Annotated in this window: 108 protein-coding genes and 1 tRNA gene; 64 read left to right on the top strand and 45 right to left on the bottom strand. The window is 73.4% G+C overall.

What is annotated here, in order from left to right:
* Positions 1 to 379: 379 nt before the first annotated feature.
* A complete protein-coding gene (locus ABT023_RS17330) occupies positions 380 to 850 on the bottom strand; it encodes a macro domain-containing protein (protein WP_350886460.1) in 471 nt (156 codons plus the stop codon).
* Between the two features lie 178 nt (positions 851 to 1028).
* The gene (locus ABT023_RS17325) at positions 1029 to 3143 is read right to left on the bottom strand and encodes a choice-of-anchor J domain-containing protein (protein ID WP_350886458.1); all 2115 of its coding nucleotides are present in this window, start codon (positions 3141 to 3143) and stop codon (positions 1029 to 1031) included.
* A 349-nt stretch (positions 3144 to 3492) separates the two neighbouring features.
* Here ABT023_RS17325 and ABT023_RS17320 point away from each other — a divergent pair, with 349 nt between their 5' ends.
* Together ABT023_RS17320 and ABT023_RS17315 are read left to right on the top strand one after the other, a co-directional pair.
* Positions 3493 to 4833, top strand: coding sequence for an AAA domain-containing protein (locus ABT023_RS17320; protein ID WP_350886456.1), 1341 nt, complete (start codon positions 3493 to 3495; stop codon positions 4831 to 4833).
* A 69-nt stretch (positions 4834 to 4902) separates the two neighbouring features.
* A complete protein-coding gene (locus ABT023_RS17315; RefSeq protein ID WP_350886454.1) occupies positions 4903 to 5514 on the top strand; it encodes a hypothetical protein in 612 nt (203 codons plus the stop codon).
* A 10-nt stretch (positions 5515 to 5524) separates the two neighbouring features.
* On the opposite strand, the gene ABT023_RS17310 is transcribed toward ABT023_RS17315, so the two are convergent.
* Together ABT023_RS17310 and ABT023_RS17305 are read right to left on the bottom strand one after the other, a co-directional pair.
* Positions 5525 to 6064, bottom strand: coding sequence for a GNAT family N-acetyltransferase (locus tag ABT023_RS17310; RefSeq protein WP_350886452.1), 540 nt, complete (start codon positions 6062 to 6064; stop codon positions 5525 to 5527).
* On the bottom strand, positions 6061 to 7470 hold the full coding sequence (locus ABT023_RS17305) for a helix-turn-helix domain-containing protein (RefSeq protein WP_350886450.1): 1410 nt from the start codon (positions 7468 to 7470) through the stop codon (positions 6061 to 6063). The genes ABT023_RS17310 and ABT023_RS17305 overlap by 4 nt, the downstream gene beginning before the upstream one ends.
* Before the next feature lie 518 nt (positions 7471 to 7988).
* Here ABT023_RS17305 and ABT023_RS17300 point away from each other — a divergent pair.
* The 6 genes from ABT023_RS17300 to ABT023_RS17275 all read left to right on the top strand — a co-directional run bounded on the left by ABT023_RS17300 (position 7989) and on the right by ABT023_RS17275 (position 12379).
* Positions 7989 to 8258 (top strand): hypothetical protein, encoded by a 270-nt coding sequence (locus ABT023_RS17300; protein WP_350886448.1) that lies wholly within the window; start codon positions 7989 to 7991, stop codon positions 8256 to 8258.
* On the top strand, positions 8251 to 8865 hold the full coding sequence (locus tag ABT023_RS17295; protein ID WP_350886446.1) for a DUF6879 family protein: 615 nt from the start codon (positions 8251 to 8253) through the stop codon (positions 8863 to 8865). Before ABT023_RS17300 ends, ABT023_RS17295 begins: the two co-directional genes overlap by 8 nt.
* A 33-nt stretch (positions 8866 to 8898) precedes the next feature.
* Positions 8899 to 9681 (top strand): DUF6082 family protein, encoded by a 783-nt coding sequence (locus tag ABT023_RS17290; protein ID WP_350886444.1) that lies wholly within the window; start codon positions 8899 to 8901, stop codon positions 9679 to 9681.
* A 235-nt stretch (positions 9682 to 9916) separates the two neighbouring features.
* The gene (locus tag ABT023_RS17285; RefSeq protein ID WP_350886442.1) at positions 9917 to 10264 is read left to right on the top strand and encodes a globin family protein; all 348 of its coding nucleotides are present in this window, start codon (positions 9917 to 9919) and stop codon (positions 10262 to 10264) included.
* Positions 10261 to 11370, top strand: a complete 1110-nt coding sequence (locus ABT023_RS17280; protein ID WP_350886440.1) for an FAD-binding oxidoreductase — start codon at positions 10261 to 10263, stop codon at positions 11368 to 11370. Before ABT023_RS17285 ends, ABT023_RS17280 begins: the two co-directional genes overlap by 4 nt.
* 151 nt (positions 11371 to 11521) lie before the next feature.
* On the top strand, positions 11522 to 12379 hold the full coding sequence (locus ABT023_RS17275) for an SAM-dependent methyltransferase (RefSeq protein WP_502890696.1): 858 nt from the start codon (positions 11522 to 11524) through the stop codon (positions 12377 to 12379).
* Positions 12380 to 12505: 126 nt separating this feature from the next.
* On the opposite strand, the gene ABT023_RS17270 is transcribed toward ABT023_RS17275, so the two are convergent.
* Positions 12506 to 13438, bottom strand: a complete 933-nt coding sequence (locus tag ABT023_RS17270; protein ID WP_350886436.1) for a cellulose binding domain-containing protein — start codon at positions 13436 to 13438, stop codon at positions 12506 to 12508.
* 201 nt (positions 13439 to 13639) lie between these two features.
* On the opposite strand from ABT023_RS17270, the gene ABT023_RS17265 reads away from it, so the two are divergent.
* Genes ABT023_RS17265 through ABT023_RS17255 form a run of 3 tightly spaced genes read left to right on the top strand, consistent with a single transcriptional unit; the run spans position 13640 to position 15026 of the window.
* Positions 13640 to 14350 (top strand): hypothetical protein, encoded by a 711-nt coding sequence (locus ABT023_RS17265; RefSeq protein ID WP_350886434.1) that lies wholly within the window; start codon positions 13640 to 13642, stop codon positions 14348 to 14350.
* A gap of 14 nt (positions 14351 to 14364) precedes the next feature.
* A complete protein-coding gene (locus ABT023_RS17260; RefSeq protein ID WP_161687487.1) occupies positions 14365 to 14625 on the top strand; it encodes a hypothetical protein in 261 nt (86 codons plus the stop codon).
* The gene (locus ABT023_RS17255) at positions 14622 to 15026 is read left to right on the top strand and encodes a hypothetical protein (RefSeq protein ID WP_350886432.1); all 405 of its coding nucleotides are present in this window, start codon (positions 14622 to 14624) and stop codon (positions 15024 to 15026) included. The genes ABT023_RS17260 and ABT023_RS17255 overlap by 4 nt, the downstream gene beginning before the upstream one ends.
* A gap of 105 nt (positions 15027 to 15131) precedes the next feature.
* Here ABT023_RS17255 and ABT023_RS17250 read toward each other — a convergent pair whose 3' ends face one another.
* Positions 15132 to 15809: an SMI1/KNR4 family protein gene (locus tag ABT023_RS17250; RefSeq protein WP_350886430.1), complete on the bottom strand. Its 678-nt coding sequence runs from the start codon at positions 15807 to 15809 to the stop codon at positions 15132 to 15134.
* Between the two features lie 392 nt (positions 15810 to 16201).
* Positions 16202 to 16765 carry a dihydrofolate reductase family protein gene (locus ABT023_RS17245; RefSeq protein WP_350886428.1) on the bottom strand — a complete coding sequence of 188 codons (564 nt, stop codon included), beginning with the start codon at positions 16763 to 16765 and terminating at the stop codon, positions 16202 to 16204.
* 153 nt (positions 16766 to 16918) lie between these two features.
* On the opposite strand from ABT023_RS17245, the gene ABT023_RS17240 reads away from it, so the two are divergent.
* Entirely contained in the window at positions 16919 to 17095 is a 177-nt protein-coding gene (locus ABT023_RS17240; protein ID WP_350886426.1) for a hypothetical protein, read from the top strand.
* A 216-nt stretch (positions 17096 to 17311) separates the two neighbouring features.
* Positions 17312 to 18289 carry an RICIN domain-containing protein gene (locus ABT023_RS17235; protein ID WP_350886424.1) on the top strand — a complete coding sequence of 326 codons (978 nt, stop codon included), beginning with the start codon at positions 17312 to 17314 and terminating at the stop codon, positions 18287 to 18289.
* A gap of 86 nt (positions 18290 to 18375) precedes the next feature.
* Here ABT023_RS17235 and ABT023_RS17230 read toward each other — a convergent pair whose 3' ends face one another.
* The 3 genes from ABT023_RS17230 to ABT023_RS17220 all read right to left on the bottom strand — a co-directional run bounded on the left by ABT023_RS17230 (position 18376) and on the right by ABT023_RS17220 (position 21658).
* Positions 18376 to 19227 (bottom strand): aldo/keto reductase, encoded by an 852-nt coding sequence (locus tag ABT023_RS17230; protein ID WP_350886422.1) that lies wholly within the window; start codon positions 19225 to 19227, stop codon positions 18376 to 18378.
* A gap of 182 nt (positions 19228 to 19409) precedes the next feature.
* Positions 19410 to 20630, bottom strand: a complete 1221-nt coding sequence (locus ABT023_RS17225) for an endonuclease (protein WP_350886420.1) — start codon at positions 20628 to 20630, stop codon at positions 19410 to 19412.
* A gap of 53 nt (positions 20631 to 20683) precedes the next feature.
* A complete protein-coding gene (locus ABT023_RS17220; RefSeq protein ID WP_350886418.1) occupies positions 20684 to 21658 on the bottom strand; it encodes a LysR family transcriptional regulator in 975 nt (324 codons plus the stop codon).
* Positions 21659 to 21791: 133 nt separating this feature from the next.
* On the opposite strand from ABT023_RS17220, the gene ABT023_RS17215 reads away from it, so the two are divergent.
* From ABT023_RS17215 to ABT023_RS17185, 7 genes are all read left to right on the top strand, one after another.
* The gene (locus tag ABT023_RS17215; protein ID WP_350886416.1) at positions 21792 to 22772 is read left to right on the top strand and encodes a serine hydrolase; all 981 of its coding nucleotides are present in this window, start codon (positions 21792 to 21794) and stop codon (positions 22770 to 22772) included.
* Positions 22773 to 22926: 154 nt separating this feature from the next.
* On the top strand, positions 22927 to 23907 hold the full coding sequence (locus ABT023_RS17210; RefSeq protein WP_350886414.1) for an MBL fold metallo-hydrolase: 981 nt from the start codon (positions 22927 to 22929) through the stop codon (positions 23905 to 23907).
* A gap of 83 nt (positions 23908 to 23990) precedes the next feature.
* Positions 23991 to 25616 carry a Ycf46 family AAA ATPase gene (locus ABT023_RS17205; protein WP_350886412.1) on the top strand — a complete coding sequence of 542 codons (1626 nt, stop codon included), beginning with the start codon at positions 23991 to 23993 and terminating at the stop codon, positions 25614 to 25616.
* 46 nt (positions 25617 to 25662) lie between these two features.
* Positions 25663 to 26118 (top strand): hypothetical protein, encoded by a 456-nt coding sequence (locus ABT023_RS17200; protein ID WP_350886410.1) that lies wholly within the window; start codon positions 25663 to 25665, stop codon positions 26116 to 26118.
* On the top strand, positions 26115 to 26327 hold the full coding sequence (locus tag ABT023_RS17195; protein ID WP_350886408.1) for a DUF2997 domain-containing protein: 213 nt from the start codon (positions 26115 to 26117) through the stop codon (positions 26325 to 26327). Before ABT023_RS17200 ends, ABT023_RS17195 begins: the two co-directional genes overlap by 4 nt.
* Positions 26311 to 27372: a helix-hairpin-helix domain-containing protein gene (locus ABT023_RS17190; RefSeq protein WP_350886406.1), complete on the top strand. Its 1062-nt coding sequence runs from the start codon at positions 26311 to 26313 to the stop codon at positions 27370 to 27372. Before ABT023_RS17195 ends, ABT023_RS17190 begins: the two co-directional genes overlap by 17 nt.
* Positions 27350 to 28045, top strand: coding sequence for a 4Fe-4S single cluster domain-containing protein (locus tag ABT023_RS17185; RefSeq protein WP_350886404.1), 696 nt, complete (start codon positions 27350 to 27352; stop codon positions 28043 to 28045). The genes ABT023_RS17190 and ABT023_RS17185 overlap by 23 nt, the downstream gene beginning before the upstream one ends.
* 2 nt (positions 28046 to 28047) lie before the next feature.
* Here the strand turns inward: ABT023_RS17185 and ABT023_RS17180 are convergent, their stop codons facing one another.
* From ABT023_RS17180 to ABT023_RS17170, 3 genes are read right to left on the bottom strand one after another with little or no spacing between them, the layout of a single operon-like run.
* Positions 28048 to 28746, bottom strand: coding sequence for a YqeB family protein (locus ABT023_RS17180; RefSeq protein ID WP_350886402.1), 699 nt, complete (start codon positions 28744 to 28746; stop codon positions 28048 to 28050).
* Positions 28747 to 28748: 2 nt separating this feature from the next.
* Positions 28749 to 29543: an ABC transporter permease gene (locus ABT023_RS17175; protein ID WP_350886401.1), complete on the bottom strand. Its 795-nt coding sequence runs from the start codon at positions 29541 to 29543 to the stop codon at positions 28749 to 28751.
* Positions 29540 to 30457, bottom strand: coding sequence for an ABC transporter ATP-binding protein (locus ABT023_RS17170; RefSeq protein ID WP_350886399.1), 918 nt, complete (start codon positions 30455 to 30457; stop codon positions 29540 to 29542). The genes ABT023_RS17175 and ABT023_RS17170 overlap by 4 nt, the downstream gene beginning before the upstream one ends.
* A gap of 130 nt (positions 30458 to 30587) precedes the next feature.
* Here ABT023_RS17170 and ABT023_RS17165 point away from each other — a divergent pair, with 130 nt between their 5' ends.
* The gene (locus ABT023_RS17165) at positions 30588 to 31916 is read left to right on the top strand and encodes a sensor histidine kinase (protein ID WP_350886397.1); all 1329 of its coding nucleotides are present in this window, start codon (positions 30588 to 30590) and stop codon (positions 31914 to 31916) included.
* Positions 31895 to 32626, top strand: coding sequence for a response regulator transcription factor (locus ABT023_RS17160; RefSeq protein ID WP_502890698.1), 732 nt, complete (start codon positions 31895 to 31897; stop codon positions 32624 to 32626). Before ABT023_RS17165 ends, ABT023_RS17160 begins: the two co-directional genes overlap by 22 nt.
* Positions 32627 to 32742: 116 nt before the next feature.
* Here the strand turns inward: ABT023_RS17160 and ABT023_RS17155 are convergent, their stop codons facing one another.
* A complete protein-coding gene (locus tag ABT023_RS17155) occupies positions 32743 to 33531 on the bottom strand; it encodes a D-Ala-D-Ala carboxypeptidase family metallohydrolase (protein WP_350886393.1) in 789 nt (262 codons plus the stop codon).
* Between the two features lie 316 nt (positions 33532 to 33847).
* Here ABT023_RS17155 and ABT023_RS17150 point away from each other — a divergent pair, with 316 nt between their 5' ends.
* Positions 33848 to 34510 (top strand): DUF6642 family protein, encoded by a 663-nt coding sequence (locus tag ABT023_RS17150; RefSeq protein WP_350886473.1) that lies wholly within the window; start codon positions 33848 to 33850, stop codon positions 34508 to 34510.
* 40 nt (positions 34511 to 34550) lie between these two features.
* Here the strand turns inward: ABT023_RS17150 and ABT023_RS17145 are convergent, their stop codons facing one another.
* Together ABT023_RS17145 and ABT023_RS17140 are read right to left on the bottom strand one after the other, a co-directional pair.
* On the bottom strand, positions 34551 to 35192 hold the full coding sequence (locus ABT023_RS17145) for an NAD(P)-dependent oxidoreductase (protein WP_350886391.1): 642 nt from the start codon (positions 35190 to 35192) through the stop codon (positions 34551 to 34553).
* Between the two features lie 109 nt (positions 35193 to 35301).
* Positions 35302 to 36534 carry a serine hydrolase domain-containing protein gene (locus ABT023_RS17140; RefSeq protein WP_350886389.1) on the bottom strand — a complete coding sequence of 411 codons (1233 nt, stop codon included), beginning with the start codon at positions 36532 to 36534 and terminating at the stop codon, positions 35302 to 35304.
* A gap of 65 nt (positions 36535 to 36599) precedes the next feature.
* On the opposite strand from ABT023_RS17140, the gene ABT023_RS17135 reads away from it, so the two are divergent.
* Together ABT023_RS17135 and ABT023_RS17130 are read left to right on the top strand one after the other, a co-directional pair.
* Positions 36600 to 37193 (top strand): pentapeptide repeat-containing protein, encoded by a 594-nt coding sequence (locus tag ABT023_RS17135; RefSeq protein WP_350886387.1) that lies wholly within the window; start codon positions 36600 to 36602, stop codon positions 37191 to 37193.
* A 155-nt stretch (positions 37194 to 37348) separates the two neighbouring features.
* Positions 37349 to 37678: a hypothetical protein gene (locus ABT023_RS17130; protein WP_350886385.1), complete on the top strand. Its 330-nt coding sequence runs from the start codon at positions 37349 to 37351 to the stop codon at positions 37676 to 37678.
* A gap of 101 nt (positions 37679 to 37779) precedes the next feature.
* On the opposite strand, the gene dacB is transcribed toward ABT023_RS17130, so the two are convergent.
* Positions 37780 to 39363 (bottom strand): D-alanyl-D-alanine carboxypeptidase/D-alanyl-D-alanine endopeptidase, encoded by a 1584-nt coding sequence (gene dacB / locus ABT023_RS17125; RefSeq protein WP_350886383.1) that lies wholly within the window; start codon positions 39361 to 39363, stop codon positions 37780 to 37782.
* A gap of 395 nt (positions 39364 to 39758) precedes the next feature.
* Between dacB and ABT023_RS17120 the strand changes: the two genes are divergently transcribed.
* Positions 39759 to 40040 carry an iron-sulfur cluster biosynthesis family protein gene (locus ABT023_RS17120; RefSeq protein ID WP_350886382.1) on the top strand — a complete coding sequence of 94 codons (282 nt, stop codon included), beginning with the start codon at positions 39759 to 39761 and terminating at the stop codon, positions 40038 to 40040.
* 58 nt (positions 40041 to 40098) lie between these two features.
* On the opposite strand, the gene ABT023_RS17115 is transcribed toward ABT023_RS17120, so the two are convergent.
* Positions 40099 to 41262: a beta family protein gene (locus ABT023_RS17115; protein WP_350886380.1), complete on the bottom strand. Its 1164-nt coding sequence runs from the start codon at positions 41260 to 41262 to the stop codon at positions 40099 to 40101.
* 86 nt (positions 41263 to 41348) lie between these two features.
* Here ABT023_RS17115 and ABT023_RS17110 point away from each other — a divergent pair, with 86 nt between their 5' ends.
* The 10 genes from ABT023_RS17110 to ABT023_RS17065 all read left to right on the top strand — a co-directional run bounded on the left by ABT023_RS17110 (position 41349) and on the right by ABT023_RS17065 (position 52159).
* Positions 41349 to 42242 (top strand): sulfotransferase domain-containing protein, encoded by an 894-nt coding sequence (locus ABT023_RS17110; protein WP_350886378.1) that lies wholly within the window; start codon positions 41349 to 41351, stop codon positions 42240 to 42242.
* A gap of 282 nt (positions 42243 to 42524) precedes the next feature.
* Positions 42525 to 42917 (top strand): cupin domain-containing protein, encoded by a 393-nt coding sequence (locus ABT023_RS17105; protein ID WP_350886376.1) that lies wholly within the window; start codon positions 42525 to 42527, stop codon positions 42915 to 42917.
* Between the two features lie 75 nt (positions 42918 to 42992).
* Positions 42993 to 44777 carry a glycoside hydrolase family 15 protein gene (locus ABT023_RS17100; protein WP_350886374.1) on the top strand — a complete coding sequence of 595 codons (1785 nt, stop codon included), beginning with the start codon at positions 42993 to 42995 and terminating at the stop codon, positions 44775 to 44777.
* 336 nt (positions 44778 to 45113) lie between these two features.
* Positions 45114 to 46496, top strand: coding sequence for a pectate lyase (locus ABT023_RS17095; protein WP_350886373.1), 1383 nt, complete (start codon positions 45114 to 45116; stop codon positions 46494 to 46496).
* A 220-nt stretch (positions 46497 to 46716) separates the two neighbouring features.
* Positions 46717 to 47502, top strand: coding sequence for an aldo/keto reductase (locus ABT023_RS17090; protein ID WP_350886371.1), 786 nt, complete (start codon positions 46717 to 46719; stop codon positions 47500 to 47502).
* 56 nt (positions 47503 to 47558) lie between these two features.
* Positions 47559 to 47888: an ArsR/SmtB family transcription factor gene (locus ABT023_RS17085; RefSeq protein ID WP_502890695.1), complete on the top strand. Its 330-nt coding sequence runs from the start codon at positions 47559 to 47561 to the stop codon at positions 47886 to 47888.
* On the top strand, positions 47888 to 48619 hold the full coding sequence (locus ABT023_RS17080) for a cation efflux transmembrane domain-containing protein (RefSeq protein WP_350886367.1): 732 nt from the start codon (positions 47888 to 47890) through the stop codon (positions 48617 to 48619). Before ABT023_RS17085 ends, ABT023_RS17080 begins: the two co-directional genes overlap by 1 nt.
* Positions 48620 to 49172: 553 nt before the next feature.
* Positions 49173 to 50378, top strand: coding sequence for a helix-turn-helix domain-containing protein (locus ABT023_RS17075; protein WP_350886471.1), 1206 nt, complete (start codon positions 49173 to 49175; stop codon positions 50376 to 50378).
* Between the two features lie 337 nt (positions 50379 to 50715).
* Positions 50716 to 51912, top strand: a complete 1197-nt coding sequence (locus ABT023_RS17070; protein WP_350886365.1) for a helix-turn-helix domain-containing protein — start codon at positions 50716 to 50718, stop codon at positions 51910 to 51912.
* A 7-nt stretch (positions 51913 to 51919) separates the two neighbouring features.
* Positions 51920 to 52159, top strand: coding sequence for a hypothetical protein (locus ABT023_RS17065; protein WP_350886363.1), 240 nt, complete (start codon positions 51920 to 51922; stop codon positions 52157 to 52159).
* Between the two features lie 318 nt (positions 52160 to 52477).
* On the opposite strand, the gene ABT023_RS17060 is transcribed toward ABT023_RS17065, so the two are convergent.
* From ABT023_RS17060 to ABT023_RS17050, 3 genes are all read right to left on the bottom strand, one after another.
* Positions 52478 to 52873, bottom strand: coding sequence for a hypothetical protein (locus ABT023_RS17060; RefSeq protein ID WP_350886361.1), 396 nt, complete (start codon positions 52871 to 52873; stop codon positions 52478 to 52480).
* Positions 52874 to 52904: 31 nt separating this feature from the next.
* Positions 52905 to 54914: a DUF8224 domain-containing phage-derived protein gene (locus tag ABT023_RS17055; RefSeq protein ID WP_350886469.1), complete on the bottom strand. Its 2010-nt coding sequence runs from the start codon at positions 54912 to 54914 to the stop codon at positions 52905 to 52907.
* Positions 54915 to 55440: 526 nt separating this feature from the next.
* Positions 55441 to 55974, bottom strand: a complete 534-nt coding sequence (locus ABT023_RS17050; RefSeq protein WP_350886359.1) for an AAA family ATPase — start codon at positions 55972 to 55974, stop codon at positions 55441 to 55443.
* A gap of 123 nt (positions 55975 to 56097) precedes the next feature.
* Between ABT023_RS17050 and ABT023_RS17045 the strand changes: the two genes are divergently transcribed.
* Positions 56098 to 56337 carry a hypothetical protein gene (locus ABT023_RS17045; RefSeq protein ID WP_350886358.1) on the top strand — a complete coding sequence of 80 codons (240 nt, stop codon included), beginning with the start codon at positions 56098 to 56100 and terminating at the stop codon, positions 56335 to 56337.
* 119 nt (positions 56338 to 56456) lie between these two features.
* Here the strand turns inward: ABT023_RS17045 and ABT023_RS17040 are convergent, their stop codons facing one another.
* Positions 56457 to 57581, bottom strand: coding sequence for a glycoside hydrolase family 12 protein (locus tag ABT023_RS17040; RefSeq protein WP_350886356.1), 1125 nt, complete (start codon positions 57579 to 57581; stop codon positions 56457 to 56459).
* 305 nt (positions 57582 to 57886) lie between these two features.
* Between ABT023_RS17040 and ABT023_RS17035 the strand changes: the two genes are divergently transcribed.
* Positions 57887 to 58993: an FAD-dependent monooxygenase gene (locus tag ABT023_RS17035; protein WP_350886467.1), complete on the top strand. Its 1107-nt coding sequence runs from the start codon at positions 57887 to 57889 to the stop codon at positions 58991 to 58993.
* A gap of 139 nt (positions 58994 to 59132) precedes the next feature.
* Positions 59133 to 60890 carry an aa3-type cytochrome oxidase subunit I gene (gene ctaD, locus ABT023_RS17030; RefSeq protein ID WP_350886354.1) on the top strand — a complete coding sequence of 586 codons (1758 nt, stop codon included), beginning with the start codon at positions 59133 to 59135 and terminating at the stop codon, positions 60888 to 60890.
* Between the two features lie 79 nt (positions 60891 to 60969).
* On the opposite strand, the gene ABT023_RS17025 is transcribed toward ctaD, so the two are convergent.
* From ABT023_RS17025 to ABT023_RS17010, 4 genes are read right to left on the bottom strand one after another with little or no spacing between them, the layout of a single operon-like run.
* A complete protein-coding gene (locus ABT023_RS17025; protein ID WP_350886466.1) occupies positions 60970 to 62211 on the bottom strand; it encodes an MFS transporter in 1242 nt (413 codons plus the stop codon).
* Positions 62212 to 62251: 40 nt separating this feature from the next.
* Complete coding sequence (locus ABT023_RS17020; protein ID WP_161687566.1) at positions 62252 to 62833, bottom strand: isochorismatase family protein; 582 nt, start codon at positions 62831 to 62833, stop codon at positions 62252 to 62254.
* Positions 62834 to 62890: 57 nt separating this feature from the next.
* Entirely contained in the window at positions 62891 to 64177 is a 1287-nt protein-coding gene (locus tag ABT023_RS17015) for a nicotinate phosphoribosyltransferase (protein ID WP_350886352.1), read from the bottom strand.
* 16 nt (positions 64178 to 64193) lie between these two features.
* Positions 64194 to 66869: a LuxR C-terminal-related transcriptional regulator gene (locus tag ABT023_RS17010; RefSeq protein ID WP_350886350.1), complete on the bottom strand. Its 2676-nt coding sequence runs from the start codon at positions 66867 to 66869 to the stop codon at positions 64194 to 64196.
* A 201-nt stretch (positions 66870 to 67070) separates the two neighbouring features.
* Here ABT023_RS17010 and ABT023_RS17005 point away from each other — a divergent pair, with 201 nt between their 5' ends.
* From ABT023_RS17005 to rdgB, 9 genes are all read left to right on the top strand, one after another.
* Entirely contained in the window at positions 67071 to 68837 is a 1767-nt protein-coding gene (locus ABT023_RS17005; RefSeq protein WP_350886348.1) for a hypothetical protein, read from the top strand.
* Between the two features lie 148 nt (positions 68838 to 68985).
* A complete protein-coding gene (gene clpS, locus ABT023_RS17000; RefSeq protein WP_350886347.1) occupies positions 68986 to 69276 on the top strand; it encodes an ATP-dependent Clp protease adapter ClpS in 291 nt (96 codons plus the stop codon).
* A 2-nt stretch (positions 69277 to 69278) separates the two neighbouring features.
* Positions 69279 to 69782 (top strand): DUF2017 domain-containing protein, encoded by a 504-nt coding sequence (locus tag ABT023_RS16995; RefSeq protein ID WP_350886464.1) that lies wholly within the window; start codon positions 69279 to 69281, stop codon positions 69780 to 69782.
* A gap of 53 nt (positions 69783 to 69835) precedes the next feature.
* Entirely contained in the window at positions 69836 to 70324 is a 489-nt protein-coding gene (locus tag ABT023_RS16990) for a M67 family metallopeptidase (protein ID WP_350886345.1), read from the top strand.
* 75 nt (positions 70325 to 70399) lie between these two features.
* Positions 70400 to 70744: a MoaD/ThiS family protein gene (locus tag ABT023_RS16985; protein WP_350886344.1), complete on the top strand. Its 345-nt coding sequence runs from the start codon at positions 70400 to 70402 to the stop codon at positions 70742 to 70744.
* A gap of 12 nt (positions 70745 to 70756) precedes the next feature.
* Positions 70757 to 71722, top strand: coding sequence for a PLP-dependent cysteine synthase family protein (locus tag ABT023_RS16980; protein ID WP_350886342.1), 966 nt, complete (start codon positions 70757 to 70759; stop codon positions 71720 to 71722).
* A 231-nt stretch (positions 71723 to 71953) separates the two neighbouring features.
* Positions 71954 to 72700 carry an MBL fold metallo-hydrolase gene (locus ABT023_RS16975; RefSeq protein WP_350886340.1) on the top strand — a complete coding sequence of 249 codons (747 nt, stop codon included), beginning with the start codon at positions 71954 to 71956 and terminating at the stop codon, positions 72698 to 72700.
* A gap of 78 nt (positions 72701 to 72778) precedes the next feature.
* The gene (gene rph, locus ABT023_RS16970) at positions 72779 to 73504 is read left to right on the top strand and encodes a ribonuclease PH (RefSeq protein WP_350886338.1); all 726 of its coding nucleotides are present in this window, start codon (positions 72779 to 72781) and stop codon (positions 73502 to 73504) included.
* Complete coding sequence (gene rdgB, locus ABT023_RS16965) at positions 73501 to 74118, top strand: RdgB/HAM1 family non-canonical purine NTP pyrophosphatase (protein ID WP_350886336.1); 618 nt, start codon at positions 73501 to 73503, stop codon at positions 74116 to 74118. The genes rph and rdgB overlap by 4 nt, the downstream gene beginning before the upstream one ends.
* A gap of 65 nt (positions 74119 to 74183) precedes the next feature.
* Here the strand turns inward: rdgB and hutH are convergent, their stop codons facing one another.
* The 6 genes from hutH to ABT023_RS16935 all read right to left on the bottom strand — a co-directional run bounded on the left by hutH (position 74184) and on the right by ABT023_RS16935 (position 82540).
* Positions 74184 to 75722, bottom strand: coding sequence for a histidine ammonia-lyase (gene hutH, locus ABT023_RS16960; RefSeq protein ID WP_350886334.1), 1539 nt, complete (start codon positions 75720 to 75722; stop codon positions 74184 to 74186).
* On the bottom strand, positions 75710 to 76912 hold the full coding sequence (gene hutI / locus ABT023_RS16955) for an imidazolonepropionase (RefSeq protein ID WP_350886462.1): 1203 nt from the start codon (positions 76910 to 76912) through the stop codon (positions 75710 to 75712). Before hutI ends, hutH begins: the two co-directional genes overlap by 13 nt.
* 74 nt (positions 76913 to 76986) lie before the next feature.
* Positions 76987 to 78345 carry a formimidoylglutamate deiminase gene (locus ABT023_RS16950; protein ID WP_350886332.1) on the bottom strand — a complete coding sequence of 453 codons (1359 nt, stop codon included), beginning with the start codon at positions 78343 to 78345 and terminating at the stop codon, positions 76987 to 76989.
* A gap of 454 nt (positions 78346 to 78799) precedes the next feature.
* Positions 78800 to 80020, bottom strand: coding sequence for an allantoate amidohydrolase (locus tag ABT023_RS16945; protein WP_350886330.1), 1221 nt, complete (start codon positions 80018 to 80020; stop codon positions 78800 to 78802).
* Positions 80017 to 81672, bottom strand: a complete 1656-nt coding sequence (hutU, locus tag ABT023_RS16940; protein WP_350886329.1) for a urocanate hydratase — start codon at positions 81670 to 81672, stop codon at positions 80017 to 80019. The genes ABT023_RS16945 and hutU overlap by 4 nt, the downstream gene beginning before the upstream one ends.
* 13 nt (positions 81673 to 81685) lie before the next feature.
* Positions 81686 to 82540 carry a MurR/RpiR family transcriptional regulator gene (locus ABT023_RS16935; RefSeq protein ID WP_350886327.1) on the bottom strand — a complete coding sequence of 285 codons (855 nt, stop codon included), beginning with the start codon at positions 82538 to 82540 and terminating at the stop codon, positions 81686 to 81688.
* A 104-nt stretch (positions 82541 to 82644) separates the two neighbouring features.
* Here ABT023_RS16935 and ABT023_RS16930 point away from each other — a divergent pair, with 104 nt between their 5' ends.
* From ABT023_RS16930 to ABT023_RS16905, 6 genes are all read left to right on the top strand, one after another.
* The gene (locus ABT023_RS16930) at positions 82645 to 83916 is read left to right on the top strand and encodes a hypothetical protein (RefSeq protein WP_350886326.1); all 1272 of its coding nucleotides are present in this window, start codon (positions 82645 to 82647) and stop codon (positions 83914 to 83916) included.
* Positions 83917 to 84073: 157 nt separating this feature from the next.
* On the top strand, positions 84074 to 85219 hold the full coding sequence (locus ABT023_RS16925; RefSeq protein ID WP_350886324.1) for a glycosyltransferase: 1146 nt from the start codon (positions 84074 to 84076) through the stop codon (positions 85217 to 85219).
* Positions 85206 to 86321 carry a glycosyltransferase gene (locus ABT023_RS16920; protein WP_350886322.1) on the top strand — a complete coding sequence of 372 codons (1116 nt, stop codon included), beginning with the start codon at positions 85206 to 85208 and terminating at the stop codon, positions 86319 to 86321. Before ABT023_RS16925 ends, ABT023_RS16920 begins: the two co-directional genes overlap by 14 nt.
* 5 nt (positions 86322 to 86326) lie before the next feature.
* The gene (locus ABT023_RS16915; RefSeq protein ID WP_350886320.1) at positions 86327 to 87499 is read left to right on the top strand and encodes a glycosyltransferase family 4 protein; all 1173 of its coding nucleotides are present in this window, start codon (positions 86327 to 86329) and stop codon (positions 87497 to 87499) included.
* On the top strand, positions 87496 to 88986 hold the full coding sequence (locus ABT023_RS16910; protein ID WP_350886318.1) for a hypothetical protein: 1491 nt from the start codon (positions 87496 to 87498) through the stop codon (positions 88984 to 88986). The genes ABT023_RS16915 and ABT023_RS16910 overlap by 4 nt, the downstream gene beginning before the upstream one ends.
* Before the next feature lie 3 nt (positions 88987 to 88989).
* Complete coding sequence (locus tag ABT023_RS16905) at positions 88990 to 90225, top strand: hypothetical protein (RefSeq protein ID WP_350886316.1); 1236 nt, start codon at positions 88990 to 88992, stop codon at positions 90223 to 90225.
* Positions 90226 to 90355: 130 nt separating this feature from the next.
* On the opposite strand, the gene ABT023_RS16900 is transcribed toward ABT023_RS16905, so the two are convergent.
* The 3 genes from ABT023_RS16900 to ABT023_RS16890 form a co-directional block, all read right to left on the bottom strand.
* Entirely contained in the window at positions 90356 to 91741 is a 1386-nt protein-coding gene (locus ABT023_RS16900) for a glycosyl hydrolase family 28-related protein (protein ID WP_350886314.1), read from the bottom strand.
* 96 nt (positions 91742 to 91837) lie between these two features.
* Entirely contained in the window at positions 91838 to 93142 is a 1305-nt protein-coding gene (locus ABT023_RS16895) for a sugar transferase (RefSeq protein ID WP_502890697.1), read from the bottom strand.
* Between the two features lie 361 nt (positions 93143 to 93503).
* Positions 93504 to 94583 (bottom strand): LCP family protein, encoded by a 1080-nt coding sequence (locus tag ABT023_RS16890; RefSeq protein WP_350886310.1) that lies wholly within the window; start codon positions 94581 to 94583, stop codon positions 93504 to 93506.
* Between the two features lie 175 nt (positions 94584 to 94758).
* On the opposite strand from ABT023_RS16890, the gene ABT023_RS16885 reads away from it, so the two are divergent.
* Complete coding sequence (locus ABT023_RS16885) at positions 94759 to 95592, top strand: class I SAM-dependent methyltransferase (protein ID WP_350886309.1); 834 nt, start codon at positions 94759 to 94761, stop codon at positions 95590 to 95592.
* Complete coding sequence (locus tag ABT023_RS16880; protein WP_350886307.1) at positions 95589 to 96404, top strand: MOSC domain-containing protein; 816 nt, start codon at positions 95589 to 95591, stop codon at positions 96402 to 96404. The genes ABT023_RS16885 and ABT023_RS16880 overlap by 4 nt, the downstream gene beginning before the upstream one ends.
* A gap of 38 nt (positions 96405 to 96442) precedes the next feature.
* On the opposite strand, the gene ABT023_RS16875 is transcribed toward ABT023_RS16880, so the two are convergent.
* Together ABT023_RS16875 and ABT023_RS16870 are read right to left on the bottom strand one after the other, a co-directional pair.
* Positions 96443 to 97534 (bottom strand): winged helix DNA-binding domain-containing protein, encoded by a 1092-nt coding sequence (locus ABT023_RS16875; protein ID WP_350886305.1) that lies wholly within the window; start codon positions 97532 to 97534, stop codon positions 96443 to 96445.
* A gap of 64 nt (positions 97535 to 97598) precedes the next feature.
* Positions 97599 to 98024: a VOC family protein gene (locus ABT023_RS16870; RefSeq protein WP_350886303.1), complete on the bottom strand. Its 426-nt coding sequence runs from the start codon at positions 98022 to 98024 to the stop codon at positions 97599 to 97601.
* Between the two features lie 130 nt (positions 98025 to 98154).
* On the opposite strand from ABT023_RS16870, the gene ABT023_RS16865 reads away from it, so the two are divergent.
* On the top strand, positions 98155 to 99168 hold the full coding sequence (locus ABT023_RS16865) for a helix-turn-helix transcriptional regulator (protein WP_350886301.1): 1014 nt from the start codon (positions 98155 to 98157) through the stop codon (positions 99166 to 99168).
* Positions 99169 to 99204: 36 nt separating this feature from the next.
* Here the strand turns inward: ABT023_RS16865 and ABT023_RS16860 are convergent, their stop codons facing one another.
* The 4 genes from ABT023_RS16860 to bcp all read right to left on the bottom strand — a co-directional run bounded on the left by ABT023_RS16860 (position 99205) and on the right by bcp (position 101017).
* Positions 99205 to 99756, bottom strand: coding sequence for a GNAT family N-acetyltransferase (locus tag ABT023_RS16860; RefSeq protein WP_350886299.1), 552 nt, complete (start codon positions 99754 to 99756; stop codon positions 99205 to 99207).
* 92 nt (positions 99757 to 99848) lie between these two features.
* A tRNA-Leu gene (locus ABT023_RS16855) sits at positions 99849 to 99922 on the bottom strand.
* Positions 99913 to 100509 carry an HNH endonuclease signature motif containing protein gene (locus ABT023_RS16850; protein ID WP_350886296.1) on the bottom strand — a complete coding sequence of 199 codons (597 nt, stop codon included), beginning with the start codon at positions 100507 to 100509 and terminating at the stop codon, positions 99913 to 99915. The genes ABT023_RS16855 and ABT023_RS16850 overlap by 10 nt, the downstream gene beginning before the upstream one ends.
* 31 nt (positions 100510 to 100540) lie before the next feature.
* Positions 100541 to 101017, bottom strand: coding sequence for a thioredoxin-dependent thiol peroxidase (bcp, locus tag ABT023_RS16845; protein ID WP_350886294.1), 477 nt, complete (start codon positions 101015 to 101017; stop codon positions 100541 to 100543).
* A gap of 161 nt (positions 101018 to 101178) precedes the next feature.
* Here bcp and ABT023_RS16840 point away from each other — a divergent pair, with 161 nt between their 5' ends.
* The 4 genes from ABT023_RS16840 to ABT023_RS16825 are packed head-to-tail and all read left to right on the top strand — an operon-like array spanning position 101179 to position 103878.
* Complete coding sequence (locus tag ABT023_RS16840; protein ID WP_350886292.1) at positions 101179 to 101898, top strand: energy-coupling factor ABC transporter permease; 720 nt, start codon at positions 101179 to 101181, stop codon at positions 101896 to 101898.
* Positions 101895 to 102335 carry a PDGLE domain-containing protein gene (locus tag ABT023_RS16835; protein ID WP_350886290.1) on the top strand — a complete coding sequence of 147 codons (441 nt, stop codon included), beginning with the start codon at positions 101895 to 101897 and terminating at the stop codon, positions 102333 to 102335. The genes ABT023_RS16840 and ABT023_RS16835 overlap by 4 nt, the downstream gene beginning before the upstream one ends.
* Before the next feature lie 11 nt (positions 102336 to 102346).
* The gene (cbiQ, locus tag ABT023_RS16830; RefSeq protein WP_350886288.1) at positions 102347 to 103117 is read left to right on the top strand and encodes a cobalt ECF transporter T component CbiQ; all 771 of its coding nucleotides are present in this window, start codon (positions 102347 to 102349) and stop codon (positions 103115 to 103117) included.
* The gene (locus tag ABT023_RS16825; RefSeq protein ID WP_350886286.1) at positions 103114 to 103878 is read left to right on the top strand and encodes an energy-coupling factor ABC transporter ATP-binding protein; all 765 of its coding nucleotides are present in this window, start codon (positions 103114 to 103116) and stop codon (positions 103876 to 103878) included. The genes cbiQ and ABT023_RS16825 overlap by 4 nt, the downstream gene beginning before the upstream one ends.
* Positions 103879 to 103912: 34 nt before the next feature.
* Here ABT023_RS16825 and ABT023_RS16820 read toward each other — a convergent pair whose 3' ends face one another.
* From ABT023_RS16820 to ABT023_RS16805, 4 genes are read right to left on the bottom strand one after another with little or no spacing between them, the layout of a single operon-like run.
* Positions 103913 to 105067, bottom strand: a complete 1155-nt coding sequence (locus ABT023_RS16820) for a hypothetical protein (protein WP_350886284.1) — start codon at positions 105065 to 105067, stop codon at positions 103913 to 103915.
* Positions 105064 to 105780 (bottom strand): DsbA family protein, encoded by a 717-nt coding sequence (locus ABT023_RS16815; protein WP_350886282.1) that lies wholly within the window; start codon positions 105778 to 105780, stop codon positions 105064 to 105066. The genes ABT023_RS16820 and ABT023_RS16815 overlap by 4 nt, the downstream gene beginning before the upstream one ends.
* Positions 105773 to 106288 carry a MauE/DoxX family redox-associated membrane protein gene (locus ABT023_RS16810; protein WP_502890694.1) on the bottom strand — a complete coding sequence of 172 codons (516 nt, stop codon included), beginning with the start codon at positions 106286 to 106288 and terminating at the stop codon, positions 105773 to 105775. The genes ABT023_RS16815 and ABT023_RS16810 overlap by 8 nt, the downstream gene beginning before the upstream one ends.
* Before the next feature lie 37 nt (positions 106289 to 106325).
* Complete coding sequence (locus ABT023_RS16805) at positions 106326 to 106940, bottom strand: sigma-70 family RNA polymerase sigma factor (protein ID WP_350886278.1); 615 nt, start codon at positions 106938 to 106940, stop codon at positions 106326 to 106328.
* Between the two features lie 241 nt (positions 106941 to 107181).
* Between ABT023_RS16805 and ABT023_RS16800 the strand changes: the two genes are divergently transcribed.
* The 3 genes from ABT023_RS16800 (at position 107182) to ABT023_RS16790 (ending at position 110349) form a co-directional block, all read left to right on the top strand.
* On the top strand, positions 107182 to 108849 hold the full coding sequence (locus ABT023_RS16800) for a copper resistance CopC/CopD family protein (protein WP_350886276.1): 1668 nt from the start codon (positions 107182 to 107184) through the stop codon (positions 108847 to 108849).
* 17 nt (positions 108850 to 108866) lie between these two features.
* Positions 108867 to 109595: a YcnI family copper-binding membrane protein gene (locus ABT023_RS16795; RefSeq protein WP_350886274.1), complete on the top strand. Its 729-nt coding sequence runs from the start codon at positions 108867 to 108869 to the stop codon at positions 109593 to 109595.
* A gap of 154 nt (positions 109596 to 109749) precedes the next feature.
* Complete coding sequence (locus tag ABT023_RS16790; RefSeq protein ID WP_350886272.1) at positions 109750 to 110349, top strand: hypothetical protein; 600 nt, start codon at positions 109750 to 109752, stop codon at positions 110347 to 110349.
* Positions 110350 to 110379 lie beyond the last annotated feature (30 nt).

Below are 110379 nucleotides of genomic sequence, written 5' to 3'. Positions count from 1 at the left end.
GCAATTGGATTGCCGGTCACCGATGCTGTCGACAATGCCTTGCCAGGTATGGGGCCGCTCGCCAGCGTCGGAGTTTAGTCACGGCCGCTGCCCCATGGCCTGTTGCCGTGGGGCAGCGGTCATCTTCACATTGCTTGGTCCTTCTCGCCACCGGGGTGCTCGCCGAGCACATCTATCCGCCGGACCGGATCCCGTGAATGAGGCCGACGCCGGTAGCCTTCGGGCATGCCCGATACCACTGCCCTCGACGTTTTGCTGGCCGGCTTCACGGCTCCCGGCGCGAGGCACTGGACGAACTCACCGGGGACGCAATCGACATGGGTGTCTACGACGAGGCGATGCGGCGCGGGCGCGAGCAGTCGGGGTGTGACGACCCGGTTCAGGTTCCAACGTCCACTGCTGGCGGCGTAAACAGCAACACTCGGACCTCGGGCAGCTCGTCGAAGGCGGCCACGATCAGCGGTCGGACCTCGTCCCAACTCAGGCCGCCGTTGCCGCAGCCGAGGGCCGGCACCGCGATTGAAGCGATCCGCCGGTCCCGGACGACCCGAACCAGGTTCGCCAAGCCCGCCCGCACGTCGGCGAGCGTCGAGCCGGATCGCCAGTGCCCCTTCGTCGGAAAGTTGACCACATACCGGCGATGGCCCTGGCGGCCCGAGTCGAAGACCAGCATCCGGCCCAGCTCGACCTTTTTGGCCTTGCACTGCGCCCGGTACACGGCGTAGTTGTCGGGGTAGGCGTGCTTGAACTGAAGGGCGATGCCCTTGCCCATCACGCCGACCGTGTTGACCGCGTTGACCAGCGCCTCAACATCGGCGGTGAGCAGATCACCACGACCCACCTCGATCACCCTGCACCTCCTTCGGCCCAAGAAGTGGTACCAGGCCGGTACGACAACGGCCGGGCGCAGCCGGTCGGCTGTGGCGCGGTAGGGCCGGTGGGTCAGGCGGGGAGGGGATGGTCGTCGGCGGGTGCCCGGGCACCTGCCACCAGAGCGGCGACAGGTGCCCGGGGTCGTGTCGGTCAGGTCAGGCGGTGCCGCCCGGCTGGACCACTCCGTTGACCTTCAGCGTGTACGGCGCGTACTGGTTGACCTGCTCGGTCGGCTCGTCGTAGGCGACCACGGCGATGACCTTCGGGAACAGGCTGAGCAGGGCCAGCTTCGCCCGGTTCAGCGTCAGGCTCGACTTGCCGTCGAACTCGAACTGCGCGGCGATCGAGTGCTGCTCGTCGATGCCGATCAGCCGCAGGTTCCAGTTGTTGACGGTGATCGGCTTGATCTCTGTCGGCGAGTCGAACGGGGCGAGGCTGGTGCCGTCGCTGACCGACGTGCCGCCGACGGTGATGTCGTCGACCAGCAGACCGCCCTCGTTGACGCCGCCGTCGCTGACGTAGCGGAAGCCGAGCAGGATCGTCTTGCCGGCGTACGCGGACAGGTCGTACGAGTGCGCCTCGAACCCGTCGGTCGTCCCGTTGAGCGCCGGACCGAACGGCCCGTCGATCGTCTTGTCGCCCGGGATGGCGGTGTAGGTCGCGCCGCCGTCGGTGGAGACGGTGACGTAGCCGTAGTCGAAGCCGAACTCCGCGCCGTACTTGGCGGCGAAGCGCAGCGTCGGGTCGGCGGTCGGCACGGCGACCGACGTGACCGCCGCGGAGTCGATGTTGTTGCCGTTCCCGGACCACAGGACCGGGTTGCCGGAGCGGTCCGGGTCGTTCGGCACGACGGTCCACGACAGCGGCAGCGGCGGCAGCGTCTTGGTGCCCTCGAACGACAGCGACCGTAGGTCACGGCCGCGCAGGAGCTGCCCGTCGGCCTTCTGCAGCGGCACGAAGTCGGCCCCGTTCGGCGCCGCGCCGGGGGTGGCGTTGGCGGCCGGGTTGGCCAGGTTGACCGTGGAGCGCAGGCTCGGCGTGGTCACCCGGCTCTTCGGTACGCCGAGCATGATCCCGCGCCGCGAGTCACCGACGATCTTGTCGACCAGCGTCATCGTCTGGTAGTCGTGGATGACCTGGTACATCTTGCTGACGCCCTTGGCCTTCAGCGCCGCGTCCAGGCTGGCCAGCCCCTGCCGCTCACCATCCTTGTGCAGCCGGGAGATGACGTCCGTGCCGTACCGGTCGTACAGGAACTGCATGAACGAGTACGCGTTGCCGTAGTCGGCGAGCACCGCGTTCGGGTTCGGGCTCTCACCCCACAGGGTGAGCGAGTTCTCCGGGCCGCCGCAGTCGCGCGGGTTGACGTTGTACGGCGTCTGCACCGTGCCGAAGCCCTGGTAGCAGTAGAGGTGGCTGTCGGCTCCCCGGTCGAAGACGGTCGTCGTGGTGTCGACGTAGCCGGTCAGCGTCTGGGCGAAGTCGGCCAGGCCCTCGTTGATCCAGTTCCCCTCGAAGGGGTCGGTGTAGTAGTGCGCCAGGTGCTGCCACTCGTGGGCGAAGGTGCCCTCGTAGTTGAAGGGGCGGGCCGGGCGGCTGGTGCACAGGTCGTTGGTGGGCTCGTTCGGTGGGTTCGCCCCGGTGCGGTGGGCCCAGTCGAACGCGTCGACGGTCATGACGTTGCGGTCGAACAGCTCGTTGAACTGGGCCGAGAAGAAGCCCGCGATGTAGGTCGGGTTGGCCGGGAACTCGTAGTAGTTGTCGTCCCGGACGTTGTCGATCAGGGTGACCGTCTTGTTACCACCGCCGGTGTAGTCGCCGCCGTTGCCGTTGGCGTCCGGTCCGAGCAGGGCGTTGGTGCCGTCACGGTCCGGCGGCGTGCTGAACGCGGCCGTCTCCTTCGGGTACATGTTGGTGTCGAACTCGTGGACGAAGCTCGCCACCTGCTCGTCGGTGATCTGCGTCGACGAGGGGATCTGGGTCCGGCAGTCGCCGGCCGGGAAGGCGATGTCGTTGGCGACCCACACCTCGACGTTGTTGCCCGAGCCCCGCAGCGTGTAGTCCTTGCGGTAGAGCTGGCCCTGGATGTCGTCCATCCCGAGCCACTGCCGGACCGTGCCGACCGGCGGCGTCACCCCGGCGGACTTGGCGTTCGAACGCGCCTGCGCCCGCGGCTGGTACCGGGCCGGCGTCTCGACCTTGCGGCCGTCGAGCGTGAAGTCCTTGCGGGTGAGCTCCCGGGTGTCGCTGGGCTGAGCCTGCTTTGCCACGGCCTGCCCGGGCGCGGCCGTCGCGGCTGACGCGGGAAGGACGCCCATAAGTGGTAGGACGAGTGTGATGGCTGCTGCACCGGCGATGCGGCTGCGTGCCATGGGCCCCCCTCTGGGGATGATGTGAATCCGGTTGACGGGGTCGCCGTCACAATCCACCGGGATGACATCCATGTTTGTATTGGCATTGATTGCCTTTGGCAATCGTCCTACCGCGTGATCTGTCTTCACCGAGCCGGCTCTCCTGCCCGTCGACGCCGCGTGCTCCCCGCCGCAGCCGGGTGGCGGCAAGACGGCCGTGTCGGTGCCTGCGGGTAGGGTGCGCAGCACCTGGTGGGAGGGGAGATCGATGCTCGGGCTGGAGGTGCCGCCCGCCGTCGAGGCGGAGCGGGTCATCACGGCCGTGCTGGCCGACCTGCGTTCCGGCGAGCACCGGGGCGTGGTGGTCGACTCGCCGCCCGGTGCCGGCAAGTCGACCCTGGTCGTCCGCGCCGCCGCCGAACTCGCCGCCGCCGGCGAGCCGCTGATCATCATCGCGCAGACCAACGAGCAGGTCGACGACCTCATCGACCGGCTCGCCCGTAAGGCCCCCGAGCTGCGGATCGGCCGGCTGTCCGCGACCGAGTACAAGCCGACCGACCGGGTGAAGAGCCACGACACCGTCAAGGTCGCCGCGAAGGTCGCCGACCTCGGCGGGCCTGCGGTCATCATCGGTACGGCCGCAAAGTGGGCGATGGTCACCGACGGCTCGTGGCCGTGGGCGATCGTCGACGAGGCGTACCAGATGCGGTCGGACGCCCTGTTGCGCGTGGCCGGCAGGTTCGAGCGGGCGCTGTTCGTGGGGGATCCGGGGCAGCTCGATCCGTTCTCGACGGTGGAGACCGCCCGGTGGACGGGCCTGACCTGGGATCCGATGCAGTCCGCGGTGGCGGTGCTGCTGCGACACAACCCGGAGCTGCCGGTGTACCGGCTGCCGGTGTCGTGGCGGCTGCCCGTGTCGGCGGCGCCGGTGGTCGCGGCGGCGTTCTACCCGTTCACCGGTTTCCGGGCCGGCACGGGCCGCGACGACCGGGCGCTGGCGTTGACCGAGGCGGGGCCGGGGGACGCCGTCGACGCGGCGGTGGAGCTGGCGGCGTCGTCGGGCTGGGCGCTGTACGAGTTGCCCGAGCGGCACACCCTGCGTACCGACGCGGAGGCTGCTGCCGCGTGCGCCGCGCTGGCGCTGCGGGTGTTGCGGCGGGGAGCGGTCGCCGTCTCCGAGCACGCGCCGGGCGGCACGGCGGTCACCGCCGACCGGATCGCCGTCGGGGCCGCGCACCGCGACCAGGTCGCGGCCATCCGCGCGCACCTCGGCGAGGCCGGGGCGGGCATCACGGTGGACACCGCCAACCGGCTCCAGGGCCGCGAGTACGACGTGACGATCGTGCTGCACCCGCTTTCCGGGCGGCGGGACGCGACGGCGTTCCACCTGGAGTCGGGGCGGCTGTGCGTGCTGACGTCCCGGCACCGGCACGCGTGCGTGGTGGTGGCGCGGGCGGGCATCGCGGAGCTGCTGGACGCCCACCCGTCGACCGAACCGGTACACCTCGACGTCCCGGTCAAGTTCCCCGACGGCTGGCAGGCACACCAGGCGATACTGGGTCACCTTCAATCTCTGGGAAGTGCGTTTTCGGTGGATTACCTCGGATGAGCTCTTCCTCAAGAGACCACGATTCGGGGCGCGACTGGGGCCCGAAATGTTGGCGTCTACAGTGGTCTGATGTTTGCAACGTCGTCAGACGGTACTTCAACGCCCTCTCTCAACACTGAACGCGAAATGCGCGCCAGCCCGAAGAAGCAGCAGAGCTTCGACCGCTTGCGCGCGCGGGTCGAGTTTCCGGCAGTCGTCGAGACGAACCGCGCCTACCTGCACGCTGCCGTTCCCGCTGCTGGCGAGACCGAAATGACTGGTTGGGCGCTCTCTTGTCTGCCCAGTACCGGTCGGGGTCGATTCTCGACGCTGAATATGCAAAGGATGGAGGTCTTGTATCTTTCCAGCGGAGTTAAGGCGGGGATTTCCGGGGCTGTCGGCGGATTCGTGGTGGTCCGGCGCTCTATTCTGCACCGGTATGTCGGGCAGGGGCGCTCTGTCGAAGAGGTCTTCCCTGGGCTGAAGTTCAATTCGGAGCGCCGCTACGAAACCGCCGGAGACGACCATATCCAGGTCAGCGGAAGGCACGACCAGCTCATCGCTGCCCTGAAGGACGAGAACTTCGCTGCTGCCGCGAGGGACTTCGCCGCTTTCTTGCTGACCGGCACGACCAACCTCTCCCGCCACCACAACTATCAGCTCGCCGACGAGGTGCTGGGGCGGAAACCCGCGATCTCCTGACCGTAGACGTCTACCGGTCGATCAGGAGGACGTCGAAGGTTGGCGCGTGCTCCCAGTTGGGGCGTAGCTTGCTGATCTTCTGCCAGCCCCAGGACAAATAGGCGGCCTGGGCAGGGGCGTTGTCCGGGTCGGCCAGGAGGGTGGCCCGTTCCTCGGCCCGGCCGCTGAGTAGTTTGTCGTACAGGGCCCTGGCGATGCCTCGGCGTCGCCAGCCGGGTGCCACCATGAGTTCGCTGATGGCAAAGGTGCGCTTGCCGTCCTCGTCTGTGCGGAATCCGGCCGGGAAAGGTTCCTGGATGCCTGTCCACCAGCCGGTTTCAGCGGGCAGCGGGAAACCGTAGATGTAGCCGACCAACTCTTCGTCGACCGTGGAGGTCACCAGGTCCCACCCGGCCCTCTGCATGTGCCCGGCGAGCTGGCGACGGTAGCGGTCCTCGCTGTGGAACTCGTCGCCGTCCGCGTACACCTTCAGGTAGAGGCCGACGAGCTGATCAACTAGCCCGGCCGCCTGCGCTGCGGCGTGGTGGCGCAGCTTCATGTTTTCGATCATCGGCCCACCGCCTGGTCGTAGGCGTCGACGAATTCGCGGGCTGCCAGAGTCTCGCGCGCCGGCCGACCCAGATTCGACCTGACGTGGCTGAAGAGTTGGGTCACTCGCCCCGAGTTGATTTCCTGTAGCTGCGGAAGGGCGCTCAGCGCGGTACGAGCTGCCTCGTTGACGTCGCCCTGAAGATAGGCCGCGTTGGCGAATTCGAGCGTGTATAGGAGTTGATTGCGGCGGTATATGGAAGCAGGGGTCACCGCGATCGAGCGGAAAATTTCGGCAGCGCGGCCCGGATCACCCAACGCCAGGTAGGACATCCCTTGAAGCCCACTTACCTCCTGCTCGTTGACGAAGTGGACGAAGGGCAGGTCGTCGTCATGCAACCCTCGGTCGAACTCCCGCCGCGCTTTGACCAACTCCCGGTTGAACCCGCCCGTATCCCTGAGGATGGCGAGCGCATGTGCCCGCCGCATGTGAAGCAGAGTAGTCAACCGTGGCGTGGCCCATCCGGATGAGACTCGGAGGGCAGCTTCGGCGCAGTGGAGCGATTCACCGGGCCGCTCCTCGCGAGTCAGCAGGGAAAGGCAGGTGAGAGCGCGTACCTCGACCCGTGGGTCGTCCGCGAGACGGGCCCGGGTGATCGCCTCATGCAGGAAGGGTCTGGCCTCTGCTCGGCGCTCGGCATCGATCGTAAGCCAGGCGGCCTCGCAGGCGAGTTCGGCGAGTGCGGTCTGGAGGGCGTCGCCGACCTCTCGGCTGTAGGTGGCCTTGGTGGCCCAGGACGACAGGTGGGCGTGGACTCGGATGGCGATGTCGCAGAGTTGGTCGGCTCCGGCGGCCGCGTCGGCGCGGCGGAACTCGTCGACCAGGGAACTGGCGAAACGCACCTGCTCCATGCCGATGCTTCTGGGTGCATCGGTGGGTGTGGCGAGCAGGTCGAGGGAGCCGGTCGCGGCGATGCCCGCGAGGGCGGCCAGGGCGTGGAACTGTCGGCGGTCCGTGGTGTCACCTCCTTCATCCGATGCCGTGGTCACGGCATCCGCCGGGGCTGGTGGGGTGGCCAGTCCGGCTGTCTCCTGGGAGCCGGCCGGCTGGTGGCCCGGCTGCTCCTTGTCTGCTTCCGGCCCGAAGTGACAGGGCTGGTTGGGTAGGGCGAACCACAGGTGCTTGGCTGGAATTCGCAGAACCTGTGCCCAGTGGGCCAGCCGGTCCAGGTGGACGATCGCTGAGCCGTTCTCGACTCGGCTGAGCTGCGCCTGCGTGATTCCGAGCCACCCGGCGACCGCACTCTGTGGCAGTGGGTTCCGCCCGTGGTACGGGTGGCAGCGGAACGCTCGGATCACCCGCCCGAGATGTCGCGCGGCCAGCGCCCGCCGTACCGGCTCGTGTTCCCAGAAGGTGGCCGGCACCACCGGGGGCCGGCTCAGTCGGTCCCGCTCGGCGGCCTGACACGGGGTGCACCGGCCACTGTCGTTGTCGCGGGCCAGCCGGCCGCCACACCGGGGGCAGTTCGCGTGTGTCACGGGAAACCTCGCCATTCGCGGGTGGCTCCGTCCGTATCGCCTCGTCGAGCCTATCCATTCAAATGCGCTCCGTGGAGGACCGGTATACGTACCGCGCATATCGGTGACGCTTCCGCCCGGCATGCCACACAGGCACGGCCGTCCTGAGCCACCGCTCGCCCACCCTCAGGCTGGTACGTCTTGTCCGGGCCAGCCACCAGCCTCCGACGCGGAGGCATGGGCCGCCCGGGTACTCCGCCTTCGCCGGCGCTCCCGGGAAGCGCTCACCGCGTTCGTCGACGGGGCTGGTGCGCCTCTGGCGCCGGTGAGATTAACTTCGTCCCTTGTGAAATCGCCTGCCGAAAAGCCCGATGGGCGCACTATCGCTTGTTAGCCTGGCCGCCAGTCCATCACCACGGGGAGTGGTCATGACGGAACGCTGGGAAGCGGACAGCTCCGCCAACTTCGCGCGCAGGCTCGGGCGGTCCGCAGCGGAGCTGGGCGAGAGCGGCGGTACCACCACCTGCCCCGACGTGTGGGAGCTGTCGAACGGCGATGTCGCGGTCATCGGCCGGGACCTGACCGACTCCTACACCGGCCGCCTCCCCGAAGGGGTCAGCGTCGGGGAGGACGAAAGAGTCGTGATCATCCCCCGGAGCATGATCGTGGCGGCGAAGCCGGACATCCCGGATGCGTGACCTGCTCCGCTCGGCGAGGGGGGAGCGGCTGGGCCTCGCGGAGTATGACGCCGACTTCTACGCCACCGTCGAGTCCGTCGACGGTCCGATCCTGAAGACCGAGCGGATCCAGACGTTCCGCGAGCCGGGCAGCCCAAGCTGGGAGGCGTTCGCGAAGGGCTGCTGGGAGGAGGCGCTGCGCATCGCTGCCGAGCCCAACCCGGAGCTGGTGCGCTTCTTCCAGCAACTGGAGTCACGCGGCTCCGGGCTGCGGCGGCTGCGGATCGTTGAGCCACCGCTCACCCCGTACCTGATCTGGGAGCTGCATTTCCTCCGCTATCGGTCGAACGCCGGCGAGCGGATCCGGGTACTCGACGCCGGTTTGGTCGGGGAGTTGGAGGAGGACCACGGCACCGTGCCGGAGCTGATGGTTGCCGGTCGGCAGGCGGTGTACGAGGTCAGGTACGACGAGAGTGGCACGCCGGTCGGGGCGGAAAAGTTCGTCGACCCGGCGGTTGTCGAAGGCTGCCGGACGCAGGTCCTGGCGCTGCTAAACAAGGCTGAATCGTTCGATTCGTACTTCGTCCGGGAGGTCAACGGGACCCGGCCGCCGACCGCGCACCTGTAGTAGCCTGCCTCCACCAGCGAGCGTGGAGGCAGGGTGTCCCGACTCCGATCGGCCTCCGTCGTGGCCCGCCGGTCGGCGACGCCGACCGCCCTGCTGTTGGCCGTGCTGACCATGCTCGTCGCCGTGCTCCTCTCCCCCTTGGGCTTGCTGTGGATCGGTGATCGCCCCGGCTACGACTGGGCGATGCTGGGCAACGTCGGCGAGACCTACGGTGCCGCGTCGGCCGTGCTCGCGGCGCTGGCGTTGATCGGAGTGGTGACCTCTCTGGTGTTGCAGGCGCGTGAGGCGAAGGCGGCGCGGGAGCAGTCGATCCGCGCTCTGCACACCGATCTGCTCAAGATGGCCATCGATGACCCGGAGCTGTTGGAGTGCTGGGGACCCATCGAGGAGGCCACCGACCTCGACTGGTTCCGCAAGCACGTCTACACGAACCTGATCGTGTCCCACTGGCAGTTGATGTGGGAGGTGGACGTGCTCAGCGAGGCCCACCTCAAGGTGCTCGCCGATCAGTTCTTCAAGGGAACCGCGGGGCGTCGCTTCTGGGCGGAGGCTCGGGGGCCACGGATGAAGGCCGAGACGTCGCGGCGTGCTCGGCGCTTCACGGCGGTCGTCGACCACGGTTACCTGTCCGCCCTCGCCTCAGGACCGGCGGCTGACGAGGTGAGCGACCTGTCGCCTGCGGCCCCGCTCGAAGGCCCGGCGAGTGCGCCCAGCGCCGAACGCGGAGCCGTGCTGGCTGCCGGCGTCGTGCTCGGTGCCGCCGTCGCCTTTGCCGGCCACCGCATCGCCGCGCGCCTCTCCCGCCATCGTTCCTGAGTACTCGGCGGCATACGCACCGTTCATGCCGATGAGTTGATCGCCGTCATGGCGCGCCCGGCCACGCCCGGCAGGCTGCTTCGCATGGCCCGGGGCGGGTGCTGGCTCCGGGGATGCGTCCTCCCCCGACGCGTCCCCGCCCCCGCCCGCCCCGGCGCCATTCCACCGATCAACCGGGGCCCTCCCTCCACCGAATCCGATGACGAGGGCTCCTCCTTCAGCAGGGAGCGTGAGCGTGGCGTACTCGGACGAGGTCGTACGGGAGGCCGTGTGGCAATGGCTGCGGCTGGTCGCGGCGGACGCGGAGCTGGAGCCGTACCTGGTCGGGGTCGATCTGGGCCGGTTCGCCGACCACCTGGCGGCGACCCTTGGCGCGGCGCTCGACGGGCGCACGGCGGATGCCTGGCCGGGCCTCGGGCTGGGGGAGGAGCAGCACCGGCGACTGGTCGACTACCTTGCCGGGGTGCTCTGGGCGCTCGACGTGCCGCAGGCCGCGATCGCCGCCGCCCGCGCCGCCTTCGCCGGGGAAGCAAGCCCAACCGGGGTCGCAGGGAAGGCACATCCAACCGGGGCCGGCCGGTGAGGGGCGTCGACCTTGCGGCCTCCTGGGCCGTCACCGTCGCCTGCATCGACCGGGCCGCCGACCACTTCTGGTGCACCCTCGCCGACCGGATGCCCGCCCTGCTGCCCGAACGCGACGCGCCCCTGTTCCTGGCCGCCCTCGGCCAGCTCGCCACCGGCGACGACGACCGCGCCGGACGGGCCGCGCTGCTGACCGTCCTCGGCCGGGCCTGGCGCGACTGTCACCTCGGCCCGCACCACCAGGCGCTGGTCGGCGACGCCCTGGTCGCCACTGTGGCCCGCCACGCCCGCCCACAGTGGACGGCCGCGCTGGCCGCCGCCTGGGAGCATGCCGCCCGCCGCACGCTGACCGCCGTCCGGCACGCCGCCGCCCGCGTCGGCGACGGACCGGCCTGGTGGCCGGTCGAGGTGCTCGACCACGACCGGCCCGCCGAGGGCGTCGCCATTCTCACCGTACGTCCCTGGCGGCGGCTGCCGTTCCGCCCCGGCCAGGCCGTCCCGGTCAGCGTGCCCGGCCTGCCCGGCCGGTGGCGCTGGTACTCGCCGGCAAACGCGCCCCGCCCCGACGGCACGATCGAGCTGCACGTCCGCGCCGCCGGCACCGTCTCCCGCGTCCTCGTCGACCGGGTACGCCCCGGCGGGCTGCTCTGGCTCGGCCCGCCCCGGGGCGCCGGCCTCACGCTCGCCCCCGACTCGACCGCCGACCTGCTTCTCGCCGCCGGGGGCACCGGCCTCGCCCCGCTGCGCGCCCTGGTGGAGCAGGTAGCCGCCGAGCAGGTCGTCCCCGAGCAGGCGGCCAGGGCGGGCCGGCTGGTGACCCTGGTCGTCGGCGTCCGCGGCTTCGCCGACCTGTACGACCCGATCAGCCTCGACAAGCTCCAGGTCGCCCACAACTGGCTGACCGTTCTGCCCGCGTTCTCCCACGATGCGCACGCCGAGCCCGACGAGCGGGGCGACGCCCTCACCGTCGCCCTGCGGCACCATCGGCCGGGCCAGGAGGTGTACGCCTGCGGCCCGCCCGCGATGGTGGCCGGCGCGCGGCTGCGGCTGCTCGCCGCCGGGGTGCCCGCCGCCCGCATCCACCTGCCCGACGACTGCGAGCGCTGACCGCACCCCGCTCCGCCCAGGGAAGCCACGAAGGGTCCACACGCGATGATCGACGGGTCAGCGGTCCGGCGATCCGGCGCATACGCTGTGTGGGGGCGCCGGCCGCCCGGGAACCTCCGGTGGGCCGGAGCCTTTCCTGGCCGCACGAACGATGAGGATTCCCGTGGGTTCCGCAACCCCTCAGGACGACCACACCGCTCGGCTCTCCGACCGATTCGACACCAGCGTGCCCCACCCCGCCCGGCGCTACAACTACTGGCTCGGCGGCAAGGACAACTTCGCCGTCGACCGGGAGTCCGGCGACCGGATCGCGGCCGCGTACCCGGCGATCCGCACCCTCGCCCGGGAGAACCGGGCCTTCCTCCAGCGGGCGGTGCGGTACCTGGCCGCCGAGGCCGGCGTCCGGCAGTTCCTCGACATCGGCACCGGCATCCCGACGGCCGACAACACCCACGAGGTGGCCCAGGCCGTGGCCCCCGAGTCGCGGGTCCTGTACGCCGACAACGATCCGATGGTGCTGGCCCACGCGCGGGCGCTGCTGAACAGCTCCCGGGCCGGCGCGACGGCGTACCTGGACGCCGACCTGCGCGACCCGGAGCGCATCCTGGCCGCCGACGAGCTGCGCCGCACGCTGGACCTGTCCCGGCCGGTGGCGCTGCTCCTGGTCGCGGTCGCGCACTTCCTGACCGACGCCGACCGGCCGTACGACGTGGTCGGTCGGCTGGTCGAGGCGCTGCCGTCGGGCAGCTACCTGGTGCTGACCCACGTCACCATCGACCTCATGCCCGCCGAGGTCGTCGAGCGGATGCAGGTCGAGCCGGCGGCGCGCACGGTCGCACGGGAAGCCGTCCCCCGGTCCCGGGCGGAGTTCGCCCGGTTCTTCGACGGCCTTGACCTGGTCGAGCCGGGCGTCGTCCCGGTGACGCAGTGGCGTGCCGAGGTGCCCGAGTCCGAGCGCCCGCCGCCGGCCGAGGCGTCGATCTACGGCGCGGTCGCCCGCAAACCCTGACCTCGGCGCGTCCGCCGTTCCGCTGCCATCCGCCGGCGCGGGTTCCGGCGGGCCTCGTCGCGTTGCCTTCGCCTGCGTCTGAACGGCACACCGACCACCCATTCGGGTCGGTGTGCCGGAAGCGGCTCAGCTCGCGTACTGGTCGCCGAACTCGCGGACGCCGCCGACGTCGAGGGTGATCCGGCTGTTGTCGATCCGCGCCCCGGTCGCGGCCCGCCAGCTCGGGTCGTCGCGCTCGTCGATGTCGCTCCAGTTGGGCCGGTGGAGGCGGAGCTGGATCAGCCCGGTCGACGCGCCGGGGGCGAGCACCCCTTCGGTGAAGGTCAGCTCCACCCAGCCGGGGGCCGGCGTGCCCGGCAGCGGGTAGCGGGTCGGCGTTGGTATCGGCGTCGGGCTGGGCGAACTGCCCGGGGGTGGCGGCGGGGGAGGGGGCGGCGGCGGGGGCACGGGCGGGATGAAGAAGAAGAGTTGACGCCGGATCCGGTCGCAGCCCAGCTCCGCCCAGTCGCACGCGGTCGTCAGCGAGGTGTTGCCGCCCTCGAAGAGCATGTGGTAGCGCACCCGCACGGTGGTGAGGTTCAGCGGCTGCGTACCGGTGTTGGTGACCAGCAGGTCGAACTGGGCCTGGTTGTTTGTCGGCGACCAGTCGCGGTTGAGGTAGCTGACCTTCGCCTTCCCGTACGCGGTGCGCAGGCTGGTGGCGGCCGAGGGGACGGAGTAGCCGCCGATCGCGTACGCCTGGATCGCGATCCGGTAATCGGTGCCCGGCGCCAGGTCGGTCAGCGTGATGCTGGACGTGTCCACGTCACCCAGGCCCCGGTACGTGTTGGGGCCCAGCGGCATCATCACCTGGTATCTGATCGGACCCGCGCCCTCCGGCTCGTCCACCCAGGTCGAGGGCGTCCACGACAGGGTGAGCCGGTGGGGCTCGTCGACGACCACGACGGGAACGCCCGGGGTGGTCAGCGCCGGGGTGTCGTCCGCCCGGGCAGCGGTGACGGCGAGGAGGCTCAGCAGGCCGGCGACGGCGGCTGCGGCGATGACGCGACGGACATGCATGATGTCGATGCTAGGGATTTCATGAATCAGCATCAATGTATGTTCGGCTGAATCTTAGGTTCGGCGGGCACGCACGGATTCGCGATTTCCGCCGCCAGCGATTCCCGTGATTACTGTCGTCGTCCCGATAGAGCGACCCCTCTGGTGATCTACCCAGGTCGATAGAGTCCCCGGGCAAAGGCCGTCACCGAAAGGCGGGCCATGAAAGCCCTTCCTCCTTCTTCCCTGTCCCGTCGGCGTCTCCTCGTCGGCGCGGCCGCCGCCTCGGCGCTTACCGCCGTCGCCGGGACCGCCGCCGAGGCCGCCCCGTCCACTGCGTCCACCGGGCTCGCCGGCGCGCCCGTCGCCCGTGACCGGATCGCCGCCGCCCGCCTCCTGGTGACCGGCGTCGGCCCCGCCACGGCCGGATTCCAGGCCGACCTCCACGAACGGCTCACCGCCTGGCTGGCCTTCTGGTCGGCGAACTCGCCCCCGTCGTGGAGCGCCCCGGTGGAGGTGGCCGGCGAGCCGACCGCCGCCGGCGACGCCTTCACCCTGCACACCCTGCGCGTACGGCGGGGCGAGCACCTCGCCGACGGCTTCACCGCCGCCCGGCGGGACGCCGCCCACCTGGCCACCGAGGCCAGCCTGCACCACCACTTCCCCTCCGTCCGGCGGCTGCCCGGCGGCGGGCTGCGGGTGACCGACGGGGCAGCCGCGTTCACCGGCTCACCCGAGCAGGTCGCCTTCGCCGCGGCGGCGTGCCGCGAGCTGTGGGGCTTCGCGGCTGCGGGCACCACCGACTGGCGGGACCACGCCAACCGGGCGCTGGCCCGGGCCGGCCACCGCGCAGACGTCGCCTCCCGCGCCGGGTGGGCGGCCTTCACCAGGTCGAGCCTGCGGCTCGGCCTGGGTACCGAGTCCTACCAGTAGAGAAGAGACAGCAGATGGCACGCAGCGAGTTCCGGTTCGTCGTCGACGGGGTCGACCTCACCGCCGATCAGCAGAGCCTCATCTCCCGCGAGATCCAGAAGGCCGGCCTCAACGCCCTGAGCGTGGCCGGCAGCAAGCTCACCAACCCGCTCACCGTCGGGCACGGCAACATCAAGCTCCGGCCCGAGTGGTACGGGCTGTGGGTGATCAACGGCCCGTTCGCCGACGAGATCGGCCAGAAGATCAACGACCTCGGGTTCTGGATCCAGAAGTGACTCAGCCCCACCCTCGGCCGGACCCGCCGGAGCGGATGTGCCCGAGTACGCCGGCGGCCAACGCCACCGTCTTCCTCGGCATGATCACTCCGGCGGGCCGGGTCGCCTACGTGACGCCGCAACTCCCGGCCGAGGTCGCGCTCGCCACGGTCGCCGGGTCGCCGGAGCCGGCCGAGTCCCGGTACCGGCTCGCCGGTCCCTGCGTCACCTCGTCCTGCGGCTTCTGGACGGGCGACCACTGCGGACTCGGCGCCCGCGTCGCCGAGTCGTACCGCGAGGTCACCGGGTCGACCGAGGCCGAGCTGCCGCGCTGCGCGATCCGGCGCTCCTGCCGGTGGTACGCCGAGCAGGGCGCCGCCGCCTGCGCCGCCTGCTCCCACGTGGTCACCGACGCCCGCTGACCGGCCGCCGGCCTGCGGGGTGGCTGTCCCGGGTTCTGTCGATCAATAACGGCATCTCCTGTGCTCGATGAGGTGGCGGGCGGGCGGTCGGCCCGGTCCGCCCGATCAGGGGCCAGTCGGGTCCGCGAGAGGCCCGGCCTGGTCCAGCCAGCGGCGGTACCACCCGGCGAAGCCGAGCGGCGTGCCGTCGTCGTCCAGCAGCGGCTCCAACCCGCCCTGCTCGGCGGTGCCGTCGGCCCACATCGTGCCCCGCGCCGGCCCGGTGACCACCAGGACGTCCCGCAGCGCGCAGCCCTTGTGGCACAGGTACAGCAGGCCGACGAAGTGCGCCTCGTCGTACATGATCGCGTCGTGCCGCTCCCACCAGGACTCCTCGGCCGCGTCGTACTCCTGCGCCGAGGCGAAGTCGTCCTCCTCGGGCTGCTCGGGCAGGTCGTCCGCCTGGTTGAACGCCTCGGTGTAGGGGAACGGCCGGGCCAGGGAGTCCGGGGTCGTCATGTCGGCGCCGTCGCCCTCCCACTGCCACCGGCCGTCGGCCCGGCGCGGCGGGAACAGCCCGTACGCCGGGCCCGCGCCGCCCCGGCCGGCCTGGAGCAGGAACGACCGGTACTCCGCCGGCAACTCCACCCGGAACTGGTCCTCCAGCTCGGCCAGCTCCGCCGGGGTCAGCGGCGGCTCCAGCTCCCAGCCGTGCCCGCCCGCCCCGAACACCTCGTCGGCCGCCGGGTCGGCGGCCAGGAGACCCAGCCTCTGTCGCACGTCGGACCAGTCGTGTCCCGTCACGCCCGAGACCGTACCGACACCCACCGACGCGGCCGGTTGTCGGTGCGGTGCGGTTGACTGGGCGCACCGAGCAGGTAGGAGGGCCGCTTGGGCGGGACGCCGGCGGGGGTGCGGATCGAGCGGTGGACCGAGGGCGGCCTCGACCTGTTGCGCCGACTCAACACCCACCGGTCGACGACCGTGCGGCCGGCATTCCGACGGATCGACGAAGACGGACAGTTCTCGGGGCATTCCCCTGACTGAGGTTCGCTACCGCCGCCGTCGTCCCGACGCGGCGGTCGAGGCCTCCGCACGGAGCGACTTGACGCAACCCGAGTTCGTGATGGGCGACCTCATCCGGCCGAATCAGTCGTCAGCGCTCCGCCTGTCAGGGCCTCGTACAGGGCTGTCGTTCACTGTCCGAGAGGGCGGTAGCGGAGGTGCACGACGCCGTTTCTGAATCGGCGCTCATCAATGAGTTGAAGGTTGGCGCGCATGCCGGTCGGCAGCCCTGGCTTGCCCCCGCCGACGACAATGGGCAAGATGAAGAGCTGACACTCGTCGACCAGTCCGGCCTTGAAAGCCTGCGTCGCGAGGTTGGCACCTCCTACGGTGAGATCGCTGCTGGCCGTGGCCTTCAGTTCGTGTACCGCAGCGGGGTCGAAACGGCGTTCGAGTCGGGTGTCGGCAGTTGACACCGAGGCGAGGGTCGTGGAGTAGACGACTTTGTTCGCCGCCTGCCAGGCGCTCGCGAAGTCGGCCATGAGGTCGGACTGCGCGGCCAGAGCGGCGTCGGTCTCCCAGACGGCCATTGATTCGTACAGGCGCCGCCCGTAGAGAAACGTGCCCATGGACCGAATGAGGTCGGTGGTGAACGCGAATACCTCGTCGTCGCTTGGGAACCAGTCGAAGGCGCCGCGTTCGTCCTCGATGTAGCCGTCAAGCGATATGTTCGTCACGTAAATCAGCTTTGCCATGCCTCTACCTCTCGATGATCAGCCGCAACAGCCTAAACATTCATCAGCATGGCGTCCAGCTTGGTGAACGCCTGACGCCAACCCTCTTCGCTGGGGTGCGCCAGATGTTCGGGGAGCCAATGGCGGATTCCAGTCGCGTCCGTCAGCCTCGTCGTGGAACTCGACCCGGAGTCTCGTCTCGAACGGCTCGATGCCCTGCTGCAGCCGGCCACTGACGCGCATGACGCCTTCGAGCAGTTCACCGTCGGCGACCTCATTGAGGTCGACGTGAACAGGGGCGTGGCCCGCCGCCGTCCCGGCAGCTGCTCGCCGCGCTGGCCCGGGCGCTGAGCAGCCGGGGCGGAGAGCACGACTGGCTCTCCCCGCCCCCGGCCCCCGCGGCTGTCTCTCAGCTTGCCGATCGGTGGCGGCGACTGGATGGGCAGCCGGGTGTCCCGGACAGGGAACGGTTGTCCGGCCAGGTCACGGGGCTTGTCCGGGGCGGGTTGTCCGGCGCGTCGGACGAGGATGTTGCCCGGAACTGGGACTACCGGCAGCATGAATGTGGTGGAGACGGAGAGTGTTCGGCCGGAAACCGCGCGCGACGTGGGCGAGTTCGTCGGGATGATGCGACAGCTCAAGGAGCTGTCCGGGTGCACCCTCCGGGAGTTGGAGCAGCGTGCGATCGCCCGGGGGGACGTGCTGCCCCGAAGCACCACGGCGGATGTGCTGCGCCGGCCCAACCTGCCGCGGCCGGAGGTGCTGACCGCGTTCGTGCGCGCCTGCACGGGGAGCGAGGAACAGGTCACGAGCTGGTCGGCGGCTCGCGCCCGGTTGGCCGTGAGCAGCTCCCCGGCAACGATTCCGCCACCGCCGGCGGGCCTGCCACCAGGGAGCCCGTCACCGGGGAGCCCGCCACCCGCCAGCCCGTCGGCCCCGTGGCGACGTCGCGTGGGGATCGGTGCGGCCGTGCTGGTCCCCGTCGTGCTGGTTGCCGTCGGTGCGACGGTCCTGCTCGGCCGGGAGGAACCGGCCGCGCCGCCAGGCGGGGCTGACGCGTCCGCGCCCGCCGGCCCGCGCCTCGCCGGCGGAGGAAGCGTGGTGCGGATCCGCCCGGTGGGTGTTCCCACGTTCTGCCTGACCGAGGGCCGGGACAGCACCGGACAGTACGAACACGCCGTCGTGGTCCAGCGGGCCTGCGCGGGCGCGGAGCCGCCACAGACCATCCTGCAACTCGTGGGTGACGGCCTGCACCAGATGAAGTGGAAGCATCCGACCGAGGGCCTCGGGTGCCTGACGCTGCGCGATTCCGGCCCCGGGACGGGCCTGGTCGAGCCCTGGACGGACTGCGCGGCCGGCGGTTCCCGGCAGCTGTTCCGGTTCGAGCCCGCCGGGGCGAGCGCCTACCGGATGCGCTCGGCGGCGAACGACGCCTGTTTCGGCATCAAGGGGGACGCGAGGGCCAGCGGCGCGGAACTGGCCCGTCAGCAGTGCACAGCGTCAGACAGCCAGGTCTTCCTGGTCGATGTGGTCGCGCCGGCCTGAGGCGAGCGACACGTCGGGCCCGACCGGCTGCGGAAGCGGGCCCCCGCCGGCCACGAAGGCGGTGACGAGGGCCCCGACGCGTCCGCTCAGTCGGGGAGGTAGTCGAAGGTGTCCGGGTTCGGCCCCTGCCGGCCCGCCTCGCCCTTGTCCAGGCCGCTGATCCGGGCCATCGTCGCGTCGTCCAGCTCGAAGTCGAAGATCCGGAAGTTCTCCTCGATCCGGCTCGGGGTGCTCGACTTGGGGAAGACGATGTCGCCGCGCTGCACGTGCCAGCGCAGCACGACCTGGGCCACGGTCCGGCCGACCTGCCCGGCGATGTCGAGCAGGGTCGGATCGTCGAGCACCTTGCCCTGCGCGATCGGGGACCACGCCTCGGTACGGATGTCGTGCGCGCTGCCGTACGCGCGCACCTCCTCGTTGCCGAGGTACGGGTGCACCTCGATCTGGTTGACGGCCGGCGCCACGTCCGACTCGGCGGCGAGCCGCTCAAGATGCGGCACCTGGAAGTTCGACACCCCGATGGAGCGGGCCCGGCCGTCGCGCCGGAACTCCTCCAGGACCTTCCAGGTGGAGACGAAGTCGCCGTCGTAGCGGGTGGGCAGCGGCCAGTGGATCAGGAACAGGTCGATGTAATCCATCTTCAGCGCCGCCAGCGTGGAGTCGAACGCCCGGCGGGCGTCGTCCGGGCGGTGGAAGCCGTTGTTCAGCTTGCTGGTGACGAAGACCTCGCCCCGGTCCAGGCCGGAGGCGCGGACCGCCTGGCCCACCTCGGCCTCGTTGCCGTACATCTCGGCGGTGTCGATGTGCCGGTAGCCGATCTCCAGGGCCCGGCCGACCGCCTCTGCGGTGTCCTTCGGCTCGATCTGGAACACCCCGAAGCCGAGCTGCGGGATCGTATTGCCGTCGTTGAGCGTGATGTCGGGAATCGTGTTCGCCATTCGGCCGCCTCTTCCAATCGTCCGGGGCCGGCCGGTGCGGGAGCGCTTTCCGCCCGCCGCCCGGTTCCGGCCGTGCCACCCGGTTGTCGTACCCCTTCCGGCCGTTTCCTCACGGTCCGGGGCGGGTGATGTGCGACAACCGGGCGGCTCCGGCGGCCCGACGCGGGTGGTGCCGGCGGGGGTCAGCCCCAGATCGCGGCGGCCCACTCCGGGTGGTCGATGAACGGGTTGCGGTTGCCCTGCCAGCGGTCGTAGATGACCTGGTTGCGGCGCTTCTCGAAGGCGTCCGGCGGGTCGAGCTGGTTCCAGGAGAGCAGCACCGACAGCTTGCCCAGGTACGGCGCGCTGCCGTTGGACACGGAGTTGTTCATCTCCAGGTTCGCCCAGCCGTCGCCGCCCTCGTACCGGATCGCCATGTACATGATCATGCGAGCCACGTCGCCCTTGACGGCGTTGCGCGGCTCGAACGAGTCGGAGTCGGTGTAGCAGCCGGCGGCCTCCGAGACGGCGCTGCCGCCGTTGTCGAAGTCCTTGTTGCCGCGCGTCGAGTTGACCGAGACGTCCTCGGGGCGCAGGTGGTGCACGTCGGTGCCCGGCCCGGTGGCGGTGCCGAAGTTCCCGTGCGACTTGGCCCAGACGTGCTCCCGGTTCCAGTCGTTGACCCCGCCGCCGTTGGTGGTCTTGCTCTGCGACCGGCCGGTGTAGAGCAGCAGCACGTTGTTGGCGTTCGCCGGGTCCTGGTCGGTGTCCTTCAACGCGTCCCACACCTGTTCGTAGCTGAGCTTCGTCTGCGGGCTGATGATGGTGTGCAGCGAGTTGCGCAGCGCGGTGCCCGTCTTGCCGACGGCGTTGACGTAGTACGTCGAGTCGTACGGGCCGGAGCCGCCGGTCGGGGTGGGCGTCGGGGTGGGCGTCGCCGTGGGGGTGGCGGTCGGCGTCGGGGTGGGCGTCGGGCCGGGGGTGTCGCCGCCGAGGCTCATCGCGGTCGGGTTCTTCAGCCCGCCGTGGCTGAAGTACGCGGTCAGCGCCCCGGTGGTGGTGATCTGCCTGCCCCGCAGCCCCGGGTTGGTCAGCAGCCCGAAGCCGCTGCGGTACGCGGTGGTCACCTGGACGTAGAGCATCCTGCTCGTGCTGGTCTCGGTGGCGGTGTCGGCGATGGCGATCGCCGTGTCCGCCGTGTAGCCGGACGTGATCACCGTGGACGTAGCGGTCGGCTGACCGATGACGTACCCGGTGACGGTGGCCGCGCGGCCGTCCTGGGCGGCCAGCGCCTGAGCGACGGTCAGCGAGGCCGCCGCCGACGCGGAGGTGCTCGCCACGACGGGTGTCACCAGTGCCACGGCCAGTGCGAACGCCGTGATCAGCCGCCCGGACAGCGAGCGGGTGACGCTCTTTGTATTCATGGTCAGCGATGTTAGCGGCGGAGGCGTGAACATCGGGAGAGCGTCGGGGAACTTTACGGGGGTGAATTCGCCGATCGGGGTTCGAACAGCACCGGCCAGGGGCGCAGGGCAGGGGTGAGCGGGTCGGTCGGCCGCGTCGGCTCCGCCTCGGCCAGCACCTCGGCGGCCAGCTCCCCGAACACCGGCGCGGCGGGGTGGCCGGCGCGCTGCGGCCAGGCCGCCGAGGTGCGCTTCACCAGCGGCGACCCCGCGACCGGCCGCCAGGCGGCGCGCGGCTCCCGGCGGGCCGCCGCCGCCGGCTCGACGGCCACGGCCCCGCCGGCCAGCACCAACCCGAACAGGAACTCCGGGTTCCGGGCCGGCCGTACCCGCCGGGGCGTGAAGCCGTGCCGCCGGCACACGTCCAGGACGTGGTCGTGCCACTGGGGCGCCGTCGTCCGGGGCGCGGTGATCAGGTCCAGGCCGGCCAGCGTCGCCAGCTCGACCTCCCGGGGCCGCGCCAGCGGCGACGCGCGGGGCAGCACCACCCCCAGCGGTACGGCCACCGCCGGCCCGAACCGCAGTCCGTCGGCGCTGACCGGGTGGTGCAGCAGCCCCACGTCCAGCCGCCGCTGCGCGAGCATCCGGACCTGCTCGGCGCTGGTCAGCTCGTGCAGGTCGACGTCCAGCCCGGGGGCCCGCGCGGCGAGCCGGTCCAGCAGCTCACGCAGCGTCACCGCTGGGGTCTCCGGCGGCACCCCCGCCCGCAGCACCCCGAGCGTCCCGGCCCGGACCTGGCGCATCAGGTTGCGCGCCCGCTGCTCGGCGGCGAGCAGTTCATCGGCCTCGCCGAGCAGGAGTTGACCGGCGGTGGTCAGCCGCACCTGCCGGCGGGACCGGTCGAACAGCTCGACCGTCAGCTCCCGCTCCAGCCGCTGGATCGACTGGCTCAGCGGCGGCTGCGCCATGCCCAGCGTCTCGGCCGCCCGCCCGAAGTGCAGCTCGCGGGCGACCACCACGAAGTGCCGCAGGTGCCGGAGCAGGTCCACGGCCGTCGACCCTACGCCAGCGACCCGGCCGGCAGGGCGGGGCGGGGAACGGGGGGGCGACGGCCGCAGTGCCGTCCGCGCGCCACCGGCGGCGGTCCGACGTCCGTGCCTGGCCCGCCGGTACGGTGCCGGGGTGACGGTGGGGGAGCGGATCGCGGACGTCTTCGGCCGGGCCGGGGTGGCCGCCAGCCTGCACGTGGTCGACGTCGACGACGACCCGGAACGGGTCCTCGGCGACGCGGAACCGGGGCGGGTGGGGCACGCGGAACCGGGGCGGGTGGGGCACGCGGACCCGGGGCGGGTGGGCGGCCCGGCCCGCGAGGTGGCGGTGCGCGCCGACGAGCAGGTGGTCATCGCGTCGGTCTTCAAGATCCTTCTGGTGCTGGAGTTCGCCCGGCAGGCCAGCGTCGGGCAGCTCGACCCGACCGAGCGGGTGCTGGTCCGGGCCGCGGACCGGCTCGGCGGCTGGGGGGTGGCCGGCTGCGCCGACGACGCCGAGGTGTCGCTGCGCGACCTGGCGTACTTCGCCATGTCGGTCAGCGACAACACGGCCGCCGACCTGCTGCTGCGCCGGGTCGGCCGGGACGTGCTGCCGATGCTCGCCGCCGAGCTGGGGCTGCCGCGTACCCGGATCGTCGGCGGGCCCCGCGAGCTGGTGGAGACGATGCTCGCCGACGTGGGCGCCCGCACCGAGGCGGAGTTCGCCCGGATCTTCCCCACCCTCTCCGACGAGCGGGTCCGGGCCATGCGGGTGCTCGACCCCGCGCACACCACGTCGAGCACCGCCCGGGAGATGACCCGGCTGCTCGGCCTGATCTGGCGCGACGAGGCCGGCCCGGCGCCGGCCTGCGCGACGGTCCGGGAGCTGATGGACCGGCAGCTCTTCTGGACCCGGCTCGCCTCCGGCTTCCCGCCCGGCGTGCGGGTCCGCGCCAAGACCGGCACCCTGCCCGGCCTGCACCTGGAGGCCGGGGTCGCCGAGTACCCCGACGGTCGCCGGTACGCGATGGCGGTGTTCGCCCGCACCGAGCGGCTGGCGACCCGCCGCATCGACGTCGACCTGGCCATGGGCGAGGCGGCGCGGATCGCCGTCGAGGCCCTGCGCGACGGCTGATTCTCCCGGCCCCTCGCCGCCTGGCGGGGGTCCTGAGCTGGGCCGATACCCGATCGCGTATCGGCCGGGCATGCCGTCGATCTTGGACGCGGCCGGGGTCGCGGTGGTGAGGTCGGGGGGTCCGATCCGCACCGCCTGACGGGGAGAATCCACCATGCCCGAGAACCACCTCGACCGCCGCCGCCTGCTGCGCGACGCCGCCGCCGGAGCCGCCCTGGTCACCGTCGGCGGCCTCGCCGCCACCGGATCGGCAGCCCCGGCCCGGGCCGCCGCGCCCGCCCCGACCCCCGCCCCCCGCCGCACCGGGGCCGTCAGCTTCCGTTGGTGGGGCACCTCGGGCTGGCGGATCGACATCGGCAACCGGACGGTGCTGGTCGACCCGTACCTGAGCCGGTACGACACCGGGCTGTTCACCGGGAAGTTCAACGAGAGGACGCCGCTCACCGTCGCCGAGGACGTCCTCGACCGGTACGTCGACCGGGCCAGCACGATCCTGGTCACCCACACCCACTGGGACCACTTCAACGACGTGCCCCGGATCGCCCAGCGCACCGGCGCCCGGGTGTTCGGCACGCTCACCGCGTACCACCTCGGGCTGGCGTACGGGCTGCCGGTCGGGCAGCTCAGCCCGGTCAAGGGCGGGGAGGTGCTCCAGTTCGGCGACCACACCGTCGAGGTGGTCGGCTCGCTGCACAGCCGCAACGCGTCGTACTCGATGGCCTTTCCCGGGGTGCGGGTGACCCCGCCGGCCCGGCCCGAGACGATCGCCGACCTGCCGGAGGGCGACACCCTCGCCTACCAGGTGCGGATCGCCGGCGGCCCGGCGGTGTTCCTCATGGGCGCCAGCGACTTCGCCGAGCGCGACCTCGCCGGGCTGGCCCCGGACGTGGCGATGGTCGCCCTCCAGTCCACCACCTCCACCGCCGACTACGTGCCCCGGCTGATGGCCGCCCTCGACCACCCGAAGGTCGTGGTGCCGGTGCACTGGGACAACTTCGAGACGCCGTTGGTCAACCCGCCGACGGTCGCGCCGGCCGACCGTGACCGGCTCGACGCGCTGGTCGCGGCCGTGCGCGCGGTGTCCCCGCGGACCCGGGTGCTGGTGCCGGAGTACGGGACGGCCTACCGCTTCTGACGGCCGCGGCGGTGGCGTGGAGGCCGGGACGGCTGGTGCTAGAGTCTGGCCGGCTCGGCGCGTCCCCGGGGGGAGGAACTGCGATGGTGGGAGCCTTCCGCGACACCCTGTCCCAGTTGCTCAAGGCCCGCGTACCGATGCTCCAGGTCTGCTCCTACGAGGAGCAGCGGGTGCTCGGCGAGATCGCCGCCGTCGCCCACGACGTCGCCCTGGTCCGGACCCCACGCGGGGTCTGGACCTGGTCGGCGACCCGGGGCCTGGTGCCGCCCGACGGCAACCGGCGGCAGGGCACCACCGATCCGGTCGCCGCCCTCGACGCGGCCTGGCGGATCGACGAGCCGGCCCTGGTCGTCCTCGCCGACCTGCACCCCGCGCTCGGCGCCGGCGGCCGGCCCGCCGACCCGGGGGTGGTCCGTCGGCTGCGCGAGCTGGCCGTGGCCTACCGCAGCGGCCCCGTGCCGCGCACCGTGGTCCTGCTGTCCCCGGTGCCGGACCTCCCGGTCGAGCTGGCCAAGGACGTCACGGTCGTCGACTTCCCGCTGCCCACCGAGCCGGAGATCCGCGCGGTGCTGGACGGGATCATCGTCGCCAACACGGCCACCGGCCGAATCCGCATCGACCTGGACGAGCGGGGCCGGGAACGGTTCGCCAAGGCGGCCCTCGGGCTGACCCTGCACGAGGCGGAGAACGCGTTCGCCCGGGCCATGGTGGACGACGGGGTGCTCGACGCCAGCGACCTGCGGCTGGTGCACGAGGAGAAGCGGCAGGCCGTCCGGCGCAGCGGGCTGCTGGACTTCCTCGACGACCCGGTGGCGCTCGCCGACGTCGGCGGCCTGGAGAACCTCAAGCGCTGGCTGGCCAAGCGGGACGGCGCCTGGCTCGCCGAGGCCGCCGCGTACGGGCTGCCGGCCCCACGCGGCGTCCTGATCACCGGCGTCCCCGGCTGCGGAAAGTCGCTGACCGCGAAGGCGGTCGCCGCCGCCTGGGGGCTGCCGCTGCTGCGGCTGGACATCGGCAAGGTCTTCGCCGGGCTGGTCGGCTCCAGCGAGCAGAACATGCGCGAGGCGATCCGGATCGCCGAGGCGACCGCGCCCTGCGTGCTGTGGCTGGACGAGATCGAGAAGGGCTTCGCCGGCGGCCCGGGCGACTCGGGCACCTCCGCCCGGGTCTTCGGCTCGTTCCTGACCTGGATGCAGGAGAAGACCAGGCCGGTCTTCGTCATCGCCACCGCCAACGACTTCGCCGCCCTGCCGCCGGAGCTGCTGCGCAAGGGACGCTTCGACGAGATCTTCTTCGTCGACCTGCCGACCCGGGCCGAACGCGCCTCGATCTGGAGCCTGCACATCGCCCGCCGGCTGCGACACCCGGCCGTGGCCGGGGAGCTGACCGTCGACTCGGGACTGCTGGCCGAGCTGTCCGGGCTCAGCGACGGATACTCCGGCGCGGAGATCGAGCAGGCGGTCGTCGCCGGGCTCGTCGACGCGTACGCCGAGCGTCGGCCGCTGCGCCGCGACGACCTGTTGCGCGCACTCGTCAACATGGTTCCGTTGAGCGTCACCCAGGCCGAGCGGATCACCGCCGTGCGGAGCTGGGCGGAACACCGGGCGGTCGCCGCGACCGCCGCCGAGGACTGGGACCTCGACCCCCGTCCGTCGGGTGGCCCGGGGCTGCCGGGCGGCGGGCACGGGGGCCGGGCGGTGGAGTTCTGATGCCGGTCCCCGCCCCCATCACCACCACGACGACAGGAGAGCGCCGGTGAGCATCTCGCTGATACTCGTACCCCTGGCGGTTGCCACCGTGGCCGCCGCGCACGCCGCCACCGCCGACCGCGACGGCGACGGCCGGGTGGTCTGCCAGGTGCAGACCCGGATGCGTGACGAGACGCTGCTCGCCGCCGCGCTACGGGACACCGGCGCGGCGGTGACGGCCGCCACCGACGAGATCACCGCCGACTGGGCCGGGGTACGGGCCGGCTTCCGCCGCGGCCCGGACGGCATCTGGACCGCGCACCTCAGCGGCGAGGTCGACGAGGCACGGGCGGTGGGGATCGTCCGGTCGGTCGACGCCGCGTACGGGCGGCAGGTGCAGGGCGCGGTGCTGCAACGGCTGCGGGCCCAGGCCCCGGCCGCCGGGCTGCGACTGGAGTCGGAGCAGGTCACCGAGGACGCCTCGGTCCGGCTGGTCTTCGCCGTGCAGGAGCGGGACCGGTGACCGGCCAGCCCCGCGTCGTCGTCACCGTCAACCCGGACGGCTCGGTCAGCGCCGAGACCCAGGGCCTGCTCGGCGAGAGCTGCCTCGACTACGTGGCCGTGCTGGAGGACCTGCTCGACGCGCGGACGGTGCGCAGCGCGTACACGGCCGACCGTGACCGGGTGGCCACCGTCGTCGCCGACGAGCAGCACGATGTCGACCGCGCCTGACGGTTGGCCACCGAGCTGGCCGCACGCGTCGGGCCCACCGGCGTACCCGCCGCCGCCCGGCCCGCCCGGGTATCCGCTCCCGCCCGCCCCCGGCCCGAAGGGGTACCTGCCGCCGCCCGGCCCGCCCACCTGGGCCGGCGCGCCGCCGGTGCGCTCGCCCGGGGCCAGGGTCTGGTGGCGGCTGCGGCACAGCCTGTGGGTGCTGTTTCCGATCCTCGGGTTCAGCTGCTTCGGCGGGATCGGCTTCCTCCACGTCGGCATCCGGGCCCGGCGCTCGGACTGGTGGATCCCCGGCATCGTCTACCTGCTCGCCGGCTGGGGCGGCTTCATCGGGCTCGGCGTCGCCGAGAAGGGCAGCGCCGCCGGCGCCTGGTGCTTCGGCCTGTGGTTCGCGGCCTGGGTCATCAGCGTGATGCACGCCGTCGTGGTCAATGTGTTCTGGTTGCAGTGGAGGGCCGGCCACCGGCCCGGGTACGCCCGGCCCGCGCCGGGCTGGCCCGGGTCCGCGTACCCGCCCGGGGTCCTCGCCCCGCCGCCCGGCCCGCCGGTGGGCGTCGGGTTCGGCAGCCACGTCTCCGGCGCGCCCGTCGTCGGTCAGCCGGACGGGTACTGGGCCGCCGGCCCGGCCGCGACCACCGTCCCGGGCGACCCGACCGCCGGCCCGCCGCTGCCCATGGTCGACCCGACCGCCGCGCCGCTGGGCTTCGCCGCGCCGCTGAGCTTCGACGCGCCGGTCTTCGGCCCGCCCACCAGCCCGCCGTCGACCGGGGTGGGGACGCCGGCCGCCGGGCCGTCCACAGTGGACGTCAACGCCGCCGGGGCCGGGCAGCTCGCCGCGCTGCCCGGCTTCGACGCCGACCGCGCCGGGCGGGTGGTCGCCGCCCGGGAGGCCCGCCGGGGGTTCGGCAGCGTCGCCGAGTTCGCCGCCGCCGCCGAGCTGGCCCCGCACGAGTACGCCCGCCTGCGCGACCTGCTGGTCTGCGTGCCGCCCGCCGGTCCGCCCGCCCACCCGGGGACGTCCGGTGGACGCGTACTCGATTTCTGAGACCGGCCCCGTGCGGCGCTCCGCCACCGGGCCGGAACTGGTGGCGCTGGCCCGGTTCCTCGCCTCGACCCGGGCCGAGGGGCCCGGCGAGCGGACCGCGCTGTGGGTGCAGGGCTGCGCGATCCGCTGCCCGGGCTGCTTCAACCCCCAGCTCTGGACCTTCCGGGGCGGGGAACTCGTCGCGCCGACCGAGTTGGTCGAGCGGGTCCTAGCCGCCGGCACCGAAGGGGTGACCCTGCTCGGCGGCGAACCCTTCGACCAGGCCGGCGCGCTGGCCGAGGTGGCCGCCGGGGTGCGCCGGGCCGGCCGGTCGGTGATGACCTTCACCGGCTACACCCGCGACGGCCTGCGCCGCGCCGTCGACAGCGGACGCGAGGACGTGGCAGCCCTGCTGGCCGAGACCGACCTGCTGGTCGCCGGGCCGTTCCGGGCCGATCTGGTCGACACCGCCCGGCCCTGGGTGGGCTCCACCAACCAGGAGTTCGCGCTGCTCAACGACCGCTTCCCGGGGCTGCTCGACGAGCTGCCCCGCACGCCGGACCGGGTCGAGGTGACCGTCGACGCCGCCGGCCGGGTCTCGGTCAACGGCTGGGCCGAGGTCGACGCGCTGGACGAGCTGCTGGACTCGGTGGGCCGCCCCCAGCGCCGGTCGGCCGGGGTCGAGCGCCGGTAGCCTCACCCCGGGGCCGCCCGGCGGGTCAGCCGCCAGTACTGCCGCTTCTCCTCGTCCCGCACCACCACCCCGAGCCGGGCCAACTCCCGCCGCAGGTCGTCGGCGTCCCCGCGCCGGCCCCGGTCCACCGCCTGCTGCCGCGCCCGCAGCAGGGCGTCCGCCCCCGTTGGCAGCCCCGGCAGCCCGTCCACCCACCGCCGGTACGCGTCCCGGTGCGGGTCCGCGTCCGCCCACGGCCAGCCGTGCGCCCGGAACGCGGCGGCCAGCCGCCCGGCGCTCACGTCGCCGGGCTCCCGGGCCAGCTCCTCCTCCCCGTCGCCCAACAGCACCAGGTCCCGCCGGTCGACGAACACCACCCGCACGGCTCGGCGGGAAACCTCCCGGTCCCGCCCGTCGCGGCGCAGCCGGACCCGGTCCGGGTCCACCTCGACCCGCAGCCGTTCCCGGGTGCCGATCCCGGCCACGACGATCCCGGCCAGCGCGCCGAGCGCCACCGCCCCGGCCGTGGCCCAGGGCTCGGGCAGCCCGGCCAGCAGCTCGAACCAGCCCTGCGCGGGCACCCACGGCAGCCCGGCGACCGAGCCGGCGACGACGGTGAGCAGCCAGCCGGTGCCGGCCCCGACCAGCGGGAAGCCGCCCCACATGACCGCCAGCTCGCCCGTCCCGCCGTCGACCCGCGTCGGCGCGTCTTCGGCCCCCACGGTCAGGACACCTCCCGGCGCAGCGTGCGGACCAGCCCGGCAGCCAGCGGCAGCACCGTCCAGGCCAGCACCGACACGGCCATCCGCCCCCACTGGCCGGCCGTCACCTCCGGCCCGAAGAGCGGCTCCGTGGTGGCGGTGGTGTCCAGCCAGCGGGCCGGCTCCCGCAGCGCCGTGACCATGCCGGCGAGCACCGCCCAGACCGTCGGCAGCAGCAGGTAGGTGACCACCGCCAGCGGGGTGTTCAGCAGCAGCAGGCCGAACGCCGCACCCATCAGCACCCCCAGCACCTGCAGGACCACCGCGTGCAACAGCCGGGCGGCCTCGAACGACCAGTCGCCCGACCCGCCGGTCGCCTTCGCGACCAGCGTGCCGAGCGCGGCGACGGCCAGGGTGACCAGCACCGACGCCAGCGCGGCCAGCACCACCGCGGCGAGCTTCGCGACGATCACCCGCTCCCGGCGGGGCACCAACGCGTACGTGGTCAGCGCTGTGCGCTGGGACCACTCCCCGGTGATCGACAGGATGCCCAGCACCGGCAGGAGCAGGCCGGCGGGGAGCAGCTGCGGGACGAAGAACGCGGTGAACGTCTGTTCGTCGTCGGCCAGCACCCACAGCTGCACCACGACGATCGCGACGGAGACCAGGCCGATGCTGGCCAGCAGCCACCGGCCGGCCCGGGTGTCGACGAGCTTGCGCAGCTCCACGGCGGTCAGCCGGGACAGCGACGGTCCGCGTACCCCCCGGTGAGCCGGCGGGGCGACGGCGGGTGTGGTGGGCGCGGTGCTCGCGGTCATGCGGTGGTCTCCTTCGTCGACGTGCCGCCGGTGAGGGTGAGGAAGAGCTGTTCCAGGCCACCGCCGCCGGCCGGGCGCAGCTCGGTGAGGGCGACCCCCGCGTCCGCCGCCGCCTGCCCGACCACGCCGGGCTCGGCCTGGACCAGCAGGCCGCCGCCGGGCGACGCGGCCGGACCGGTGGCTACCGTCGCGGCGAGCCCCGCCTCAGCCAGCGCCCGCCGTAGGGCCTCCCCGTCGCGGGCCCGGACCAGGGTGCCGGCGTCGGCCAGCAGTTCGTCCGTGCCGCCGGAGGCGACCACCCGACCACCCCCGATCACCACCAACTGGTCGGCCACCGCCTCCACCTCCCTCAGCAGGTGGGAGGAGAGCAGCACGGTGCCGCCCCGATCGGCGAAGTCGCGCAGCAGGCCGCGCATCCAGAAGATGCCCTCCGGGTCCAGGCCGTTCGCCGGCTCGTCCAGGATCAGCACCCGGGGGTCGCCCAGCAGCGCGTGCGCCAGGCCGAGCCGCTGCCGCATCCCCAACGAGTACGCCCCGACTCGCCGCCGCGCGGCGGTCGCGCCCAGCCCGACCTGGTCGAGCTTCACGTCGACCTCCCGCCGGGGCACCCCCATCGTGGCGGCGGCCAGCGTCAGCACCTCCCGCCCGGTCCGCCCGGCATGCTGCGCCGAGGCGTCCAGCAGCACGCCGACCTCCCGGCCCGGGTTCGCCAGCCGCCGGTACGGCACGCCGCAGACGGTGGCGGTGCCCGCGCTCGGCGGGGCCAGCCCGCAAATCATCCGCATCGTGGTGGACTTGCCGGCCCCGTTCGGGCCGAGAAAGCCGGTGACGCTGCCCGGCGCGCAGGTGAAGCTGACGTCGTCGACGGCGGCGCGACCGCCGTACCGCTTGGTCAGGTGCTCAACTTCGATCATGGGTCGAGCCTGCCCGCGCCACCCGGCCGGGCGCTGCGGTCACCGGTCGAGAACCACATCGACCTCCGGCCACGGCCGGCGTCGACTTTGGTAGCTGTCGGCGTGGCTGCGGCCTTCCTAGCATGGGGTGGTGACCAGCGCCGTCGTACCGGATCATCCCTGGCTGCTGCCGGGTGCCCTCGCCAACGGGGCGTCGCCCGGGGCGCGACCCCGACGGACCACCCGCGACTGGCTGGTGGACGCCCACCTCTTCCTGTTCGCCCTCGGCTGGGCCGTCGTCGCCGCCTGGGACGCCGGCCAGCCCGTTCCGGAGGTGGCCGGGCGGCTGCCGTACGAGTGGTTGCAGGGCCTCGACACGGTGCTCGGGCTGCTGGCCTGCGCGGCGCTGTGGCTCCGCCGCCGCTGGCCCCTCGGCCTGGCGGTGGCCACCCTGCCGCTCGGGCTGTTCTCGGCGACCGCCGCGGTGGCCCTCGTGGTCATCATGTTCACGGTCGTGGTGCACCGGCCGCTGTCGCAGGCCGCGCTGGTGTTCTGCGGCAGCGCGCTGACCAGCGTCAGCTATGCGTTGCTCCGCCCCGACCCGGCGATCGGATTCCGGGGCGAGCTGGCCTGGGCGGCCGTCTTCACCGGCTCGGTGCTCGCCTGGGGGATGTTCGTCCGGGCCCGGCGGCAGCTCATCCTGTCCCTGCGCGACCGGGCCGAGCGGGCCGAGGCGGAGCAGCAGCTCCGGGTGGCGCAGGCCCGGCAGTTGGAGCGCACCCGGATCGCCCGGGAGATGCACGACGTGCTGGCGCACCGGATCTCGCTGCTCAGCCTGCACGCCGGCGCGCTGGAGTTCCGGCCGGACGCGCCGCCGCAGGAGGTCGCCCGGGCGGCCGGCGTGATCCGGGAGAGCGCCCACGCCGCCCTCCAGGACCTGCGCGAGGTCATCGGCGTCCTCCGCGCCGACGACCCGCCCCCACCCGGCCCGGCGTCGGCTGGGTCGGCCCGCCCCGGCCCCGCCCCCGCCCCGGCGGCCCGATCGGCGTCGCCGCCGCAGCCGGCTGCGGTGGAGCGGCCACAGCCCACCCTGGCCGACGTACCCGGGCTGGTCGCGGAGTCCCGGGCCGCCGGCATGCGGGTGGAGGTGGTCGACACCGTCGAGGCGGCCGGGTCCGCGCCCGCGGCACTCGGGCGCGGCGCGTACCGGATCGTCCAGGAGGGGCTGACCAACGCCCGCAAGCACGCGCCGGGCGCGGCCGTCACCGTCCAGCTCTCCGGTGCACCCGGCGAGGGGCTGACCGTCGACGTCCGCAACCGCTGGCCGGTGGGATCCGGGTCGTCGTCCGCCATCCCCGGCGCCGGCACCGGCCTGGTCGGCGTCGCCGAGCGGGTCAGCCTTGCCGGCGGGCGCCTGGAGCACGGGCGGGACGGGTCCGGCGACTTCCGGCTGACCGCCTGGCTACCCTGGCCGGCATGACCGGGCGGGAACACGACGACGGCGGCCCCGGACAGGGCGACCCGGGGGAGCCCGTGCGGGTGCTGATCGTCGACGACGACGCCCTGGTCCGGGCCGGCCTGTCGATGATCCTCGGCGGCGTGCCCGACCTGCGGGTGGTCGGCGAGGCCGCCGACGGCGACCAGGTGTCGGCCGCCGTCGCCGCCTGCGCGCCCGATGTGGTGCTGATGGACATCCGGATGCCCCGGGTGGACGGGCTCGCCGCCACCGAGGCGCTGCGTGCCCAGCCCCGCCCGCCCGAGGTCCTCGTCCTGACCACCTTCGACGCCGACGACCAGGTGCTGCGGGCGCTGCGCGCCGGGGCGGCCGGCTTCCTGCTCAAGGACACCCCGCCCGCCGAGATCGTCCGGGCGGTGCGCCGGGTCGCCGCCGGGGAGGCCACCCTGTCGCCTACGGTCACCCGGCAACTGATCCGGCACGTCACCGCGTCCGGGCCGGCCGGCGTCGACCCCCGTCGCGAACGGGCGCTGCGGTTGCTGGCCGGGCTCAGCGAGCGGGAACGGGAGGTCGCGGTCGCCCTCGGTCAGGGCCGGACCAACGCCGAGATCTCCGTCGAGCTGTTCATGAGCGTGGCGACGGTCAAGGCGTACGTCTCGCGCCTGCTCACCAAGCTCGACCTGAACAACCGCGTTCAGGTCGCCATCCTGGTCCACGACGCCGGCCTCGCCTGATCCGGCCGCAGCCGCTGCCCGAGCTTGGTTTTTGTGATGTGGCGCGGGGCTGTCGTCAGAGCACCGCGGGGCAGTCCTCGCGGTCGGGCCGGCGGATCCCGCCTGGCGGCCCCCGGTCAGTCGCCGCTGGTGCCGATCCCGCAGTTCGGCGCGGACCAGACGGTCGTGTTCGACGTCTGGTCGCTGTTGTTCTCCCGGCGGGAGTCCACGTGGACGTGGTCGCCGTGGTCCGGGTACCCGGGGCCGTAGATGCCGCTGAAGCCGTGGTCGCGGGCCGCGCGGGCGGCGTCGCACAACGACGAGTCGCGGGGGACGAGGTCGGCGGCGGTGCCGTAGAGATGCTGGCTGTCCGATGCCCCGCCGACCTGCTGGTTGCACTCCTCGCTACGGAAGCCGCTGGTGACGAGCAGCGGCTTGTCCCCGAGGTCGCGCCGCAGCGCCTCCAGCTTCCACATGGTGCGCAGCGCGTTGGCCTTCGTCTTCGTCGCCGACAGCGGGCCCCCGCTCCAGCCGCCCCGGCCACAGCCGTCGTCCAACTCCTTGTAGCTGAAGTGACGCGGGGTGCAGTCGTTGTCCTGGAGCGCGTACAGCTTGGTGTACGTCTGCGGCCCGGCGACCCCGTCGGCCTTCAGCCCGTACGCCGACTGGAAGCGCTTGACCGCGGCGGCGGTCTTCGGGCCGTACCGGCCGTCGTTCTCCACGATGTCCCGGGTGCCGGCCCACCCGGCGACCCGGATCTGGAGTTGGCGGACGTCGTCACCGGAGCGCCCCTGGTACAGGTTGCGCTTCCAGGTGTAGCAGCCGTCGGCGTGGGCGGCCGGGGCGGCCACCACCGTGGCGACCGCGACGCCCGGCAACGCCAGGGCGAACGCGACCGCGGCCCGCTTCAAGGTTTCGGCACGCACGGAAGTCCTCCCGTAAGGAGAGTGAATGGGGTGAGCCGGGCCCGTCGACCGGGATGTCCCGTCCGTTCCACCCTCGCATCGTGGCGTCCTTCCGGAGGCGAATAACCGAAATTGTTCTCGCTTCTCCCGTCGTTGGGGATCTGCCGGAAAGGGAGACCGGAATGGGGATAACCCATTGCGGGCCGCCGATGCACGGAGTGGTCGAAACGGTACGCGGGGCGTGGCGTGACGGAAACGTGATTCGGGCCCCGACGGAGGGTGACCGTCGGGGCGCGAGCGACCGGCGGTAACGTCACCGGAGGCTGGGGAGGTGGCTGTGGCACGTGGTGGCGTCTTCTGTGTCGAGGGGCAGTGGCATCGCGACCTCAACGAGCGCGGATCGGTCCTGCCGACCCTGGAACTGCTCGAACGGCTCGGCAAGATCCGGTTCATCCACAAGGACGCGGCCACCCGGGACGAGCTCTTCTACTTCCTCGACCGCTGGCTGCTCAAGCAGTACGCCGACTACCGGGTGGGCTTCTTCGCCATGCACGGCGAGCCGAGCCGGCTCTGCCTCACCGACTGGGATTCCGTCGACCTCGCCGACGTGGCCGAGCGGATGGCCGGCCGGTGCGCCGGCCGGCGGCTCTACTTCGGCAGCTGCTCGGTGCTGCGGGCGTCCGACGCCGTGCTGCGCGACTTCCTCGACGTCACCGGCGCCGCGTTGATCTGCGGCTTCACCCGCGAGGTCGACTGGGTGGAATCCGCCGCGTTCGAGACCGTGCTGCTCGACGTGCTCGCCAACGGGCACCGGCACAACGCTGCCGAGCTGCGGATGGGCTCCGCGCACTGGGCCCCCCTGGCGGCGTACCTGGGCTTCCGGGTGATCTACGCCAACGGCCGGGCGTGGCGGCCGACCGTGCGACCCCGGGTGCCGGCCCAGCCCACGGGACGGACCGCAGCCCGGCCCCGCTCGGCGGGCACCGGCAGAAACGACTGACGGCACACGGCCCGGTCCCGGCGGCCCAGGTCCCGGCGGCTCAGTATCCGGCGGTGAAGCGCATGTTCTCGAAGCGCGGATGCTCGATCTCGTCCACGACGGCGACGGCCAGGTCCTCGTAGCTCAGCACCGCGCGGCCCCGCTCGTCGGTGACCGGCTCGTCCGTGCCGGTCCGGTAGTGGCCCGTTCGCTCGCCGGGGTGGAACTCCAGCGGCGGTGGGGAGACGTACGTCCAGGTCACCCCTTCGGCCGAGGACCGGTACCAGGCGAGGGCGTCGGCCTGGCCCAGCGCGGAGTCCCGGTACTCCTCGGGGAAGTCCGGCTCCTCGAGGAACGGCACGCCCCTCGGGTTGAGCAGGGTCGCCCCGCCGCCGACGTGGATCACCCGGGGTGGGTTCGGCAGGTCCCGCAGCACCGTGATCAGGTTCTCCGCCGCGTCCCGCCACAGCGCCCGCTCCCCGCCGCCGACCGCCACCACGATCGCGTCCGCGCCCGGGGCCAGCTCCCGTACGCTGCGCGCCGAGGTGACGTCGCCGGTGACCAGGTCGACCCCGGCCGGCAGGTAGCTGACCGCCTCCGGCCGGCGCACCGCCGCGGTCACCCGGTGGCCCCGGTCCACCGCCTCGGCGGTGATCCGCGAACCCGCCGTGCCGCCGGCCCCGAACACCACGATGTCGCTCATCGCCTGACCGCCTCCCGCGCCGCACCCGTCCGCGCGGCTGTCGTCGCCCGTCCCCAGGCTAGGGAGCCGAGCGCCCCCGGCGGTGCCGTTCCGGCGATCCCGACCGGGCTCAGTCGACGAGGGCGGAGTAGACGAGCTGACGCAGCTGCGTGCGCAGCGGGTAGGTGCTCGACGGCAGGAGCTGGGTGAACAGCAGCGCGGTGACCTCCTCCGCCGGGTCCACCCAGAACGCGGTGCTGGCCATCCCGCCCCAGTAGTACTCGCCGACGCTGCTCGGCACCCGGGCCGGGACCGGGTCCTGCACCACGGCGAAGCCGAGGCCGAACCCGACGCCCTCCAGCACCGTCTCGGCGAACCCGGACGGGGAGAACGAGGCCAGGTCCTGACCGCCGGGCAGGTGGTTGCGGGTCATGAAGCGCACCGTCCGGGGCCCGAGCAGGCGCACGCCGTCCAACTCGCCGCCGCGCAGCAGCATCTGGGTGAAGCGGTGGTAGTCGGCGGCCGTCGAGACCAGCCCGCCGCCGCCGGACAGCCAAGACGGTTCGGTCAGCGCGGCCCGGCCGATCGAGTCGGCCCGGAACACCTGGCCGGTCGCCGGGTTCGGGGCGTACAGGGCGGCCAGCCGCTTGGCGTCCGGCTCGTCGACCCACCAGCGGGTGTCGGTCATGCCCAGCGGTCGCAGGATCCGGTCGGCGAGGAACTGGTCCAGCCGCCGGCCGGAGACGACCTCGACGAGCCGGCCGAGCACGTCGGTGGAGACCCCGTAGTTCCAGCTGCTGCCCGGCTGGAAGAGCAGCGGCAGCCGGGCCAGTGTCCGCGTGGCGGCGGTCAGGTCGGCCCCGGCGGGCACGCTGAGATCGAAGCCGGCGGCCCGGTACAGGCCGTCGACCACCGAGACCTGGGCGAAGCCGTACGTCAGCCCGGCGGTGTGGGTGAGCAGGTGCCAGATCCGGATCGGCTCTACCGTCGGCACCGTGTGCGGGCTGGTCACCGGGCCCTTGTGGTAGACCCGGGCGTCGGCGAACTCCGGCAGCCAGCGGCTGATCGGGTCGGTCAGCTCGAACCGGCCCTCCTCCCACAGCATCATCGCCGCGACTGAGGTGATCGGCTTGGTCATCGAGTAGATGCGCCAGAGGGTGTCCGGCTCGACCGGGGCGCCTGCCTCCCGGTCCCGCAGGCCGTAGGTCGAGGAGTGGGCGATCTCGCCCCGGCGGGTGACGACGATCTGCCAGCCGGCGAGCCGCCCCTCGTCGACGTACCTGCCGAAGTGTTCGTCGATCCGCGCCAGCCGGGCGGGATCGAAGCCGAGCCGGTCGGGGTCGGTGCTGCGCGCCACACTCACCCGCCGAACCTACTAGCCGGTACGGGCGGTGCGGAAGACGCCGGCTTGCCCAGTAGGCTGACCAGGTGCTGGAGCCGACCGAGGACGTCACCTTCCGCCACGACGACTGGTACGGCGAGGAGCTGGTCGACCGGCACTTCGTGCGCTGCGAGTTCTTCCACGTGGACCTGACCGAGGCGGTCAGCCGGGGTGCCGTCTTCACCGGTTGCACCTTCGGCAACGTGGCGTTCAACGCCTCCCGGCACACCGACTCGGCCTTCACCCGCTGCGTCTTCAAACGGTGCAACCTCTTCGACGCCGAGTTCACCGGCTGCAAGCTGGTCGGCAGCAGCTTCGCGGAGTGCGACCTGCGTCCGCTGCGGATCGACGGCGGGGACTGGTCGTTCGTGGCCCTGCCGGGGGCCGACCTTCGCGGGGCGCGCCTGACCGACGTGCGGATGCGCGAGGTGGACCTGACCGGCGCCGACCTGACCGGGGCCACGGTCACCGGCGTCGACCTGTCCGGGGCCCAGCTGCACGGCTCCCGTCTCTCCCGCGCCGACCTGCGTGGCAGCGACCTGTCCGCGCTCGACCCGACCGCGGTGGAGCGGGCCGACGCGCTGATCGACGCCGATCAGGCGCTGGTGCTGGCCCGGGCGCTCGGCTTCCGGCTCGGCTGACCCGGGCCGGTTCCGAGCCGCCCCGGCGTCCCCGGCAGCCGGGCCGGCCGGGGTGGATACGCCCCGGAGGGGACAGTTTGTCCGTCGCGCCGCCGCGGAGCGGCCGTACGTTTTCTGCTGTCCCGGTCCGTCCGTCCCCTGTGGAGGCTTCACCGATGAGCAGCACCGCCACCCGTACCGTCCGTCCCGCGGCTCCCCTCGGCGTCGAGGACTCGGGGGAGACGCTCCGGGATATCCCGCTGCCGCCGTACATCACGGGGGAGGACGCCCAGTTCGCGGTGCGGGCGGTGGTGGTGCACGCGCCCCGGCGGTGGTCGGGCGGGACGGTCTGCCGCAACGACGCGAGCCCGCACCCGTGCCGGCTGCACCGCTGGGGCCGGCGGGTGCTCACGCTGCGCGGCCTGCGGTCCGCCGAGATCGACGCGCTGATCGAGCGGGGCGACCCCACCGTGACGGTCCGCCCGCCCGACCGCCCCGGCGCCTGAGGACGCGGCGGGCCCGCCTCCCGTCCCGGCTGGCCCGCCGCCACGGCCCGTGGCCTGCGACCCGGGCCCCTTCCTCCGCACCCGGAAGGGGCCCGGGTCGGTCAGCAGGCGATCGGCTTCACCCAGGAGCACTCCCGGCCCTCGGGGGCCCGCGGCGTGTCGGGCGCAGCAGGCGGCACCGAGCGCGCCGCCCCCGGGTCCCTGTCGGTGTACGACGCCAGCACGATCGCGATCTGGTCCTCCAGCCCCTTGACCGACGAGGCGAGGTAGTTGTTGAGCACGACGGAGAAGGCCAGCAGATGCCCGTCGGCGTCGGTGACGTAGCCGGAGAGGCCGGACGCGCCGGTCAGGCTGCCGGTCTTGGCGTGCACGTTGTCCGCCGCAGCGGTGCCGCGCATCCGGCTGCGCAGGGTGCCGCCCACGAGACGGTCGGCGTTGCCGGCGACCGGCAGCGCGGCGTACCAGGCGTCGAACCATGGCTCGGTGCGGACCGTGGCGAGCAGGGCGGCGAACTGGGCCGGCGGGATCATGTTCCGCCGGGACAGCCCGGAGCCGTCCCGCTGGCGCAGCGTCCCGGTGTCCGTCCCGGTGTCGGCGACGTACTCGCTGATCGCGGTGAGCCCGGCCGGCCAGGTCCCGGAGCCGGTGAGGACGCGGCCGATCTCCTTGGTCAGCACCTCGGCGTGACCGTTGTTGGACAGCTTGAGGAACGGCACCATCAGTTCGGCCAGGGCCATCGAGTCGTGCCTGGCGATCGGGGTGGCGTCGGCCGGGGTGGCCCGCCCGGGCACCGTCCGGCCGAGCACCCGGACGCCGTGCCGGCGCAGGGCGGCGCGGAACACGTCGGCGGCGTACCCGGTCGGCTCCCAGACGGTCACCCACTCGCTGGCCGGGTCCGCGCCCACGGCGATCCGGCCGGTGACGACGACGGTGTTGCTCCCGTGCGCGCGCTCGAAGGAGAGGGTGGTCTCCCCGGTGGACACGGTCTCGGCGCGGTTGTCGATCCGCAGGTACCCGTTCGGCGGGGTCATGGTGACCACCGGTCTCCCCCCGGCAGTGGTGGCCGGGGCGGCGTGCACGATCGCGGTGCCCGCGTCGTAGTCCGTGTCCGGGGCGACGGTCAGCGCCGAGACCTGCGCGGCGTAGTAGTAGGGCTCGTCGTCCCAGGTCCAGTCCGAGCCGAGCCGGGTGTCGTCGTAGCGGGTGTCGTCGGCGACCAGGTCCCCGGTCACCACCCGGATGCCGGCCGCGGCGACCTGGGTGGCCAGCTTGTCGTAGTCGGCGGCGAGCATGGTGGGATCGCCGCCGCCGCGTAGGTAGAGATTCCCGGAGACCAGCCCGGCCCGCCGCCGTCCGTCCGCGCTCACCGTGGTGCTGAACCGGTGGCCCGGGCCGAGCAGCGCCAGCGCCGCCGTCGAGGTCAACAGCTTGGTGTTGGAGGCCGGGACCAGCCGGCGGTCACCGTTGCGGTCGTAGAGGGTCTCGCCCGTCGCCGTGTCCACCACGACCACCCCGGCCTGCGCGCCGGCGAGCCGGGAGTCGGCCAGGATCGCGTCGATGGTCGCGGTGAGCCGCGTCCGCGCGGGGGTGGGCGCCTCGGCGGTGGCGGTGGGGGCGCCGGCCGTGGCCGCGACGGCGACCAGCGCCGCCAGCGCGAGCGCCCGGGGGAAGAGACGACGATGCATGCGCTGATGCTGCCATGCAGCTTTCTGCCGGGAAAGCCCATCGGGTGAAGGTTATTGCCAGACCGGGGAGGTCAGGGGTTCGCGCCGTGCCGCCCTGGGAGACCGGCGGTGGGATGCCGAGGAACTCGGCCACATGCCGCCTCGCGCCGTCCATGGGCCCAGCGTAGGGAGTATCGGGGCAGCTGGTAGGCGGTTTTGCTGCGACTGTTCGGTCGAGCGTGGTCTATTTGACGGATGCCCCGTCAGGAGGCAACGTAGGCAGCGAGGGGCATGCGACCTGCCCCGTTTCGTATGGCGACGGGCCTTTCGTCGCCCAGCTCCCCCGCGTGCTCGTCCGCGGGCTGAGCCCCGGCCTGCGCCGACCGCGATCCGGAAGAACCCACGAGGAGCCGACCATGCTGACCATGACCGACAACGCCGTGCTCGTGATCCGCGACCTCGCCGCTCAGGAGGACGTCGCCCAGGACGGCGGCCTGCGCATCGCCGCCGACGCCGACGCCGGCTCGCTCACCATCGAGCTGGTGCCCCAGCCGGCGCAGGGCGACCAGGTGGTGGACACCGAGGGGGCCCGGATCTTCCTCGACTCCGATGCTGCCGAGCTGCTCAGCGACACCTCGGTCGACGCCAGCGTCGACGACGAGGGGATCGTCCAGTTCGGCTTCACCGACAAGGAGTAGTCGCTACGGCTTCACCCGCGAGGAGGCGCCGCCGGCCGCGAGGAGGGGCCGCCGCGACTCAGTCGGCCCATCCGGCCTCGCCGCCCCGCTGCGGTCGGCCGGGGCGCCCACGCTCCGGGCCGCCGCGCCACCCGCCGGTCCGGCGCTCGCCACCCGACCACGCGCGGTCCTCCCCGCCGGGCCGCGTCCCGGGTCGCCGGTCGTCCGCCGGCCGTACCCCGTCCGGTCGGCCCAGGTCGAACAGCACCCGTGCCAGGTGGTGCGAGGTGCTCCAGGCCGCCCAGTTCGTCGTCGACCCGGCCCCGGCCGTGCCCCGGGCCCGGCGCAGGATCTCGTGGTCGCCCCAGGAGAAACCCGCCCCGCCCGCCGGCCAGTGCGGCGCCGACACCAGCGTCCGGCACAGGTCCGCCACCCGCTCGTCGCCCCGGCCGCCGCGCCGCGACCAGCGGTACACCCACCACGCCCCGTCGGTCGCGTAGCGGACGGTGGGCAGCCGGTCCCCCGCGGCGTCCGCCCCGGGCACCGCGCAGTCGACCCCGTAGTCGCCGTACCCGACGCCGAGGTCGGCCAGCCGCCGCCAGAGCAGCCAGTCCCAGCGGTCCAGGCGTACCGGCTCGTCGGTGGGGAGCCGGGACAGTGTCGGCGGCACCCCGCCGGCCGCCACGGTCACCGCCTGCCAGGCGTGCCGCCGCGCCCAGTCCACCAGCCGGCGGACCCGAGGCTCCGCCGACCGGACGTCGGCCGGGCAGCAGACGTCCCCGGCGTCCACGAGGAGTTCGCACTGTTCCGGGGCCAGCCGGGTGAGCCGCCAGATCCGCTCCACGGCGGCCGTCGTCGCGTCCGGGCCCGACCGGTCGAGGCCGGCCCGCAGCCGCACCACCAGCCGGCCGGCGTACTCCCGGGCCGTCAGGCCGTGCGCCGTCAGCCGTGCGTCGCTCTCCGTGAGCCCCGCCACCGGGACCAGCGGTACGCCCCAGCGGACCAGACCGCCGCCCACCCCGTCGGGCAGCGCGGTCACGTCGACCGCCGGCAGCAGCCCCGGCGGCAGCCGGGAGAGGCTGTCCGGAAGGGAAGAGTCCATGGTGGACACGTCGAGAACCGGGGCGAGCAGGGCGGCTGCGGCGCCGTCGAGGTGTCGGAGCGCCTCCAGCGTGCTCCGTCGACCGGTGAGGACGGGGCGGTAGACCGGCTCCGCCGCCCGACCCCAGTGCGCGGGCACCATAGTTCAATGTAGCGACACATCGGCGCCCGTCACAGGGCTTCCGGTAAATGCGGGTGCGCGGTCGTGCCGGTCGCTACCATGCTCGGGTGCCCGGCACCCCCATTCGCTACCGCTCGTCGGACGAGGACAGCGCCCGGTGGCGCGGTTTCCCCTTCCGCGACGGCGACATCGTCATCAGCACCCGGTCCAAGAACGGCACCACCTGGATGCAGATGATCTGCGCCCTGCTGGTGTTCGGCACACCCGACCTGCCGGCTCCACTGCCGGAGCTGTCACCCTGGCTGGACTGGCTGATCGAGCCCCGCGACGAGGTGTACGCCCGGCTCGCCGCCCAGCCGCACCGCCGGTTCGTCAAGACCCACACCCCGCTCGACGGGATCCCGCTGGACGACCGGGCGCACTACGTCGTGGTGGCCCGGCACCCGCTGGACATGGCGGTCTCCCTCTGGCACCAGAGCGGCAACCTCGACCGGGAGCGCTTGGCCGAGTTGACCGGCGAGCCGGCGCCGCAGGGACCGCCTGCCCCGCGCACCCCGTTGGTGGAGGCGCTGGGGAGTTGGGTGGACCGGGAGGCCGACCCGCGCGAAGAAATGGACTCCCTCCAGGGGGTGATGTGGCATCTCGGTGATGCCTGGGCCCGCCGGGACCGCCCCAACGTGACTCTGGTGCACTACGACGACCTGGTGGCCGACCTGGACGGGCAGATGCGCGCGCTGGCCGGCCGGTTCGGCATCGAGGTGCCCGCGCCGCGCTGGCCGGAGCTGGTCGAGGCCGCCACCTTCGACCGGATGCGCCAGCGGGCCGACCGGCTCGTCCCCGACCCGGCGGGCGTGCTGAAGGACCGGTCGGCCTTCTTCCGGCGCGGTCGCTCCGGGCAGGGCCGTGAACTGCTCGACGCGGCGACGCTGGCCCGGTACCGGGCCCGGACCGCCGCCCTCGCCCCGCCGGACCTGCTCGCCTGGCTGCACCGCGACGGCTGACCAGCCCCGGCGACGGCCCCGGGGACCGGTCGGTGTCGGGCCCGGACACGGGCGCACGGCGCCGCCGCGACCCGGGGGTCGTAACGTCGCCGCGCTCCGGCCGTCTCCCACCACCGCAGCCGTACGGCGGTACGCCGGCGGGGACCTGGCTCGACCGGCCCGGTTGCGCCGGCTGATGCTCTCGATGCCCGGCCAGGGCGGGCCCAAACCCCGGATCTGTGGGGATTTCCATCATCTGTCGTTCCCGGCGTGACGGGGGCCGTCACCGGGTATGTGCCCGTCATGGAGCATTTCACGATCGCGACCGTCGCCGAGAAGAGCCCAGATTTCCGGCGGGTGCTGTGGACCGGTGAGCACACCCAGTTGGTGATCATGACCATCCCGCCGGGCGGCGAGATCGGCGAGGAGGTCCACGAGGACACCGACCAGATCCTCACCTTCGTCAGCGGCACCGGCGAGGCCCGGGTGGCCGGGGAGAAGAAGGAGGTCGCCCAGGGCGACCTGGTGGTCGTGCCGGCCGGGACGAAGCACAACTTCGTCAACACGGGCCCCAACCCGCTGGTCCTCTACACCGTCTACGGCCCGCCCGAGCACGCCGACCAGGCCGTGCACCGGACCAAGGAGGAGGCCGACGCGGCGGAGGCGGCCGGCAAGGACGAGCCGCCGACCTCCTGACCGGTCCGGCCCGGCCGGCGAGGGCCCCCGCGCCCTCGCCGGCCTGATCCGGGCGGGCGCGGGTACCCGGCGCGGGTGGACCAGCCGCCGATCTCCGACTACGGGTTTCTCTCCGACTGCCGCTCCGGCGCGCTGGTCGGCCGGGACGGCTCGGTCGACTGGTGGTGCCCGGACCGGTTCGACGGCGCCTCGGTCTTCGGCCGGCTGCTGGACCCACGGGGCGGGCACTGGCGGCTCGCGCCGCTTGAGCCGGCCCGGGTGGAGCGGGCGTACCGGCCGGACACGCTGGTGCTGCGCACGGTCCACCACACGTCCTCCGGCAGCGTCGCGGTCACCGACGCCCTCTCCGCCCAGATCGGCGCGCGCGGCCACGAGGTGGGGATGGACTCCCCGGCCGTGCTGCTGCGGGTGGTCGAAGGGCTCACCGGTCGGGTCCGGATGGGCCTGGAGTTCGTTCCGCGCCCCGAGTACGGCCTGCTCACCCCGTACCTGCACGAGCAGGACGACGGCGGTGTGCTGGCCGCCGCCGGGCCGGTCAAGCTGGTGCTGCGCGGCACCGGACCGGCCCTGCGCGCCGACCAGGACCGGGTCCGGCAGGAGTTCGAGGTCGCCGCCGGGCAGCGCGTCGGCTTCGACCTGGCGTACGCGCCGGCGTACCGCGACCGGCCGGCCCGGCTGGACCCGGTCGTCGCGCTCGCCGAGACGGTGCGGGCCTGGGAGGGTTTCCGGGAGACGCACCGCTACGACGGCGCGTACGCCCCGCAGGTGCGGCACGGCGCGACCGTGCTCACCGGGCTGACGTACGCCCGCAGCGGCGCGGTCGCCGCGGCCCTGACCACGTCCTTGCCGGAGCGGATCGGCGGCGACCGCAACTACGACTACCGCTTCTCCTGGCTGCGCGACTTCTCGATGACCATGCGCGCCCTCTGGGTCGCCGCCTGCCCGACCGAGGCCTCCCGGCTCTTCGCCTGGGCGGCCCGCTCGATCGGCCGGGTCGGCGGGTCGCCGGTGCCCGTGTTGTTCGGGCTGGAGGGGGAGCGGGACCTCTCCGAGCACGACTGCACCCACCTGCGCGGGTACGCCGACAGCCGGCCGGTCCGGATCGGCAACGACGCGTGGCGGCAGCGCCAGCTCGACGTGCCGGGCGAGGTCATCTCGGCGGTCTGGCGGCTGCACGAGCAACTCGGCGAGCCGTTCGCGGAAGAGCTGCGGGAGATGGTGGTGGGGCTCGCCGAGCAGGTCGCCGCGACCTGGCGGCTGCCCGACCGGGGGATGTGGGAGACCCGGGACACCGACCGGCACTACCTGTCGTCCAAGGTGCTCTGCTGGACGGCGCTGGACCGGGCGGTCGTGTTGGCCCCGCGGCTCGGCGACCGCGCCGACCCCCGTCGCTGGGCGGCGATCAGGGACGAGATCCGCGCGACCGTGCTCCGCGAGGGCTGGAACGACCGGGTCGGCGCGTACACCGGGGCCTTCGGCTCGACGGAGCTGGACGCCTCGGCCCTCTTCCTGCCGGTGGTGCACTTCCTGGAGGCGTCCGACCCGCGGATGCGCGCCACCATCGCGGTGGTCGAACGTGAACTGGGCACCGACGACGGGCTGGTGCGGCGCTGGAACACCGACCCGGCCGGCTTCCTGCTCTGCTCGTTCTGGCTGGTGGAGTGCCTGGTGATGGCCGGTGAGCCGGAGCGGGCCCGGCGGCTGTTCGAGCGGATCCTCGGGCACGCCAACGACGTGGGGCTGTTCGCCGAACAGATCGACCCGCGCACGGGGGCCCAGCTGGGCAACTTCCCGCAGGCGCTGTCCCACATCGGGCTGATCAACGCCGCCTGGCGGCTCACCGACCCGGCAGCGGCCTGAGCCCCGGTGCCCGACCCGGCCGTGCGCCGCGACGGTGGCGACCGGGGTCCCGTAGGCCGGCGGTGGTGTCGAATCGGGCCCGTTCCCGCCGTCGCAGGCTGCAACAGGTCTGCAACCGCCAGGCATTGACGATGCTGTGTGGCCGGTCATAGCCTCAGACGTGGGAAAGCCCTTTCCCCGAGGTGGTGAACCCACCTTCCCCTGCGCGGTGACGGGCACTCCGCCAGGGCGCACGGTCCTCGGGCGTGGACCGACCGTCCCGAGCGCGCCACGACGCGCCTCGTCGTGGCCGCAACCACTTCCGAGAGCCGCCACCATCCTGCAAGGAGGACAGAAGTGCAGATCAGACGCGCCAGAAACCGGCACCCGCTGCTGTGGGCGGTGGGGGCAGGGGCGACCGCGGCCACCCTCGCCGCCGGCATGGGCTCCTCCGCCTTCGCGGCCGGTGTCTTCTCCGACAACTTCAACGACGGCGACGCCTCCGGCTGGTCCAAGTCAGGCGGCACCTGGTCGGTGCTCACCGACGGTTCCGGGGTGTTCAACCAGGCCAGCACCAGCAGCGAGCTGGCCCGGCAGTTCGCCGGCCAGACCGACTGGACCGACTACCAGGTGCAGGCCCGGGTGAAGCCCACCGGCTTCGGCTCCTCCACCGGGCTGGTCGGCCTCGCCGCCCGCTCCACCAGCAGCACCAAGATGTACCGGCTGGCGCTGCTCGGCTCCGGCCGGGCCGAACTCCAGGCGGTCAACGGCAGCCAGATCACCGCGATCGGCTCGGCCTCGCTCCGGGTCAGCGCCGGGAACTGGTACACGCTGCGGATCGAGACCAGCGGCAGCACCATCCGCGGCTTCGTCAACGGCACGCAGATCGCCTCCGGCAGCAACAGCCTGGCCGCGTCCGGCCGAGTCGGCCTGGTCACCGCGTACGCCGGCGGCAGCTTCGACGACGTGACGGTCGGCTCGGGCGGCGGCGGCACGCCGACCACCCCACCGTCGACGACCGCCCCGCCGACCAGCGCCCCGCCGACGACGCCCCCGCCGACCACCCCGCCGGCGAGCTGGCCGACGCCCACCAGCAGCCAGAAGGTCGACGCGACCATCCCGGTCTCCGGCACCCTCGACGGCGGCATGAAGCGCTACTACGGCATCGGCGACGGCGGCCAGTCCGAGAGCCAGGACCCGATGTTCGAGCTGGCCGCCGGGGCCACCCTGAAGAACGTGATCATCGGGGCGCCGGCCGGTGACGGCGTGCACTGCGAGGGCAACTGCACCCTGATCAACGTCTGGTGGGAGGACGTGGGCGAGGACGCCGCCACCTTCCGCGGCGGAACCACGTACACGGTCGACGGCGGCGGCGCACGGTCCGGCACCGACAAGGTGTTCCAGCACAACGGCGCGGGCACCGTCCACATCAGGAACTTCCGGGTGGAGAACTCCGGCAAGCTCTACCGGGCCTGCGGCAACTGCTCGACCTCGTACCAGCGGCACGTGGTGCTGGACAACATCACCGCCACCTCCACGAAGGTGCTGGCCGGCATCAACACCAACTGGGGCGACACCGCCCGCTTCAGCCGGATCACCATCCTCAACGATCCCAGCCACAGCACCAAGATCTGCCAGAAGTGGAAGGGCGTACCGAAGGGCAGCGAGCCGACCGAGATCGGCGAGGGCGCCGACGGCGTGAACTGCTTCTACTCCGAGTCCGACATCGCCTGGAGGTAGGGGAGCGGCGGCTCGACCCCGGGGGTGGGTCGGGCCGCCGAGGCCCTGCGGACCGTCCGCGTCCGCAGGGCCTCCCGCACCCGTCCGCCGATGGGCCCGTCGTGGTCGGTCAGGCCACCACCGGCACCGCCGCCCGCCCCGGGACGCCGCTCCCCTGAGGGCGCCGGGCCGTTCCCCCCGGGCTGGCATGGTCGGTGGGATCGTGGGTAGAACAGCCGCCATGGACAGCCTCGACCAGCCCAACGTCCTGCTCCCCGGCGACGTGCGGATGCCGCTGCTCGGCTTCGGCACCTGGCAGGCCACGGGCCAGGCCGGGTACGACGCCGTGCTCGCCGCCCTCGACGCCGGTTACCGGCACCTCGACACCGCCACCATGTACGGCAACGAGGAGGAGGTGGGGCGGGCGGTCCGGGAGAGCGGGCTGCGCCGGGAGGACATCTTCATCACCACCAAGCTGCCGCCGGAGCGGGTGGGACGGGAGCGGGAGACGATCGAGGCCAGTCTCCGCGCGCTCGGCACCGACCACGTCGACCTCTGGCTGATCCACTGGCCGCCGTCCTCACCGGCCGACAGCATCCCGGTCTGGCGGGAGTTGCTCGCGGCCCGGGACGAGAACCTGACCCGGGCGGTCGGGGTGAGCAACTACGGCACCGCGCAGATCGACGAGCTGATCCAGGCCACCGAGGAGAACCCGGCGGTCAACCAGATCCGGTGGAGCCCGTCGCTGTACGACCGGCAGCGGCACCTGGAGCACCGGGACCGGGGCGTGGTGCTGGAGGGGTACAGCCCGTTCAAGTCCAGCGACCTGGCGGACCCGGTGCTGACCCGGATCGCCGCCGCGCACGGCGTGTCGCCGGCCCAGGTGGTGCTGCGCTGGCACATCGACCACGAGATCGTGGTGATCCCGAAGTCGGTCACCCCTGAGCGGATCAGGGCCAACGCCGACATCTGGGGCTTCTCACTGACCGCCGAGGAGATGCGCGACATCGACGCCCTCGGCACCTGAGGTGGCAGGTTGGTACACGTTTCGCTGAATACATCGCCTGATGTATGGTCGCGGACGTGGATACGTTGACGTATGGGCAGGTGCTGGCTCGGTTCGGTCATGCCCTGTCCGATCCGATCCGCGCCCGGTTGCTGCTGGCGCTGCGGGAAAGCCCGGGGTACCCGGCCGAGTTGGCGGAGTTGGTGGGCACAACGCGGCAGAACTTGTCGAACCACCTGGCGTGCCTGCGGGGTTGCGGCCTTGTGGTGGCCGTGCCCGAGGGGCGGCGCAGCCGCTACGAACTGGCCGACGCCCGGTTGGTTCACGCGTTGGGTGACCTGCTGGGCCTGGTCCTGGCCGTCGATCCCGCCGCCTGCGCAGACGCGGACGAGAAGGACTGCTGTTGATGGCCTCCCCGTTGCTCCAAGTCGACCAAGGCACCCTCGCGGCGCGGCGCGCTGTGCTCGCTCGACGAGTACGGCTGCTCGTGGCCGCGACGATCACCTACAACGTGATCGAGGCGGTAGTAGCGATCACTGCCGGTGCGGCGGCGTCATCCACCGCGCTGATCGGCTTCGGTCTTGATTCGGTCATCGAGGTGTCCTCGGCGGCGGCGGTGGCGTGGCAGTTCGCCGGCCGTGACCCAGAGGCGCGGGAGAAGGTGGCACTGCGCGTCATCGCGGTGTCGTTCTTCGCGCTGGCCGCCTATGTCACCGTCGAGTCGGTGCGCGCACTCGCCAGCGATGGACAGGCCGAGCACTCCACCGTCGGTCTGGTCCTGGCCGCCCTGTCGCTGCTCATCATGCCGGTGCTCTCTGCCGCGCAGCGACGGGCAGGGCGTGAGCTGGGTTCCCGGTCGGCGGTAGCAGACTCAAAGCAGACCCTGCTCTGCACCTACCTGTCGGCCGTGCTGCTTGTCGGCCTGGGGCTCAACAGCCTGTTCGGCTGGTCTTGGGCCGATCCGCTGGCCGCGCTGGTCATCGCCGGGGTTGCGATCAAAGAAGGGCGAGAGGCATGGCGCGGCGACGCCTGCTGCGCGGTGCCTGTCAGCGCCGACCACCCACTCACCGTCCAGCCCCAGAACGCCGCCGCTTGCGCCTGTAAGCCCGGCTGCTCCTGCTGCGGTGACGCTCGATGACGACCGGTACTTGGATGCCCTCGTCGACTACAGCAGAGGGCGTCATTTCGTTCGGCTGGTTGCCTGGGGGTCAAGGGGTCTCGGGGCAAAGTGAAGGCAGACGTTGGCGCTCCTTCAACCAATCGGCGCGACCCAGACGGGGAAGGACGGCGGTAGCTGGTCCTCGTCAGCGGGCGAACCCGTGGCGGGGTCGACAGTCGCCAGGAGGCGCGCCGCCCGAGGATCGCGGCCTGAATACCGAGCCCTCGGGTACCGGCCGCCGGCAATCCATAGGTCCAGAACTAGAGCCACGACCGGGAGGCCGGATGCAGCGACCAGGCAGCAAACGCCTCGAACCGGCCCGGTGCGACTCAGCATAGGACGCTTGGTGCCAGGTGCGCAGCAGCACTGCTCGGCACCAACCGGCACAGGCCGACAACATGTGCCCGGCTCCCCCTGGCGGGGTTCCAGTCCTCGCCGGAGGATGTTCTCTGCTAGGTCCGGCAGGCAGTGGCGGCCGTCACGTTCTGTCGTCCCCGATGTACCGTCGGTGGTTGTTGTCTGTTGACGAGAGCTGGGGCGGGTTCCTCCTTCCTGTGCTGGGAGCGTCGTTGTGTCGCACGTCGATCCGCGTTTCGGGGCTCAGTTGCGGGCTCTGCGTGCCGGCCGGGGTCTGTCTCTGCGGGTGCTCGGGCAGCTCGCGCATCGGGGGAAGAGTCACCTGCATGATCTGGAGACGGGTGCCAAGGCTCCGACGCCCGAGACGGCCGGGCATCTTGATGAGGTTCTTCAGGCCGGCGGTGCGCTCGCGCGGCTCGTTGGTCAGCCTGTCGACCATGACGCTGAGGCCGACGATCTGCTTGCTCGGGTGCGTGTCAGCGATGTGAGCGCCGAGACGCTCACCCGGATCGAGGCGAGCGTCGACGACCTGGCCAGCGCGTACGCGACCACCCGGCCGGTGGACCTGCTTCCGATGGTGCGGAAGCACCTGGCGTATGTGGGCCGGCTGCTCGACGGTCGGGGGACTCTGGCGCAGCGGCGGCGTCTGATCGTGGCCGGCGGCTGGTTGACCGTGCTGCGTGCGACGGTGCACATCGACCTTCAGCAGCGTTCCGCAGCCGGGGCGCACCTGGTCGCCGCTGCCACGCTTGCCGAACATGCCGAGCATGCGGAGATCCAGGCGTGGTGCCTGGAGACCCAGGCGTGGGACCGACTCACCCAGGGTGAGCATCGACAGGCGATCGACCTGTCTCAGCAGGCCCAGCGGGTGGCACCTCGGGGAAGCTCGGCGCACATCCAGGCGACGGCCCAGGAGGCGCGGGGGTGGGCGCGCGTGGGTGACGTGCGGCGAACTCGTGACGCGCTGGACCGCCTGGAACGGTTGACCGCGAACCTGCCCGTGCCGGAGCGGGCCGAGCACCATTACCGGTACGACCCGACGAAGGCGCTGGCATACACGGCGACGACGCTGTCGTGGGCGGGTGACCCGGCTGCCGAGCAGGTGGCCCGGGTGGCGTTGGCGGAGTTGGACCCGCGCGGTGACGGGGGCGACCGGCCACGGCGGTCCGCATCTGCCCGCCTGGACCTGGCCCTGGCGTTGGTGGCCGCCAGCCAGCCAGACGAGGCCGGCGCGGTCGCCGCCGAGGCGATCCGTTCCGGGCGAGTGGCGCCGTCGAACTGGTGGCGGGCGCGCGAGGTGCTCCGGCGGGTCGAGCAGACCGGCACGGCAGAGGCGTCGGCGCTGCGCGAGGTGTACCAGGCGTACCGGCCCGTCGGCTGACAGAGGACAGCCGACCCGGCCAGCGGACACTCAACACCTTTGGGTAACCGCTCGATCGCTCAATGCTGTGTTCGAGGGCGGGATCGGCGCGAACACACCAGATGGCCGCAACCCGCTCGGAGCCGGGCGCGGCGGTGTCGGTCCTTCCAAGAGCACGCCGCCGCGCCCCTACCAGCGGAGGTGGGGATGAGTGACACCGGTCCGGTCGAGGGCAGAGGCGAGCAGATCCAGGCAGCGGAACGGGAAGCGGCGAGACGAAGACTGCTCGCACAAGCCGAGGCGGATCGGATACCGGTGGAGGAGACGACCCGGGCGGTGCCGGACCGGCGGTGGCGGCGTGAACACCCTTGAGCTGTTGCCGGTCGGTCGGCGGGTGGCGTACTGGCGGGGGCGGCGGAAGTTGTCGCAGCAGGTGTTCGCCGACCGGCTCGGTAAGTCGAAGAGCTGGGTCGACAAGGTCGAGCGTGGCGTCCGGTCCCTCGACAAGGTGTCCACCCTCCAGGACGTCGCCGCCGTCCTGCGCATTGACACCGTCGTGCTGCTCGGCCGGGATGCGCAACCCGCTGCGGTGGCCGAGCGGGTCGAGGGTGTCGAGCGGGTTGGTGAGGTCTTGTCGGCGTACGAGATCGCCCTGTGCCGGCCGGCGGTCCGCCGCGTCCTGCTGCCGGCGGACCGGTTGGCCCGGCAGGTCGAACACGCGTGGATCATGTTCGAGCACGCCCGGTACCCGCAGGTGATCGCCCTGGTGTTGGACCTGCTGGCCGGCGCGCAGCGCGTCCACGCCGACGATCCCGGGTGGGGCCGCCCACTGCTGGTGGAGGCGTACCGGGTGACCGCGTCGCTGCTGGTGAAGCTCGGCGAGGCCGATTTGGGCTGGCTGGCCGCCGATCGGGCCATGGCCACCGCCACCGGCGACCCCATGGTGGTGGCCGCCGCCACCGTGCAACTCGGCCAGGTGCTCCGCGCGACGGGGCGGGCGCGGGCTGCGATGTCGGCGACACTGGCTGCCGCGTACCGGATCGCCCCGCCCGACCCGGACGACGGAACACCACCGGAGCTGTCGCTGTGCGGGACGCTGCTCGTGCAGGCCGCCCTGGCTGCGGCCCGACACGGCGACGACCAGGCCACCGCCGACCTGATCGACGAGGCCGCCGGCATGGCGGCCCGGGTAGGCGACGGACACGACCACCACCGCACCGCGTTCGGACCGACAGCGGTCGACCTGGCCCGTGCCGCCGCAGCCCTCGAACTCGGGAACGCACACGACGCGGTCGCCTGGCACGAGAAGACCACCACACAAGACACCTGGCGATGGCTACCCGCCGAACACCGCGCCGCCCACCTGATCGACGCCGCCCGCGCCTACCTCCAAACGGACGACCCGATCAGCGCGGGCCGGACGCTGATCGACGCCGACCGCACCGCACCGGCCGAGGTACGCCAACGCCCCGCCGGCCGGGAGGTCCTCGCCCAGGTGGCCCGCGACCCCATGCTCCGGCCACGATCATCCAACTCGCCGCCACCCTCGGCGTGACCTGAACATGACCGCGCCGTTCCTGTCCCTGACCCAGATCCGCAACCGACTGGTCCTCACCGCCCGAGCGATTCTCCGCGACCACCGGTCCGGCCCGGACGGCCGCTGCCCCGTCTGCCGGACACCGGACTGCCCGGTGGCCACCGCCGCCCGCAACGTCCTCGACGCCGCCGAGAAAGTACAGCAGCGGAATACAGCAACCGAGCCGACCCCAACCGACCGGGACGACCCCCAACAGGCCGAATGACCCCGGAAGACACCCGATCCGACCGGCTCGCCGACAGTTCACACCGAAGGGGTCACCGGTTCGATAGCAGCATCGCCCACCAGGTCAGAGGGCACATCCAATCGACGGATGTGCCCTCTTTTGCGTCCTGGGCGGCAGGTTAGCCTCTGGCCAAACGTTCTGTCATGCCGATGAGAGGGCGTCGCGCCCGCTGTCGTACCGATGTGAGTTCGTCGAGAAGTGGCCGTTGGGCGCCGGCCTGGTCGCGCAAGTCTTGCATGGCGACCCGTACCTCTCGGCGATGTGCGGGCCTGCTGGCAGACGCTGATTGTAGGCGGGCTACAGGTTGTTGATTCGGGCCAGCAGCTCTGCCTCGGTCAGGTTTTCCAGGACCGCGTCCTGCTTGCGGCCCAGGACTGCCAGCAGCTTTTCCTTCTCCAGCTTCTTGGCTGCCGCTGCCTTCGCCGCCTGGTCCTCCGAGAGGCGGATGGCGATGACGTGCTTGACGACCTCCAACTTGGTCTCCAAGGTCGCCTTGGCCGGATTGGTCTCGGTGGCCACGAACGACTCGGTGTCGATGGCCTTGAGTTCGGCGTTGACCGCCTTGGCCACGTCATCGAGGCTGAAGCCGGACTTGGCGGTCAGCGGAAGCTCCCACAACTGTTCCGTGGTCAGCAGTCCCTTGGTCGACGGGTAGCGGAATTTCTCCCGCGTGGCCTTTTCAAAGATGGTCACGATGGCCTCTCTCCGATTTCTGGGTAGGAAATCAGAACTGGATACTGATGAGGTGGCGCCCGCCGCCGGTCATGGTCACCTTGGCGACCACAGAGCTGCGGACCGTGGAGCTGAAGCCGAGGCCGGACAGCTGATCCGGGGACGGCTCGCACTTGGTGCGATCGCCGAGAACCTCGAACACCTTGCGGTGCGGTTGCAGGTCGCCGCGGAGGAACTCGTTGTAGATTCCCCGGGTCGGCTGGTCGTTTACGCACCCTTTCAGGATGAAGAAGTAGTGGCGGTTGCCGACCTCGCCGTCGTCGAAGTAGTTCGGCGAGTACATGATGGTGGACACCGGCACGAACTGTTCGGTGGTGATTCCCCAGAGGTCCTTGCCTGCGCTGCCTTGCTGCATGCCCTTACCCGGCCGGAAAGCGGTGATCACCTCGTCGGCGACCGTCATCCGGCCCACGTCGACGGTCTCCTTGTGGCCGACCGCCCGCTCGTGGCTGTAATGCTCGATTTTCCCGTTGCTCTCGGTCTCGATCACGAAGCCGACCTCGGTGCTCTCCCGCTTGTGGAACTGGTTCACCTCGATCCGGTACTCGCCGTCGGGGACGTTGTCGGTCCAGGTGACGTTCTCCACCGGCTCGCGCGAGAACTTCCCGCCCGCGTTCATGTCGACGTCCAGCTTGTTGCGCTTGTCCTTGTACCAGATGTGGTCGCCGTTGGGTTCGAACACGTGCAGGTCGAGGTCGTCGTGGTTGAACCAGGACAGGCTCACCCGCAGCTTGCCGGTGACGTTGCCGCCGGCCCGCTTGACTTTCTCCTTGATCGAGTCGGTGACGTTGCCGTTGTAGGACCAGCCGAAATCGTTGTCCCAGGTGAACAGCCGCGGGGCGGCCGGGTGCCGGCCGGTGGTGAGACTGACGAGTTGCGGTTCGTGGCTGTTGGCCACCCACAGGTCGATGGTCGCGGCGCCGGGCAGGATGTCTTTCATGAAGGTGACCACGGAAATCTCCTCCGGCTTCGCGTCACGAAGGCGCGCACCTGCCGACCTCATGGTGGCCGCCTGCATGAGCAGCCCTTCGATGCCGTCCTTCATCCGCGACTGTGTGTCGTTGTCGACCCATAGCACGTTGGTGACCGACACATCGGACAGCCGGGCGAACCGTCGCTGCAACGACTCCTCGATGCCCAACTCGTCGATGGTCTTCATGGCAGCCTTGACCATGGCCGGGGTGATCAACGCCGTGGGGCGCTGGTAATTCTGCGGTGCCACCTTCGTCTCGAACGACCGGACCGCCTGCTCCAGGTCGACGCCTGCGGAGAGATCCTGGACGAGGGTGCCGATCACCGTGTTGCGGAAGCGGGCAGCCGGGTTCATGGCGTTGGCGAAAATGAAGGCCTGTTCGTCGGTCGCCTTCGTCCACCGGTTCTGCAGTGACCGGAACTCGGTCACCGCCCGACGATGCTCCGTGCCGCGGTAGAGGGCGTTGTCGTCGATGAGGTCGACGACGGTGTCCAGAGCGTGCTGGGTCAGCTCGGCCAGGCCACGCTGGAACACCTGCACCGCGGCGTCGAAGGCGCCCCGTGCCGCGCCGACGTCTTTGATGCGATGCCGCTTCTCCACCCGGCCGTGCAGGTGGTGCCACACCTCGACCTGGCCGTCGCGCAGCGTCCGAGTCGTCCTTGTCCCGTACTGCTCCTCGGTGGACCGAAAAATGGTGGACAACGGCAGCGTGCTGACGAACTCGTCCATTGCGGCGGCGACGACGGAGAAGACCGGGTCGGATGCGGACACCCCGGACCAGACGGAGCGGACCTGTCCGTTGTGGATCTCGACGATGTTACCGAAGTTCTTGATGAACCCACGGCAGGTCGAGCAGTCGTACTCGGACCGCTCGCGGAACCGGAGATTGGTGCCGGCGGGGAAGGAATCGAGAAAGGTGAGCCAGAGTGAGTCCCGGTCGAGACCGTCGCCGACGACGTACAACTCGCCCTTGGACATCGCGGACAGACGTATAGTCACATGCGTCACGAACTGCTGGAAATCGCCCACTGCGTCATCCTCCTTGATCATCGGAGATCCTACGAAGTGCCTGCAATCGGAGAAACGCATTTCCGGCTGTCCGCACGGTCACGGACGGGCGCCGGTGGCCGGCGGTCAGTCGACCGGATTCGCACACGGCGGTGGGGTGCCGAGCCGGCGGTCAGTAGCTCCGCCAGTTGGCCGGTGGCGCCGTTGAGCAGATCCCGGCTCACGCCGTGGTTGCCTTCCCCGGACACCGGCAGGCCTGGGTGGTCAGCAGTGGCCAGCGTGCTCGTTGCGTTGGGCGCTTGGCTGTTCCCGCAGACGCCCTCAGGCGAGGCGCCGCCGACAACGGTCCCTACCTCCGTGAGTACAACGTCTCTTACCCCGCAGCCGGCCCCTACCGCCGAGACGGCGACGCGGTGCCGCTGTGCCCGATGCAGCAGTTAACAGCAGCCTGTGCGAGTGCCAGCATCCCGAATGACAGCGCTAGGTAGTCACTTGCGAGCCGTCGCAACTACTTAGCGTGCGGATAAACCCGATTCCCAAGCTGAGGTTAGGCCTTTGAGCTTCCCCCGGTAGCTCGGAGGACGATCTGCACGGCGGCTTGGGCGGGAGTCAGGTGCGTGGTGTCGACGACCTCGGCCTCGGCATGCAGCCACGTGCGGGCCGCCTCGGCGTAGGGCTTGAGGTACTTGAGACGGAACGGCGACGGAACGGGGTGTTCTCCCTCGATACGCCCGCGAAGGGTGTCTTGATCAGCGTGGAGGACGAAGTGCCTTACCGGGATGGCGTGTTGGGCGAGGCCCGTACTGATTTCGCGCCAGTACTGCTCGACCAGGACAGTCATGGGTATCACCAGAGTGCCGCCGGTGTAGTCGAGCACGCGGCGAGCGGTCTCGACGACGAGCTGCCGCCATGGCGGCCAGTGCTGGAAGTTGTCAGTCTCGGGCAGCCCCGGCGTGATGTTCATGAGCGTCTCGCCGACCTTCTCGGCGTCGAACACCCGTGAATCCGGGATCAGTTGCTGCACGAGCGAGCTGGTCGTCGTCTTGCCCGCGCCGTGGGTGCCGTTGAGCCATACGATCACGGGACACATTAACGCGCGTGAGCAGCCGGACGATTTGCGCAGGACTGGTAAGCGAGCGTCAGGCAGCGAGGCAGCAAGGAGGCAGCGCGAGCGCCGGTGCTGGTCGGCCTCGAATGGCAAGCGATGACGGCGCCGTTCCTGTCCCTGGCCCAGATCCGCAACCGACTGGTCCTCACCGCCCGAGCGATTCTCCGCGACCACCGGTCCGGCCCGGACGGCCGCTGCCCCGTCTGCCGGACACCGGACTGCCCGGTGGCGACCGCCGCCCGCAACGTCCTCGACGCCGCCGAGAAAGTACAGCAGCGGAATACAGCAACCGAGCCGACCCCAACCGACCGGGACGACCCCCAACAGGCCGATTGACCTCGGAGGGACTCGTGGAACCGGCCGGTAGGCCTTCAATGCCTCGAAGAGCCGGAATGGTGTCGGTTGACGCACGGGGCGTGGCCGCCGCGAGGGCCACGCCCCGCTGCCCTCCGGGGTCAGAGTCGGGCGCAGGTCGCGCCGTTGAGGGTGAAGCCGGTCGGCGACGAGTACGCGCCGTTCAACGTCCCCTGGTAGCCGAAGCCGGCGGTGCCGCCCGGGGCGAGCGTGCCGTTGTGGCCGATGTTCCGCGCGGTCACCGCCGTCCCGCTCTGGGTCACGGTGGCGTTCCACGAGCTGGTTATCTGCTGCCCGGCCGGCAGGTTGTACGCCAGCGTCCAGCCGTTGATCGTCGACGAGCCGGTGTTGGTGATCTGCACGTCGGCGGTGAAGCCGTTGTTCCACGAGTTCGGCGTGTACTTCACCGCGCAGCCGCCCCCGGCCGGGGGCGTGGTCGGCGGGGGAGTGGTCGGCGGCGGGGTGCCGCCGGTGTTCACCGACTGCGAGAACGAGTTGACCGCCAGCCCGGCGCCGCCCTGCCACGGCTCGAAGCCGGCCTGGATGCTGGTGAGGTACCACGAGCTGGTGATCGCGCCCCGGTTGCGCGTGTCGTTGATGAAGTCCAGGACGTCGAAGCTCATCGAGGGGATCGCCGACGGGGCCAGGTACGAGATGACGTTGTTGCCGCCGTTGTTGCCCCGCCAGACCTCCCAGGTCCGTCCGGCGACTGTGGCGGTGCCGACCGGCGATCCGATGGGCTGGATCGAGCCCTGCCGGTTGAGCCAGATCATGATCTCCATCTGGTTCACCCCGTCGCGCTTCGGCGACGGGTCCAGCCAGATGTCGTACGAGGCGTTGTAGGTGGCCCCGCCGACGTAGTTGTAGCTGATACTGCTGGGCGCGCTGCTGATCTGGCTCACCTGGACCGGCAGGTTCGTGCCGGGGGAGCAGTTGGTGTAGTGGCACCCCACGAAGATCGACGGGTACGACACCGGCGCGCCGTTGGTCGGGGCGGAGCCCTGCTGGCTGGTGATGCCGAACCCGCTGCCGGTGACGTTGATGCACTGTTGCGCGCTGGTGCCCCAGCGGTTGTTCTGCACGACGTACTTCCCGCCGATGACCGTCGAGCCGTACTGCTCGCAGATCTGGGTGTCGGCGGAGGCGCTGCCGCCGAGGGCGACGGCGACGAGCGAGCCGGCGGCGAGCAGGCCGGCGGCCGCGAGGGCGCGGATCGGACGCTTCATGATGCTCCTAGGCTTCGGCGTCGAACGGGTCCGGAGGTGCGACGGGAGCGCTCCCATTCGCTGTGGACACATTCACATGCCTGAAACCTCCGCGCAACCGGGGCCGGCCTGTTCTCGCCGCGATGAGCATTCATCGGCGTGAATCACCCCTGGCGCTCGCCCGGCCGGCCGGGCCTCCGGCCGTCGACGCCGCCCTGTCGAGGGGTGACCCGCCCCGGACGAACGACCCTGGCGTGCGCCGATCGCACCGAGTAGTGTCTTGCCTCCAACGCGTGCCGAACTCCCCTCCGGAGGCGTACACCACGATGGGTGGCTCCCCCCTGCGCATTCTCGTCGTCGGTGCGGGCATCGCCGGTCTGGCCGCGGCCCGGGCGCTGCGGATGGCGGGTTTCCGGCCCGACGTCACCGAGAAGCTGCCCCCGTCGGAACTCGTCGACACCGGCCTCTACCTGCCCGGCAATGCGGCGCGGGCGCTGCGCCGGCTGGACCTCGACGGCCCGGTGCGCCCGCTCGGGCAGGTCGTGCACCGGCAGTGCTTCCTCGACGCCTCCGGCGCCCCGCTGTGCGAGGTCGACCTGGGCGCCCTCTGGGCCGACGTCGGCGAGTGCCGGGCGCTGCCCTGGTCCGAGCTGTACCGGGTGCTGCTCACCGGGGCCGGCGGCGCGGTCCGGCACGGGACCGAGGTGCGCGGGATCGAGCTGCTGCCCGCCGCCGTCGGCGTCACCTTCGCCGACAACACCGCCGCCGAGTACGACCTCGTGGTCGGCGCGGACGGCCCACGCTCGGCGGTGCGTTCCCTGGCCGCGCTGGGCGGGCCGTCCCGGCCGGCGGGCCAGGTGGTCTACCGGGCCGTGGTCCGGGGCGGCCCCCGGGTCGACGAGTGGACCGCGCTGCTCGGCCGGCAGGCCGGCTTCCTCGTCGTGCCGCTGGGCGCCGGGAGGCTCCACTGCTACGCCGACGAGGCGGGCACGGTGCCGCCGGCCGACCCGCCGGCCCGGCTCCGCGAGCTGTTCGGCGGGTACGGCGGGCCGGTGCCGGAGGTGTTGGAGGCGTTGGAACGGGTGCACGTCGGCATCACCGAGGAGGTTGAGCTGGGGCGCTGGTCCCGGGGGCGGGTGCTGCTCGTCGGCGATGCCGCCCACGCCACCGCCCCGACCCTGTCCCAGGGGGCGGCCATGGCGCTGGAGGACGCCGTGGTGCTGGCCGACTCGCTGAAGGGGGCCGACACCGTCGAGGTGGCCCTGACGGCGTACGAGAGTCGCCGCCGTCCGCGTACCCGGTGGGTGCGGGACCGGACCCGGGACCGCAACCGCACCCGCGACGTGTCGCCGGCGCTGCGCGACCCGCTGCTGCGCGGGCGCGGCGGGCGGATCTTCGGCGAGCACTACCGGTTGTTGGTCGACCCGCTGTGAAGGTTCGCCCGTGGGGCGGCCATCGTAGCCGCCCACCCCACGCGGCACCCCCACCTGCTGGGGACTATCCTCCCTACGGATGACGGCTCGCAGAGAATCACGCGTGCCGAGCGGCACAACCCAGAACCGGAGGCCACTGGTGACCACCGTCGCACCCAAGCCGGTCGTGACCCGGCCCTGGCCGGTACGAGAGCCGGTAAAGGGGTCGGCCTTCTCGCGGCTGCTGCGCACCACGGACGCGAAGCAGATCGGGATCATGTACATGATCACCGCGTTCGTGTTCTTCATGATCGGCGGCCTGATGGCGCTGATCATGCGGGCTGAGCTGGCTCGTCCCGGGATGCAGTTCCTGTCGCCGGAGCAGTACAACCAGCTGTTCACGATGCACGGCACGATCATGCTGCTGTTCTTCGCGACGCCGGTCGTGTTCGCCTTCGCGAACTACGTGGTGCCGCTCCAGATCGGCGCCCCGGACGTGTCGTTCCCGCGGCTGAACGCCTTTGCCTACTGGCTCTACCTGTTCGGCGGCCTGCTGGCGACCGGTGGCTTCCTCACCCCGGGCGGCGCGGCGGACTTCGGCTGGACGGCGTACACCCCGCTGAGCACGGTCGAGCACTCGCCGGGCGTCGGCGCCAACATGTGGGTCGTCGGCCTGGCCATCTCCGGTCTGGGCACGATCCTCGGCGCGGTGAACCTGATCACCACGATCCTGACCCTGCGCGCGCCCGGCATGACCATGTTCCGGATGCCGATCTTCACCTGGAACATGCTGGTCACCAGCCTGCTGGCGATCCTGATCTTCCCGCTGCTGGCCGCCGCGCTCTTCGCGCTCGCCGCGGACCGGCTGCTCGGCGCGCACGTGTACGACCCGGCCACCGGCGGGCCGATGCTGTGGCAGCACCTCTTCTGGTTCTTCGGGCACCCCGAGGTCTACATCATCGCGTTGCCGTTCTTCGGCATCATCTCCGAGGTCATCCCGGTCTTCTCCCGCAAGCCGATCTTCGGGTACAAGGGCCTGGTCGCCGCGACCATCGCCATCGCCGCCCTGTCGATGAGCGTGTGGGCGCACCACATGTTCTCCACCGGCCAGGTGCTGCTGCCGTTCTTCAGCTTCCTGAGCTACCTGATCGCCGTCCCGACCGGGATGAAGTTCTTCAACTGGATCGGCACCATGTGGCGGGGCCAGGTCACCTTCGAGACGCCGATGCTGTTCGCCATCGGCTTCCTGGTGACGTTCCTCTTCGGCGGCCTGACCGGTGTGCTGCTGGCCAGCCCGCCGCTCGACTTCCACGTGCACGACTCGTACTTCGTGGTGGCGCACTTCCACTACGTGCTCTTCGGCACGATCGTGTTCGCCGTCTTCTCCGGCATCTACTTCTGGTTCCCGAAGATGTTCGGCCGGATGCTCGACGAGCGGCTGGGCAAGATTCACTTCTGGCTGACGATGATCGGCTTCCACACCACCTTCCTGGTGCAGCACTGGCTCGGCGCCGAGGGCATGCCGCGCCGGTACGCCGACTACGCGCCGCAGGACGGCTTCACCACGCTGAACATGATCTCCACGATCGGCGCGTTCATCACCGGCATCTCGACCCTGCCGTTCCTCTGGAACTGCTGGAAGTCGTACAAGACCGGCCCGGTGGTCGAGGTCGACGACCCGTGGGGTCACGGCAACTCGCTGGAGTGGGCGACCAGTTCGCCGCCCCCGCTGCGCAACTTCGACCGGATGCCGCGGATCCGCTCCGAGCGCCCGGCGTTCGACGCGAAGTTCCCGGAGCTGGCCGCCGGCCAGAGCCTGGCCGGCCCGCCCGAGGGCGGCGCGAAGCCGCTGACCAGCGAGTCCAACGGTGGCGCCAGCTACCAGGAGGACACCGCCGGGAACCTCGACCAGCGCTGACCCGCACCGCACCGTAGTACGACGGGCGTCGCACCCCACCGGGGTACGGCGCCCGTCGTTTCTTCCCGTGGCGGATCGTTCAGGCCGGGGCCGGCTCGCCGCCAACCGCGGTGGCCGGGGCCGGGGCGGGGGCGCGGCGGTGGCGTAGCTCGGCGGGGAGCACGGCGGCGGCGATCAGCAGGCCGATCGCGCCGGTCACCACGAACCCCCACCAGGGCGCGGAGGCGTCGATCACCGCACCGGACAGCGGGGCGCCCAGCGCGATGCCCACGGTCACCGCGGAGCCGTGCAGGCCCATCGCCTCACCGCGCACGGCGGCCGGGACCAGTTGGCTGACCGCGTCGGCGGTGGCGGCGAGGGTCGGCGCGCAGAGCATGCCGGCCGGGATCAGCGCCAGGCTGAGCAGCCACCAGTGCCCGCCGCCCAGCCCGACCGGGATGGTGCACAGGCCGAGCGCGGCCACCAGCGCCAGCGGGGACACCTGCCGGCTGACCGCGCCGTACGCGAAGCCGCCGACCAGCGAGGCGACCGCCCACGCGGCGAGCACCGCGCCCGTCCAGCCGACCTCGCCGCCGGCCCGCAGCACGGCGACCACCGCGACGTCGGTGCCGCCCAGCACCAGCGTGCCGGCGAGGCTGGCCACCAACAGGGCGACCAACCGGGCCGTCAGCCACTCCCGGCGGGGCACCCGGCGGTGCTCGCGGGGCGGCTCGTCGGTGGCGCGGGTGGGCGGGTTCAGCAGCCAGAGGGCGATGCCGGCGGCGACGACGCCGGCGCCGACCGCGTACAGGGTGAACCGGGCGGACACGGCGGTGGACAGCGCCACGGCGAGGGCCGGGCCGACCATGAACGACAGCTCCATCGACATCGAGTCCAGCGCGTACGCCGGGCGCCGCCGCTGCGGCGGCACCAGCGCCGCGATCGACTGCCGGATCACCGAGAAGATGGGCAGGGCGAGCAGCCCGGCGACGAACGCGGCCGGCAGCAGCACCGGATAGGGCAGCGCCGGCGCGGTGGACCAGAAGACCCCCTCGGCGACGGTGGTCAGGGCGAGCACTGGGCGCAGGCCGTGCCGGTCCACCAGCCGGCCGAGCAGCGGGCCGCCCAGCGCCGCGCCCACGGTGGTGGCCGCCCCGACCAGGCCGGCCGCCCCGTACCCCCGGCCGAGGTCGAACACCACGTGGAAGGTGATGGTCACCCCGGTCGCGGTGAGCGGGACGCGGGCGAGCACCGACACCAGCAGCAACGACCGGAGACCGGGCAGGGCGAGCACCTGCCGGTAAGGGTTCATGTTCACGACGGTCCGTACCTCCGGCGACATCCTCGCCCCCGGGTACGACATCCGCCAGCGGTTTACCGCCTCAGGCGGCCCGGATCACCGGCTCGCCGTGCATGGCCACCCCGGCACCCTCCATCGCCCGCAGCGCGACGTCCAGCGTCTCCGGCGCCACGGCGGCGGTCAGATCGAGCAGCACGGTGGTGGCGAACCCCTCCCGCGCGGCGTCCAGCGCGGTGGCCCGTACGCAGTGGTCGGTGGCGATGCCGACCAGGTCGACGCGGTCCACGCCCCGGGCGCGCAGCCAGTCGGCCAGGCACTCGCCGTCGTCGGCGTGCCCCTCGAAGCCGGAGTACGCCGCCGCGCGCTCGCCCTTGTGGAAGATCGCCTCGACCGGTCCGGTGGTCAGCTCCGGGTGGAACTCCGAGCCGGCCGTGCCGACGACGCAGTGCACCGGCCAGGAGTCGATGTAGTCCGGCGGGTCGCCGAAGTGCGCGCCCGGGTCCACGTGGTAGTCCTTCGTCGCCACCACGTGGTCCCAGCGGTCGGGCTCGGCGGCGAGCAGCCGGGAGATCCCGGCGGCGACGCCCGCACCGCCGGCCACCGCGAGGGACCCACCCTCGCAGAAGTCGTTCTGCACGTCGACGATGATCAGCGCGTTGGCCATGGCAGGGGTGCTCCTTCGCGGTGCGGGTGAGCGGGGTGGCGGGGTGGCGGGCGCGGATCAGCCGGCGGGAACGACGGTAACCGGGATCGCCGGGTCGCCGGCGGAGAGCTTCAGGCCCTCCCACGGGATCGAGATCAGGCACTGCCGCAGGTGCTCCCGCGACTCGTCCAGCGTCGGCAGGTCGACCGGCTCGCCGCCGGCCACGTACGACCGCTGGAGCAGCCGGTCGTGCGGCTGCCGGTCCGGCACGCCCTGCGGGACGACGACCTCCTCGGTCGCGGTGCCGGTCGGCTTGTGCCGGCGGACGGCCACCTTCCGGCCGCCGATGGTGGCCTTGTGCTCCGAGCGCTTCACCACCGGCTGCCCCGCCACCTCGACCAGCTTGTAGACCAGGCCGGCGGTGGGCGCCCCGGAGCCGGTGACCACGGCCGTGCCCGCGCCGTACATGTCGACCGGCTCGGCGGCGAGCGTGGCGATGGCGTACTCGTCGAGGTCGCCCGAGACGATGATCTTCGTCTCGGTGGCGCCGAGGGAGTCGAGCAGCTCGCGGGACTGCTGGGCGATCACCGTCAGGTCGCCGGAGTCGATCCGGACCGCGCGCAGCTCCGGCCCGGCGACCTCGATCGCGTTGCGGATGCCCTGGCTGATGTCGTACGTGTCGACCAGCAGCGTGGTGTCCTTGCCCAGGGTGGCGACCTGGGAGGCGAACGCCGCCCGCTCGTCGCCGTGCAGCAGGGTGAACGCGTGCGCGGCGGTGCCGGCGGTGGGGATGCCGTACCGCTCGCCGGCGGCCAGGTTCGAGGTGAACCGGAAGCCGGCCAGGTACGCGGACCGTGCCGCGGCGACCGCCGCCTCCTCGTGGGCCCGCCGGGAGCCCATCTCGATCAGGGTCCGGCCCCGGGCCGCGGTCACCATCCGGGCGGCCGCCGCGGCCACCGCGCAGTCGTGGTTGAGCACCGACAGCACCAGCGTCTCCAGCACCACGCACTCGGCGAAACCCCCGGAGACGGTGAGGATGGGGGAGCCGGGGAAGAACAGCTCGCCCTCGGCGTACCCGTCGATGTCGCCGGTGAAGCGGTAACCGGCCAGCCACTCGGCGCCGGCGTCGTCGACCACCCCGGTCCGGCGTAGGAAGTCGACCTCGTCGGCCGAGAAGCGGAAGTCGCGGATCATGTCGATCAGCCGGGCGGTGCCGGCGACCACTCCGTACCGGCGCCCGGTGGGCAGCCGGCGGCTGAAGACCTCGAAGACACACGGACGGTCGGCGGTGCCGTCCCGTAAGGCGGCGCTGATCATGGTCAGCTCGTAGTGGTCGGTCAGCAGCGCGGGGCGAAAGGTGCTCACCTGACCAGCCTAGAGTTCACTGCGCAGGCTCGCCCTCCTGGCCCGGGTACGACCGCAGCGCGGAGCGCAGCTCGGCGCGCCCGGTCACCCCGAGCTTGCTGTAGACGTGTTGCAGGTGGTTGTCCACGGTCCGGCTGGACAGGAAGAGCCGCTCGGCGATGGCGCGGCTGGTCGCGCCCTGCGCGGCGAGCCGGGCGACCTCCCACTCCCGGTCGCTGAGGGCGGGCTGCCCGAGCCGCAGCGCCGGGGTGTCGACCTGGTCGCACCGGCCGAGAAGTTCGCCGAGGCGCGCGTGGGCGGTGGAGGCCGAGCCGGACCGGCGCCGCCGCAGCCGGCGGGTCGCCGCCGCCGTGGCCTCGGCGGCGTACACCCGCAGGTCCAGCCCGGCGAAGGCGTCGGCCACCGCGAGCAACTCGTCGGCCGAGTTGCCGGCGGCGGCCCGGGCGCACCGGGCCAGCAGCGACGGCAGCGGCCCGTCGACCCGCTCGGACAGCTCGGCCAGCCGCTGAGCCACCGTCCGCCGGCCGCCGTCGCCGCAGGTCGGCCCGACCAGGGCGGTCGCCTGGCCCAACCGGACCAGGTCGTGCAGGACGAGCACCTCGTGCCCGGCGAACCCGTCGTCGCGGAGCCGGTCGGCCAGGGCTGCGAGGTGCTCGGCGGCGCCGGCCGGGTCGCCGGCGGCGGCGAGCACCGCTCCGCGGGCCTGCTCCAGCCAGGGATAGAGCACCGCCATCCCCGGGGCGTGGGTGCGGTCCGCCTCGGCCATCGCCTCGACGGCGTGCGCGGCGTCGCCCCGCAGCGCCGCCGCCTGGGCCCGCTCGGCGTGCGCCAGGCCCGCGTACACCCGGCTGGTGGCCAGCACCGCGCACGCGCCGAGGCTCGTCCTCAGCGCCGTGCCGCTCTGGCCGCGCAGCCGCGCCGCGTACGCCTGGAGGATGGCCAGGTAACCGGTGCCGAGCCGGAAGTCGCCCGCGCCGGCGAGGTCGGCGAACTCGTCGGCCACGATCGCGTCGATGCCGGCAAGGTCGCCGGCGAGGGCCAGCCGGGTCCCCCGGGCCAGCTCCAGGGCCAGTTGGAGGTAAGGCATGTCGCCGCGCCAACGGGACATCTCGGCCTGCACCTGGTGGATCGCCGCGCCGCTGAGGGTGAGCTGTCCCTGGGCGGCCTGGAGATGCGCCAGGGTGCACCGGGCGAGCTCGCGGGCGGCCACCCCGGCGGCCGGGCGGTCCAGCACCGCCCGGGCCAGCCGCACCGCCGGGCCGGTGTCCAGCCGATGCAGCCGCATGATCGCCTCGAAGGCGTTCACCCGGGCCTGGTCGGTGGCGTCGGGCAGTTCGCCGGCGCGTGCCGCGAGATCGTCCACGGTGGACTCCTGGCTGAGCCCCCAGTAGCTGACCATCCCCCGCACGGTGAGCCACCGGCTGCACCGCCCTGCCCCCGCCGCGTCGTCGGCGACCGCGTCGAGCATCACGATCGCCTCCTCCGGCCGGTCGGCGAACATCAGGAGGGTGGCCAGCAGTTCTGCGGCGTCGAAGCCCCCGTCGGCGTCCAGCGCCGCCCGGGCCAGCCGGGTCGCCAGCGGCACGTCGTACCGGGCGAACGCCTGGGTGGCCGCGCCCAGCAGCAACTCCGGGTCCTGCGCGGTGCCGGAGTCCAGCCGCCACACCGCCACCCGCAGCAGGTCGTCGCGGCGCCGCGTGCCCACCGCCTCCACCAGCTCGGCCAGCCGGGCCTGCAACCGTCGGGTGCGGCTGACCGGGCAGCGCCGCCGCATCACCTCGCCGTAGAGCGGGTGCGCCAGCCGAACGTCGGTGCGGCGGTCGTTGCGCTCCACCGCGATCAGGCCGCGTTCCTCGGCGGTTTCCACGTCGGCCGGCTCCACCGCCTGTCCGAGCAGGTGCAGCCCGAGCGGCTCGCCGAAGGCGACCAGCTCCAGCACCGCCCGGACCCCGGGGGTGAGCTGCCCGATCCGGGTGTCGATCAGCTCGGTGAGGGTGGGCACCAGCGTCAGCCGGCCGGTCCACCGCCACATCCCGTACGCGCGGGTCAGCTCGCCGGGCGGGGCGGCCATGACCAGCTCGCGCAGGAGCAACGCGTTGCCGCCGGAGAGCCGCCACAGCCGGTCGGCGGAGCACGGGTCGACCGGACCCTTGAGGATGGCGGCGAGCAGGTCGGTGGTGTCCGCCAGCCCCAGCGGGGGCAGCTCCACGTGATCGACCAGACCATCGGTCCACAGTGCCCGGATCGGCAGTGGTAACTGCTCGCCGTCACGCAGCGTCCCGACCACGGTGGCGTTCTCCGCGCGGCCGACCAGGTGCACGAGCGCGGCCGACGGCGGGTCGAGCAGGTGTGCGTCGTCGACCGCCAGCACGATGTGCCGCCCGGCGGCCTGCTGCTGCAACTGCTGCACCGCCCAGCGCAGCACGCCCGCCGGTGAGAGCCCCTGCGGCTGTTCGGCCGGGAGCAACTGGACCAGCCCGCCGAACGGCAGCGCCGCCGTGGTGGCGCTGGCCGAGACGGTCCATACGGCGTACCCGTCGGTGGGGACCCCGGCCAGCGCCTCGCGCAGCAGCCGGCTCTTGCCGACGCCGGCCGACCCGCTGTAGAAGAGCCCGCGCCCGTCGGCGCCGGTCGCCGCAGTCAGCAGGCGGTCGAGTTCATCCCTGCGGCCGACGAACTCCCACCGACTCATCGGGGCAGCATATCGACCGCAGCCGGTACGCGTGCGCGCCGTGACGCTCCGAAGTTGAGTAATCTGTCGATCGGCGCTGAGTATCGGCTTTGCGGGGTTCATGTTCCCGCCGGCCGTACTGTTCCCGCATCCGGGGTGTCCCTACCGGACGAACCACGCGGCCGGGTCCGAGTACGGCCGCCCTCACCGGGAGGCAACCTGATGCAGCCGGGTCCACTCCCCTCGGCCGACGTGTCCGACGAGCCGAGCGGGCCGGCCGCCCCGCTGCGGTGCGGCCCGACGCCCACCCGGCTCGGGGTGACCGAGGCCGGGCCGGACGAGCCGCTCGCCGTGGTCGCCGCCGGGCCGGCCGGCGCCGCCCGGCGTGACGTGCTCGCCTCCCTGCTGGGGCTCGCCCCGGGGACGCTCGCCGTCCCGCCCGGGAGTTGGCTGCTGGTCGACCACGCCCGGGTGCCGACCCGGGCCGCCTACGTGCCCGGCTACCGCCAGCCGCACGCGTACGCGCCGGACCGGTCGGCGGCGGGCCCGGCGCTGGCCCGGCCGCCGCGTCGGGTCGAGCTGACCGTCGCCGAGCCGCTGCTGCGGCACTTCACCGTGGTCGACACGCCCGACACCGACACGCTGGGCGTCGCCGGCGAGCGGGTGTTGCTCGACGCGGTCGGCCGGGCCGGGGCGTTGCTGTTCGTGATCGCGGCGGACCAGGCGTTCACGGTCGCCGAGCTGCACCTGCTGACCGAGGCCGCCCACGCCGCGGCCGAGGTCTTCCTCGTGGTGACGCCCGGCGTCTCGGGTTGGGCCCCGCCCCCACCCGGGCGGCCGGATGCCGGGTCGGATCGACCGGACGGGCCCGGGGCGTGGGGACGGGTGATGAGCAGCCGCCGGGACCCGGCGCGGACGGACGGCACGGGGGCTTCCGTCCCGACGGGTTCCGGCGGCCGGGTCGGCCGGCCGCCGACGCGATCCGCGCAGCCGGGTGGGCCGGTGGATCCGCGGCCGGCCCGGCTGCCGGCCGAGCCGGACCCGGTCGGCGCGGCGGACCCGGTCGGCGCGGCGGACCCGGACGGCGCGGCGGACCCGGACGGCGCGGCGGATCCGGTCGAGGTGGTGCTGGCCGCGCACCGTGCGGCGCTGCTCGCCGCCGTGCCGGGCCTGGCCGTGGCCCACTGGTACCCGGCCCGGCCGGACGACGTCGGCGCGCTGCGGCGGGCCCTGGTGGGCTGGGCCGCCGACGAGGGGCTGCGCCGGGCCGGCGCCCGGTCGCCGGTGCTGCCCGGGACGCACGGCCGGGTCGCGGTGTCGCCCGGCGCGGAGGCGACCGGGTGGGCCGAGCAGCTGGACCGGCAGGCCCGCTCCCGGGCCCAGCGCATCCGCCAGCACGTCGCCCTGGAGCTGGCCGACACCCACCTGCGGGTGGTGCGGGAGATTGTCTTCGGGGTCGGCTGCGCCGGGCTGCCACAGCTGCTCGACCGCGAACTGGAGGCGCTCTCCCTGCTCGCCACCGCCCAGTGCGACGCGGCGGTGCGGGCCCTGCTCGACGATGCCGCCGGGCGGGTCCTGGGCGCCCCGGTGCCCGAGGGGGTTCGGCGGCGGATCGGCAACGCCGTCCGCTGGGGGCTCGCCGACCATCCGGCCGGCCGGGACCTCGACCGGGTGCTGCTGGTCACCAGCACCGCCGGGGTGGCCGAGGTGGCCGGCGCCGGTGCGGTGGACGCGGTCTCCGGCTACCCGGGCGGGGAACGTGTCGAGGTGCTTCCGCCGGTCGCCGTGGCCCTCTCCGGCGGCTGCTGGCAGCACTGGCGCAGCCCCGGCAACGAGGACCCGGGCGGCGCCCGGTCCTGGGCGCAGCGGGCGCTGCGCGAGGTCGAACTGGAGCTGACCCGGGACATCTCCCGACGCTTCGAAGCGGTCCGCCGCTCGCTCGGCGCGGTGCTCTCCGAGGCGGTCGACCACGGCATCCTGCTCGCCTGACGCCGGCCCGGACCGGCCGGTGGGGCCCCGACGGGGGCCTGCCGGCCCGGCCCGCGCGCCGGCCGCCGGGGCGGCTCCGGCTGGTGATCCGGACCCGTCCGGCGTTCCGGTTCATCGCTTCCCGGCAACCGGTGGCACGATGGGGGGCATGGCGGCTCCGCAGGTTGCACCGGTCGAGACGCCGGCCACCGAAGAGGTGCCGGCTTCCGACCGGCCGTGGGTGACGATTGTGTGGGACGACCCGGTGAATCTGATGTCGTACGTGACCTGGGTCCTCCAGAAGTTGTTCGGGTACAGCCGGGAGAAGGCGGAGAAGCTCATGCTGGACGTGCACCACAAGGGCCGGGCGGTGGTCTCCAGCGGTGCCCGGGAACGGATGGAGCACGACGCGGCGCAGCTGCACGCGTACGGGCTGTGGGCCACGGTGGAGCGGTCGTGAGCATGTTCCGGCGCCGGGGCGACCGGTACGTCGCCACCCTCGCCGTCGACGAGGTCCGGGTCCTGCGCAAGGTGGCCTCCGAGGTGGTGGGGCTGCTCACCGACGGCTTCGACCACTCCGACCCGGTGCTGGGCCGGCTCTTCCCCGAGGTCTACCCGGACGACTCGGCCGGGACGGCGGAGTTCCGCCGGTACACCGAGGGCGACCTGAAGACCGGCAAGATCGACCAGGCCGGGGCGATCCTCGCCGCCCTGCCGGACTCCTCGGACTCCTCGGGCGGCGAGGTCCAGCTCGACGCCGAGGCGGCCGAGGCGTGGCTGCGGGCGCTCAACGACGCCCGCCTGGCGATGGGCGTCCGGCTGGAGGTCAAGGACGGCACGGACCTCGGTGCGGAGCTGGACGAGGCGGTCGCCGCCGACCCGTCGTCGAGCCGGGTGTTCCAACTGTCGGTCTACGCGTACCTCGGGTATCTCCAGGAATCCCTGCTCAACGCCATGCTCGACTGAGCGTGACCGTCGCCACCCCCGGCTGGCCAGGTGGAGGGGCTAGGCTGGACGGCGTGCTGAGCATTGACCGGTCGATCATCGACGCGATCGTCGCCCACGCCCGCCGGGACCACCCGGACGAGGCGTGCGGCGTGGTCGCCGGTCCCGCCGGCAGTGACACCCCGGTCCGGCACGTCCCCATGGAGAACGCGGCCCGCTCCATGACGTTCTACGAGTTCGACTCGATGGAGCACCTGCGGCTGTGGCGGGAGATGGACGACCGCGACGAGGAACCGGTCGTCATCTACCACTCGCACACCGCGACCGAGGCGTACCCGTCGCGTACCGACGTCTCCTTCGCCGGCGAGCCCGGCGCGCACTACCTGCTCGTCTCCACCCGCGAGCCCGACACCGAGGAGATCCGCTCCTACCGGATCGTCGACGGCGTGGTGACGGAGGAGCCGGTCCGGATCGTGGACGCCGCCGTGGACCCGAACGCCGTCCAGTCCTACATGTTCGGGCAGAGCCCGGCGACGGTCGACTACGAGTGTTCCGACCGCTGATTCCAGCGGCATCGCGGCATTCATTCCTTCCCGTCACCGAGCAACCGCACATCCGGACAAGGAGCACGACACACCATGGCCATCGAGGTTCGCATCCCCACCATCCTGCGCAGCTACACCGGCGGCGCGAAGGTCGTCGAGGGCGCCGGCGACACGCTCACCGACCTGCTCGCCGACCTGGACTCCCGGCACGCCGGCCTGCGCGGCCGGCTGGTGACCGAAGCCGGCGTGCTGCACCGCTTCGTGAACGTCTACGTCAACGACGAGGACGTCCGCTTCCTCGGCGCGCTCGACGCCAAGCTCAACGACGGTGACAGCGTCACCATCCTGCCGGCCGTGGCCGGCGGCGCGTTCGGCTTCGCCGCGGCGGCGGCGATCGCCTCGCACACGGTAGCCACGCGCGCCGCTGCCGTCCGCTGAGGCGGGGCGGCGATGGCGCGGTACGACAGCCTGTTGGACGCCTGCGGCGGCACGCCACTGGTCGGGCTGCCCCGGCTCTCGCCGATGGTGCCCGAGGGGGCACCGCCGGTGCGGCTCTGGGCCAAGCTGGAGGACCGGAATCCGACCGGCAGCATCAAGGACCGGGCCGCCCTGTTCATGGTCCGCCGGGCCGAGTCCGACGGCCGGCTCCGCCCGGGCGACACCATCCTGGAGCCGACCAGCGGCAACACCGGCATCTCGCTGGCCATGGTGGCGAAGTTGCGGGGCTACCGGGTGGTCTGCGTGATGCCGGAGAACGTCTCGACCGAGCGGGTCCAACTGCTCCGGATGTACGGCGCGGAGATCATCTTCTCGCCGGCCGCCGGCGGCTCCAACCAGGCAGTCGCCACCGCCAAGCAGATCGCCGCCGAGCACCCCGACTGGGTGATGCTCTACCAGTACGGCAACGAGGCGAACGCCCGGGCGCACTACGAGACCACGGGCCCGGAACTGCTCCAGGACCTGCCCACGATCACCCACTTCGTGGCCGGGCTCGGCACCACCGGCACCCTCATGGGCACCGGGCGTTACCTGCGCGAGAAGGTCGAGGGCATCCAGGTCGTGGCCGCCGAGCCCCGCTACGGGGAACTGGTCTACGGGCTGCGCAACATCGATGAGGGGTACGTCCCGGAGCTCTACGACGCCACCGTGCTGTCCCGGCGGTTCTCCGTCGGCACCAGGGACGCCGTGCTGCGTACCCGGCAGCTCGTGGAGGTGGAGGGGATCTTCGCCGGCTTCTCCACCGGGGCCATCCTGCACGCCGCCCTGGCGGTGGCGCACGAGGCGGTCCGGGACGGCCGCCGGGCCGACGTCGCGTTCGTGGTCTGTGACGGCGGCTGGAAGTACCTCAGCACCGGCGCGTACGGCGGCACCCTTGCCGACGCCGAGGAGGCCCTGGAGGGGCAGCTCTGGGCCTGAGGACGAGCCTGACGGCGCCGACGGGCCGTGACCGGGTGACCGGTCCGGCCCGTCCGTCGTCTCCGGGCCGGCGCGGTTGCGGGTGTCACGTTGATGACAACTTCCACTAGATGATTCTTGCCCCGGCGCGCGCCAGCGTAGGCTGCGCAGCGTGTCGTACACGTCGATGAAGATCATGGACGGGACGGCGGCCGACGTGACGACTACGGTTCGTGACAGCGGGACAACCACATGCGACTGACCGTCCTCGGTTGTGCCGGGAGCTTCCCCGGCCCCGACTCCCCGTGTTCGGCCTATCTGGTCGAGGCCGACGGTTTCCGGCTCCTGGTCGACTTCGGCTCCGGCGCGCTGTCCACCCTCCAGCGCTACGCCGGGCTGCACGCCCCGGACGCCATCCTCCTCACCCACCTGCACTGCGACCACATGCTCGACGCGGTGACATACGTGGTGGTGCTCCGGTACGCCCCGGACGGCCCGTGTCCGCCCCTGCCGGTGTACGCCCCCTCCGGCGCACCGGACCGGCTGGCGCTGGCCTACGGGCAGGAGGACAGCACCGTCGAGGACGTCTACCAGTTCTACGGCCTCGAACCGGGCACGTTCCCGATCGGCCCGTTCACCGTCACCGTCGACCGGATGAACCACCCCGTCGAGACGTACGGGGTGCGGCTTGAGCACGACGGTCGGGTGCTCTGCTACTCGTCCGACACCGCGCCGTGCGAGGCGCTGCTGCGGCTGGCCCAGGACGCCGACGTCTTCCTCTGCGAGGCCAGCTACCTCGACGGGGCGGACAACCCGCCGGACCTGCACCTGACCGGCCGGGAGGCCGGCGAGGCGGCCACCAAGGCGGGGGTGGGCCGGCTGTTGCTGACCCACCTGGTCGCCGCGTGGGGCAGCGAGGCGCTCACCGTCGAGGCGGCCGGCGCCGCGTACGACGGGCCGCTGGAAGTCGTCCGCTCGGGCGGCTGCTACGACATCTGACCGCCCTCGGCCGGCGGCGGGCGCGGACAGCGGGAGACCCCGGGGCGGTTCGATCACCGCACCGCATAGGGTGCAGGCATGGCGCGACCTGACGGGCGGCGGCCCGACCAACTCCGACCGGTGACCCTGACCCGGGGCTGGAGCACCCACCCGGAGGGCTCCGTGCTCGTCGAGTTCGGCGAGACCCGGGTGCTGTGCACGGCCAGCGTCACCGAGGGAGTGCCCCGTTGGCGCAAGGGCTCCGGGCTCGGCTGGGTGACCGCCGAGTACGCGATGCTGCCCCGGGCCACGAACACCCGCTCGGACCGGGAGAGCATCAAGGGCCGCGTCGGCGGGCGGACCCACGAGATCTCCCGGCTGATCGGCCGCAGCCTGCGGGCCGGCATCGACCTCAAGGCGCTCGGCGAGAACTCGGTCGTGCTGGACTGCGACGTCCTCCAGGCCGACGGCGGCACCCGCACCGCGGCGATCACCGGCGCGTACGTGGCGCTGCACGACGCGGTGAGCTGGCTGGCCGCCCGCAAGTCGCTGGCCGGGAAGCCGGACAAGGTGATGCACCGCTCCGTCGCCGCGGTGAGCGTCGGCGTGATTGCGGGCGAGGCCCGGCTGGACCTCTGCTATGAAGAGGACGTGGCGGCCGAGGTCGACATGAACGTGGTCTGCACCGGCACCGGCGAGTTCGTCGAGGTGCAGGGGACGGGGGAGTCCGGGGTCTTCGCCCGCGACCAGCTCGACGCCCTGCTCGACCTGGCGGTCGCAGGCTGCGCGGAACTGGCCGAGGCCCAGCGGAAGGCTCTCTCATGAACAAGGTGCTGCTCGCCACCCGTAACCGGAAGAAGCTGATCGAGCTCCAGCGGATCCTCGACGGCGCGCTCGGCGCGCACCGGGTCGCCCTGCTCGGCCTCGACGACGTCGAGGACTACCCGGAGCTGCCGGAGACCGGCCTGACCTTCGGCGAGAACGCGCTCATCAAGGCGCGGGAGGGCTGCCGGCGCACCGGTCTGCTCACCATCGCCGACGACTCCGGCCTCGCCGTCGACGCCCTCAACGGGATGCCGGGGGTGTTCAGCGCCCGCTGGGCCGGCCGGCACGGCGACGACCGGGCCAACCTCCAGCTCGTGCTGGACCAGATCGCCGACCTGCCCGACGACAACCGGGGCGCGTCGTTCGTCTGCACGGTGGCGCTGGTGCTGCCCGGCGGCAAGGAGCACCTGGTCGACGGCCGACAGGCCGGCCGGCTGCTGCGCGCGCCGCGCGGCGAGGGCGGCTTCGGGTACGACCCGATCTTCCTCGGCGACGGCCAGGACCGCACCAACGCGGAGCTGACCCCGCCGGAGAAGGACGCGATCAGCCACCGGGGCAAGGCGCTGCGCGAGCTGGCCAAGCTGATCGCCAAGGTCCTCCCGCCGGCGGCCTGACGGCGGGCGGCGGACCGACCGGGGAGGCCCGTGCCGGGTGTCCGGCACGCGCCACCCCGGGGTGGTCAGCCGAGCGGGCCGATCTCGCGCTCGATGGCGGCCCGCAGGTCCGGCCCGGCCAGCACGGCCCGGGCCGCCTCCATCAGCGGAGCGAGGAACACGTCGGGCCCCGGCTCCCCAACCGCCTCACCGAGCGCGGCCAGGGCGGCCCGCCCGGCCGGCGACGGCGTCAGCGGGGCGCGTAGCTGGAGCCCGCGTACGGCGGCCAGCAGCTCCACCGCGAGCAGACTGGTCAGGTTGTCCAGCACGGTGAGCAGCTTCTTCGTAGCCGCCCAGCCCATCGAGACGTGGTCCTCCTGCATCCCGCTGGTGGGCAGCGAGTCCACCGACGCGGGTGCGGCCAGCCGGCGGTTCTCCGCGACGATCCCGGCGGCCGTGTACTGGGCGATCATCAGCCCGGAGTTGACCCCGGCGTCGGGGGAGAGGAACGCCGGCAGCTCCCGGGACCGGGTCACGTCGAGCAGCCGGTCCACCCGCCGCTCGGAGATCGCCCCCACCTCGGCGGCGGCGATGGCCAGGAAGTCGGCGGCGAAGCCGAGCGGGGCGCCGTGGAAGTTCCCGGTGGACTCGACCCGCCCGTCGGGCAGCACCACCGGGTTGTCCACCACGGACACCAGCTCCCGGTCGGCCACGGTCCGGACGAAGTCCAGGGTGTCCCGGGCCGCGCCGGCGACCTGCGGCGCGCAGCGCATCGAGTACGCGTCCTGCACGGCGTGCGCCAGGTCGTCGCGGTGCGAGTCCATCACCGCCGACTTCTGGAGCAGCCGGTGGATGTTCGCCGCCGACGCCGACTGGCCGGGGTGCGGGCGGATCGCGTGCAGCTCCGGCAGGAACGGCCGCTCCGAGCCGAGCATCGCCTCGATGGCCAGGGCGGCCGTCACGTCGGCCATGGCGAACAGGTGCGCCGCGTCGTTGATGGCCAGCAGCAGCATGCCGAGCATGCCGTCGGTGCCGTTGATCAGGGCCAGCCCCTCCTTGGCGGCCAGCTCCACCGGGGTCAGCCCGGCCCCGCGCAGCGCGTCGGCGGCGTCGAGCCGCTCGCCGGCCGGGCCGAGCACCCAGCCCTCGCCGAGCAGCACCAGCGCGCAGTGCGCCAGCGGGGCCAAATCGCCGGACGCGCCGAGCGAACCGTGCTCCGGCACCCACGGGGTGACGTCGTGGTTGAGCAGGTCGACCAGGGCCTCGGCGACCAGCGGGCGGACCCCGGAGCGGCCCAGCGCCAGCGAGCGGACCCGCAGCAGCATCATCGCCCGGACCACCTCGCGCGGCATCGGAGCGCCCACCCCGGCGGCGTGCGAGCGGATCAGCGCGTGTTGCAGCTCCGCGCGCCGCTCCGGCGCGACGAAGGTGTTCGCGAGGGCCCCGAAGCCGGTGGAGACGCCGTACACGGGCCGGCCGGCGGCCTCGATCCGGTCCACGATGGACCGGCTGGCCGCCATCGCGTCCACGGTGGACGGGGCGAGGACGACCCGGGCGCTGCCTCGGGCCACGGCGAGGACGTCGGCGGGGCAGATCCCGGTGGGCTGGACGGTCACGATCGACATTGCGGCACTCCGTTGTGCAGAACCTGGCGGATCAGGGGAACACCGGGCCGGTAGGCCAGGTGCAGGTACGACGGCGCGTCGAGGATGGTCAGGTCGGCCCGCGCGCCGGGCCGCAGCACCCCGACGTCGGTGCGGCGCAGCGCCCGCGCGCCCCCGGCGGTCGCGGCCCAGACCGCCTCCGCCGGGGTCATCCGCATCTCGCGTACGGCGAGGGCGACGCAGAACGGCATCGACGAGGTGTACGACGAGCCGGGGTTGCAGTCCGTCGCGAGGGCCACGGTGACGCCGGCGTCGAGCAGCCGCCGCGCGTCCGGGTACGGCGAGCGGGTGGAGAACTCCGCCCCGGGCAGCAGTGTGGCGACGGTGGTGGTGTGCAGGCCGTCCGGGCACATGCAGTCGATCCGGCGCGACGCGAGCGCGTCGATGTCGGCGTCGGACAGGTGGGTGCAGTGGTCCACGCTGGCCGCGCCCAGCTCCACGCCGAGCTGCACGCCCGGACCGGGGCCGAGCTGGTTGGCGTGGACCCGCATGCCGAGCCCGACGGCCTGCCCACAGGCGAGGATCGCCCGGGCGTGGTCCACGTCGAAGGCTCCCCGCTCGCAGAACACGTCGATCCAGCGGGCGTACGGGGCGGCGGCGGCCAGCATCGGCCCGCACAGCATGCCCACGTAGTCGTCGGGGCGGTGGGAGTACTCGGCGGGAACCACGTGCGCGCCGAGGAATGTGGTGTCCTCGGTGAACTCGGCGGCGATCCGCAACGAACGGGCCTCGTCGGCGACGGTCAGCCCGTACCCGCTCTTGATTTCGATGGTGGTGGTGCCCTGCCGCATTGCCTCGCCGCGCAGCCGCCGGACGGTGGCCCGCAGCTCGTCGTCGGAGGCCGCGCGGGTCGCGCCGACGGTGGTGCGGATGCCGCCCCCGGTGTAGGGCTCGCCGGCCATCCGGGCGGCGAACTCGGTAGCCCGGTCGCCCGCGAAGACCAGGTGGGCGTGGCTGTCCACGAAGCCGGGCAGCACGGCCGCCCCCTCGGCGTCGATCCGCCGGTCGGCGGCCGGGGCGTCCCGGGCCGGCCCGACCCAGGCCACCTGCCCGTCCTCGACCAGCACAGCGGCGTCCCGGCGGATTCCCAGCGGTCCGCCCTCGCCGCCGATGTCGTTGGTGACCAGCTCCCCGATGTTGTCGATGAGCAGGCTGCCGGTGTTCCGCGGCGCCGGCCGGACCCGATCGCCCGGCCCGGCCGGTCGGTACTGCCAGTTGCCCGGGCTCACGAGTTCACCGCCTGGATGGCACGCCGCAGCTCCGCCGGCACGTCCACGGTCAGGTGCCGGCCGTCGGCCACGACCGTCCGCCCGTCGACCACCACATGCGTCACGTCGGCGGCGGTCGCCGCGAAGAACGCGCCGACCGGCGGCACCCCGGCGGTCCGGGCGTTGTCCAGCCGCACCGTCACCAGATCGGCCCGGTCGCCGACCGACAGTCGGCCGGCGTCGCCCCAACCGAGCGCGGCGTGCCCGGCGACGGTGGCCGCGCCGACCAGCTCGGCTGCGCTGAAGTGCCCCCGGCGTCGGGTGCGCAACCGTTCGTCCAACTCCACCGCGCGGGCCTCCTCGAACAGGTCGATCACGGCGTGGCTGTCGCTGCCCAGGCTCAGCGCGACGCCCGCCTCGGCCAGCCGGCGGGCCGGCCCGATCCCGTCGGCGAGGTCCCGCTCGGTGGTGGGGCAGAGGCAGACCCCGGTGCCGGTGTCACCGAGCAGAGTCACGTCGGCGCTGGTGGGGTGGGTTGCGTGCACGGCGACGGTGCCCGGGCCGAGCACCCCGTGGTCGGCCAGCAGCCGGGTCGGCGTGCGGCCGTGCGCGGCCCGGCAGGCGTCGTTCTCGGCGGGCTGCTCGGACAGGTGCACGTGCAGCGGCGCACCGCGCCGGTCGGCCCATTCGGCCACGGTGGCGAGCTGCTCCGCCGGCACCGCGCGGACCGAGTGCACGGCCGCCCCGACCAGCGCGTGGGCCCCGTCGGGGGCGAACGCCGAGGCCCGGTCGGCCCAGCCCAGCGCGTCGCCGTCGCCGAACCGCCGCTGCGGCCCGGTCAGCGGCTCACCGTCCACGGTGGCGGTCAGGTAGCAGGTGTCCAGCAGGGTGAGCCGGATCCCGGCCTGCGTGGCGGCCTCGACCAGGGCCGCGCCCATCGCGTTCGGGTCGGCGTACGGCGTGCCGTCGGGGCCGTGGTGCAGGTAGTGGAACTCGCCGACGCAGGTGATCCCGGCCAGCGCCATCTCGGCGTACGCGGCCCGGGCCAGGGCCAGGTAGCTGTCCGGGTCGAGCCGGGCCGCCACGTCGTACATGACATTCCGCCAGGTCCAGAAGTCGCCCCGGCCGCCGTGGGTGCGCCCGCGCAGCGCCCGGTGGAACGCGTGCGAGTGGGCGTTGGCCAGCCCGGGCAGGGTCAGCCCGGGCAGCCGGGTGACGTCGCCGAGCACCTCCACCCCGGCTGTGGGCGTGCCCGCGCCGCCGAGCGGGGTGACAGCCGTGATCCGGCCGTCCGCGGCCTCGATCAGCACGTCGGCGGTCGGCTCGGCCCGGTCGGGCAGCCAGGCGTACTCGGCGAGCCAACGGGTCGGGGTCACCTCTTCCGCCCCATGTGGAGCTGCCCCGTCTGCGCTACCGGGCCCAGCGACCGCGAGGGTGACCACGAAGGCGACGGCGACTGCGAGGCCACCAGAGCCAGCGACGGCGAGGGCGAGGGCGCGAGCGCCAACGACGGCGGTGCCGGCGATGGGTGAGGCGTCGCACCCGGCCTCTGCCCCGTCTGCGCGGGCAGCTCCATAGGGCCCGGGGTGTGTTGGCCGCCCCGGGCGGGTTCCGCGCCGATTGGCGTGTGTGGGCCGCCCGGAGCGGGCTCCGCGCCGGCTGGTGTGTGCGGGCCGGCTGGCGTGTGCGGGCCGCCCCGGGTGGGGTTCCCGCCGCCTGGCGTGTGCGGCCCGCCTGCGGCGTCCGCGCCGGCCGGCGTGGGTCGGTCCGGCCCTGGGTTCGTGGCCGGCCCGGCCGTCGGAAGCCCTGGCCCGGCCGCCGGAGGCTGGATCAGACGCATGTCAGCTCCTCCAGGACCCGGGCCAGGGCGGCGACCCCGGCGGCGCAGTCGGCGTCCGTGGCCGCCTCGGCGGGGGAGTGCGACACCCCGGTCGGGTTGCGTACGAACAGCATGGCGGTGGGCAGATGCCCGGCCAGCACCCCGGCGTCGTGACCCGCCCCCGTGGGCAGCACCGGCGCGTCCAGCAGTGCCGCCAGCCGTCCGCCGAGGCCGCCGTCGAAGGCGACCAGCGGGGTCGCCGACTCCTCGGTGAGGGTGACCTCCGTGCCGTCCCGGCCGGCCCGCTCGGTGGCCTTGGCGCGCACCGCGTCGACCAGGCCGGTCAACGTGTCCGGTTCGGCCGCGCGGGCGTCCAGCCAGCCGGTCACCTTCGACGGGATCGCGTTGGTGGCGTTCGGCTCGACCCGGACCCGACCGACCGTGGCGTGCGCGCCGCGCAGCCGGGCCTCCTTGTTCGCCGCGAGCACGGTGAACGCGTACGTGAGCATGGGGTCGCGGCGGTCGGCCATCAGGGTCGTACCGGCGTGGTTGCCCTCGCCGTGGAAGTCGAAGCGCCAGCGGCCGTGCGGCCAGATGGCGCTGGCGACCGCGACCGGCGCGTCACGCTCGACCAGCGCGCGGCCCTGCTCGACGTGCAGCTCCACGAAGCACGAGAACCCGCCCAGCAGGTCGGGCCGGGCACCCGTGGGCCGGTCGCCCAGCGCCTCGGCCAGGCTCACCCCGTCGGCGTCGCGCAGGCCGGCCGCGCGGCCCGGGTCGAGCGCGCCGGTGAGCAGCCGGGACCCCAGGCACGGTACGCCGAACCGGGCCCCCTCCTCCTCGGCGAACGCGGCCACGACGAGGGGCCGGGCCGGGGCCGCCCCGGCGGCGCGCAGCTCGTCCACGGCGAGGAACGCGCTGACGATGCCGAGCGGCCCGTCGTACGCGCCGCCGTGCGGCACCGAGTCGAAGTGGCTGCCGGTCAGCACCGCGTCCCCGGCGGCCGGATCGCCCCAGCGGGCGAAGAGGTTGCCGTTGCCGTCGGCGGTGACCGGCATGCCCCGGCCGGCGGCCTGCGCCCGGAACCAGTCGCGTAGCGCCAGTTCCGGCTCCGTGAACGCGTACCGCAGGTAGCCGCCGCTGCCCGGGTCCCGGCCGACCGGGGCGATGGAGTCCCAGAGCGCCCGGAACCGGCCGGCCAGGTCCGTCAGGTCCGCGTGGTCCGCCGTCATGCCCGGCCCTCGGCCATCGGCACCCGTACGCCGGTGTGGTCGGCGACCTCGCGGGCGGCGTCGTAGCCGGCGTCGACGTGCCGGATTACGCCCATCGCCGGGTCGTTGGTGAGCACCCGCTCGATCTTCTGCCCGGCCAGCGCGGTGCCGTCGGCGACGCAGACCTGGCCGGCGTGGATGGACCGGCCGATGCCGACCCCGCCGCCGTGGTGGATGGACACCCAGGACGCCCCGCTGGCGGTGTTGACCAGCGCGTTGAGCAGCGGCCAGTCGGCGATCGCGTCGGAGCCGTCGGCCATCGCCTCGGTCTCCCGGTACGGGCTGGCCACGCTGCCGCAGTCCAGGTGGTCCCGGCCGATGACGACCGGCGCGCTCAGCTCGCCGGAGGCGACCATCTCGTTGAACCGCACCCCGGCCCTGTCCCGCTCGCCGTAGCCGAGCCAGCAGATCCGGGCCGGCAGGCCCTGGAAGGCGACCCGCTCGCCGGCCAGTCGCATCCACCGGGCCAGCGACTCGTTCTCCGGGAACAGGTCGAGGATCGCCCGGTCGGTGGCGGCGATGTCGGCCGGGTCGCCGGAGAGCGCCGCCCACCGGAACGGGCCCTTGCCCTCGCAGAACAGCGGCCGGATGTACGCCGGCACGAAGCCGGGGAAGTCGAACGCCCGCTCGTACCCGCCGAGGCGCGCCTCGCCCCGGATCGAGTTGCCGTAGTCGAAGACCTCGGCCCCCGCGTCGAGGAAGCCGACCATCGCCTCGACGTGCCGGGCCATCGACGTCCGGGCCCGGTCGGTGAACTCGGCCGGCTTCGCCTCCGCGTAGTCCCGGGCGTCGGCCGGCTCCACCCCCTCCGGCAGGTACGACAGCGGGTCGTGCGCGCTGGTCTGGTCGGTGACGATGTCGATCTCCACACCCCGGCGCAGCAGCTCGGGGAAGACGGTGGCGGCGTTGCCCACCACGCCGACGCTGAGCGCGCGGCGGTCCCGCTTCGCGGCGAGCGCCCGCTCCACCGCGTCGTCCAGGGAGTCGGCGACCTCGTCGAGGTAGCGGTCGTGGACCCGGCGGTCCAACCGGCTGCGGTCCACGTCGACGATGAGGCACGCGCCGCCGTTCATGGTGACCGCGAGGGGCTGGGCCCCGCCCATCCCGCCGCATCCGGCGGTCAGCGTCAGCGTCCCGGCCAGGCTTCCACCGAACCGTTTGGCGGCGACGGCGGCGAACGTCTCGTACGTGCCCTGGAGGATGCCCTGGGTGCCGATGTAGATCCACGACCCCGCGGTCATCTGCCCGTACATGGTCAGGCCGAGCTGCTCCAGGCGGCGGAACTCCGGCCAGGTGGCCCAGTCGCCGACCAGGTTGGAGTTGGCCAGCAGCACCCGGGGTGCCCACTCGTGGGTGCGCAGCACCCCGACCGGGCGGCCGGACTGCACCAGCATCGTCTCGTCCTCGCGCAGGTCGGTCAGCGTGCGCACGAGCGCGTGGTACGACGGCCAGTCCCGCGCGGCCTTCCCGGTGCCGCCGTAGACGACCAGGTCGTCGGGGCGCTCGGCCACCTCCGGGTCGAGATTGTTCATCAGCATCCGCAGGGCGGCCTCCTGCGGCCACCCCCGGGCGGTCAGCGCGGTGCCGCGGGCGGCGCGGACGGGCTGGGACATCTCGGTTCTCCTCTCAGCCGAGGAACAACTGGCGACGGGCGGCGGAGGACTCGAATGCCTCCAGCCGGCGTTGGGTCTCGGCGGGCGCGGCGTCGCAGATGGCCTGGAGGACCACCATCGCCAGGGTCATCGGGGCGGTGTGCAGGTCGAACACCAGATCGGTGCCGACGGCGGCGGGGAGTACCACGTCGGCGTGGTCGGTGGCCGGGCTGACCGGCGAGTCGGTGATGGCCACCACGGTCAGCCCGGCGGCCCGCGCCTCGCACAGCGCGTCCAGGGTCTCCCGGGGGTAGCGGGGCAGCACGAACGCCAGCAGGGCGGTCGCCCCGGCGGCGGCGGCCTGTTCGAGGCGGTCGGTGAGCAGGCTGCCGCCGTCGTCGAGCACCCGCACGTCCGGGTGCACCTTGGCGGCGAAGTACGCGAAGTACGCGGCCAGCGGCGCGGCGGCCCGTAGCCCGAGCACCGGCAGCGGGCGGCTCGCGGCGAGCAGCTCGCCCGTCTCGGCGATCCGGTCCAGGTCGGCGAGCTGGCCGGCCAGCCGTTCCAGGTTGCCCACCTCGGCCCGGACGGCGCGTTGCAGCTCGTTGCCGCCGCCGGAGGACCCGCCGGTGGCCGCGCCGGTCAGCTCGCGCAGCCGGCGGCGCAGCGCCGGGTAGCCGTCGTGGCCGAGCGCCACGGCGAACCGGGTCACCGACGGTTGGCTGACCCCGGCCAGCTCGGCCACCTCGGCGGCGGAGAGGTATGCCGCCGAGGTGGCGTGCTGCACCAGGCTGTGCGCGATCCGGCGCTGGGTCGGGGTGAGCCGGACGCCCCGGAACAGGTCGACCACCCGGTCGGTGGGCGCCCCGCCGGTGCGTCCGTCATTCATGCGCCGACTCTATGCATCAAAACTTTCAGAGGCAAGCCGTGAGCACCGTCGTTGTCGCGCCGTCTCTGTACTATCCGCACGGCGGGTGAGCAGAGGAGTGGGGCATGCAGCCGGAGGGTCCGTACAGGTTCACCGAGGCGGTGGGGGATTGCCAGGTCGGTCGGGCATGGTCCGCCGTGGACGGTCAGGGGCGGCCGGCGCTCGTGGTGGTGCTGGACGGCGTCGCGGCGGCGGACCAGCGCTGGCGGGAGGCCTTCGCGAACGTGGCGAACACGCTCGCCCAGACGGCCGGCGGCCACCGCTACCTCGCCGCCGACTTCTCCGCCGCCCATCCCTGGGTGGCGTACCCGCCGGGAGAGGCCGGTGCGCCGCAGCGGCTGTTCCAGACCCTCGGCATGGACTACCGGCCCGTGGCGGGCGGGTCGACGCCGCCCCCGCCGTCCCAGCCGATCTCGACCCAGCCATCCTCGGCGCAACCGATCTCGGCGCAACCGATCTCGGCGCAGCCGCAGCCGGTTGCGACGGCGACGCAGCCCACGTCGGCGCCGCCCCAGCCGGTGTCGGTGCCCCCGCAGCCGACGTCGGGCCCGCCCCAACTGCCCTGGGTGCCCCAGCCGTGGGCGGTGACGCCCCAGCCGGTCTCCGGAGCGCCGCTCTCGCCGGCCGCCGAGCCGACGCCCGGCAGCTCCCCGCCGTACGACACGTTCTCCGCGCCCGGCCGGCGGATCGCGCCGGCGCAGCCGCCCCGGCGCAGCCGCACCGGCCTCTGGGTCGCCGTGGTGGTGCTGGCGGCGGTCGTCGCCGGCGGCGCCGGGGTGTTCGTCGGCACCACCCTCGGTGATGACGGGGCCGCTCCCGGCCCGGCCCCCTCGGCCAGCCCCACCGTGGCGCCGTTCGAGGCGAACCAGTTCTCCCTCAACAAGCCCAAGTTCGAGGGCGACCTCGCACCGCTGGCCGAGCCGTGGCTGGCCCGGATGGGCGGCTGCGCGGTCGACACCGAGGCCGGCGGGCCCAAGCGGCCGGCGGACGAGAAGCGGCACGTGTTCTGCCGCTACGGCGGGCTGTCCCTGCACTTCGGCCTCTACGAGGCCAGGTCCACCAAGGACGCGGCACGGGCCTACCGGCAGCAGCTCAACCTGGCCGGCGGGTCCCTCGCCCCCGGCCTGCGGGAGGCCACCCGGACCACCGGCGGCGTCAGCGGGGCCGCCGGCAGCTACATCGAGTACGCCTTCAAGGGCGACGACGGCCGGACGATCTGCGGGGTGTGGTGGGACCGCGACGACGGGCTCGGGGCGCTCTACCTGGAGACCCTCTGCGAGGCCGGCGTCGGCGGGAACTGGGACGCGCTGCGGGACCTGTGGCGGCGCACCAGCTGACGGTCGTCGCGGGAGTTGACAACGGCTGCGGCGACATCATTAATGGACACGGCCGTCGGGGGACCGGTGTGACATCGCCCGTCCAGGCGGGTTCTTGGGCGCCCGGCCGGAGATGGCGCCCCGTGTCCCTGGGGAGCATCGGGTTGGGCGACAAGTCATGACGTCGGTCGAGGACGCCGGTCCCGTGCCGGCTCCGCGCGTCGGCCCGCCGCTGCTGGCCGGGCGTTCCGTCGCGCTCGTCCACGAGTGGTTCAGCGCGGCCGGCGGCTCCGAGAACGTCTTCCTCGCCATCGCCGACCTGGTCCCGCACGCCGACCGCTTCGTGCTGTGGGCCGAGTCCGACGTTCCCCGGGACCGGCTGCGACTGCGGGAGTCCTGGCTGGCCCGGACGCCGCTGCGCCGCAGCAAGGCCCTCGCGTTGCCGTTCCTGCCGCTGGCCTGGCGGGCTGCCGCCCGCCCCGCCGGGTACGACGTGGTGATCTCCTCCAGCCACGCCTTCGGCCACACGGCCCGGTTCGGTCCGCCCGAGCGGACGCGGCACCTGAGCTACGTGCACTCGCCCGCCCGGTACGTCTGGAGCCCCGACTTCGACGGGCGCGGCGCGGGCCGGCTGCTGAGCGGGCCACGACGGGCGTTGCAGGCGGTGGATGTCCGGCTCAGCCGGCACGTGCACGCCTACGCCGCGAACTCCCGCGAGGTCCAGGCCCGCATCCGCCGGTACTGGGGGCGCGACGCGGTGGTCATCCACCCGCCCGTCGACGTCGACTTCTTCGCCGCCCCGCCGGCCGCCGAGCGGGACCAGGCCCGCGAGTACCTGCTCGGGGTCGGGCGGTGGATCCCGTACAAGAACTTCGACCTGATGATCGCGACCGCCGCCGAGGCGGGCCTGCCGCTCGTCCTCGCCGGAGGTGGCCCGGAGGAGGCCCGCCTGCGCCGGCTGGCCGCGCGGGCGCCCGTCCCGGTGACGTTCGAGCCGCGGCCCGGTCGGGAGCGGCTCCGGGAGCTGTACTGGGGTGCCCGAGCCCTGCTGTTCCCCGCGCACGAGGACTTCGGCATCATCCCGGTCGAGGCCCAGGCGTGCGGCACCCCGGTCATCGGGCTGCGCGCGGGCGGGCTGCTGGAGACCGTCGTGGAGGGCGAGACGGGTTTCCTCGTCGCGTCGCGGGACCCGGCCCGCCACGCCGCGGCCGTCGGCCGGCTCGACGGGCTCGACCCCGAGCGGGCCCGCCGGCACGCGGCCGGGTTCGGGCGGGACAGCTTCGCGGCCCGGATGGCCGAGTGGGTCACGCATGAGTCCGGCTGAGCGGGTCGAAACGACCGTCCTCGAGTGCAGCGGCGTCGGGGACGGCGGGATCACCCGGGTGCTCACCGAGGTCGTCCGGCACTGGCCCGGCCCGCAGCGGCTCCGGGTGGTCGCCGCGCCACCCGACTGGGCCGTCCCCCCGACCGACCCGGCCGTCCAGGTCGAGGTGGTCAGCCGGCAGCCGGCCGACCGGGCCCGGGCGATCGCGTCCGCGGTCACCGCCCTGCGCGGCGTCACCGGCCGCGCCGACCGGGGTGCCGCCCCCGCGACCACCGTGCTGTCGCTGAGCCCGTCGCTCGCCGTGCGGGGCAGCCGGTTGCCCGTCACCACCGTCGTGCACGACCTCGCGTTCCGGCTCTGGCCGCACGGGCTGTCGGGCGCCGTCCGGCAGTACCGGCGGGTCAGCTACGGCACCGCGATCGGCCGGTCCGCGCGGCTGCTCTGCGTCAGCGCCCGCACCCGACACGATCTCCTCGGCCTGTACGGCGTCCGCGACGACCGCACGGCGGTCTGGCACCCGGGCAGCAGCCTCGACACCGCTCCCGGCCCGCTGCCCGCCCCGCTGGCCGCGCGGGTCGCGGGCGGCGGGCACTACCTGGCGGTGGCCGGGCACGCCGCGCACAAGGGGGTCGAGATCGCCGTCGACGCCCTGCCCGACCTGCCCGGGTACGTGCTCGCGGTGCTCACCGGCGGGCAACGGGTGCCGGAGTTCGAGGCCGCCGTCGCCCGCTGCGCCGCGGCGGAACGGGTGCTGTTCCTGGACCGCCTCCCCGAGGACGGGTACGCCGCCACGATCGCCGGCGCCGCCGCGTTCCTGATGCCCAGCCACTTCGAGGGCTACGGGCTGCCTGCGGCCGAGGCGCTGCGGCTCGGCACGCCGGTGGTCGTCTCCCCGGATCCGGCCCTGCACGAGGCCACCGGCGGGCGGGCGGCCCGGATGACGAGCTGGACGCCCCGCGCCCTCGTCGACGCGGTGACCGAGGCGACGACCGCGCCCCGGCCGCCGGTGGGGCGGTGCGGCCGGTCCTGGCGTACCGCGACGGCACACCTCGCCGACCTGCTCTCCGGGGTGCCGACGGCCCCCCGCCCGGTCGGGCGGTGACGGCCGTGCGGATCGCCATGGTGCACTCCGGCTTCGCCGTCCGGGGCGGCGCGGAGCGGTACGTCCGGGACCTGTCCCGGGCGCTCGCCGACCGTGGCCACGAGGTCCGCGTCCACAGCCGGACGCCCGACGCGGAGCACCCGGAGGACCGGCCGGTCGGTGAGCGGGTCTCGGCCCGCCTGGCCCGGCTCGCCCCCCGGCTGGCCAAGCTCTGCACCCACCTGGGCGACCTGGTCGACCCGACCGGACTGGGCCCGGACGACCTGCGCGACTTCGACCCCGACGTGGTGCACCTGCACAACTGGCAGGGGCTCGGCGTCCGGCCGGTGGCGCGGCTGTCGCGGCGGTGGCCCACCTGCCACTCCGTGCACGACCACGCCGTCCGCGACCCCAACAACGCCCTGGGCAACCTGGGTCGCTCGGCCCTCCTGGACGCGCTGCTGCGGCTGCGGTCCCGGTGGGTGCTGCGGCAGCTCAGGCGCTGCACCCTGCTGTTCCCGTCCGAGCGCACCCGCCTGCGGGTCCTGGCCGGCGCCGCGGGGGCGGGGCCGGCAACCCGGCTCCTGCCGCTCGCCGTGCCGCTCCCGCCCGGGCCGCGCGACTGGCCGCCCGGCGACCGCCGCGTCTTCCTCTACCTCGGCGCACTGGACCGGCACAAGGGCGTGGACCTGCTGCTCGATGCCTGGGCGGAGGCCGCCGACGCGGTCGGCGGCACGCTGCTCGTCGGCGGCGACGGCCCGCTGCGCGCCGAGGTCGAGCGGGCGGCCGAGCGGTCCCGTTCCGTGCGGTACCTCGGCTACCTCGACGCCGAGGGCAAGCGCGCCGCGTTCCTGCGGGCCGGCTGGCTCGTCTTCCCCAGTCAGTGCGCCGAGACGTTCGGCCTGGTCTGCGCGGAGGCGCTGACGGCGGCGCGGCCCATCCTCGCCAGCGACATGGCCCGGCCGCCGATGGCCGAGGACGCCTCGGTCCTGGTCTTCCGCACCCGGGACGAGCTGGCACAACTGCTGTGCCGCGCCGCCCGGATGCCCGACGACGAGTACGCGGCGATGTCCGCGTCGGCCGCCGCCGACGGGACGCGCCTCGACTGGGACCGGCACGTCGACGCCGTCGTCGAGACCTACCGGACGGTCGGCGCCCGAGCCGGTGCCGACCAGCGACCCGAGGTGACCCGCCGATGATCCCGGACACCGGACACCGGCCCGACGCGACGGCACCCGGAACCGCCCCGGCCCGCCGTCGGCCGCCCACCCCCTGGCTGGTCGGGGGTGTGCTGCTCCTGCTGGCCGTCGTCGGCTGCGCGCTGGCCGGCATCTCCCCGGTGGCGCCACTCTTCCTGGCCGGCCTCGGCGTCGTCGCGGTCCGCCAGGTGCCCGGCATGGTGTACGTGCTGATCGTGCTCAACGCCCCGCTGGGGCTGTGGATGACCGGCGTCCAGGGGCTCGTCGGCGACGCGTTCGGCGGGCGCGAGTACGTGCTCAGCGTCTCCGCCGCCGCGGTGGTGGGCGTCCTCTTCGGGCGTACCGCGTTGCTCGGCCGGTGGACCCGGACCCGGCTCCTCACCGGCGCGGCGGTGCTGCTGGTCGTGGCGGTGTGGAGCCTGATCGGCATCGCCCACCACGGGGCGGCCCAGACCCTCGTCGGCGTCCGGCTGACCCTGGTCCCGCTGCTGCTGCTCGTGGTGCTCGCCGCGCTGACGCGGCCCCAGGTGCGGACGGTGCTCACCGCCCTGTCCTGGCTGCTCGTGGCCAACGCCGTGGCGGCGGTCGGGGAGCTGGCGGTCGGCCCGGCCCGGCTGGTGCGGTGGGGCTTCGAGGAGGACCGGGCGGTCCGCTACATCGGCGACACCTTCCGGGTGCCCGGCCTCACCGAGTTCAACGGCGAGCTGGGCATCCTGGCCGGCGCGTACCTGCTCGGCTACGTGACCCTGTGGCTGACCCGGCGTGCCCGGCGTGCCCCGTGGTCCTGGCACGCCGGAGGGTTCGCCGCCGTCGCCTGCCTGGCCCTGAGCACCAGCCGGTCGGGGGCGCTGCTGGTGGTGGCGGGGGTGCTCGCGGCCGTGCTGCTCGACCGCTCCGGCGGGGCCGCCGGGCGACGCCGCGCGCGGCTGGTGGGCCTGGGCGTGGTCGTCTGCGTGGCCGTGGGCTTCGTGGCCGTCGGCGCCACCGGCGCCCGCAGCCTCTTCGAACGGTTCGACGTGTGGGCCGGGCTGCTCGGCGGCGGCCTGCCCTTCTGGGGGCTCGGGATCGGCGGGGTCGGCGCGGCCACCACGTCCCGGGTGACGGCCGGCCCGCAGGTCTTCGTCGACAACTACTTCGTCAGCGTCGGCCTCCAGTACGGCCCGTGGGCGATGATCGTCCTGGTCGCCGGCATCGGGTACGGGCTGGTGCGGCTGTGGCGGCGCACCGCCGCGCACCCGGCGTCCGTGCTGCACGTCGCCGTGCTGGCCGGCCTGGCCGCCTCGTTCCTGGTGATCGAGGCGTGGGAGTACCCGGGCGCGATGATGTGCCTGGCCGCGTTCGTGGCGTACGGGCTGCGCCTGGACGACCCACCGGCGCCCGCCCCCTGGCCCGCAGCCTGGCCCGTCGCCTGGCTCGCCCCCGCCCCCGACGCCTCGACTGGGCACCCCGCGCCGGACGCCCCCGCCGCCGACGCGCGGCGGGCCTGAGCCGTGCGACCGCTGCTCGCCCTCGGGGCGCGGTTGCAGGGCTCGCAGCTGTCGGTGCAGGCGCTCACCCGGCTGTGCAGCGTCTACGTCTTCCTCCTGGCGTCCTGGGCGGACACCGACCGGCTGCCGGCGGTGGCGTTGCAGGGCGCGCTGCTCGCCATCCCGTACACGCTGCTGGAGGCCCTGGTCGGCCGGCCACTCTCCGCCGGCCTCGTCCCGGCGGACTGGCACGTGGAGAGCTGGGCGGGCCGCGTCGCCGCCGCGACGCTCGCGCCGGTCGCCGTGGTGGGCTACCTGTGCGCCACGGTGGCGCTGCCGGACACCGGCGCCGCCGACCGGTTGATCCTGCTCGCCCCGGTGCTCCTGCAACTGCCGATCGAGGCGTTCTTCTGGGCCACCGCGAACACCCGCACGCCCCGACGGGCGAACCTCGTACCGCAGTTGACCGCGGTCGGGACCCTGCTCGGTGGTGCCGTGTTCGTCGCCCTCGACCTGCGGGTCGACGTCGTCGCGGTGCCCGCACAGGTCGCCGTCCTGGCCTGGGTGCTGCTGCGTCGCCCCGCCGCCGCGCCCGCGGCGGTCCGCCCCGGCCTGCGGCGCGGGTTGAGGGTGGGCTCGGTGTACTGCGTCGCCGCGGCCGTCGACCTGTCGTACACCGTCACGCTGCCCTCGGTGGCCGGCGCCGTGGCGGGACCGGCCGCCGTTGTCGTCCTGCGGGCGATGGACCTGGTCTTCGGCCCGTTCCACGTGGTGTTGTCGGCCAGTGTCCGGGAGGACGTCGTCGCCGGCCGGCGCGGCCGTTGGCGGACCGGCACCCGGGCGTTGACCGTGGTGGCGCTGGTGGCGGTGTCGGCGGTGGTGCTCGCCAGCGGGCCGCTGCGGGCCCTCGTCGCGCCCGACCTGGCCACCGTCGGCGTCGGGGTGATCGCCCTGTACTGCGGATACAAGGCGTTGCTCACGGCGGCGACCTGGCTCTCCACCCGGCACATGGTCTGGGCGGCGCCGCGCCGCTACCTGGTCTCGGCCGTCGGGTCGCGGGTCGTCGCGTTCGGCGGGCTCGCGGCGTCGGCCCTCTGGGTCACCGGGGTCGCCGGCCTGGTCGTTCAGCTGCTGGTCGCCGAGGCGCTGGTGGTCTGCTGGTTCCTCGCCCGGATGCGGCCGTGGGCCGCCGAGGGGCCCGTCGCGGAGCCGGCCAGGGACCGGGATCCGGTGCCGGCCGGGGGCGGCGCCGGGTCCTGACCCGACCCCGGCCCGGCCGTCGCCGACCGCCGGTCTGCCGTCCCGCCCGTGGGTCCGGGCCGGCTGCCCGTCCCGCCCGTGGACCCCGGCCGGTCTGCCGTCCGCCCGTGGCCCCGGTTCGGGCCGGAGGTCAGGGCTCGGTCGCGAGCACCTGCACCGCGCCGCTGGGGAACAACGCGCACAACTGCGTCCGGCCGCCCACGTCCCGCGCGAAGACGCGCACCGAGCCGCCGCCCGGGCGGGCGGGCTCGGCCTCGGCGCGCAGGTCGAACGCGGGCCGCACCACGAGGTTCTTGTCCGGGTGCCCGAGGCCCTGGGTGATCTCGACCAGCGTGGTCGGCGCCGGCGTGCCGATCCAGCCACGGCCGGTGCCGGGGATACGCCGGCCGTCGGCGTCCACGGCACCCGGCTGGGAAAGGCTCACCCGGACGCTGGACAGCCCCCGCTCCGCGCCGAAGTCCACGGCCGCCGTGCCGCAGTTCACCACCTTGCTCTCCACCAGGCAACCGGAGGGCTCCTCGGGCTGGACGCCGGGCACGAACTGAATCCCGATCTCCGGGTGCGGGTCGGTGTGGTTGTAACCCAGCACCAGCCCACCGATCCACCGGATGTCGTTGCGGGAGATCCGGACGCCGACCCCGCCGTTGAGGTCGGCGTAGCAGTTGGAACAGCTGATCCCGGTGGCCGCCAGGTCGAACGAGACGTTCTGCTTGATCCCCCAGGCGTGACAGTTGACCATGGACGTGCCCATCGAGTCGCCGGTCAACCGGAACCCGCTCGCGCCGTTCTCGAACGTCAGGCAGTTGATGAACATCGAGTCGTGCGGGCCGTGGAAGTTGATCCCGTGCCCGTCGTTGCCGTGCGTGCGCACCGCCGACAGCCGGGCCTCCATCTGGTGCGAGGGCGCCGGCAGCGCCCCGGCCGGCCCCCACTCGCTGACGATGCCGTCGTTTCGACAGTTGAAGACGATGACCTCGGAGATCTCATAGCCGTAGCCGTAGAGCCGCAGCCCGTACCCGGCGGAGGAGTTCTGCTCCTTGTTGCCGTCCAGCGTCAGGTCGCGCACGCTGAACAGCGTGATCCCCTGGTCGGACCGGGTGCCGGCGAGCCGGGAGAACCCGTCCGACTCGAGGATGGCCGAGTTCGCCCCGGCGCGCAGCCGCAGGATCGTCGCGTCGCCGCCCGAGCCGCGCAGGTGCACCCGGGAGCGGAGGGTCAGTCGCCCGGTGAGGTACGTCCCCGGCGGGAAGAAGACGATGCCCCCGGCCCGGCCGGCGGCGTCGATGGCCCGTTGCAGGGGCTCCGTGTCGTCGCTGCGGCCGTCGCCCCGCGCGCCGTGCTCGCGGACGTCGACCACGCCCTGACCGCCGGAGCCGTTCGACGACCAGGGGCCCAGCGCGGCGACGCCCACCGCGGTGGTGCCCAGTCCGGCGGCGACGGCCCCGCCCCGCAGCAGGGCGTTCCGCCGGCTGACACCCGATGTCCCCGACACGGCGTCGAGGTTTCCGTGGGCCATCTGGTCCCCTCCCGAACCGGCCTGGTCAGCGGTGTGGACCGGCCCGGACCGATGATCCCACGGCCCCGGCGAGCCCCGGACGGGCGGCACCGGCCGTCAGTGCCGGCCGCCGCGGAACACCTCCGCCACCGTACGGAGGATCACCTTGACGTCCAGCCACAGTGACCAGTTCTCGATGTAGTAGTTGTCGAAGCGCGCCCGGTCGGAGATCGGGGTGTCCCCCCGCAGGCCGCTCACCTGGGCCAGTCCGGTCAACCCGACCGGGACCCGGTGACGCATCGCGTACTGCGGGTACTGCGCCGAGAACTGCTCGACGAAGTGCGGCCTCTCGGGGCGCGGGCCGACCACGCTCATGTCGCCCCTGAGGATGTTCCACAGCTGGGGCAGCTCGTCCAGGGACGTCCGGCGGAGGAACCGGCCGACCGGGCCGACCCGCCGGTCGTGGGCGATCGACCAGTTGGTACGCGACTCGTGCTCGTCGACCGGGCGCATGGAGCGGAACTTGACGACCCGGAAGAGCCGCCCGTGCCGGCCCACCCGCTCCTGGAGGAAGAAGATCCCGCGCCGGTCCTCCAGGTACGTGGCGAGGGCGCAGAGCAGCAGGACGGGGCTCAACGCCACCAGCGCGACCGAGGCGATCACCACGTCGGAGGCCCGCTTGACCGCCCACCTCGGACCCGAGAACGTGGTGTCGCCGACCTTGACGATCGGGATGGCCCCGATGTGGTCCGGGTTCCCGTCGTGGGTGCGGGACCCCCACAGCCGGGGCACCGCCCACAGGTCGCACCCGGAGCTGGCCGGGCGGCGGAGCAGCTCCATCAGGGCCGGCTCCGAGCAGGACGGGTCGGCGATGATCAGCACCTCGCACTCGACCAGCTCGACCAGCCGATCCAGGTCGTCCAGCGTGCCGATCACCGGCAGCCGGCCCGGCGCGTGCGCCCCCGCGGCGTCGACGCAGCCGACGAAGCGCAGGCCGTACCGCGGGTAGCGGCGCAGCATCCGGGCCAGCTCCGCGGCGACCGGCCCGCTGCCGATGACGATCGCGTTGTGCTCGACCCAGCGGCGCCTGCGAGCCATGTCGGAGAGGGACCGGGTGACCGCCCGGCTGACGATGACCAGGCCGGCGGAGACCCCCACCCCGCGCATGAAGCCGGCGGCGTCGTCCGCCGAGTCGTGCCGTATCGCGGCGATGATGGCGACGACCGCCCCGCAGGCCAGCAGCCGCCCGGTGAGGCTGGGCAGCTCGTCCAGGAGGCTGGTGTGCCGGCGGGCCCGGTAGAGCCCGCCCACCGCGAAGACGGTCACCGTCAGGGCGGCCATGACCAGGGTGCCGCGCCAGAACCGCGTGGTCAGCAGCAGCGGAGCCAGGAGCCCGACCAGGTCGGCCGGCCCGGTGATCATCCACGCCCGCAGCCTTCGGGTGCGCCGCGACGCCCGCGATCCCGCGTACGGCAGCACCGCCGTGGTGTCCAGACCCGGCCGGCCCGGGGCGGCGTCCGTCGGTCGGGACGCGCCCGACCGGTCGCCCGGCGGCGGGGGCTCGGCGTCGGCGCCCTCGCGGGCGACAGGTGGCACCCCGGCCGGCGGTGGCCCGCCGTCGGCGTGGGCGGCGGCCGCGATCTCCCGGCTCACCGCGGGCTGGCTGGACATGACTGCGTGACCTCCCCCGTCACGGCCACGGCATCGACGGCGCTCCGCCAGGCCGAAGGCAGGATACGGCCGGCCACCGCCGGTCGCCATACCCGGACGGGCGATCCGATCGCTACCCCCCGGCCTTGAGGAGGTCCGCCACCGAGTCCCGGCGGACCGCGTCGAAGAGGGACCGGGCCCTGGCGGTGTCGGCGAACACCACACTCTCGCTGCCGACCCGGCCGGTGCCCCGGGTCGGGCAGGTGAAGAAGCCGAGGTTACCGCTGCGCAGATGCCGCATCTCCGTTGCCAGGTCCACCAGGGACAGTGACTTGTCGACGGCGACCGCGTCGGCGGTGGCCCGCACGAACGCGTTGAGCCGAGCCGGGTTCGTCAGCAGCCCGCCCGAGGCCGCCTTGTCCAGGATCGCCTTGATGACCTGCTGCTGATGGCGGATGCGGGCGAAGTCGCCGTCGGGGAACGCGTAACGCTCCCGCGCGTAGTCCAGCGCGGCCGCGCCGTCGAGGGTCTGCCGGCCCTGCGCGAAGGTGCGACGGCTGTCCGGGTTGAGGGAGTGGGTCGAGGTGAAGCCGCGCTCGATGTCGACCTCGATGCCGTCCAGCGCGTCGACGATCTCCTTGAAGCCGGCGAAGTCGACCATCGCCACGTGGTCGATCCGTACCCCGGTGAACTTCTCCACCGTCTGCACCATCAGCGGCACCCCGCCCCAGGCGTACGAGGCGTTGATCTTCGCCTCCCGGCCGCCGTGCCGGCCGTCCTTGGACCGGGGGACCGGCACCCAGGTGTCCCGGGGAATCGAGATCAACTGAGCGCTCGACCGGTCCTTCGGCAGGTGGGCCAGGATGATCGTGTCGGTCCGCGAGCCGGAACTGTTCTCCGGGTCCCGGGAGTCGCTGCCCAGGATCATGATGTTCAGCGCACCCCGGACCACGGGCTCGGGCCGGGCCTCCTCCGGCACGTCGGTGAACGCGTCGACCCGGTCGATGCCCTGCTCGACCGACCGCAGCCACAGCACGCCGGCGACCGTGCCGCCCGCGCCGAGCAGCGCCACCACCAGCACGGTCACGAGCGCGATCCGCCGCCACCGACGCCGCTTCGCCGGCCGCGCGGCCGGCTCCGCGTCGGCACCCGCCCGCGTCGAACCGACCGGGCTATCCTCGGCCGGCTCCGCGACCTGCTGGGGACGAGACATGGCGGCGATGCTACTGATTTCACGCGCCGCCCATGTGCCCGGTCCGGTTGTCGCGCCCGTCCGGCCGGCGTGCCCGGTCCGGTGGCGACGACGGTGGGCGGGCGTCGGCGACGACCGGCGCGTGAATCGAAACTTTCATCACCCCGCGTCTTCCTGAACCTGGTACAACCCTCACGTGGACGCGACGAAGCTGCGGCGGGCCATCGCCCGCACCCGACTCGCCCCGGTCGCCGCCTTCCCCAAGCGGCTCGCCCGGGTGGCCCGGCACGACGCCAAGGTGCTGCGCGCCTCCGCCCGGTGGCTGGTCACCTCCCGGGAGCACCACAACTACACGTACGAGCTGACCAGGCTGAGCCGGCAGCACCTGGCCTGGTTCGTCAGCGTCGCGTGCGACGTGCCGGTGGCCCGGGTCCGGGGCTGGTTCGCCGAGATCGAGGACGACGGGGAACTGCGCCGGCACATCGAGCGCGCCACCGCCGAGGCGTCCCGCCGGGGCCTGGCCGACCGGGAGGTCCGCTACGCCCGCCGGATCGGCTGGTACGCCATGGTCCGCGCCACCCGTCCCTCGCACGTGGTGGAGACCGGCGTCGACAAGGGACTGGGCAGCTGCGTGCTGGCCGCCGCCCTGCTGCGCAACGCCGCCGAGGGGCACCCGGGCAGGGTCACCTCGCTGGACATCAACCCCGAGGCCGGCTACCTGGCCCGCACCGCGCCCTGGTCGGAGGTGGTCGACCTGGTCGTCGGCGACTCCATCGCCTCGATCGAGGCCCTCGACCGGCCCGTCGACCTGTTCCTGCACGACAGCGACCACAGCCGGGCGCACGAGAAGCGCGAGTTCGACGCGGTCGAGCCGAAGCTCGCCCCCGGCGCGCTGCTGCTCACCGACAACGTCACCACCACCAACGTTCTCGCCGAACACGCCGAACGCACCGGCCGGCGCTTCCTCGCGTACCGGGAGACACCCGCCCGGCACTGGTACCCGGGCGACGGGATCGGGGCGGCCTGGTGAGGCTCGCGGCCGTGCACACGTACCCGGTCAAGGGCTGCCACCGCCTCGACCACGACGGCGTCCGGGTGGAACCGTGGGGCCTGGCCGGCGACCGACGTTGGCTGGTGGTCGACGCCGACGGCCTCGGCGTCACCCAGCGGGAGGCCACCGCGCTGGTCGGGCTGCGGGTCGCTCCCCGCGACGGCGGCCTGGTGCTGCGGGCCGCCGGCCGCCCCGACCTGGACGTCGGCGAGCCGGCCGGGGTGGAGCCGCTGCCCGTGCGGGTGTTCCGCAGCCGGCTGCCGGTCCCCGCGCTCCCCGCCGGGCCCGCCGCCGACGACTGGCTCACCGCCCTGCTCGGCCGCCCGGCCCGCCTGGTCCACCTGGCCCGGCCCACCCGGCACCTGGCGCCCGGCGACCGCGCCCACGACACCGGCGACCGGGTCAGCTTCGCCGACGAGTACCCCCTGCTGCTGGCCACCACCGCCTCCCTCGACGCGCTCAACGGTTGGCTGACCGAGGCCGGCGAGGAGCCCGTGCCGATGAGCCGGTTCCGGCCCAACCTCGTCGTCGACGGGGCACCCGCCTGGGCCGAGGACGAGTGGGCCGGCCGGTGGCTGCGGATCGGCTCCGCGCGTTTCCGCGCCGCCGGCCCGTGCGGCCGTTGCGTGGTCACCACCACAGACCAGGAGACCGGGGTACGCGGCAAGGAGCCGCTGCGCACCCTCGGGCGGCACCGGAACCTCGGCGGAAAGCTGCTGTTCGGCCTGCACCTCGTCCCCGACGGACCGGGCGTGGTGCGCGTCGGTGACCCGGTGGGGCCGGCGGACTGACCGGGCGCGGCGGCCGACGCGCAGCGATCGGCCGTAGGTCACGGCCGACCGCGCGCGGTGTCCGACAGGAATGCCGCGAGGCGATCGGCTTCCTGGGCGACCGCGGTGCGTTCGGCGCGGGTGAAGCCACGCAGTGGTGCGACGGCGATGGTTCCGGCGGTAGCGGTCCAGGTGGCGGCCACTCGGCCGTCGACGAGGACCAGGCGCTCCCCGGCCACGGACAGGCCCCGGTGGCTGTCGTCGATGATGCGGCTGCGGTCGTGGTAGCCGAGGACGACGTTGTCGAAGGCCGGTAGGAAGCGCACGGGTGCGGGCGTGTCGGGCTCGGGTCGTGGGGCGTCGGGGAGGTCGAGCAGTTCGCGGCCGCGGTGGTCGCGGAAGCTGATCAGCTCGTCGCGGACCGCCTTCACGGCGCGGGGCAGACCGGCCAGCCCGCACCAGGCGCGCAGGTCGGCGCTGGCCGCGGGGCCGAACGCCCGCAGGTATCGGCGCACCAGGTCCTCGCCGACGAGGTCAGCGTGGCCGGACTCCGGCGTGGCACCGGGCGGGGCGGGACGGCCGAGCCAGGTGGACAGGGGCAGGTACAGCGCGCCGGCGGTGCTGCGCCAGGTGCCGCGCGGCGGGAGCTGGACCGTCGGTACGAGCGCGGCGACGACGGCTTCGCCCAGTACGCGAGGTGCTGGCCCCGGCCAGTGCTCGGCCAGGGCGCGTCCGACGTCGCCGAGTGAGCGGGCCTGGCCGTCGGCCATGAGGGCCCGTGCCCGGGCCGCGAGGTCGTCCGGGTCGAGCCCGGTGAGCTCGCGGCGGTAGGTCCCGAGGGTCCGTTGCCGGAGCAGGGTGTGGTGGCGTGGCCGCCAGTTCCATGCGTCGTCGGCGGGAACGAGGTGCACGGTGCGGCGCATGAGGTGCAGCCGTACCAGGACCCGCTGATCGAGGAGCCGGCTGAGTTCTTCGGGATCGAAACCGTTCATGCGGGACCAGAGGCCGATGAAGGGTTCCTGTGGTTCTTGGGCCTGTAGTCCGCCCAGCCCGGCGACCGTGCTGAGCACGGTCGCCTCGGTGCGTTCGAGCAGGAATTGGCGTGCCAGGGTCGCTCGATTGAGCGCGCGGGCGTCGAGGCGCGTGGTCACAACTGCTCCGTCCTGGTCAGGTCAGGCGGCCCAAGGGGCGCGTGCGCGTGCACCAGGCGGAGGTTCAGCCGGCGTTGTACTCGACCGCGACGTCGAGAACCCAGGTGACGCCGAAGCGGTCCTTCAGCATGCCGTAGAGCGGGGCCCAGCCGGCGGGGCCGAGGTCCTGGAGGACGGCCGCGCCCTCGGACAGGCCCTTCCAGCAGGTGGTGATCTCGTCCTCGTCCTGGCTGCGGACGGAGACGAAGACCGCCTTGTCACCGGGGCTGTAGGACTGGTTGCCGGGCACGTCGTAGGCCATGACGTGGAAGCCGTTGTCGGCCTGGACCTGGCCCCACATGATCTGGTCGGCCTCGGCCGGGGCCGAGACGTTGTGGGCGTCGGAGTAGGTCACCAGGGCGATCTGGCCGCCGAACACGGAGTGGTAGAACTCCAGCGCCTTGCGGGCGTCGCCGCGGAAATTCAGGTGGGTGGTGGTGATGATGCCCATGATGGCTCCTGTCGAGAGATGTCAAAGGGGAGACGGTCGGCTTCGCCGGACCCGTGGCCGGCCGGCGTGAGCGAAGACTCTCAGCAGTAGGTGCCAGGATGTGGCATCTACTACGGGCAGAATCGGATTCGTGCCGAAGACCTCCGCCCGACTGCTGGCCCTGCTGTCGCTGCTGCAGGCCCGCCGGGACTGGCCCGGCACGCTGCTGGCCGAACGCCTGGACATCAGCCTGCGCACGGTGCGCCGCGACGTCGACCGGCTACGCGAACTCGGCTACCCCATAGCCGCGGTCAAAGGCCCCGACGGCGGCTACCGGCTCAGCGCCGGCACCGAACTACCCCCGCTGCTGTTCGACGACGAACAGGCAGTCGCCCTCACCATCGCCCTGCAGATCGCCGCCACCACCCCCGGCGACGGCCTCGCAGAAGCCGCCGCACGGGCACTGAACACCATCCGGCAGGTCATGCCCGCCCGGCTACGGCACCGCATCAACGCCCTGCGAGTCACCGCCGTCGAGCCGCCCACCACTCGGCCGGTCGCGCCGGTCGACGGCGAGGTGCTCCTGGCGATCAGCGCAGCCGTCCCCGCCCACGAGGTGCTGCGCTTCGACTACGGCTCCGAGAGCGCGGACAAGCCCCCGCGCCGCGTCGAGCCCCACCACGTCATCACCTGGGACGGGCGCTGGTACCTCGTCGCGTGGGACCTCGACCGCGACGAGTGGCGTATCTTCCGCGTCGACCGGATCATCCTGCGCACCCCGAACGGGCCCCGGTTCACCCCACGCGTGCTGCCCGGAGGAGACGTCGCCACCTACGTCATCGGCAGGTTCCGCGGCTCCGACGACGCCTCCGGTGGCTGGCCCTGCCGAGGCACGGTGATCCTCGACCTGCCCGCGGCCACCGCAGCCCTCTACACCCGCGACGGCGTCGTCGAGGAATTCGGCCCCGACCGCTGCCGGCTCACCCTCGGATCATGGTCATGGCCCAGCCTCGCCGCCGCCGTCGCCCGGTTCGACGCCGACATCGACGTCGTCGGGCCCGACGAACTGACCAACGCCTTCGCGCACCTCGCCCGCCGGTTCACCAGAACCGCAGCCGGTTCCGGCACCGCAGCACCGACATCCCGAGTCGAGGCGAACGGGTGAGCGGGCGAAGCACCGAGCCGGGACGGGCGACGGCGATCAGGTGGTCGGGGCGGCGTCGGGGCACCCACCGGGGGCCAGGTCGAGCCACATGAGGATCTCGTCCCGGTCGTCGCCCGGGGCGACCCGCAGCGCGCCCGGCAGCCGGCCCACCTCCCGGTAACCGAGCCGCGCGTAGAACCGCTCCAGCCCCAGCCCACTCCGCACGGTGACGTGCAGTGCCTCCCGGCCCAGTTCGCGGCCGAGCCGCTCCGCCTCGCGCATCAGCGCCAGCCCGTGCCCCCGGCCCTGGGTGTCGGGGTGCACCATGACCCGCTTCAGCACGCACCAGTGCGCCTTGAGCCGGAACCGGTTGTCGGCGAGGACCAGCACGGCCGCCGGGTGCGCGCCGTCGTACCCGACGAGCAGCCGGTCCGGGCCGTCGACGAGGTCGACGAAGGTCGCCTCGGCGACGGGGCGGACGTCGGCGGCGGTGACCGGCGCCACGAAGCCGACCGCGCCGCCGGCGTTGGTGACGTCCACCCAGAGGCGGACGATCTGCTCGCGCAACTCGGGGGTCAGCTCGGGGTCGAGGACGAAGCGCAGACTCACGCTGCCATCCTGGCCCAGCCTTGAGCAGGGCCACTACGTGTCGTGACGAGCGTGACACCATCCTCGGCGGATGGTGTCAGGGTGTGAAGAAGTAGGGCCGACGGGATTCGAACCCGCACTGGTACGGACCTAAACCGTATGCCTCCTGCCGTTGGGCTACGGCCCCTTGACCGCGTACACCGTCATCTTCCACGACCACTGAGGCGGCCGACGAAGTCGCCGGCCGATCGGAAAACCCGTTGGTGTCACGGCCCTCGGATCGTAGACCACATCGGGTGCGACCACAGCCGGCCGGCGGGCCCCGGCGTACGTGGCGGTCTGACTGTGGCAGTTGGGGCAGAGCAGCCGCAGGTTGTGCGGCCGGTTGTCCAGAAAGTCGCCGTTGATGTGATCGACATGCAGGGTGAGGGGCGCCCCCTGCCAGTTCGGGCCGGTGCCGCACACCTCGCACTCCTCCGACAGCCCGATCAGCGCCAGGCCTCGCTTCAGCCGGCTCCCGGCAACCCGTCGCGATCCCTCGGGCCGCTTGACCAGGAGCGCCGACGCCGGAACCCGGATGTTGCGTTCTCCCCGGTTGTGGGCACTCCCGGTGAAGTGCGAGGTGTCGATGCCGAAGCGCTTGAGCTGGCGGCTGATGTGCGCGTGCGAGCCGCCGCTGAGGCGCACGCCCAGCAGCCGCATCACCTCGGTGATGCTGCGGGCCTGTGCCGCCGCGGCGGCCAGCGCCTCCGGTGAGTATTTGTAACGGGCCACGTGCGAACGGTAGTGGTCCGGTGCGACGGTCTCAGTCCAGCCCGAGGTCGCGGCGCAGCTTGGCGACGTGACCGGTGGCCTTGACGTTGTAGAGCGCCCGTTCGATCTTCCCGTCCGGGTCGATGACGAAGGTGGACCGGATCACCCCGGTCACCGTCCGGCCGTACGACTGCTTCTCGCCGTACGCGCCGTACGCGGTGAGCACCGCCTTGTCGGCGTCGCCGACCAGCGGGAAGGTGATGGCGTCCCGGTCGCGGAACTTCGCCAGCTTCTCCGGCTTGTCGGGGGAGATGCCGACCACCTCGTAGCCGGCCGCCTGGAGCGAGGCGAGCGAGTCGCGGAAGTCGCACGCCTGCTTGGTGCAGCCGGGGGTCATCGCGGCGGGGTAGGCGTACAGGATGACCTTCCGGCCGCGCAGGTCGGCCAGGGAGAGGGTCTCGCCGGTGTCGGTCGGCAGGGTGAACTCGGGCGCGGGGTCACCGGGGTTGAGGCGGGCGGGCGCGGTCATGGCGGAAACCCTACCGCCGTCCCGGCGGGGGCCGGCTGGGGCGACGCGCCGGCACTCGTGATCAACTTCATGGCTTGTTGCAAGCTATTGGCAACAGTACTCTTCTGGAAATAGGCTCACCTCGTCGGTGTGGGCCCGCCCACCGCGCCCCGGGAGGTCGAGTGGAAACCCTGGCGATGCACATCTCCAACGGGATCGTCAACGGTCCCGTCGCCGCCCTCTTCGCCGTCTTCGCGCTGGCGGTGCTGGCCCTGTGCGTGCTGCGTGGCCGGCGCGACCTGGACGACCGGCTCGCCCCGATGGCCGGCCTGGTCGCCGCGTTCATCTTCGCCGTCCAGATGCTCAACTTCCCGATCTTCACCGCCGGCGTGAGCGGTCACCTGCTCGGCGGCGCGCTCGCCGCGATGCTGGTCGGCCCGTGGGTCGGCGCGCTCTGCGTGGCGGTCGTGCTGGTCGTGCAGGCGCTGGTCTTCGGCGACGGCGGGGTGGCCATGCTCGGCCTGAACGTCACCAACATGGCCGTCCTCGGCACCGCCGCGGCGTACCTGCTGATCACCCTGCTGCTGCGGGTGCTGCCCCGCACTCCGGCCGGGCTCGGCGCGACCGCCTTCGTCGCGGCGCTGGTCGGCGTCGTCGTCGCGTCCCAGGGCTTCGTGCTCCAGTACTGGCTGGGCGGCACCACCGACCTGGGCGGCAACCTGGCCGGCCTGGCCGGCACCATGGCCGGCGCGCACCTGCTGATCGGCATCGGCGAGGGCCTGATCACCGCGACCACCGTGGTCACCGTCGCGAAGGTCCGCCCCGATCTCGTGTACGCGCTGCGCGCCCTGAAGCCGGCCGCTCCGGCTCCCGTCGTCCCGGTCGCCGGAGGTGCCCGATGAGCAAGCGTCCCTGGGGATTCGTCGTCGGCGGCCTGCTGGTCGCCCTACTGCTGGCCGGGGTGGTCAGCAACTACGCCTCGTCGCACCCGGACGGGTTGGACTCGTCGCTGCTCAAGGGCTGCACGGTCAACGCCGAGGACGAGATCACCGGCGGCAGCTGCCCGGCCCAGCAGACGCGGGACCACGAACTGGCCGACAGCCCGCTGGCCGACTACGGCATCCGGGGCATGGACAACGACTTCCTCTCCACCGGGCTCTCCGGCGTCCTCGGGGTGCTGCTCACCTTCGCCGTCGGTGGCGGCGTGTTCTGGTTGCTGCGCCGCCGGGGCCCGGGACAGGGCGCCGGCCACACCACCGGCGGCGGGGACCGGGCCGGGGGCGACCCGGTCGGCGGCGGGCGCGGCGACGACGCCTCGCGCGTGGCGAACAGCCGGTAGGCGGGACGGCGATGGGGGCCGGCCACGCCCACGTGCTCTACCGGGAGTCGACCTCGCCGGTGCACCGCCTCCCGCCGGAGGTGAAGATCGCCGCGATGGTGCTGTTCACCGTCGCGGTGGTGGCCACCCCGCGCGCGGCGTTCTGGGCCTTCGGCGGGTACGCCCTGCTGGTGGCGGTGGTGGCCGCGCTGGCCCGGGTGGGGCCGGGCTGGCTGCTCAGCCGGGCGGCGATCGAGCTGCCGTTCGTGCTGTTCGCGTTCGCGCTGCCGTTCCTCGGGGCGGGCGAGCGGGTCGACGTGGCGGGGCTGAGTCTCTCCGTCGACGGGCTGCTCGGCGGGTGGAACATCATCGCCAAGGGCACCCTCGGCGTGCTGGCGTCGCTGCTGCTCGCCGCGACCACGACGACCCGGGACCTGATCGTGGGCCTGGACCGGCTGCGCTGCCCGCAGATCCTCACCCAGATCGCCACCTTCATGCTGCGCTACCTGGACGTGCTGGTCGGCGAGGCCCGCCGGATGCGGGTGGCCCGGGTCTCCCGGGGGGACGACCCGCGGTTCCTGTGGCAGCTGCGCGGGTTCGCCGCCGGCATCGGGGCGCTGTTCCTGCGCGCGTTCGAGCGCGGCGAGCGGGTCTACCTGGCGATGGTGTCGCGCGGCTACTCCGGCCGGATGCCGGCGGTGTGGCAGGGCGCGGGCGCGGCGACCGCCGGGCAGTGGCTGGTCGGGGCGGCGGTGCCGCTGGTCGCGGCCACCATCGCCGGGGCCGCCGTCGTCCTGCAATGATCGGGTACGTGCAGACCCCGGCTCCTGTCTCCCTCGACGTGCGCGGCGTGCGGTACGCCTACCCGGACGGGCACGTCGCCCTGCACGGGGTGGACCTGACCGTGCCGCGCGGCGAACGGGTGGCGCTGCTCGGCCCCAACGGCGCCGGCAAGACCACCCTGGTGCTGCACCTTAACGGCATCCTCACCGCCACCGAGGGCACGGTGCGCGTCGGCGGGCTGACCGTCAGCCGGGACCGGGGCACCCTCGCGGAGATCCGCCGCCGGGTGGGCATCGTCTTCCAGGACCCGGACGACCAGCTCTTCCTGCCCACCGTCGCCGAGGACGTGGCGTTCGGGCCGGCCAACCTGGGGCTGCGCGGGGCGGAGCTGACGGCCCGGGTGGACGAGGCCCTGGCGGCGGTGGGGATGGGCGAGCACCGGGACCGCACCCCGCACCACCTGTCGTTCGGGCAGCGTCGCCGGGTGGCGGTGGCCACGGTGCTGGCCATGCGGCCGGAGATCCTGGTGCTCGACGAGCCGTCGTCGAACCTCGATCCGGCGGCCCGCCGGGAGCTGGCCGGGATCCTGCGTGCCCTGCCGGTGACGCTGCTGATGGTCACCCACGACCTGCCGTACGCGCTGGAGCTGTGCGACCGCTCGGTCATCCTCGACGAGGGCCGCATCGTCGCCGACGCGCCCACCCGCACCCTCCTGGCGAACCAGGAGCTGCTGTCGACCCACCGCCTGGAACTTCCCTACGGCTTCACCCCCCGCCCCTGACCCGGGGCGCTCAGGGAGCCGTGTGGATGGGGCGTTAGGACGGTTCGTTCCCCAGCGCGAGCCCATGATCGACGCCGGAGGGCGGCGGGGCGGTGCGGGCCGCGGCGGCGGCGCGGAGGCGGAGGACTCCGGCGGCCGCGGCGCCGGCTCCCGCGGCCAGGACCACGGTGACCAGGAGGCGGGCCAGGCCGCCGGGCCAGGGGGCCGGGGGAACCGAGCGGCCGAGGACGGCGAGGTTGGTGACGCCGACGAACAGGGCCAGGCAGGCCCCGGCCAGCGCCAGCGCGAAGTCGGCGGCGGGGCGGCGGGCCAGCGCGTACCCGCCCGCCGCGAGCGCACCCAGGCCGGTGAGCAGCGCCCAGACCTGCCCGGCGAGCAGGCCGGCCAGCACCCCGCCCAGCCCGGACGCGCCGGCGTCCAGTTCCCGGCCGACGGTGAGCACGATCGCGGCCACCCCGCCGACGGCCAGCGCCGCGCCGACCCCGGCCAGCGCCCTGGCCGCCGCCGCGGTGCCGGCGGCCAGCAGCCCGGCGGCGCCCAGCGCGAGGAAGCCGAGGGTCGCCGCCACCCACCAGGGGTACGGGTCCGGCGGCGGCACCCAGTCGAGGGTGCCCCGGACCTCCACGGGCTCGGTGCCGTCGCGCAGGGGCACCGCCCAGTCCAGGACCCGCTGCTCCCGGGTCGGGTCGGCGCGCACCCGCGCGGGCGGGTCGGGCTCCTGCCACCGGATGCGTCGGTCGTGCCAGCGGGCCGCCGGCCCGTCGTCGATCCGCCGCCAGTCCGGGGCGGCGGCCGGGTCGGCCTGGGCGGGCAGGGTGGCGTCGCCCGACAGGGTCCGGTTCAGGTACGTCGCCGGGGAGCGGCTGTTCTCGTACACCCCGTCCGGCCCGACCCGCAGGTACGGCTCCCCGGAGTAGCCGATCACCTCGACCGGCCGCCCGGTGCGGTTGACCAGCTCCAGCCGGGCCCCCGCCTCCACCACCCGGACGGTCAGCCCCGGGCGGGCCGGGGCGATCCCGGTCGCCTCGGCCCGGTAGTCGGTGCCGTCCGGGGCCTCCCCGCCGTGCGCGGCGGCCGGCGCGGCGACGCCGAGGACGGCGATCAGCGCGGCGGCGGCGACCAGCCCGCCCCGGCGCAGCGGCCCACCCGGGCGGAGCGGCCCGCTTCGGCGCGGGGGCGCGGGCGTCACTTGCCGGCCGCCGCCACCGCCGCCGTGATGCCCGCGGGGCTGCGGTCGGAGAGCTCCTTGCCGTTGACCTTGATCGTCGGCGTGCCGGTGACCCCGGCCTTGCTCGCGTCCTCGGTGACGCGCTCGGTCCACGCCCGGTACGTGCCGTCGGAGACGCAGGAGGAGAAGTCGTCCCGGTTCAGCCCGACGCCGGCGCCGATGTCGACCAGCTCGTCGTTGCTCAGCCCGGCGCCGCCCTCCGGCGGCTGCCGGTCGAACAGCGCGGCGGTGAACTCCCGGAACTTGCCGCCCTTCGCCGCGCACCCGGAGGCGGCCGAGGACCGGGTGGAGTACTCGGTGGTCGAGAACCGGTTGAGGTAGGCCACCGGGTGGAAGACGACCCGGGCCTTGCCCTCGTTGACCAGCTGCTCGATCGTCGCGCCGCTGCTCTGCTGGAACTGCTTGCAGGCCGGGCAGAGGAAGTCCTCGTACAGGTCGATGGTGGCCGGCCCGTCCCCGTACGCGACGCCGGTGCCGTTCTCGGTCGCGCCGGGCGGGGCGGTGAAGGTGTCGGAGCGCTGGCTGGACCAGACGGCCCAGCCGATCCCGCCGGCGATGACCAGCACGGCGACCGCCGCCACCGAGGTCCAGAGGGTCCGCCGTCGGCGGCGTTCCCGGGCCAGTTGCTGCCGGACCACCCGGGCGGCGTCCCGCTGCCCCTTGCGACTACTCATCCTCGTCCTCCACAGGTGCGCCCGCGAGCCAGCCGTCCACGGAGACGGGGGTGCGGGGCCAGGTCAGCAGGAATCCGGCCAGCGCCAGGAATCCCAGGTCCCGGAGGATCTCCGGGAGGTAGCTCGGGGCCTGCCCGGCGGCGAGCTGTCCGCCGCTGCCGAAGCAGCCGCAGTCGATGGCCAGGCCACGGGCCCAGGCCGAGGCGATGCCGGCGACGAAGACCACCAACAGCGCGGCCGACACCCCGGCGGCCAGCCGGGTGGCCAACCCCACCAGCAGCAGCAGCCCCAGGGCCAGCTCGACGAAGGGCAGCGCCGCGCCGATCACCGTCGCGGCGTCGTACGGCAGCACCTGGTACGCGTTGACGGCGCGCCCGGAGGCGGCCAGGTCGCCGACCTTGGTCCCGCCGGCGACGAGCCAGACGGCGGCGAGCCCGAGCCGGGCGGCGACGCCCAGCCACGGGCGGACGGCGGGCCAGGGGACGGCCCCGATGCGTCGTGCGGTCATGGTCATTGGTCGCCCCGGCTCCGACGGAAGTTCCCGGTCATCCGGCGAGCGCGTCGCCGACCGCCTCGACCAGGTCGGCGCGGGCCCGGGCCACCCGGGAGCGGATGGTGCCGACGGGCACCCCCTCCACGGCGGCGGCCTCCGCGTACGACAGGCCGAGGAGTTGGGTGAGCACGAAGGCGCCGCGTCGCTCGGCGGGCAGCCGGCGTACCAGATCGGTGGCGCCGAGCTGCCCGGCGGGGTCCGGGTACGGGCGGTCGGCGTGCGCGTGGCCGACCAGCCGCTCGGCGAGCCGCCGCCGACGGACCACGGTGCGCAGGTGGTCGGCGCAGGCCCGGCGGGCGATGCCGAGCAGCCAGGTCCGCGCGCTGGAGCGCCCCTCGAAGCCGGGCAGCGCCCGGAACGCCCGCAGGTAGGTCTCCTGGGTGAGGTCGTCGGCGCTGTCCCGGTCGACCAGCGCGGCGGCGAACCGCCACACCTCGGCCTGGGTGGCCCGGACGAACGCCGCCTGGGCGACCGGGTCGCCGCCGCGCGCGGCGAGCGCCCAGTCGGTCGCCCCGTCCCGGGCGGCGTCGAGCGCCCGACCCCGGGCACCGGCGTCCGCGGCATCGGGCGGACCGACGGCGGCGGGGTCACGCGGGGCGGGGATCACGTCACATCAGGGTACGCGGCAGATCTGGCCCGGGCAGGGTCCTTCGGCCCTTCCATGGCGTGGCCCACTCGGGGAACTTTCCCGGTGCCCGGCCCGACTACCCGCTCATGACATGCGACGACGTGTGCGCGGCGTTGTCGGCGCGGCTGGGCGGCGAGGGCCCGCAGGCGCCGGCGGCGGGCATCGGGTCCGGGCCGGCCCGGGTCGCCGATCGGCCCCTGCGTCGGCGAGCATGGCCCACATGACTGCTGCCAATCTCCGGCCTCCCCGCCGCCGGCTCGCGCGGGTGGGCGCGCTCGCCGGCCTGCTGGTCACCGTCGTCGCACTGTTGCTGGCCCCGGCCACCCCCGCAAGCGCCCACGCGGTGCTGGTGAGCAGCAGCCCGGCCGCGTCCGCCGTGGTGCCCGGCGGGCCGGCCGAGGTGGTGCTGACGTTCAGCGAGCCGGTGCGCAAGGTGGCCGGGAAGATCCGGGTGATCGCCCCGGACGGCGCGCGGGCCGACCGGGGGGAGCCGGCCTTCGAGAGCACGGTGGTGACCGTGCCGGTGGACCCGTCCGCCGGGCGGGGCACCTACCTGGTCAGCTACCGGGTCATCTCGGCGGACAGCCACCCGGTGTCCGGCGCGTTCACCTACTCCGTGGGCGCCCCGTCGACGCCGCCGACGGACGCGGGATCCGACAACCGGGCCGACCCGGTGGTGGAGCACGGGGTCAAGGTCGCCAAGTACCTCGGGTACGCGGGGCTGCTGCTGCTGGTCGGCCCGGCGCTGGTGCTCGGCGCGCTGTGGCCGCGTCGGCTCTCCCGCCGGGGCCCGGCCCGGCTGGCCTGGACGGGGCTGGGCCTGCTGGTGTTCGCCACGCTCGCCGAGCTGTGGTTGCAGGTGCCGTACACCGCCGGGGGCGGGCTGTTCGACGTGACCGGGGCGGGCCTCGGCGACGTGCTGGGCAGCACGTACGGCGCGACGCACCTGGTCCGGCTGGGCCTGCTCGCGGCGGCGGCGTTCCTGCTCCGCCCGCTCTTCGCCGGGCCGGTGGGCCGCACCGACGGGGTGATCCTGGCGATCCTCGGCGGCGCGGCGCTGCTCACCTGGCCGCTGGCCGGGCACCCGGCGGCCTCGCCCGCCCCGGCCGTGTCGGTGGTGGTCGACGCGGTGCACCTGGGCAGCATGGCGGTCTGGCTGGGCGGGTTGGTGATGCTCGGCGGGTTCCTGCTGCGTCGGGCCGACGAGCGGGAGCTGGGCGCGATCCTGCCGATCTGGTCGCGCTGGGCGGCGCTGGCCGTCGCGGCGTTGCTGCTCGCCGGCACGGTGCAGGCGCTGATCGAGGTGGCCACCCCGACCGCCCTGGTCGACACCACGTACGGGCGGCTGGTGCTGGCCAAGATCGTGCTGTTCGCCCTGGTGCTCGGCGTGGCCGCGTACTCCCGGGCGCTGGTGCGCCGGCGCCCCGCCGCGGGGCGGCCGACCCCGGTGCGGCGGGCGGTGTGGGCGGAGTTGGCGATCACCGCGGTGGTGCTCGCGGTGTCGGCGACCCTGGTGCAGACGCCGCCGGCCCGCACCGCCGGTGCCGACGTGGCCGGCTCGCAGGCCGGCCTGTTCACCACCACCCTGTCCAGCCCGCTCTACTCCCTCCAGGTCGAGATGGACCCGGCCGAACGGGGCAACAACACGCTGCACCTGTACGCGTACACGAAGGACAATCGACCGCAGCCGGTGGAGGAGTGGAAGGCCACCGCCGCGCTGCCGGCGGCCGGGATCGAGCCGATCGAGATCCTGCTGCTGCCGCTGACCGACAACCACGCGACCGGGGAGCTCAACCTGCCCGCCGTGGGGGAGTGGCAGTTCCGTTTCACCGTCCGGACCACGGACATCGATCAGGCCACGGTGAGCGCCACCGTGAGCATCCGCTAGAGAGAGGCAGTTTCCCCATGCTCCGTCACCGGCGTTCCGCAACCGCCGCGGCCCTGGCCCTGGGCGTCGCCGCCGTGGTGCTCGGCGTGGCCGCGCCCGCCTCGGCGCACGTCTCGGTCAACCCGAAGGAGGCGACCCAGGGCGGCTACGGCCGGTTCGCGTTCCGGGTGCCGAACGAGAGCGACGAGGCGTCCACGACCAAGGTCGAGGTGGTGCTGCCGGAGAACGCCCCGGTCGGTTCGGTGTCCACGATGCCGGTGCCGGGCTGGACGGTGGCGATGGAGAAGCGCAAGGTGGACCCGCCGGTGCAGGTGCACGGCAGCGAGGTCACCGAGGCCGTGTCGAAGATCACCTGGACGGCGACCGGCGACGCGGCGGTCAAGCCGGGCCAGTTCCAGGAGTTCCCGGTCTCGATGGGGCCGCTGCCGGAGGTGGACACGATGGTGTTCAAGGCCCTTCAGACGTACTCGGACGGCAACGTGGTGCGCTGGATCGAGGAGCCGTCCGCCGGGGCCGAGGAGCCGGACAAGCCCGCGCCGGTGCTCACCCTCACCGCGGCGGCCCCGTCGGCGGGGGCGTCGACGCCGGCCGTGGCAGCCGCCGGCGCGGACGACGACGATGACGACTCCGACGGCGGCGCGGGCACCGCGTTCGGGGTGGCGGGGCTGGTCGCCGGGTTGGCCGGCCTGGCCCTAAGCGGCCTCGCGTTCGCCCGTACCCGGCGGGAGCCGGCCGCGAGGTCCTGAGCCGTCCCGTACCGCCCGCTGGCCCGCCGGTTCGTACCGGCGGGCCAGCGGCTTTTCCGCGTCGCCGTACGCCGTTGCTGGTGATATCGGGTGATTGTGCGATTTGCATCGGTATGGTCGTCCGGGTACCCGGCCACGGAAGGAAACGACACGGATGCGATTCGCTCGCGCGCTCGTCGGCATGCTGCTGCTCACCATCGGGATCCCGGCGCTGCTGGCCGGTGCCGCCCTCGGCGTCGCCACCCGGCGCGTCGACCCCGACGGTGGCGTCACCGCCCGGATCGGCGCGGTGGACCTGCAGGCGGAACCCGCCGCCGGTTGGCTCCCCGTGGCCGTCTGGGCGCTGATCGTCCTGGGCGGCCTGCTGGTGGTGTCCGCCGCGCTCCTGCTGCGACCGGTGCGACCCCGTGAGGTGGTCTTCGTGGTCGAGCCCGATCAGGTGCCGGTGCTCGCCGGCCGGCTCGGGATGACCTCGCTCGACGCGCTCGGCGCCGGCCCCGCGCCGGCCCCGGCGGTCCCCGCCGAACGGCAACTGGTGGCGGTGGGCCCGCCCGCCGGCCGGTCCCGCCCGGCGCTGGGGCCGGCCCCGGCCCGCCGCCCGGCCACCCTGGCCGACCTTGCCCCGCCGTCCCCGCCGGCGCCGCTGGCCTGGCCGCCGCTGAACCCGGAGGCCACGGCCCGGCCGGTGCGCATCGAGCCCCGCCGCATCCGCCCGGCCGCGCCCGGCCCGGCCCGCACCCGCCAACCCTCCTGACCGGTACGCCGCCCCCAGGCGGCGGGGCGG

The sequence above is a fragment of the Micromonospora sp. NPDC002296 genome (assembly GCF_040296145.1).
GTDB lineage: Bacteria > Actinomycetota > Actinomycetes > Mycobacteriales > Micromonosporaceae > Micromonospora.
This window is presented reverse-complemented; position numbering and strand designations above follow the sequence as displayed.

Bases quoted from the DNA above. Each gene is read 5' to 3' on its own strand.
- ABT023_RS17270 (WP_350886436.1), bottom strand. From the start codon at position 13,438: ATGCATGTCCGTCGCGTCATCGCCGCAGCCGCCGTCGCCGGCCTGCTG.
- ABT023_RS17065 (WP_350886363.1), top strand. From the start codon at position 51,920: ATGACCGCGCCGTTCCTGTCCCTGACCCAGATCCGCAACCGACTGGTC.
- ABT023_RS16870 (WP_350886303.1), bottom strand. From the start codon at position 98,024: ATGGGCATCATCACCACCACCCACCTGAATTTCCGCGGCGACGCCCGC.
- ABT023_RS17010 (WP_350886350.1), bottom strand. From the start codon at position 66,869: ATGAGTCGGTGGGAGTTCGTCGGCCGCAGGGATGAACTCGACCGCCTG.
- ABT023_RS17230 (WP_350886422.1), bottom strand. From the start codon at position 19,227: ATGGCGAACACGATTCCCGACATCACGCTCAACGACGGCAATACGATC.
- ABT023_RS16895 (WP_502890697.1), bottom strand. From the start codon at position 93,142: ATGATCACCGGGCCGGCCGACCTGGTCGGGCTCCTGGCTCCGCTGCTG.
- ABT023_RS17090 (WP_350886371.1), top strand. From the start codon at position 46,717: ATGGACAGCCTCGACCAGCCCAACGTCCTGCTCCCCGGCGACGTGCGG.
- ABT023_RS16925 (WP_350886324.1), top strand. From the start codon at position 84,074: ATGACGTCGGTCGAGGACGCCGGTCCCGTGCCGGCTCCGCGCGTCGGC.
- ABT023_RS17310 (WP_350886452.1), bottom strand. From the start codon at position 6,064: ATGATCGAAAACATGAAGCTGCGCCACCACGCCGCAGCGCAGGCGGCC.
- ABT023_RS17315 (WP_350886454.1), top strand. From the start codon at position 4,903: ATGTTTGCAACGTCGTCAGACGGTACTTCAACGCCCTCTCTCAACACT.
- ABT023_RS16920 (WP_350886322.1), top strand. From the start codon at position 85,206: ATGAGTCCGGCTGAGCGGGTCGAAACGACCGTCCTCGAGTGCAGCGGC.
- ABT023_RS17265 (WP_350886434.1), top strand. From the start codon at position 13,640: ATGAAAGCCCTTCCTCCTTCTTCCCTGTCCCGTCGGCGTCTCCTCGTC.
- bcp (WP_350886294.1), bottom strand. From the start codon at position 101,017: ATGACCGCGCCCGCCCGCCTCAACCCCGGTGACCCCGCGCCCGAGTTC.
- ABT023_RS16825 (WP_350886286.1), top strand. From the start codon at position 103,114: ATGATCGGGTACGTGCAGACCCCGGCTCCTGTCTCCCTCGACGTGCGC.
- hutU (WP_350886329.1), bottom strand. From the start codon at position 81,672: ATGTCCCAGCCCGTCCGCGCCGCCCGCGGCACCGCGCTGACCGCCCGG.
- ABT023_RS16945 (WP_350886330.1), bottom strand. From the start codon at position 80,020: ATGACGGCGGACCACGCGGACCTGACGGACCTGGCCGGCCGGTTCCGG.
- rph (WP_350886338.1), top strand. From the start codon at position 72,779: ATGGCGCGACCTGACGGGCGGCGGCCCGACCAACTCCGACCGGTGACC.
- ABT023_RS16835 (WP_350886290.1), top strand. From the start codon at position 101,895: ATGAGCAAGCGTCCCTGGGGATTCGTCGTCGGCGGCCTGCTGGTCGCC.
- ABT023_RS16980 (WP_350886342.1), top strand. From the start codon at position 70,757: ATGGCGCGGTACGACAGCCTGTTGGACGCCTGCGGCGGCACGCCACTG.
- ABT023_RS16795 (WP_350886274.1), top strand. From the start codon at position 108,867: ATGCTCCGTCACCGGCGTTCCGCAACCGCCGCGGCCCTGGCCCTGGGC.
- ABT023_RS17045 (WP_350886358.1), top strand. From the start codon at position 56,098: ATGACGGCGCCGTTCCTGTCCCTGGCCCAGATCCGCAACCGACTGGTC.
- ABT023_RS17190 (WP_350886406.1), top strand. From the start codon at position 26,311: ATGTCGACCGCGCCTGACGGTTGGCCACCGAGCTGGCCGCACGCGTCG.
- ABT023_RS17025 (WP_350886466.1), bottom strand. From the start codon at position 62,211: ATGTCGCCGGAGGTACGGACCGTCGTGAACATGAACCCTTACCGGCAG.
- ABT023_RS17320 (WP_350886456.1), top strand. From the start codon at position 3,493: ATGCTCGGGCTGGAGGTGCCGCCCGCCGTCGAGGCGGAGCGGGTCATC.
- ABT023_RS16995 (WP_350886464.1), top strand. From the start codon at position 69,279: ATGTTCCGGCGCCGGGGCGACCGGTACGTCGCCACCCTCGCCGTCGAC.
- ABT023_RS17260 (WP_161687487.1), top strand. From the start codon at position 14,365: ATGGCACGCAGCGAGTTCCGGTTCGTCGTCGACGGGGTCGACCTCACC.
- ABT023_RS17005 (WP_350886348.1), top strand. From the start codon at position 67,071: ATGCAGCCGGGTCCACTCCCCTCGGCCGACGTGTCCGACGAGCCGAGC.
- ABT023_RS17170 (WP_350886399.1), bottom strand. From the start codon at position 30,457: ATGATCGAAGTTGAGCACCTGACCAAGCGGTACGGCGGTCGCGCCGCC.
- ABT023_RS17145 (WP_350886391.1), bottom strand. From the start codon at position 35,192: ATGAGCGACATCGTGGTGTTCGGGGCCGGCGGCACGGCGGGTTCGCGG.
- rdgB (WP_350886336.1), top strand. From the start codon at position 73,501: ATGAACAAGGTGCTGCTCGCCACCCGTAACCGGAAGAAGCTGATCGAG.
- ABT023_RS17300 (WP_350886448.1), top strand. From the start codon at position 7,989: ATGACGGAACGCTGGGAAGCGGACAGCTCCGCCAACTTCGCGCGCAGG.
- ABT023_RS16985 (WP_350886344.1), top strand. From the start codon at position 70,400: ATGGCCATCGAGGTTCGCATCCCCACCATCCTGCGCAGCTACACCGGC.
- ABT023_RS17020 (WP_161687566.1), bottom strand. From the start codon at position 62,833: ATGGCCAACGCGCTGATCATCGTCGACGTGCAGAACGACTTCTGCGAG.
- ABT023_RS17175 (WP_350886401.1), bottom strand. From the start codon at position 29,543: ATGACCGCGAGCACCGCGCCCACCACACCCGCCGTCGCCCCGCCGGCT.
- ABT023_RS17115 (WP_350886380.1), bottom strand. From the start codon at position 41,262: ATGGTGCCCGCGCACTGGGGTCGGGCGGCGGAGCCGGTCTACCGCCCC.
- ABT023_RS17210 (WP_350886414.1), top strand. From the start codon at position 22,927: ATGCCCGAGAACCACCTCGACCGCCGCCGCCTGCTGCGCGACGCCGCC.
- ABT023_RS17295 (WP_350886446.1), top strand. From the start codon at position 8,251: ATGCGTGACCTGCTCCGCTCGGCGAGGGGGGAGCGGCTGGGCCTCGCG.
- ABT023_RS16810 (WP_502890694.1), bottom strand. From the start codon at position 106,288: ATGACCGCACGACGCATCGGGGCCGTCCCCTGGCCCGCCGTCCGCCCG.
- ABT023_RS17035 (WP_350886467.1), top strand. From the start codon at position 57,887: ATGGGTGGCTCCCCCCTGCGCATTCTCGTCGTCGGTGCGGGCATCGCC.
- ABT023_RS16890 (WP_350886310.1), bottom strand. From the start codon at position 94,583: ATGTCTCGTCCCCAGCAGGTCGCGGAGCCGGCCGAGGATAGCCCGGTC.
- ABT023_RS17080 (WP_350886367.1), top strand. From the start codon at position 47,888: ATGGCCTCCCCGTTGCTCCAAGTCGACCAAGGCACCCTCGCGGCGCGG.
- ABT023_RS16930 (WP_350886326.1), top strand. From the start codon at position 82,645: ATGCAGCCGGAGGGTCCGTACAGGTTCACCGAGGCGGTGGGGGATTGC.
- ABT023_RS16800 (WP_350886276.1), top strand. From the start codon at position 107,182: ATGACTGCTGCCAATCTCCGGCCTCCCCGCCGCCGGCTCGCGCGGGTG.
- ABT023_RS17105 (WP_350886376.1), top strand. From the start codon at position 42,525: ATGGAGCATTTCACGATCGCGACCGTCGCCGAGAAGAGCCCAGATTTC.
- ABT023_RS16900 (WP_350886314.1), bottom strand. From the start codon at position 91,741: ATGGCCCACGGAAACCTCGACGCCGTGTCGGGGACATCGGGTGTCAGC.
- ABT023_RS16935 (WP_350886327.1), bottom strand. From the start codon at position 82,540: ATGAATGACGGACGCACCGGCGGGGCGCCCACCGACCGGGTGGTCGAC.
- ABT023_RS17225 (WP_350886420.1), bottom strand. From the start codon at position 20,630: ATGAATACAAAGAGCGTCACCCGCTCGCTGTCCGGGCGGCTGATCACG.
- ABT023_RS16975 (WP_350886340.1), top strand. From the start codon at position 71,954: ATGCGACTGACCGTCCTCGGTTGTGCCGGGAGCTTCCCCGGCCCCGAC.
- ABT023_RS16790 (WP_350886272.1), top strand. From the start codon at position 109,750: ATGCGATTCGCTCGCGCGCTCGTCGGCATGCTGCTGCTCACCATCGGG.
- ABT023_RS17245 (WP_350886428.1), bottom strand. From the start codon at position 16,765: ATGGCAAAGCTGATTTACGTGACGAACATATCGCTTGACGGCTACATC.
- ABT023_RS17130 (WP_350886385.1), top strand. From the start codon at position 37,349: ATGAGCAGCACCGCCACCCGTACCGTCCGTCCCGCGGCTCCCCTCGGC.
- ABT023_RS16910 (WP_350886318.1), top strand. From the start codon at position 87,496: ATGATCCCGGACACCGGACACCGGCCCGACGCGACGGCACCCGGAACC.
- cbiQ (WP_350886288.1), top strand. From the start codon at position 102,347: ATGGGGGCCGGCCACGCCCACGTGCTCTACCGGGAGTCGACCTCGCCG.
- hutH (WP_350886334.1), bottom strand. From the start codon at position 75,722: ATGTCGATCGTGACCGTCCAGCCCACCGGGATCTGCCCCGCCGACGTC.
- ABT023_RS16815 (WP_350886282.1), bottom strand. From the start codon at position 105,780: ATGAGTAGTCGCAAGGGGCAGCGGGACGCCGCCCGGGTGGTCCGGCAG.
- ABT023_RS17040 (WP_350886356.1), bottom strand. From the start codon at position 57,581: ATGAAGCGTCCGATCCGCGCCCTCGCGGCCGCCGGCCTGCTCGCCGCC.
- ABT023_RS17275 (WP_502890696.1), top strand. From the start codon at position 11,522: ATGAGGATTCCCGTGGGTTCCGCAACCCCTCAGGACGACCACACCGCT.
- ABT023_RS17120 (WP_350886382.1), top strand. From the start codon at position 39,759: ATGCTGACCATGACCGACAACGCCGTGCTCGTGATCCGCGACCTCGCC.
- dacB (WP_350886383.1), bottom strand. From the start codon at position 39,363: ATGCATCGTCGTCTCTTCCCCCGGGCGCTCGCGCTGGCGGCGCTGGTC.
- clpS (WP_350886347.1), top strand. From the start codon at position 68,986: ATGGCGGCTCCGCAGGTTGCACCGGTCGAGACGCCGGCCACCGAAGAG.
- ABT023_RS17205 (WP_350886412.1), top strand. From the start codon at position 23,991: ATGGTGGGAGCCTTCCGCGACACCCTGTCCCAGTTGCTCAAGGCCCGC.